Source organism: Streptomyces sp. NPDC002886 (genome assembly GCF_042888445.1).
Taxonomy (GTDB): domain Bacteria; phylum Actinomycetota; class Actinomycetes; order Streptomycetales; family Streptomycetaceae; genus Streptomyces.
The window spans coordinates 21,221-112,218 of record NZ_JBIAPV010000007.1; the positions used below are offsets into that span (position 1 = coordinate 21,221).

The window sequence follows — 90,998 nt, forward strand, 5'->3', positions numbered from 1 at the left end:
GCGGGACGGTCGCCGCCGGAGCGGAAGCCACCACCGGTCGGACGGTCGCCACCGGAGCGGAAGCCGCCACGGTCGCCACCACGGTCGTCACGGTTGAAGCCACCCGAGGGGCGGTCGTCACGACGGAAGCCACCACCGGTCGGACGGTCGCCGCCGGAGCGGAAGCCACCACCGGTCGGACGGTCGCCACCGGAGCGGAAGCCGCCACGGTCGCCACCACGGTCGTCACGGTTGAAGCCACCGGACGGACGGTCGTCACGACGGAAGCCACCACCGGTCGGACGGTCGCCACCGGAGCGGAAGCCACCACGGTCGCCACCACGGTCGTCACGGTTGAAGCCACCCGAGGGGCGGTCGTCACGACGGAAGCCACCACCGGCGGGACGGTCGCCGCCGGAGCGGAAGCCGCCGCCGGCCGGACGGTCGCCACCGGAGCGGAAGCCACCGGTCGGACGGTCGCCACCGGAGCGGAAGCCGCCACGGTCGCCACCACGGTCGTCACGGTTGAAGCCACCCGAGGGGCGGTCGTCACGACGGAAGCCACCACCGGTCGGACGGTCGCCACCGGAGCGGAAGCCACCACGGTCGCCACCGCGGTCGTCACGGCGGAAGCCGCCACGGTCGCCGCCACGGTCACCACGGTCGTCGCGACGGTTGTCACGGCGCTCGTAGTTGCCACGGTCGTCACGGCTCTGGAACGCGGGGCGCTCCTCGGCGACGGGCTCGGCCACGGCGGCCGCGACCTCGGCCTCGGCGGCCTCGACCACCTCGGCGACAGCGGCCTCCGGGTCCTCGCCGCGCTCACGCGCGGAGCGGGCGACCAGACGGTCGGCCTCCTCGCGCAGCTCGACGGCACGGCGCGACAGGCGCTCCAGCTGCTTGGTGAGGTCGGCGACCTCGCGCTCGGCCTGCTTCGCGGCGTTGTTCGCGGAGTCGGCCTGGACCTGGGTCAGCGAACGGGCACCGGTGATCTCGGCGACCTCGGGGTCGAAGGCGCCGACGCCCTGGACGATGTGGCGCGAGGCGTCGACGCCCGCGTCCTCCATCAGGCGGAAGATCTGGCGACGCTGGTGCGGAAGCGCCAGCGACACGACGACACCGGACTTGCCGGCGCGGGCGGTACGGCCCGAGCGGTGCAGGTAGTCCTTGTGGTCGCCGGCCGGGTCCACGTTCAGGACCAGGTCAATGCCGTCGACGTGGATGCCGCGGGCGGCGACGTCGGTGGCGACGAGCGCGTTGACGTATCCGTCCTTGAAGTCGGCGAGGACGCGGGTACGGGCACCCTGCGTCATGCCGCCGTGCAGCGCGTCGGCCTTCACGCCGGACTCGATGAGCTGCTCGGCGATGCGGTCGGCGCCCAGCTGGGTGCGGACGAAGATGATGGTGCGGCCCTTGCGGGCGGCGATGGCGGCCGTGACCGGCGCCTTGTCCTTCGGCTTCACGACGAGGACGTGGTGCGTCATGGTCGTGACGTTGCCCTGCGCGCTGTCGACCTCGTGCGTGACGGGGTTGGTCAGGTAGCGCTTGACCAGGGTGCCGATCTCGTTCTCCATGGTGGCGGAGAAGAGCATGCGCTGGCCGCCGCCGGGGATCTGGTCGAGCAGCTCGGTGACCTCGGGCAGGAAGCCCAGGTCCGCCATCTGGTCGGCCTCGTCGAGGACCGCGACCTGGACGTTCGCCAGGGAGCAGGCGCCGCGGTTGATGATGTCGCGCAGACGGCCCGGGGTGGCGACGAGGACGTCGACACCGCGCTCCAGAGCGAAGATCTGGTTGCTCATGGAGGTACCGCCGCAGACGACCTTCATCTTGAGGCCGAGCACGTCGCCGTAGGGCTGGAGAGCGTCGGCGACCTGCATCGCGAGCTCACGCGTCGGCGTCAGGATGATCGCGCGGGGCTTCTTCTTCTCGGTGTGCCCACCGGCCAGCGAGGCCAGGGTCGGCAGACCGAAGGAGAGGGTCTTGCCGGAGCCGGTGCGGCCACGGCCGAGGATGTCCTTGCCGGCCAGGGCGTCCGGGATGGTCGCGGCCTGGATCGGGAAGGGCGCGGTGACGCCGTTCTGCGCGAGCTTGCGCACGATGCCGTCCGGCAGACCGAGGTCGCCGAAGGTCAGGGTGGGCTCGGCGTCGGCGTCGTCGGCCGACTCATCGGCAGAGTCGTTGAAGTCTTCGGTGGAGTCCTCGAAGGAGTCGCTGGACTCGTCGGACTCGTGGTTCGTCACGTCGGCCTCGAGGGCCTCGATGATCTCGTCGGTGACGACGGCCTCAAGGGCCTCGGTGACCGCGAGGGTCTCGGCGTCGACGATCTCGTTGGAGTCGTTCTCGGGCATGACGGAACGGTCAGAACTGGAAATGGACATGCGAAATGCGAAACCTTCCGGAGTCTCGGCACGCGCCCAAACTCCGTGAATCGCAAATCGACCGCCTCAATGCGGTCAGCCACGGTTGGGGAGAGTACGCGCCACGCGGCGCTCTTCGGAGTCGGCGCCGGGCAATGGGATCAAACGATCTATAACCATACGCACCCTCCCCGGGGTCTGGCAAGTCGCTCCCCCAAAGAAGCCGCTGACCTGCGCAAACGCCATCCGCCCGGCAGACCCTGGCAGGCGGATGGCGACGCGGCCAAGCCGGTGCCGGGCCTACTGCTGCCCGCCCGTCCCCTCCGTCGGCTCCGGCTTCGGGGGCTCCGGACTCGGTGTGGGTTCCGTCACGGGCGGCGGGGGCGAGACCGGCGGGGCGGGGCTCGGCGGCTCCGGTGTCGGGGAGGCGGGCTGGCCGCCCCCGGAGGCGCCCGCTCCGCCGGATCCCGACCCGGAGCCGGGACCGGTGCCGCCCGTCGGGGGCTGCTGGGGCCCCTGGCCCCCCGCTCCGCCACCCGGACCGGCCGACGGCGAGGGAGCCCCGGGCGGACCGGCCGGCGCGCCCGGGCTGGGGGAGGCCCCGACCGCGCCGGAGGTGGTCCCGGGCCCCCCGGCCTTGCCGTCCTGGTTCCCCGTACCGCCCTTCGCGCCGTGGCCGCCGCCCTGGCCCCCGGCGCTCTTGCCGGACGAGGTGCCGCCGCCCGACGTGCCGCCCTGGAGGCCCGACGGCGCGGAGGGCCCGGGCTTGGCGGCGTCCTCCCCGACGCTCATGCAGCCCGCGGTCGCCGCCAGAGCGAAGGCGGCGACCGCGAGGCGGAGCGAGCGGGAAGGACGCGAGGAGCGGAGGGAAGCGGACAACTGGCGCACGGGGCACCTCCGGAACGCTGGCAAGGGTCCGCGGTGAGCGGGTCAGTGTGCCCAACTCCCCGCGCCCCGTATGGGACACGCCCCAGCACGCCCCAAGGGGGACCAGGGGCGCACCCTCAGGCGAACAGTTGTCCAGCGACCTGGTGACCGAGCGTGACCCCACCCAGCCCGACCAGCACCGAGGCCGTCACGTTGGCCGCGGCCAGGAACTTCCAGCCCCCCTCGGCCAGCCGCAGCGTCTCGTAGGAGAACGTCGAGTAGGTGCTCAGTGCCCCGCACAGGCCCGTGCCGAGCAGCAGGTTCAGCCGCGAGGAGGCGGCCCCGTCCAGCACGGCACCGGTCAGCGCGCCCAGCATCAGGGAGGCGGCCGCGTTCACGACGAAGGTCCCCCAGGGGAAGACCGAGTCGTGCCGCGCCCGCACCGCGCGGTCGGTCAGGTACCGCAGGGGCGCCCCGACGGCCGCGCCCACCATGACGATCAGCCAGTTCATCCCCGCCCCACCTCTCGCCCGGCCCGTCGCCGAGCCCCCCGTAGCCGAGCCCCCCGCCCCGGGCCGTCGCCGACCGCGCGCCGGGTGATCACGGCCGCCGCCCACACCGCGCCCAGCGCCCCGGCCACCGTGAGCCCGGCGTACGCCAGCGCGGTACCGGCCTCTCGCGCGTCGAGCAGCCGCGCGAAGTCCACGGCGTAGGTGGAGAAGGTGGTGAACCCGCCGAGGACCCCGACCCCGAGGAAGGGCCGTACGAGGGGATGCGCCGACCGGCCGCCCTCGCTGATCAGCACCATGAGGACGCCGATGAGCGCGCAGCCCGACACGTTGATCCAGAAGGTGCCCCACGGAAAGGCCCCGGGCGCGGCCGGCCACAACAGCCCGACCCCGTACCGCGCCGCGGCGCCCACCGCCCCGCCGGCCGCCACGGCGGCGAGCACCCGGCGCTCCGCTGCACTCGTCGCCACTGTTGCCACCGCGCCATTCTCGCCCGGCGGGTCCCGGCCCGCCGGGCACGAGCCGCCGCAATCGGGCCGCGGCACGGGAGAATGACCTCGTGCTGGAGATGACGCGTGACGCGTTCGAAGAGTTGGTGGCCGAGGCGCTGGACTCGATCCCCGAGGAGCTGACCCGGGTCATGGACAACGTGGCCGTCTTCGTGGAGGACGAACCCGCCTCCGACGACCCCGAACTGCTCGGCCTCTACGAGGGGACCCCGCTCACGGAGCGCGGCGAGTGGTACGCCGGGGTCCTGCCCGACCGGATCTCGATCTACATGGGGCCGACCCTGCGGATGTGCGGGAGCACGGACGAGGTGGTCCACGAGGTCGCCGTGACGGTGGTCCACGAGATCGCCCACCACTTCGGCATCGACGACGAGCGGCTCCACGAACTCGGCTGGGGCTGATCTCCCGGGGCGCTCCGGGCCACCCCGGACCGGAGTCGGACCCGTGCCGGACCCGCCACGGACCTGCACGGGACCCGCCCCGGACCCGCCCCGGACCCGCCCGCGGGAATCGTTTTGGCGATCGCCGCCGGGATCCCATATGCTTCTCACGTCCCCGACGCGCTGGAAAGTGCCCGGCGGGCCTTTAGCCCTCATCGTCTAGTGGCCCAGGACGCCGCCCTTTCAAGGCGGTAGCACGGGTTCGAATCCCGTTGGGGGTACGCAATACCGTGTGCGAGACTTGTTCTCGCACATTGCAAGGACCTGTGGAGCAGTTGGTTAGCTCGCCACCCTGTCAAGGTGGAGGTCGCGGGTTCAAGTCCCGTCAGGTTCGCTGAAGCCGGAAACGGTTTCGTGGCTGGGTAGCTCAGTTGGTACGAGCGATCGCCTGAAAAGCGATAGGTCGCCGGTTCGACCCCGGCCCCAGCCACCAGAGAACAAGAAGGCCCCGTCCATCGGACGGGGCCTTCTTCGTCATTCCCCGCCGGCCCGCGCCGCCCGCGTCCGCCGGCGCCACTGCGCCAGGCCCACGCCCGCCGCCGCCACGGCCACCAGCCCGAGCAGCGCCCAGTCCGGAACCGCGTCCGCCACGGCCTGCACCCGCTGCTCCACCGCGAAGGAATCGTCCACGTCCAGCAGCCCCGGCAGGGCGCTCGCCCCGTCGTAGGCCAGGAAGAGCGCGCCGAGCAGGATGAAGAAGAGACCCGAGGCGAGCGAGGTCGTGTGCAGTTCGAGCCGGCCGATCGAGAAGGCCCGGCCGCGCAGCCAGCGCCTGCGCCCCAGGTCGAAGCGCTCCCAGAGCAGCGCCAGTACGAACAGCGGCACCGCCATGCCCAGGGCGTACACCGCCAGCAGCAGGCCTCCGTAGACCGGGCTGCCGCTGACGGCCGCCACCGTCAGGATGCTGCCGAGGATGGGTCCGGCGCAGAAGCCGGCCAGGCCGTAGACCGCGCCCAGCGCGTACACCGACAGGGCGGTGGTCGGCCGGATCCTCCCCGACAGCTCCGAGAGCCGCCGCGAGGCGAAGCCGAGTCCGAGGATCTGGGCGAGGCCGAGCCCGATGATCAGCCAGCCGCCGAACAGGACGAGGGCCTCGCGGTTGCCGTGGAAGAACCGTCCGGCGTACGAACCGGCGGCCCCCAGCGGTACGAGGGTGCTCGCGAGGCCCGCGTAGAAGATCCCGGTGCGCGCCAGCAGCCGGTAGGTGGAGTCGATGGAGTACGCGAAGAAGGCGGGCAGGAGCAGTGCGCTGCACGGGCTGAGCAGCGCGAGGAGGCCGCCGAGCAGGGCGGCCAGGTATCCGGCGTCGGTCACTTCGCGGCCGCCTGCGCCTCGGCCTTGGCGATGGCGGCCTCGAAGGCCGCCATGGGCTGGGCTCCCGCGAGGGGCTGCCCGTTGATCAGGAAGGACGGGGTGGAGGTGACGCCGATGCGGTACCCCTCCCCCTGGTCCTTCGCCAGAGCGGCGGCGGCCTGCTCCCCGGCCATGTCCGTCTTGAAGCGCTCGAGGTCCGGGACCCCGGCCTCGCGCGCCAGCTCGGTCAGCCGCTCCGCGCCGAAGCCCTTCTCCTTGGCGCCCTCGGCGTACGCGGCCGCGTGGAACTGCGCGAAGCGGTCCTGCTGCCCCGCCGCCCAGGCGGCCTTGGCGGCGGCCTCGGAGTCGGCGCCGAAGATCGGGAAGTTGCGCCACTCGATGCGCAGGGTGCCGTCCTCCACGTACTTCTTCACGAGCGCGGGCTCGGTGTCGCGGGCGAACTTTCCGCAGTAGCCGCACTTGAAATCGGAGTACTCGATCAGGACCACGGGGGCGTCGGCCCGCCCGGCGGCGAGCTTGTCGCCGGCCTCTCGGCGGGCCAGGGCCTTGAGCTGCGCGGCGGGATCGGTGGCGGATCCACCCCCCGGAGCATCGGAGGAGGAAGCCGCGGACGGCCGTGCGGCGGTGTCGGTGCCGTTGTCGGGTTTGGTGGCCTGCCAGGAAACGAGGCCGAGGGTGACGGCCGCGAGGGCGACCCCGGCGGAGATCAGCAGGGGCTTGCGGGAGGAAGAGGGCGAGGGGGAAGCGGGCATGCGGGTGCTCCAGAGCTGTGCGGACGGGAGGGGGCGGACCGGGCGGCCGACGCGGCCGGTCCTCCTAGACCCGCATCACGGAGAGCTCCAGCAGGGACGGCGCCGGCTGCCCGGGCCCGCGTACGGGGACCCGTACGGGTACGGCCCGCGACGGGACCGCCGCCTCGGGCCCCTGCCGCGCGGGCGGCGCCTGGGGCTGCGCCTGGTCGGACCCGGCCCGCGCCGGCAGGGCGGGTGCGCCGTCCCGCCCCGGGGACCCCGGAGCACAGGCGGGCCCGGCCGGCCCGGCGAGGGCCGCGACGGGAGCGACGGCCGCGACGGGAGCGGTGGGAGCGACGGCCGCGAAGGGAGCGGAGGAACCCGGCTCCGCGGGGGCCGCCGCCCGCACCGCCCCTTGCCCGGTGGCCGCGGGAGCCGCGGCGGCCGGGACGGCCCGGACCGCCGTACACAGCAGGGCCCAGCCCAGCAGTACCGCGAACACGCACCGGAGGCGGCGGCTGCGGGACATCGTGGGCGGCCTCTCGCTGGGACGTCGCTCGGGGCACGTCGGGGGGACACATCGGGGTAACGCTCGGTTGACTCGTCCCGAAATGGTACGGGTCGGCCCCACAAATGCGTTCGCCACCCGGCACCTACGGGTGAGATCCTCGACCAGGTATGTCTACTTCCTTCGCCGCCCTGCAGACGCTTCTCGGTGAGATCTCCCTCCGTGACGCGCACCGCCTCGGCCGCCGCCTCGAAGGCGCCCGCCGCATCCGCAAGCCCGAGGCCAAGCAGGCCGTACTCGACGAGATCCGCGCGGAGGCCGAAAAGGCCGCCGTGCGACTGGCCGGGCGCGCCTCGCGGAAGCCCGAGGTCACGTATCCCGAGAACCTTCCCGTCAGCCAGAAGAAGGACGAGATCGCCGAGGCGATACGCGACCACCAGGTCGTGATCGTCGCGGGCGAGACGGGCTCCGGCAAGACCACGCAGATCCCCAAGATCTGCATGGATCTGGGGCGCGGGGTCCGGGGCATGATCGGGCACACCCAGCCCCGCCGGATCGCGGCCCGCACGGTCGCGGAGCGCATCGCGGAGGAGCTGAAGTCCGAGATCGGCCAGACCGTCGGCTGGAAGGTCCGGTTCACCGACCAGGTGGACCAGGACGCGACCTTCGTGAAGCTGATGACGGACGGCATCCTGCTCGCGGAGATCCAGACGGACCGCGAGCTGCGCGCGTACGACACGATCATCATCGACGAGGCCCACGAGCGGTCGCTGAACATCGACTTCCTGCTCGGCTACCTCGCCACGCTGCTGCCCAAGCGCCCCGACCTCAAGGTGATCATCACCTCGGCGACCATCGACCCGGAGCGGTTCTCCCGGCACTTCGGCGAGGCCCCGATCGTGGAGGTCAGCGGCCGGACGTACCCGGTCGAGGTCCGCTACCGGCCGCTCCTGGAAGACGATTCCGAGGACTCCGACCGCGACCAGATCACCGCGATCTGCGAGGCCGTGGACGAGCTCCAGGCGGAGGGGCCGGGCGACATCCTGGTCTTCCTCTCCGGCGAGCGCGAGATCCGCGACACCGCGGACGCGCTGGAGAAGCGCAAGCTCCGCCTGACCGAGGTGCTCCCCCTCTACGCGCGCCTCTCGCACGCCGAGCAGCACCGGGTCTTCCAGCAGCACACCGGGCGCCGCATCGTCCTGGCGACCAACGTCGCCGAGACCTCCCTCACCGTCCCCGGCATCAAGTACGTGATCGACCCGGGCACCGCCCGCATCTCCCGCTACAGCCACCGCACCAAGGTCCAGCGGCTGCCGATCGAGGCGATCTCGCAGGCCAGCGCCAACCAGCGCAAGGGCCGCTGCGGCCGTACCTCGGACGGCATCTGCATCCGGCTGTACTCGGAGGACGACTTCCTGACCCGTCCGGAGTTCACGGACGCCGAGATCCTGCGCACCAACCTCGCCTCCGTCATCCTCCAGATGACCGCGGCCGGCCTCGGCGAGATCGAGAAGTTCCCCTTCATCGACCCGCCGGACCACCGCAACATCCGTGACGGCGTGCAGCTGCTCCAGGAGCTCGGGGCGCTCGACCCGGACGAGAAGGACCACAACAAGCGGCTCACGCCCATGGGCCGCCAGCTCTCCCAGCTGCCCGTGGACCCGCGGCTCGCCCGCATGGTGGTGGAGGCGGACAAGAACAACTGCGTCCGCGAGGTCATGGTCATCGCGGCCGCCCTGTCCATCCAGGACCCGCGCGAGCGGCCTTCGGACAAGCAGACGCAGGCCGACCAGAACCACGCCCGGTTCAAGGACGAGACGAGCGACTTCCTCTCGTTCCTGAACATGTGGCGCTACGTCCGGGAGCAGCAGAAGGAGCGCGGCTCCTCCTCCTTCCGCCGGATGTGCAAGCAGGAGTACCTGAACTTCCTGCGGATCCGCGAATGGCAGGACATCTATTCGCAGCTGCGTACGGTCGCCAAGTCCATGGGCATCCACGTCAACGAGGCCGACGCCCCCGAGACGAGCGTGCACATCTCGCTGCTGGCCGGCCTGCTGTCGCACATCGGGCTGAAGGACACCGACAAGAACGAGTACCTGGGGGCGCGCTCCGCCAAGTTCGCGATCTTCCCCGGTTCCTCCCTCTTCAAGAAGCAGCCCAAGTTCCTGATGTCCGCCGAGTTGGTGGAGACCTCGCGGTTGTGGGCCCGGGTGAACGCCAAGGTCGAGCCGGAGTGGGTGGAGCCGCTCGCCCAGCACCTGATCAAGCGCACCTACAGCGAGCCGCACTGGGAGAAGGACCAGGCCGCGGTGATGGCCTTCGAGAAGGTCACGCTGTACGGCGTGCCGATCGTCGCCCAGCGGAAGATCAACTACGGCCGGATCGACGCCGAGGTCTCGCGCGACCTGTTCATTCGCAACGCCTTGGTCGAGGGCGACTGGCGGACCCACCACAAGTTCTACGCCGACAACCGCAAGCTCCTCACCGAGGTGGAGGAGCTGGAGAACCGGGCCCGGCGCCGCGACATCGTGGTCGACGACGAGACGCTCTTCGACTTCTACGACCAGCGGATCCCCGAGCACGTGGTCTCCGGGGCGCACTTCGACTCCTGGTGGAAGCACAAGAAGCGCGACGAGCCCGAACTGCTCGACTTCGAGCGCGAGATGCTCCTGACGGAGAAGGCTGCCGGGGTCACCAAGGCCGACTATCCGGACTCCTGGACGCAGGGCCGGCTGAAGTTCCGGGTGACCTACCAGTTCGAGCCCGGCGCGGACGCGGACGGCGTGACCGTCCACATCCCGCTCCAGGTGCTGAACCAGGTCACGGACGAGGGCTTCGACTGGCAGATCCCGGGTCTGCGCGAGGAAGTGGTCACCGAGCTGATCCGGTCCCTCCCGAAGCCGATCCGCCGGCACTACGTGCCCGCGCCGAACTACGCGACCCGCTTCCTGGCCACCTCGCACCCGCTGCGGGAGCCCCTGCACGTGACGCTGGCCCGGGAGCTCCAGCGGATGGTCGGGGTCCCGGTCACCGCCGAGGACTTCGACCTGACCCGCATCCCGGACCACCTGAAGATCACCTTCCGGATCGTCGACGAACGCCGCAAGAACCTCGCCGAGGCCAAGGACCTGGAAGCCCTGCGGCTCCAGCTCAAGCCGAAGGCCCGCCAGGCCCTCTCGCAGGCCGCCGCGGCCAGCGCCGAGCGCGAGGGCGGGGAGTCGGTGGAGAAGACCGGGCTGACGGACTGGACGATCGGGACGCTGACCAAGGTCTTCGAGACCCGCCGGGCCGGCCAGCCGGTGAAGGCGTACCCGGCGCTCGTGGACGCCGGTACGAGCGTCTCCGTACGCCTCTTCGACACCGAGGCCGAGCAGCAGCAGGCGATGCGGCTCGGCACCCGGCGCCTCATCCTGCTCAACATCACGGTGAACCCGGCGAAGTTCGCCTCGGACCACCTGAGCAACCAGCAGAAGCTGGCGCTGTCGCGCAATCCGCACGGCTCCATCCAGGCGCTGTTCGACGACTGCGCGACCGCGGCGGCCGACCACCTGATCGCGCGGCACGGCGGCCCGGCCTGGGACGAGGCGGGCTTCCGCAAGCTCTACGAGGCCGTGCGGACCGACCTGGTGGACACGACCGTACGGACGATCACGCAGGTGCAGCAGGTGCTGGCCGCCTGGCAGGCCTGCGAACGCCGCCTGAAGACCACGGCCAGCCTCGCCCTGGTGGCCAACGTCCAGGACGCCAAGACGCAGCTCGCGGCCCTCATGCCGGCCGGCTTCGTCACGCTGACCGGACTGCGCCGGCTGCCGGACCTGATGCGCTACCTGGTGGCCGTCGACCGGCGGCTCCAGCAGATGCCCACGGGCGTCCAGCGCGACACCACGCGCATGGAGAAGGTCCACGAGATGCGGGACGAGTACCTGTGGCTGCTGGAGCAGTTGCCGAAGGGCAGGCCGGTCCCGGCGGAGGTCACCGAGATCCGCTGGATGATCGAGGAACTGCGGGTCAGCTACTTCGCGCACGCCCTCGGAACGGCCTATCCGGTCTCCGACAAACGCATCGTGAAGGCGGTGGACGCGGCCGCCCCGGGACCCGCTCGGTGATCGAGTTCGACTACACCCCCTGAGCTGCGGTACAGTCTGATTCGCAGCCGCCCAACGGCCGCAAATCAAGGACCTGTGGAGCAGTTGGTTAGCTCGCCACCCTGTCAAGGTGGAGGTCGCGGGTTCAAGTCCCGTCAGGTTCGCAAGATCGTCAGGGCCCGCATCCCCAGGGATGCGGGCCCTGACGCGTTTCCCGCTTCTTTTACGGGCGCCCGCGTACGGGCACACGCGTACGGGCACACGCGTACGGGCATGTGCCCATCGGCCCACCAGCCCGCCCCACGGCCCCGATTGGCCCCCCGGAGCACCCGAAGCCCCACCCGGGCCCTCACGGCGCCCCGGAGCCCCCTGGAGGCGCGTAGGCGGGCCCTGCGGGCAAACTCCCGCCCCCGCGCCGCCCGAAGCCCCGCCGGGGGCCTCACACGGCCCGCTCGCGACCAGCTCCCGGCCCGCTCCCGACTCGGCCGCGATCCGGCCCCTCGGCCCACCCCGAGACCCGTTGGCCCGCCGCCCGGGAAACCGCCCGTTCGGATGATGCGGTCTGCGCGACACGCCCCTTTACGGGGTGCAATGCCTGATCCACAAGAGTGATCATCTGTGACGGGAGTCACCTCATGTGTTTTTGAGACGCACGCTTTTATGGTGCTCATACGCCCGCTCGATTTTATATGTGCCATTGCACCCACCCCGGCGGGCTCCGCATGTCTGCTCGATAACGCCCTGACCTGGGCATAAAAAAAGATCGCGCTGGACCCGGCGGAGTCCAGCGCGATCGAACGACTGATGAACCTGTTGGGGCAGGTCCGGCCGTTTCAAAGCTCTGTGGGGCTCATCGGATTGGGGGACCCGATAAACGCCCGGCAATAAGTAGTGCTGCGGAACCTCAGGCCTCGCTGCGCTGCTGCGGAATTCCCGCAAGCAGTGCGCGGACCTCAGCCTCGCGGTAGCGGCGGTGTCCACCCAGGGTGCGGATGGACGTGAGCTTGCCAGCCTTGGCCCAACGGGTGACCGTCTTCGGGTCCACGCGGAACATCGTGGCAACCTCAGCCGGGGTCAGCAGCGGCTCGGCATCAGGGGTGCGAGCGGTCATGAGCGGCCTCCTCGGGAGAACCGAACCATCTCGGTTCTTTCCTCTAAATTCTGCACCTTGGCCCACGTTGCCCGAAATGGACATACGCGGGCCGAGTCGGTTATAGGACGAACGGCTTGTCCTCGGCACTACAACTACACCATCCGTCCAGCCTCGACGGCCAAACCGATGGAATTGCCCTCCGAGGTGTTCATCAGCGGCGGAAGCCGATGGACCGTCCCATAACGGACAGTCACCCCACTGTGACGATCAGTCACAGAGCGATCAGGAGTCGTCAGACCCCCCGTAGAGTGCAATACCGAGCATTCCGCCCTTAGTTGGACGGAAGGAACCCTCCCCGGACTCCTTGTCCTATTTTGGCACGAGGGTAGGGGAAGGGCGCAAGGGTGTAGAAAGTGCGGTCCGTCACGCTTGGGCCAATGGCCCGTATCGGGACGAAGGTCCCGGAACAAAGACCCAAAAGAGGGCATCACGGCCTTGAGCTGGCCGTTCTCTTCCGTGCTCGGCCGATCGGCGGATGGACAACCGCTCCCGGAGTCGCTAGTCGGGTCACGTAGGTCACTCGGCTCAATTGGCGAAGAGTCTCTCCCGCACCGCCCGCCACCGCTCCGCCAGGGCCCCGTACGTCCGCACCGCCCCGTCCCGGTCCCCGGCCCGCAGGGCCGCGAGCCCCGCCGCCAGGTCCGCGGCCGAGTGATCGGCGTCGAGCCGGTCGGCCGGCAGGGCGTGCAGCAGCCCCCCGTAGTCCAGCTCCACCATCGAGCGGGGATGGAACTCCTCCAGCCAGCTCCCGACCTCCACCAGACCCTCGGCGAGCATCTCGTACCCCTCCGCCTCCCGCAGGGTCCGCAGCGCCCGCGCGAGCCGGCGCCGGGCCTGCACCATCGGCGTCCGGTAGCGCAGCCCCTCGCCCGGCACGTACTCCCGCTCCTCGTCGGACACCAGCACGAACCAGCGCAGGGGCACCTGCCACACCCCCGTACGGATCCACGGCCGCGCGTCGGGATTGCGCCCGCGCCAGGCCTCGTACTCCTCGGCCGCGCGGCGGCGCGCGGCCGCGGGCAGGGCGGCGTCCAGCACCGGGAGCGGGAACTCGGCCACCAGCTCCTCCAGCGCGAGCCAGCCGCGCAGCCTCGTCCGCCAGGGGCAGACCAGCAGGACCCCGCCGACCTCGGCGGTGAAGGCGTCCGCGCTCTCGTGCGCCGGGACACCGACCACGGGGACCCGCACCAAGTCCACCAGCGACCGTCGCAGTTCGTCCTGGGCGGTCGGAGTGGCCCCGCGCCGGGCGTAGTCGGCCCAGTGGGTGCGCTCGGGCTCCGGGAAGGCCGTCAGGGGCTCGTAGACGCGCAGGTAGGAGGCGTACGGGACGACGGGGGCCGAGCGGGCGGACGGCAGCCGGGGATCGGGGGATTCGCTCACGCTCTCGTACTCCCCCGCCCCGCCCGGAGCTACTCCGGCGGACGGCCCCCGGCCCGGCGCCGGCCCCCTCCCCGACCCTTCCCCGACCCGTCCCCGCCCCTCCTCCAACCCTTCTCTAACCCTTGAGTGTCCCGATCTACGGACCGGGAGGGGCGCGGGGCTCCGGAGGTCTTACGCTGCTCCCAGCACGCCCTCCCCCACCCGCAGGGCGGGCGTCTTACCCGCCGCATCTCTTCCATGGGAGTCACCACCGTGACCGAAATGACCGACGGCGTCCTGCACACCCTGTTCCGCAGCGAACAGGGCGGCCACGAGCAAGTCGTGCTGTGCCAGGACCGAGCCTCCGGCCTGAAGGCCGTCATCGCGATCCACTCCACCGCCCTGGGCCCCGCCCTCGGCGGTACGCGGTTCCACGCGTACGCCTCGGACGAGGAGGCCGTCCTCGACGCGCTGAACCTCTCGCGCGGCATGTCGTACAAGAACGCGCTCGCCGGGCTCGACCTCGGCGGCGGCAAGGCCGTCATCATCGGCGACCCGGACGTGCTGAAGTCCGAGGAACTGCTGCTGGCCTACGGCCGGTTCGTGGAGTCCCTCGGCGGCCGCTACGTGACCGCCTGCGACGTCGGCACCTACGTGGCCGACATGGACGTCGTGGCCCGCGAGACCCGCTGGGCGACCGGCCGCTCCCCCGAGAACGGCGGCGCCGGCGACTCCTCGGTCCTCACCGCCTTCGGCGTCTTCCAGGGCATGCGCGCCAGCGCCCAGCACCTGTGGGGCGACCCGACCCTGCGCGGCCGCAAGGTCGGCGTCGCGGGCGTCGGCAAGGTCGGCCACCACCTGGTCGAGCACCTGCTGGAGGACGGCGCCGAGGTCGTCATCACGGACGTCCGCGCCGAGTCCGTGCAGAGGATCCTCGACAAGCACCCGGGCAAGGTGACCGCCGTCGCCGACACCGAGGCGCTGATCCGCGTGGAGGGCCTGGACATCTACGCCCCCTGCGCGCTCGGCGGGGCCCTGAACGACACCTCCGTGCCGGTCCTGACCGCGAAGGTGGTGTGCGGCGCCGCGAACAACCAGCTCGCGCACCCGGGTGTGGAGAAGGACCTCGCGGACCGCGGGATCCTCTACGCGCCGGACTACGTGGTCAACGCGGGCGGGGTCATCCAGGTCGCCGACGAGCTGCGCGGCTTCGACTTCGACCGCTGCAAGGCCAAGGCCACCAAGATCTTCGACACCACGCTGGAGATCTTCGCACGTGCGAAGGCGGACGGGATTCCGCCGGCTGCGGCGGCCGACCGGATCGCCGAGCAGCGGATGTCGGACGCCCGCGCCGCGGCACGCGCCGTCTGACCCTCCCGACCCTCACGGGGCCCTCATGGGGCTTCTGGGCGGCCCGTCGGGGCGCAGCGAGACGGAACTCACTGCGCTTCGGCGGGTCGCGCGTCAGGAAACGGCTAAAATCGCAGCTGACCAGCGGGGACGGGGCGCCTTGCTGGTACTGCACCGGGGCGCGTCATGCGGGCGGCGTACCGTATGGCCGCGGAAGCAGGTACCGTTAAACCCCTACGGACGGTCTCTCCACGGAGAGCCCGCTCCGAACCATGAACGCGTGTCAGACTCTGGGGCCGTCGAGCCCCGTCACCGAGGGGGTCGAGCCATGGGGCGCGGCCGGGCAAAGGCCAAGCAGACGAAGGTCGCCCGCCAGCTGAAGTACAGCAGCGGCGGGACTGACTTGTCGCGTCTGGCCAATGAGCTGGGCGCATCGCACACGGAACCGCTGCCTGTCAGCGAGCCGGTCGTCGATGACGAGCTTGATGATGATGACGAGGACGACCCGTACGCCAAGTACGCGGAGCGCTACAACAGCGATGACGAGGACGAGGACGAAGAGTCCGGTCCGTCCGTCTACCGTCGCGGTGCTTGACGCGCCACTCGGCGTCGGACACGCGGTGCGCTGATCCTCATCCTCAGCAGCGGCACACAGCTTCACATGCACGGAAACCCGGTCCAGGGCATCGCCCCGGGCCGGGTTTCCGTGCTGTTCGCGCAGGTGGGAGCCGGTGACGGGAGCCGGTGGTGGCCGGCTCCCCGAGCCCGTCAGACCGCGTAGTCGCCGGTCATCGTCGCGCCCTCGGCGTGGTCGCCGCGGTCCAGGATCTCGCCCGCGACCCAGGCCTCGACACCCCGGTCGGCCAGGGCGGTCAGGGCCACGTCCACCGATTCCTGCGGGACCACGGCCATCATGCCGACGCCCATGTTCAGGGTCTTCTCCAGCTCCAGGCGCTCCACCTGACCGGCCTTGCCGACCAGGTCGAAGATCGCGCCCGGGGTCCAGGTCGAGCGGTCGACGGTGGCGTGCAGGTGGTCCGGGATCACTCGGGCGAGGTTGGCCGCGAGGCCGCCGCCCGTGATGTGGGAGTACGCGTGCACGTCGGCCGCACGGGTGAGGGCCATGCAGTCCAGCGAGTAGATCTTGGTGGGCTCCAGCAGCTCCTCGCCGAGGGTCCGGCCGAGCTCCTCGACGTGGCCCTCCAGGGACATTCCGGCCCGGTCGAAGAGGACGTGGCGGACCAGCGAGTACCCGTTCGAGTGAAGACCGGAGGACGCCATGGCGATGACGGCGTCGCCCGTACGGATGCGGTCCGCGCCCAGCAGCCGGTCGTACTCGACGACGCCGGTGCCCGCGCCCGCCACGTCGAAGTCGTCCGGGCCCAGCAGGCCGGGGTGTTCGGCGGTCTCGCCGCCGACCAGGGCGCAGCCGGCCAGGACACAGCCCTCGGCGATGCCCTTGACGATGGCCGCGACACGCTCGGGATGCACCTTGCCGACGCAGATGTAGTCGGTCATGAAGAGCGGTTCGGCGCCGCAGACGACGATGTCGTCCATGACCATCGCCACGAGGTCGTGGCCGATGGTGTCGTACACGCCCATGCGGCGGGCGATGTCCACCTTGGTGCCGACCCCGTCGGTGGCCGAGGCGAGCAGGGGGCGCTCGTAGCGCTTGAGGGCGGAGGCGTCGAAGAGGCCGGCGAAACCGCCGAGGCCGCCCAGGACCTCGGGGCGCTGCGTCTTCTTCACCCACTCCTTCATCAGCTCGACGGCGCGGTCTCCCGCGTCGATGTCCACGCCCGCGGCTGCGTAGCTGGCACCGGTGGTCTTCTCTGTCATGACAGGAGAGAGCTTTCGTGTCGTTGCTGCGTGTGGTGCGGGGCCCTGGAAAAGCCTGAAAGGAAGGCCCCGCGCAGGTTGAGCAGGAGGTGGGGGGAGTCAGGGGCCCGGTCCGCGGGCTCGGGCGAGCCCGCGGACCGTGATGCCGCCTCGTGTCCTACGGGCGCCGGAGGGCGTCTGCGGCGTCGGTGCCGCCGGCCAGCTCCGTCTCCAGGAGCTGCTTGCCCAGGAGCTGCGGGTCGGGCAGCTCCATGGGGTACACGCCGTCGAAGCAGGCACGGCAGAGGTTGGGCTTCTGGATGGTCGTCGCCTCGATCATCGAGTCGAGCGAGATGTACGAGAGCGAGTCCGCGCCCAGCGACGTGGCGATCTCGTCGACCGTCATGCCGTTGGCGATCAGCTCGGCCCGGGTGGCGAAGTCGATGCCGAAGAAGCACGGCCACTTCACCGGCGGCGAGGAGATCCGGATGTGGACCTCCGCCGCGCCGGCCTCGCGGAGCATCTTGACCAAGGCGCGCTGGGTGTTGCCGCGGACGATCGAGTCGTCCACGACCACCAGGCGCTTGCCCCGGATGACTTCCTTGAGGGGGTTGAGCTTGAGACGGATGCCGAGCTGGCGGATCGTCTGCGAGGGCTGGATGAAGGTCCGGCCCACGTAGGCGTTCTTGACCAGGCCGACCCCGTACGGGATCCCGCTGGCCTCGGCATAGCCGACGGCGGCGGGCGTGCCCGATTCCGGCGTCGATATCACCAGGTCGGCTTCGGCCGGGGCTTCCTTGGCCAGGCGCCGGCCCATCTCGACGCGCGAGAGGTAGACGTTCCGGCCGGCGATGTCGGTGTCCGGGCGCGCCAGGTAGACGTACTCGAAGACACAGCCCTTGGGCTTTGCTTCCGCGAAGCGAGAGGTCCGAAGGCCGTTCTCGTCGATCGCGATGAGCTCGCCCGGCTCGACCTCGCGGACGAAGCTGGCGCCGCAGATGTCCAGGGCGGCGGTCTCGCTCGCCACCACCCAGCCGCGCTCCAGGCGGCCGAGGACCAGCGGGCGGATGCCCTGCGGGTCACGGGCGGTGTAGAGCGTTCCCTCGTCCATGAAGACGAGCGAGAAGGCGCCCTTCACCTTCGGGAGGACCTTGGTGGCCGACTCCTCGATGGTCAGGGGCTTGCCGTCGTCGTCCGTCTGGCCGGCCAGCAGGGCGGTGACCAGGTCGGTGTCGTTGGTGGCCGCCACCTGGGTGGCACGGCCGTCCTGACGGGGGAGGTCGGCGACCATTTCGGCCAACTCGGCGGTGTTCACCAGGTTGCCGTTGTGACCCAGGGCAATGGAGCCGTGGGCGGTCGCACGGAAGGTCGGCTGAGCGTTCTCCCAGACGGAGGCGCCAGTGGTCGAGTAGCGGGCGTGACCGACCGCGATATGACCCTGGAGCGAGCCGAGAGAGGTTTCGTCGAAGACTTGGGAAACGAGGCCCATGTCCTTGAAGACGAGGATCTGGGAACCGTTGCTCACAGCGATGCCCGCGGACTCTTGTCCGCGGTGCTGCAATGCATACAGTCCGAAGTAGGTGAGCTTGGCGACCTCTTCACCCGGAGCCCAGACACCGAAGACGCCGCAAGCGTCCTGGGGGCCCTTTTCGCCGGGGAGCAGGTCGTGGTTGAGTCGTCCATCACCACGAGGCACGCCCCCGAGTGTAGGCGAGATCGACCACTGGTCCGAATTGGGGATGCCCGGGAAATGTCACAGCACGCAGGGTGACGAAACCTGTTCGGAGCCCGGCCGTCTCAATATCCGGATTGCCCTGGTTGACAGTCGCCTGTCGTTTCGTACAAGCTCCGGCCCATGCAGCCTCTCGGTGACCGCACCGTCACCCTCGTCGCGCGCCGACACGTGGACCTCGTCCGTGTCGCCAGCGCCATCTGTCGCTGTTCCGCGTAGTCACACGCGCTTTTCCTTTTCTTTTTCTCCTTTCCCCGCCCCTTTCCGTTCGTGCCCGCTCCGCCGTGCCCCGCGCCGTCCCGCGCCGCCCGGAGCCGGCCCGCGCCGGAAGGCCGGCGGGCCCTGCTCTGGAGTACCCGTGACCTCGAACGAACCCAACCTGTCCCGGCGCGCCTTCGGCGGCGCGGTCGGCGCGACCGCCGCCGCCGCGGCCGTGGGGCTGGGCGCCGCAGCCCCGGCCCAGGCGGCGCCCGCCGCCGAAGCGCAGCACGCGGGCCCGCAGGAACGGGAGTTCCACGCCGAGCGGGGGCGCCGCTCCCGCCGCCCGAACATCCTGTTCATCCTTGGGGACGACCTCGGCTGGGCCGACCTGTCCTCCTACGGCTCCCCGCACATCAAGACCCCGAACCTGGACCGGCTCGCCCGCCAGGGCGTCCGCTTCACCGACGCCTACTCGGGCTCCGCGACCTGCTCCCCGACGCGCTTCAGCCTGTACACCGGCCGCTACCCGGGCCGCGCCAAGGGCGGGCTCGCCGAGCCCATCGCCGACAAGACGGCCGGCCTGGAGCCGACCCACCCGACGCTGGCCTCGCTGCTGCGCGGCTCCGGGTACGCGACCGCGCTCATAGGCAAGTGGCACTGCGGCTTCCTGCCCGACTACAGCCCGACCAAGTCGGGCTGGGACGAGTTCTTCGGCAACTTCGGCGGGGCGCTGGAGTACTACTCCAAGCTGGGCGGCGACGGCTCGTACGACCTCTACGAGGGCGACGCCGAGTACAAGGACCTGCGCTACTACACGCGGATCCTGACCGAGCGGGCGAGCGAGTACGTCTCCCGCGACCACGGTGACAAGCCGTGGCTGCTGAACCTCAACTTCACCACCCCGCACTGGCCGTGGATCGCCGACGGGGACACCGAGGCGAGCGCCGAGGTCACGCGCCGGATCAAGGCCGGTGACAGGCGGGCCCTGTGGCACGAGGACGGCGGGTCCATCGAGAAGTACAAGGAGATGGTGGAGGACCTCGACCGCTCGATCGGCGAGGTGCTGAAGGCGCTGAAGCGCTCCGGGCAGGAGGAGGACACCCTGGTCTTCTTCTCCAGCGACAACGGCGGCGAGCGCTTCTCCCACAACTGGCCGCTCTCCGGCAACAAGGCCTCCCTCCAGGAGGGCGGCATCCGCGTCCCGAACATCGTGCGCTGGCCCGCCCGGCTCGACGGCGGCCAGGTCAGCCACGTGCCGGTCTTCACCCCGGACTGGACGGCCACCCTGCTGGAACTGGCCGGGGCCCGCGCGAATCCGGCGTACCCGCTGGACGGGGTCAGCCTGGCCGGGTACCTGCTGCGCGGCGAGAAGGTCGCCGAGCGCAACCTCTTCTGGCGGGTGCGCGGGGAGCGGGCGCTGCGCCGCGGCGACTGGAAGTACTACCGCGGCAAGGCGGGCCGCGACCAGCTCTTCAACCTGGCCGGGGACATCCGCGAGCAGGCCGACAAGGCGGCCCTGGAGCCGGCCCGGCTGGCCGAACTGCGGGCGGCCTGGGAGAAGACGGACGCGGGACTGCTGCCGTACCCGGGCTGATCGGTCCCCGGGCCGGTGACCTGATCCACAGCCTGTGGAAAGCTGCGGATCATGAGCGACGCGATACCCGAACCCAGTGAGTACGTACGTGGTTTGCCGATCGGCGAGCGGATCCCCTTCCCCGCCGACGGCATCCCGTTCTGGGAGATCTTCCCGTACGAGGGGGACCTGCGGATCAAGGTGCTGGAGGAGCCGGTCCTACCCGAACCGCCCCGCGGCGGTGAGGCCGGGCCGGACACCTGTCGCTCCTGCGCCCGACCGGACTCGAGCTTCCTCTGAACGGACGAGAACTGGCGGCTGCACGGCGAGCACGGCGCGCTGCCGGCGGCGGTGATGCTGGTGCCGCGCGGCCACCACGATCTGCTGGACCTGCCGTCCGAGCGGGCGGCCGAGCTCGGCGCGATGCTCCAGCGGGTGGAGCGGGCGATCCGGACGCTGGACGGGATCGCCCGCGTCCATGTGAACAAGTGGGGGGACGGGGGCGCCCACCTGCACCTCTTCCTGATGGCCCGGCCCGAGGGGATGCTCCAGCTGCGCGGGAGCTGCCTGCCGCTGTGGGACGACGTGCTGCCGAAGCTCCCCGACGAGGTGTGGGCCGAGTCCGCGCGCCTGATCGCCGCGGCGATGGCGAAGGACGGCGGGACCGCGCACGTCTGAGGCGCTCGTCCAAGGCCGGGGGTCACTCGACGGCGGAGGCCGCCTTCGCGGTGGCGGCCCTGCCGTCGCTCGCGGTGAGGGTCAGGCCATCCCCGCGGACCTTCCAGGTGAGCGGGGATGCGAACAGGTCGGTGAGGGCCCGCTCGACCTCTCCGGGGCCGCCCTCACAGGCCATCCGGGTGGTGGTGAGGGGGCCGACGATGAGCCGGTTCCCCTCGACGGCGGCCGAGGCGTTGAAGCGGTTGCAGCCGAGGTTGCCGCTCACGGAGCCGTCGGCGGCCACCGTGAAGCCGGCCCGGCCTTCGGTGCCTGCCGGGACCGGGGAAACGGTCTCCCCCTTGATCAGGGAATCGACGGTCCACCGTGTGGCGACGAGCGGGGCGTCGGGCGCCGGGGGCGTCGAGCTCAAGGCGATCACGTTCCCGTCCGGGGCCTTCAAGGTGATCGTCTCCCCGCTCCGTTCCACGGTCAGCGTGCCGCGGAACAGCGAGCGGTAGGCCGTCTCGAACGGCAGGTCGTCGCAGGCCATCTCGGTCGTCGCGCCCGGGGTCACGGTCATGGTGGACGCCGAGTCGAAGACCACCGCGGAGGTGAAGCCGTTGCAGCCGTAGCTGCCCGTGGCCTCGGCCGCGTTGCCCTTGCCGCGCTCCACGTTCAGCCGGGCGGCGGAGGCGGGGGCCGACAGCTTCTTTCCGTCGACGGTCAGGCTCTCGACCCTCCAGGGGCCGGTGAACCCGTGGAAGGGCTGCGTCCCCTGCGTGCCCCCGCCGTCACCGCAGGCGGTGGCGGTGGCGGACAGCGCGAGTACGGCGACCAGGGCGGCGGGGAGGAGCGGGAGCGTACGCATGCCGATGGGACGCGGCCGGCCCCGAACCGGTTCCCGGTCAGCTCATCAGGGGGAGCAGGCCCGAGAGGTCGGCGCGCTCGCCGCTGGCCCTGACCTGGGCCCCGTCCAGCGCCTCGGCCCAGCTCGTCCGGCCGGTGGCGAGCCGGATCCAGGTCAGCGGGTCGGTCTCCACCACGTTCGGCGGGGTACCACGGGTGTGCCGGGGCCCCTCGACGCACTGCACCACCGCGAACGGCGGGACGCGGAACTCCACCGCCCCGCCCGGAGCCTTGAGCGCCAAGGCGTCAGCTAGCAGCCGGGTGCAGGCCGCCAGGGCCTGGCGGTCCACGGGGACGTCCCGTCCGGTGGCCCGGCGCAGGTCGTCGGTGTGGACGACGAGCTCGACGGTGCGCGTGACCAGGAAGTCGGCCAGGGTCATGTCCCCGATCCACAGGTCCAGCACGCGGCTGCCGGGGTTCGCGTCGAGCGCCTCGGCGAGCCGGGCGCCGGCCCGGTCGAAGAGCTCGGCGAGCGGGGCCCCCTCCAGGGTCTCCTTGGCGGCTTCGGCGATCTTCCCGGCGAGCGAGGCCGTCGCGAACGGCCACTCGACGGCGGAGAGTTCGGCGACGGCGGCGGGCGGCCGGGCCAGGCCGCCCGCCAGCGAGTCGGCGATCCACGCGACGTGCGCGGCCAGCTCGGCGACGGACCAGTCCCCGACCCCGCTGGGCCGGGCGAGCTGATCGCCGCCCAACTCCCGTACTGCGTCCCGCACATGCCCGAACTGCGCGAGGACGGCCGTACGGGTCCTGGCGTGGTCGTAGGTGCGCGGCTTCTTCTTCGCGGGAGGCATGGGGCCGACCCTACGCGGCCCTGGCCGGCCCGCGCCGCACGCCGTCAGATCCTCGGGGCCTCCGGCAGGCTGGTCTCGCAGCCCGCCCTCGCCGCCGCCCGCAGGGCCGCCTCGCGGGTCAGCCCGGAGAGGAACCCCGGATTGCCGCGGGTGGCGCCCTCGGTCTCGATCCTGGCGGTCGCCCGGAAGGAGCGCACTCCGGCGGACCGTGCCGGGTCGGCGCACCGCGCGATGGCCGTGACGCTGCGGGCGTCCCACTCGAACCGGCTCGCACCGGGTTCCGCGTCCTGGGAGGCCGTCACTACGAGGGACAAGAACTCCAGCCAGTAGTCCTGGCCCTCGAAGGTCGCCTCACGCGACAGCGTGCACTGGTTCTCTCCCTGGGTAGCGGCTTTGATCCTGCGCCCGAACCCTCCGGCCTCCATCACCGCATCCGGGTCGACCAGTCCCTGACAGGCCCCGGCGATCTCCGCCCGGCTTCGCGCGGGGGCCCCGTACCAGTCGTAGACGTACCAGCCACCCAGCCCCACGGCCACCAGCAGCACCGGCAGCGCCACCCCGGGAAGCCATCGGCCCCGACTCCGCGCCATGTGCGTCCCCTTCCCCCGCGGACCCCGCCACCGCCGTCGGCGCAGGCTCCTTGCGGAAACGGACGAGCCCCCGCCCGGAATGGTTCCGGGCGGGGGCTCGTCGTTCGTGCAGGACGCCGGCTCAGGCGAGCAGCGCCGGGATGGTGGCCTCGTGGGCGGTGCGGAGCTCGGTCAGGGGGAGGGTGAACTCGCCCTGGACCTCGATCTCCTCGCCGTCCACCACACCGATCCGGGTCGCCGGCAGGCCCCGCGCACCGCACATGTCGGTGAAGCGGAGTTCCTCGCTGCGCGGGACGGCCACGATGGCCCGGCCCGCGGACTCGGAGAACAGGAAGGTGAAGGCGTCCAGCGCCTCGGGCACCACGATCCGCGCACCGTTTCCGCCCTTGAGGCAGGACTCGGTGAGCGCCTGGATCAGGCCGCCGTCGGACAGGTCGTGCGCGGCGTCGATCATGCCGTCGCGCGAGGCCGAGATCAGGATCTCCGCGAGGAGCTTCTCGCGGCCCAGGTCCACCTTGGGCGGCATGCCGCCGAGGTGCTGGTGGACGACCTCGGACCAGGCCGAGCCGCCGAACTCCTCGGCGGTGTCGCCGAGCAGGTACAGCAGCTGGCCGGCCTCCGCGAACGCCATCGGCGTACGGCGGTTGACGTCGTCGATCACGCCGAGCACCGCCACGACCGGGGTCGGGTGGATGGCGATGTCGCCCGTCTGGTTGTAGAGGGAGACGTTGCCGCCGGTCACCGGGGTGCCCAGCTCCAGGCAGCCGTCCGCGAGACCGCGGGTGGCCTCGGCGAACTGCCACATGACGTCCGGGTCCTCGGGGGAGCCGAAGTTCAGGCAGTCGGAGATCGCGAGGGGCTTGGCGCCGGTCGCGGCCACGTTGCGGTAGGACTCCGCCAGCGCGAGCTGCGCGCCCGTGTAGGGGTCGAGCTTGGCGTAGCGGCCGTTGCCGTCCGTGGACATGGCCACGCCGAGGTTGGTCTCCTCGTCGATGCGGACCATGCCGGCGTCCTCGGGCTGCGAGAGCACCGTGTTGCCCTGGACGAAGCGGTCGTACTGGTCGGTGATCCAGGACTTCGAGGCCTGGTTCGGCGACGAGACCAGGGCCAGGACCTGCGCGCGGAGCTCCTCGGAGGTCTGCGGGCGGGGCAGCTTGCCCGCGTCGTCGGCCTGCAGCGCGTCCTGCCAGGAGGGGCGGGCGTACGGCCGGTGGTAGGTGGGGCCCTCGTGCGCGACGGTGCCCGGGGGCACGTCCACGATGAGCTCGCCGTGCCAGAAGATCTCCAGGTGGTCGCCGTCGGTCACCTCACCGATGACGGTGGCGATGACGTCCCACTTCTCGCAGATCTCCATGAAGCGGTCCACGTACTGCGGTTCGACGATCGCGCACATGCGCTCCTGCGACTCGCTCATGAGGATTTCCTCGGGCGAGAGCGTCGCGTCGCGCAGCGGGACGGTGTCGAGGTCGACGCGCATGCCGCCGGTGCCCGCGGAGGCCAGCTCGCTCGTGGCGCAGGAGAGCCCGGCGCCGCCGAGGTCCTGGATGCCCGCGACCAGCTTCTCCTTGAAGATCTCCAGGGTGCACTCGATGAGGAGCTTCTCCTGGAAGGGGTCGCCGACCTGCACCGCGGGGCGCTTGGTGGGCTTGGTGTCGTCGAAGGTCTCGGACGCGAGGACCGAGACGCCGCCGATGCCGTCGCCGCCGGTGCGGGCGCCGTAGAGGATGACCTTGTTGCCCGGGCCGGAGGCCTTGGCGAGGTGGATGTCCTCGTGCTTCATGACGCCGATGCAGCCGGCGTTCACGAGGGGGTTGCCCTGGTAGCAGGCGTCGAAGACGACCTCGCCACCGATGTTCGGCAGGCCGAGACAGTTGCCGTAGCCGCCGATGCCCGCGACGACGCCCGGCAGGACGCGCTTGGTGTCGGGGTGGTCGGCCGCGCCGAAGCGGAGCGGGTCGACGACGGCGATCGGGCGGGCGCCCATGGCGAGGATGTCGCGGACGATGCCGCCGATGCCGGTGGCCGCGCCCTGGTAGGGCTCGATGTACGACGGGTGGTTGTGCGACTCGACCTTGAAGGTGACCGCGTAACCCTGGCCGACGTCGACGACTCCGGCGTTCTCGCCGATGCCGACGAGCATGGCGTCGTTCTGCGGGACCTTCTCGCCGAACTGCTTCAGGTGGACCTTGCTGCTCTTGTACGAGCAGTGCTCGGACCACATGACGGAGTACATGGCGAGCTCGGCGCCGGTGGGACGGCGGTCGAGGATCTCGCGGATCCGGGCGTACTCGTCCTCCTTGAGGCCGAGTTCCTTCCAGGGCTGGGAGGCGTCCGGCGTCTCGGTGGCGTTCTTGACGGTGTCGAGGCTCATGCGCTGACCAGCTTCTTCAGGACCGAGGTGAAGAACGGGAGGCCGTCGGTGCGGCCCGTCCCGATCAGCGGCTCGACCGCGTGCTCGGGGTGCGGCATGAGGCCGACGACGTTGCCCGCGGCGTTGGTGATGCCGGCGATGTCGCGCAGCGAGCCGTTGGGGTTGACGTCGAGGTACCGGAAGGCCACGCGGCCTTCGGCCTCCAGTTCGTCCAGCACCCGCTCGTCGGCCACGTAGCGGCCGTCCATGTTCTTGAGCGGTACGGAGATCTCCTCGCCGGCGGTGTAGTCACCGGTCCAGGCGGTCTCCGCGTTCTCCACCCGCAGCTTCTGGTCGCGGCAGATGAAGTGCAGGTGGTTGTTGCGGAGCATCGCCCCCGGCAGCAGGTGGGCCTCGGTGAGGATCTGGAAGCCGTTGCAGATGCCGAGGACGGGCATGCCGCCCTTGGCCTGCTCGATGATGCTCTCCATCACCGGCGAGAAGCGGGAGATGGCTCCGGCGCGCAGGTAGTCCCCGTAGGAGAAGCCGCCCGCGAGGACGACCGCGTCGACCTGGTGAAGGTCCTTGTCGCGGTGCCAGAGCGATACGGGCTCGGCTCCCGCGAGGCGCACGGCGCGCAGAGAGTCACGGTCGTCGAGCGTTCCGGGGAACGTGACGACTCCGATGCGAGTGGTCACCGTCAGGCCTCGACCTTCACGGTGAAGTCTTCGATGACGGTGTTGGCGAGGAAGGTTTCGGCCATCTTGTGGATGCGGTCGAGGGCGGCCTGGTCGACCGGTCCCTCCACCTCCAGTTCGAAGCGCTTCCCCTGGCGGACGTCGGCGATCCCTTCGAAGCCCAGGCGCGGTAGTGCACGCTGCACCGCCTGGCCCTGGGGGTCGAGGATCTCCGGCTTGAGCATGACGTCGACTACGACGCGTGCCACTGGCACTCCCGATGAGGTGGTTGGTGCGAAGGCGGTTCCCTCAGCGTACCTGGAGGAAATTTCTACGCGGGTAGATATCTCTCTTGTATGATCCTCCACGCCGTTTCAACTTCACCAACGCTTCGCAAAATCCGCCGGAAAACCACGCGTCCGGCATTGCGGCGGGACACGCGGAGACAATTAACTGGGCTTCGCAATGCAATGAGAATCGGGGTACAAAGGAATCCGCCGTCGCGCCGGTATTTTCCGGTGCACGGTGACGCCAGAAAGATGCATTCTTCCGATACATCCACACAGGCGACATCACCGCTCCGTCCGCGCACGTCAGCGGGAGCGGCGTCGCACGAAGGGACCGATATCCGTGGCGCAGCGCGTAGTAGTCACGATCTCCGACGACATCGATGGCGGAGATGCATCGGAAACGGTCGTCTTCGGGCTGGACGGTAAGTCGTACGAGATCGACCTCAATGTGGCCAACGCAAAGAAACTGCGGAAGAGCCTCGCCCCCTTCGTGGCCGCCGGCCGGCGACAGGCCCGCTCCGGCAAGACCTTCAAGCACACCTCCATCGCCCCCGACCCCGCGGTCGTCCGGGCCTGGGCCCGCTCCAACCACCTCGACGTGCCGCCGCGCGGGCGGATCCCCAAGAAGGTCTACGAGGAGTACAACGCCGCGCACTGAGAGCCGATTTGCCATCCACCCCCACCGATCCGCTAGTGTGTGGATCACGCCAAGGGGCGAGGCCGCAGGTCAGACCCCGAAGTCGTGCGGGTGTAGTTCAGTAGCAGAACATCCTCCTTCCAGGAGGAAGGCGCAGTGTGCGATCCCTGTCACCCGCTCTGCTCGCTTTACCGACCACGGTTGTGGATCAGGTAGAGTGATGCACGCATCGCACGGCAGTTTTGTCGTGGGAAGCATGCGGACGTAGCTCAGTTGGTAGAGCACCACCTTGCCAAGGTGGATGTCGCGCGTTCGAGTCGCGTCGTCCGCTCAGCGAATGAAGGCCCCGGTCATCGACCGGGGCCTTTGTCGTATCTCCGTCCGGTTGTCCGTCGTGGTTGTCCGTCGGCTCCGGGATCCATGACAGGTGTCATGGCCCGCGCGGCCCGCGGACCGCGAGACTGGGGCCATGAAACTCAGCGGCTGGTGGAAGAACCGCAGCAGTGCGGGGAAGGTCGAGCTGTACACGCGCTGGTCGTTCCACCTCTTCGTGGCCCTCGAGATCGTGTCGATCGGGCTGGCCGTGCTGGGGTCGACCCCCGGAAAGGTCCCCGCGGCGGTCACGGCCACGCTCTTCCTGACCGTGTGCGCGCACTCGCTCGTCGTCGGCTTCCTCTCCTCCCGGTCGCTCGACTGGATCCTGGGGCGGCGCGAGCGCCCCGTGCGGCTCGCGGCCACCGTGGCCGGCCTCACCGCCGCCGCCGTCTTGGGCGTCCTCGGCCTGCGCGCGGCCGGCCTCACCGGCGACCGGGAGCTGGCACCGACCCTCGTCGCCGGCATGACCTGCTTCACGAGCGGCACGATCGTCCTGTGCCTGCGCGAGGTCCGGCGGATGCGCTACGTGGCTCCGGTCGCGGCCGCCTTCGCCGGCCTGGCGTCCCTCGCCTTCGGCATCTCGGTGGGCGAGTCCGCCGGTCTGGCCGTCGGGGTGCTGCTGAGCAGCGCCTTCTTCTCCTTCGCCTGCGGGTTCTCCGGCTGGCTGCTCGACACCGTCTACGAGCTGGACCGGGCCCGCGAGGTCCAGGCGCGGCTCGCGGTGGCCGAGGAGCGGCTGCGGTTCGGCCGGGACCTGCACGACGTGATGGGCCGCAATCTGGCGGTCATCGCCCTCAAGAGCGAGCTGGCCGTGCAGCTCGCGCGGCGCGAACGCCCCGAGGCCGTCGACCAGATGATCGAGGTGCAGCGGATCGCCCGGGAGTCCCAGAAGGAGGTCCGCGACGTGGTCCGCGGGTACCGCGAGGCGAACCTCGCGGTGGAGCTGGAGGGCGCGCGCGGGGTCCTGCACGCCGCCGGGATGGACTGCCGGGTCGAGTACGAACAGGGCCACGAGCTGCCCGCCGAGGCCCAGTCGGCGCTCGGCTGGGTGGTGCGCGAGGCGACGACGAACGTACTGCGGCACGGCGACGCCCGCAGCTGCGTGATCCGGCTGACGGCGGGCCCCTCGGGCGCGCTCACGCTGGTGGTGGAGAACGACGGGGCCCCCAAGACCCCGGCCGGGCCGCCGGGCTCGGGGCTCGCGGGCCTGCGGGAACGGCTCGCGGTACTGGACGGCACGCTGGAGGCCGGCCCGGTGGACGGCGGCCGGTTCCGGCTGCGGGCGCGGATCCCCGGCCCGGCGGCCGGTCCGATCCGAGAACTGGAGGCGCGGGTATGACCCCCGTACGCGTACTGCTGGCCGACGACGAGCACCTGATCCGGGGCGCGCTCGCCGCGCTGCTGGGACTGGAGGACGACCTGCTGGTCGTCGCCGAGGCCGCCTCAGGGCCGGAGGCGCTCGCGATGGCGCGGGCCCACCGGCCGGACGTGGCGGTGCTGGACCTGCAGATGCCGGGGGCCGACGGTGTGAGCGTGGCCACATCCCTGCGGGCCGAACTCCCCGACTGCAAGACCATGATCGTGACCAGCCACGGCCGGCCCGGGCACCTGAAGCGGGCGCTGGCCGCGGGCGTACGGGCCTTCGCGCCGAAGACCGTCTCGGCGCAGCGGCTGGCCGAGCTGATCCGGACCGTGCACGCCGGAGGCCGCTACGTGGACCCGGAGTTGGCGGCCGACGCGATCAGCGCGGGCGACTCCCCGCTGACCGCCCGCGAGGCGGAGGTGCTGGAACTGGCCGGGGACGGGGCTCCGATCGCGGAGATCGCGGAGCGGGCCTCGCTGTCCCCCGGGACGGTACGGAACTACCTGTCCTCGGCGGCCACCAAGCTGGGGGCCGAGAACCGGCACACGGCGGTGCGTCTCGCACGGGCCCGGGGTTGGGTATAGTAGTTCTCGCGCTACGGCGCACCTGCGGACATAGCTCAGTTGGTAGAGCACCACCTTGCCAAGGTGGATGTCGCGCGTTCGAGTCGCGTTGTCCGCTCAGCAGTGAAGAAGCCCCGGTCCTCGGACCGGGGCTTCTTTCGTTCCCGGGGGAGCGCCGCCCCGGAGGAAGGGGCCCGTTTCCGGGGCCCCTTCGCCGTTCTCAGCCGTGTGGCTCAGGCCCAGGTCAGGCCGGTGAGGCGCTCGTAGGCCTCTACGTAGCGGGACCGGGTCTGCTCCACGACCTCCTGCGGGAGGGCGGGCGGCGGGAGTTCGCCCTTGGAGTCCCAGCCGGAGGCGGGGGAGGACAGCCAGTCGCGGACGTACTGCTTGTCGAAGGACGGCTGGCTGTGACCCGGCTCCCACAGGTCGGCCGGCCAGAAGCGGGAGGAGTCCGGGGTCAGCACCTCGTCGGCGGCGACCAGGTTGCCGTCCTGGTCGAAGCCGAACTCGAACTTGGTGTCCGCCAGGATGATCCCGCGGTCGCGGGCGATGTCCCGGGCCCGGCCGTAGACGGCGAGGGTGGTCTGGCGCAGCAGGGCGGCGGTCTCGGCGCCCTGGGTGCGGGCGACCTCCTCGTAGGAGACGTTCTCGTCGTGCTCGCCGACCTCGGCCTTGGCGGCCGGGGTGAAGATCGGGCCGGGCAGCTCGGAACCGTCGACCAGGCCCTCGGGCAGGCCGAGACCGCAGACCGTACGGGTCTTCTCGTACTCGGCGAGGCCCGAGCCGGTCAGGTAGCCGCGGGCCACGCACTCGACGGGGACCATGGCGAGGTTCCGGCAGACCAGGGCGCGGCCGGCCCAGTCGGCGGGGGCGCCGGCGGGCAGCTCGGTGCTGATGACGTGGTTCGGGACGAGGTCCGCGAGCTGGTCGAACCACCACAGGGAGAGCTGGGTCAGGATCCGGCCCTTGTCCGGGATCTCCGTGGGCAGCACCCAGTCGGCGGCGGAGATCCGGTCGCTGGCGACCATCACCAGGTTCCCGTCCTCGTCGCGGTAGAGGTCGCGGACCTTGCCGGTGTGGAGGTGGACGAGGCCGGGCACCTGGACCGGCTCGGGCTTTTCGACGAATCCGGGCACGGAGTCTCCCTGTGGTTCTGTACGAGCGCGCGGCCCATTCTCCCGTACCGGTGCGCGAACACGGACAACGGGTCCGGCGGTCCCGCTCTCAGTCCCTCTTGCAGATGCGGTCGAGGAGGTTGGCGGTGGCCCGCTGCACCCGCTCGTCCACGTGCCCGGGGCGGTCGAGGGCCGGGGACCAGGCGAAGGTTCCGGACGCGAAGACGAGCGCGCCGCTGGGAGCCCGGTAGAGCGAGGTCTCCTGGTGGCGGCGGTGGCCGTCGCCGTCCTCGTACGGGGAGTGCGCGAGCAGGATCCGGCTCCGGTGCTCGGGGAGCTGCGTGCGCGGGAAGTACCGGTCCGCCTCGCCCGCGACCAGGCCGGGGAGTTCGTCGTTCTCGGCGGCTCCGGTGGAGTCCCAGAGCCAGTGCGTGGCATTGCGCACGATGAGGGGCGCGGGCTCGGGGACCCGTCCCGCGTACTGGATGCCGAGCAGCTGCTGCTCCGGGCGGTCCACCTCGCGCCAGAGGCTGGGGCGGCCGGGGCCGCGGCGTTTTCGGCAGGTGAGGAGCCGGTCGTCGACCCCGGACGGCGAGGGGGAGAGCTCGACCTGCCAGTACATGGTGTTGGCGGAGAGGAAGACGAGCGAGGTCCCGTGGTCGCGGGCGCGCTCGACGGTGCGGCGCATGGGGCCGGACCAGTACTCGTCGTGGCCGGGGAAGACCAGGCCGCGGTAGCGGGTGGGGTCGACGCGGCCGGCGTGCAGATCGCGGGCGTCGGCGTAGGCGAGGTCGTAGCCGTAGCGCTCGGCCCAGCGGATGAAGTCGTAGGCGTGGCCCACGTGCAGGGGCAGGCCCGCGCCCGCGTAGGGGCGGTCGAAGGAGACGGTGATGGCGGCGTCGCGCTCCCCGAGCAGCCGGCCCTCCTCGTCCCAGGCGTGGTAGAGGCTCGCGCCCGTTCTGCCGTCCTCCGGGTAGAGGTTGTAGGCCTGCCAGGTGATGTCGGGCAGCAGGAGCAGCAGATCGGCCGGATGGTCGTCGCGCACCGTGAAGGGGATGTGCGAGCGGTATCCGTCGGCGGTCGTCAGGACCGCGACGTAGGCGCCGATGCTCCAGTACGAGGGGACCTGGAGCCGCCAGGACAGCCACCAGTGGTGGCAGGAGACGGTGCGGTCGGCGGTCAGGGGCGCGGGCTGGACGATGCCGGAGAGCCGCGGGCTGGTGGTGATCTTGGAGGCACCGTCGCCGCCGTAGTGCCCGATGCGGTACACGTCCACGGAGAACTGCTGGGGCGGATCCACGGTGATGTGGAAGTCGATGGCCTCACCGGGCGAGACGGCTCCGGTGGAGGCGAACCCCTTGATCTGCCGGTGCACGTCGTCGGCGGTGCGGGGGCCGCCCGCGCCACGGGCGCGGGGGATCTGCTGGCCCGGCCCGGCGGCCACGGCCGGATCCACGTACCAGGGCACGACCTGGCCGTTGTCGTCGTAGTAGAGCTCGCTCCCCCGGAACCACGGCAGGGGGCCCTGGCCGAAGGGATCGGTCACCGCGTGCGCGAGCGCACCCGACTCCCAACGCCTGATCTGCTCCGCACCCATACCCCTGCTCCCCTCCCTCGCTCCCCCGAACGCCCCGACCGGTCCCCAGCACATCACATAACGCACGCACTCCGTCACCGTTCGTCGCGAAAACTTCAACGGGGATCCCGGTGGGGCCCGGCCCCGGGACCAAGGGGGCCGGCGGGGCCGACGGGGCCGGAGGGCAAGGCCGTCTGCGGCCTAGACCAGGCGGACCGGCTTCTCGGGGCGTACGCCGACCTCCGCGAGCCAGTCCCGGAGCGGGCCGGGGTCCCGGTCCTCCACGAGCGAGAGCACCGGTCCGGCGAGATCGGCCCGCCGCACCCCGGCGACCAGCAGGACCGGCCCGTCCAGCCAGTCCAGCCCGGGCTCGCCTCCCGCGGAATCGACCGCGGCGCAGCACACCAGCGCCACGACGTGGTCCGCCAGCAGGTCCCGCCCGCTGCGCGGAGCCTCCAGCGGGAACAGCGGCAGCGCGTCGGCCCCGCTTCCGGCGGCGGCCGAAGCGGCGGGTACGGCCTCGCGCGCCAGGTCACCGCTCAGCCGGCCCGCCAGGGCGTCGGCGTCGGTGGCGGCGTCGGCAGCGAGATAGGTCAGCACCCGCTCCACCGTGGAGGCGGCGGGGCCCGGCGCGGCGGACAGCGCGTCCAGGGCGGCCAGCAGGCGGGCCGCCTCCGTGCGCCACTTCCGGTCGACGACCTCCTCCGGATAGGCCGCCCAGTCCACCGGCGACCAGTCCGGCCCGGCCTCGGCGGGACCGCCGTGGAACAGCCGCGCGGCCAGCAGCGAGGCGGCCTCGTCCACCGCACCCGGCTGGTCCAGCAGATCGCAGGCCGGGCGCTCGCCCAGCCGGGAGGTGAACCCGTCGGCCAGCCGGTCGCGCCGGGACAGCTCGGTCAGCGCGGAGACGACTCCCGCGTCCAGGTGCGCGGGCCAGCGGCCCATCCGCCAGGCGGGCAGGGCGACACGGGTCAGCAGCCGGTCCCAGCCGGCGTACGCCAGCCCGACCTGCTCCTGGGCGACGATCCGCAGCGCGTAGTCCACACCCTGTGCACGGTCCGAGGCGGCGGCGGCCACCCCGCGCTCCATCTCGGCGGCGTCCACCCTGCACAGCCGCAGCAGCAGCCGGGCGGGGGCGGCGATCCAGCCGAGGAAGCGCCGGCCGCCCACGTCCACGGCGGCGTCCAGGCCCCGTACGAATCCGCGCGCGTCGGCTATGTCCGGGTGCGCGGAGGGTCCCGTACCGGCGACGACGGGCGCGAGGACGGCGCGGAGCTCGGCGACCCGCATCCACCACAGGAACGGCGAGCCGATCACCAGCACCGGGGCGGCGCCGGGCTCGCACTCCGGACCGCCCGCTCCGGCGGCCCCGCCCGATATGAGCGCGCGGCCGCGGGCACGGCGGTGCGCCGGATGCGTGCGGTCCTCCAGCCAGCTGTCGCAGTCGGGGGTCAGGGCTATCGCGGAGGGCGCCGGAACGTCCATCCGGTCCGCCAGGTCCCGTACGAGCCGGTAGAGATCGGGGGCCGCGGACTCCGACAGCGGCACGGTCGGGGTCATGGCGGGGCCGGCCCGCAGCACGACGGCGGCGAAGATCCCGCCGACGAGCAGGACGAACGCGGCGACGGCGCACACGGTCAGGGTCACGGCCGGCCAGGGGTCACCGGCGAGCCGGCCCGTCGTACGGGCGCTCACCAGCACCACGGCCACGGCGGCGGGCAGCAGCCCGACGGCCAGTGCCCTGCTGCGCACACGCAGCACGGCCAAGGCACGGGAACGTGCGGACGGCGTACCCACTTCAGCGATCGAACCGGTTCCGGACACGGCCGGACCTCACCCCCTTTGCCATGCGGCGGCGTTGCTCACTCCCCCACTGTGACACCAGCCACCGACATCGCAATGCCGGTGGGCCATGTGCCGGAATGAGAGCCGGAATGCTTGCGCCGCACCATAGTTGGGGCGGAGGCGGACGTCAGGCAGACCGGGTGACGATCACCCGATGGAATGGCTTTGGGTAAAGCTGGGTGCGTTCGAACGCGGCCGGATGCACTCGCACGCGAGCATGCGCGCGGGCCCGGCCGCACCGAGTGCGTACCGGGCCCGCTTCTGTGAAATGCCTCTGAATGCCGCCGGTCAGCGGGATTCGGCCGCCTTCGCCGCGATGTCCGTGCGGTACTGCGAGCCGTCGAGCCCGATCCGCGCGACCGCCTTATACGCCCTGTCCCGGGCCTCCGCCAGATCGGAACCGGTCGCCGTCACCGACAGCACGCGGCCGCCGGCGCTGACGACCTGGTCGCCCTCGGTGCGGGTCCCCGCGTGCAGGACGTACGCGTGCGGGGCGTCCTGCACGGCCACGTCGGCCAGGCCCGTGATGGGGTCCCCGGTGCGCGGGGTCTCCGGGTAGTTGTGGGAGGCGATGACCACGGTGACGGCCGCGTCCTCGCGCCAGCTGAGCGGGGGCAGGGTGTCCAGGGTGCCGTTGGCGGAGTTCAGCAGCACGGCGGCGAGCGGGGTGCGCAGCCGGGCCAGGACCACCTGGGTCTCGGGGTCGCCGAAGCGGGCGTTGAACTCGATGACCCGGGTCCCGCGCGAGGTGATCGCGAGGCCGGCGTAGAGCAGCCCGGAGAAGGGGGTGCCGCGGTGGCGCAGCTCGTCCACGGTCGGCTGCAGGACGGAGGCCATGACCTCGTCGACGAGCTTCGGGTCCGCCCAGGGGAGCGGGGAGTACGCGCCCATGCCGCCGGTGTTGGGACCCGCGTCCCCGTCGAGCGCGCGCTTGAAGTCCTGCGCGGGCTGGAGCGGCAGCACGGTGACGCCGTCGGTGATGGCGAAGAGGGAGACCTCGGGGCCGTCGAGGAACTCCTCGATGACCACGCGGTCGCAGCCCAGCGCGTGGGCGCGGGCGGCGGCCCGGTCGTCGGTGACCACCACGCCCTTGCCGGCGGCGAGGCCGTCGTCCTTGACCACGTACGGGGCGCCGAAGGCGTCGAGGGCCTCGTCCACCTCTTCCGGGGTGGTGCACACGTAGCTGCGGGCCGTGGGGACGCCGGCGGCGGCCATCACGTCCTTGGCGAAGGCCTTGGAACCCTCCAGCTGCGCGGCTTCGCCGGACGGGCCGAAGACGGGGATGCCCACCGCGCGGACGGCGTCGGCGACGCCGGCGACGAGCGGGGCCTCCGGGCCGACGACGACCAGGTCGGCGCGGAGCTCGGTGGCGAGGCGGGCGACGGCTTCGCCGTCGAGGGGGTCGACGGGGCGGAGCTCGGCCACCTCGGCGATGCCGGCGTTGCCGGGAGCGCAGTACAGCGCGTTGACGTCGGAATCGAGGGACAGAGAGCGGCACAGGGCATGTTCGCGGGCGCCGCCGCCGATGACGAGGACCTTCACGCGATGAAGACTAGCCCGCGTTACCGGATGCCCTTCGTGCGGGCACCCAAGTCGGACCCCCTAGTCGTTCGTATATTCCTCTACAACGGTGGCTCCGAGCTCGCGCACGATCAGGTCGTGTCCGCTCAGCGCGGTGTCGACCAGGTCCGGGTCGTCGGCCTCCGCGACGTCGTCCTCGGGGGCGACCGGCGGGGGCGCCTGCTGGGTGGGCGGCTGGTGCTGCTGCTGGGACTGCTGCGGCTGCTGGGACGGCGGCTGCTGCTGCGGCTGCTGCTGGTACGACTGCTGGGGCTGCTGCTGCGGTGCCTGCTGGGCCGGCGGCTGGTTGTAGGCGGGCGCGGGCGGAGCCCCGTAGGAGGACGCGGACACGGGGGCCATGGGCTGGGCTCCCCCGCCGACCACGGCCTCGATCTTCCAGGTGACCTGGAACTGCTCGGCGAGCACCGTCTTGAGGACGTCCTCGCTGCCGCTGCTCGCGAAGTTGTCGCGGGCTCCGGCGTTGGGGAAGCCGAGCTGGAGGGTCGTGCCGTCGAAACCGGCGACCTGGGCGTTCTGGCTCAGCAGGATCCACGTGAAGCGGCGGCGGTTCTTGACGGCGTCCAGGACGGCCGGCCACATCGCCTGGATCTGCCCGGCCCCGGCGGCCATGCCGGGGCTCGGGGCGGCGGGCGCCGCCGGAGCGGAGGCCTGGGCGGCCGCGGGCGCCGCCGGGGGAGCCGCGGGAGCGGCCGGGGCGCCGGGAGTGACCGCGCCGGGCCAGGCACCCGCGGCGGGGGCGGCGGCCGGGGCCGGGGCGGGAGCCGGGGCCGCGGGGGCGCCGGGGGTAGCGGCGCCGGGCCAGGCACCGGGGGCGCCGCCGCCGGGCTGCGCGGCGCCGGGCCAGGCCCCGGGAGCGGCGGCGGCCGGGGCCACCGGCGCCGGCTCGGGCGGGGCCACGGGGGCCGCCGGGGCCGCGACCGGAGCGGGGGCCTGGTGCACGGGGGCGGGGGCCTGGTGCGCCGGAGCCGGCTGCGCGGGGGGCCGTACGGCCGCGGGGGCCATGGCGTGGGCCTCCGGCCCCGGTACGTAGCCCATGGCGGGGGCGGGGGCGAAGGCGGCGGCGGCCTGGGCCGCACCGCCGCGCTCCAGCCGGTCGAGCCGCGCCTGCACGGAACGCTCGTCGTCGAAGGCGGCGGGCAGCAGCACGCGGGCGCAGATCAGCTCCAGCTGCAGCCGCGGCGAGGTCGCCCCGCGCATCTCCGTGAGCCCGGTGTTGACCAGGTCGGCGGCACGGGACAGCTCGGCGGCCCCGAACACGGAGGCCTGGGCCTGCATCCGCTCGACCACGTCGTTCGGGGCGTCGATGAGCCCCTTCTCCCGGGCGTCGGGCACGGCGGCCAGGATCACCAGGTCGCGCAGCCGCTCCAGCAGGTCGGCGACGAAGCGGCGCGGGTCGTTGCCGCCCTCCACCACCCGGTCCACGATCTCGAAGGCCGCGGCCCCGTCCCCGGCGGCGAACGCGTCCACGACGGCGTCCAGGAGGGTCCCGTCGGTGTACCCGAGGAGCGAGGTGGCCATGGCGTACGTCACACCCTGCTCGGCGGCGCCGGCCAGGAGCTGGTCCATGACGGACATGGAGTCACGGACGGATCCGGCGCCGGCGCGCACGACGAGCGGCAGCACGCCCTCCTCGACGTGCGCGCCCTCGCGGCCGCAGACCTCGCCGAGGTAGTCCCGCAGGGTGCCCGGGGGCACGAGCCGGAAGGGGTAGTGGTGCGTCCGGGACCGGATGGTCCCGATGACCTTCTCGGGCTCGGTCGTGGCGAAGATGAACTTGAGGTGCTCCGGCGGCTCCTCGACCACCTTCAGCAGGGCGTTGAAGCCCGCCGGGGTGACCATGTGCGCCTCGTCGATGATGTAGATCTTGTACCGGCTGGAGGCGGGCCCGAAGAAGGCCTTCTCGCGCAGGTCACGGGCGTCGTCCACACCACCGTGCGAGGCGGCGTCGATCTCGATGACGTCGATGGACCCCGGCCCGTTGCGCGCGAGGTCCTTGCAGGACTGGCATTCGCCGCAGGGCGTGGGCGTGGGGCCCTGCTCACAGTTCAGGCAGCGGGCGAGGATGCGCGCGCTGGTGGTCTTGCCACAGCCTCGCGGACCGCTGAACAGGTACGCGTGATTGACCCGGTTGTTGCGCAGGGCCTGCATCAGCGGGTCAGTGACATGCTCCTGCCCGATGACCTCGGCGAACGACTCGGGGCGGTAGCGGCGGTACAGCGCAAGGGACGACACGTATACGAGGTTATCCGGGCGCACCGACAACGGTGGCCCGCAGACCCGCCAGGCCCGCGGCGGGACACCCGGTCCACCCGGTCCACACGTCCACACCGGGACGTCCGGTCTCCCGCGGTACTCAAGCAAAGCGGCCCGGCCGGCCCGACCCGTCCCGGAACGCAAAGCGCCCCCCACGCACCCGCCAGAGCCCACTTACCCTTGCTGCCTTCCGGCCCTGGGGGAGTTGGGTGAGATAGCGCCACGTGAGGGGCTGGCCCCACCCTAGCGGATGGAGGGCCCCGGAATCGAGCCGGACCCCGAGCGGACCCGGCTCGGACCCCGAGCCGGGTCCGCCCGACGATCACGTTCGCGAGCACCCCTCAACGTCTTGTATTGTTTGCCCCGGAGGATTCGCCTAGTGGCCTAGGGCGCACGCTTGGAAAGCGTGTTGGGGGCAACCCCTCACGAGTTCGAATCTCGTATCCTCCGCCATTGCTCTCACCGGGCAATAAGTCGAAGAGCCCCACCGCTTGCGGTGGGGCTCTTCGACGTTCCACGGATTGTGGGTTCTGTACGCAACCGGGTCACCCCGGGCCGCCCGCGGCCGACGAACCCGATGCCGCGCCCCTTCCCACAGGCGAGGAACAGCATGGTCGTCCACACCGCCGTCCCGCTCGGCGTCGAGGCCCCCCGCGTCCACCGGCGGGTCTGGTACGCCTCGTACGGCTCCAACATGCACATGGACCGGCTCACCGCCTACATCGCCGGCGGAACGCCGCCCGGCGCGGCGCGCTCGTATCCCGGCTGCCGGGACCGCCGGGCTCCGGAGCGCTCGATCGCCGTCCGGCTCGCCGGGTGCCTCTACTTCGCCACCGAGTCCCCGGTGTGGACGGGAGGCAGGGGCTTCTACGACCCGTCGGCGCCGGGCCGCCTGCTCGGGCGGGCCCACCTCCTGACCGTGAGCCAGCTTTCGGACATCGCCGCACAGGAGATGTACCGGGAACCGGGAGCGGACCTCGACCTCACCCGGGTGCTGCGCGACGGCCGCGACGAGGCGGGCGGCGGCCGGTACGAGACCTTGGTCTGCCCGGGGACGGTCGAGGGCGTCCCCGTGCTGACCTTCACCGCCCCGTGGTCCGTCGGGGACGTCGAGCCGCTCGCGCCGTCGGCCGCGTACCTGCGGTACCTGGCGTCCGGCCTGCTGGAGTCGGGACCGTGGGCGGAGCGGGAGATCGCCGACTACCTGTCCGCCTGCCCGGGCGCGGCCGGCCACTGGACGCCGCGACAGGTGCTCGGCCTGCTGACGGAACGCACGGAGCTCACGGAACGCACGGAGATCACGGAGTACACGGAGCGGCCTGCCGGGGGTTCGCCGGAGGCCCGCGCTTAGCGTGGGGCCATGGACACGGCACAGGAGTTCGAGGCCCACCGACCACGGCTGTTCTCGCTGGCGTACCGGATGCTCGGCTCGGCGGCCGAGGCCGAGGACGCCGTGCAGGACGCGTACCTGCGGTGGCACGGGGCCGACCGCGGCCAGGTGGTGGCGCCGGGGGCATGGCTGGCCAAGGTGGTCACCAACCTGTGCCTGAACCGGCTCGCCTCCGCCCGGGTACGGCGCGAGGAGTACTTCGGTCCCTGGATCCCGGAGCCGGTGGGGACCGGCGCCGGGGTGCTGGGACCCATGGAGACCGCCGAGCAGCGGGACTCGGTGTCGTTCGCCGTGCTGACGCTGATGGAGCGGCTGTCGCCGCCCGAGCGGGCCGCCGTGGTGCTGCGCGACGCCTTCGACTACAGCCACCGGGACATCGCGGGCGTACTCGACTGTTCGGAGGCGAACGCGCGCCAGCTCTACCGCCGGGCCAAACAGCACCTGGCCGACGGGCGCCCCCGGTTCACCTCCTCGAGGGAGCAGGACGACGAGCTGCTCGCGCGGTTCCTGGCCGCCGCGTCCGAGGGTGCGATGGACCAGCTGGAGCAATTGCTCTCCGAGCAGGTGGTCGTCTGGTCGGACGGCGGCGGCAAGGCGAGCGCTGCGAGCCGGCCGGTGGCCGGGCGGGACAACGCGGCCCGTTTCCTGGCCGGTCTCTTCGCGCGGTGGGTCAGCGGCGTGCAGATCTCCTTCGCCGAGGTGAACGGCGTTCCGGCGGTGCTCGGCTGGGCGGACGGCGAGTTGACCGCCTTCGGGGCGCTGGAGCTCGGCGAGGGCGGGATCACCGGCGTGCGGCTCGTCCTGAACCCGGACAAACTCGCCTTCCTCGCGATTCAGCTCCGAGAGCTGTCACAGAACGGCTGACCCGCCGGTCTTCATCCGTGACGGCAAGCGCGGATTCGGAAGGCTGGGACTGATGAAGAACGACACGATCATGGTGACCGGGGCGACGGGCATGCTCGGCCGCGAGGTGCTGGAGCGGGTCCGCCGCACCGGCCGCCCGGTGCGTGCGCTCACGCGCAGGACCGCGCTGCCGGATGACGCGGGGGTCGACTGGCGCACCGGCGACCTGACCACCGGCGCCGGGCTCGACGAGGCGCTCGCGGGCGTCGGCACGGTCATCCACTGCGCGAGCGACATCCGGCACTTCAAGAACGACCTCCCCGGCTTCCGGCACCTGCTGGACGCCGGGAAGCGGGCCGGGGTCGAGCACGTCGTCAACATCTCGATCGTCGGCGTCGACCGGACCCCCTACCCGTACTACCGGGTCAAGCTGGAGGGCGAGCGACTGCTCGCCGGCTCGGGGACCGGCTGGACCAACCTGCGGGCCACCCAGTTCCCCGCGCTCCTCGACCTCGCCTTCGGCGCCCTGTCCAAGCTTCCGGTGGTCCTCGTACCGTCCGGCACCGACTGCCAGCCGGTCGACCCGGGCGACGTGGCGGACCGGCTGGTCGAGCTGGCCCTCGGCGACCCGGCCGGCCGGGTACCCGACTTCGCCGGCCCGACCGTGTACCCGGCCGCCGGCCTCGCCAGGGACTGGCTGCGCGCCGCCGGCAAGCGCCGCCCGGTCCTCCCCGTCCGGGTCCCCGGCAAGATCGGGGCCGCCTGGCGCGCCGGCCACCTGACCGCCCCCGGCCACGCGCTCGGCCGGCGCACCTGGGAGCAGTACCTCGCCGAGCGGTTCGCCCGCTGACCCCGCCTCCGGGCGGCGGGCCCGGCCGGCGGATCGGGGCGGCGCCCTGAACATGCGGGCGGGCATACCGGCACATACCGTTTCCCGAGACGGCCGAGGAGGTGTGGATGGACTGGCTCCGGGACGAGATCTTCCGGCCCTACCCCGAGCTGCTGATCTTCCTGACCATCGCCGTCGGCTTCCTGCTCGGCCGCATCCGGTACAAGTCCATCGCGCTGGGCGCCGTCACCGGATGCCTCGTCGCCGGCCTGGTCATCGGCTCCCAGGCGAAGGTCGAGATCGACGGTCCGATCAAGTCCGTCTTCTTCCTCATGTTCCTCTTCGCCCTCGGCTACGACGTCGGCCCGCAGTTCTTCCGCGCGCTGCGCAAGGACGGCCTCCCCCAGGTCGTCCTCGCCCTCATCGTCTGCGTCACCGGACTCGCCTCCGCCTGGGCCTTCGCCACCCTCGCCGGTTACGGGACCGGCCTCTCCGCCGGTCTCCTCGGCGGCGGCCTCACCCAGTCCGCCGTCATCGGCGTCGGCTCCGACGCCATCGCCCACCTGCCCGGCGTCAGCGCGGCCGAGGCCCGGGACCAGTCGCATCTGATCGCCGTCGCCTACGCGGTCACGTACCCCCTCGGTACGGTCCTGCCCGCGCTGCTCCTCGCCGGGATCCTGCCGCGCCTGCTGCGCCGGGACCTCGCGGAGGAGAGCGCCGTGCTCGCCGCCGACCTGGAGGCCGCCGAGGACGACCCCGACGCCGGGGAGGGCTACTACAAGCACGTGCTGCGCGCGTACGCCGTCGACGTGGCCGCCTTCGCCGGGCGCACGATCGGGGACTTCGAGGCGGAGCAGAAGGCCGCCGGGCGGCGGCTCTACATCACCCGGCTGCGCCGCGCCGGGAAGATCCTGGAGCACACCGCGGACACCCGCGTCGAGATCGGGGACGTCCTGGCCGTCAGCGCGGTCCGCGGCGACCTCGTCGCGTACGACGCGCGCACGCACATCGGGATGGAGACGGACGACTTCGAGCTGCTCGCCTACCGCACCGAGTCCCTGCACGTGGTCATCACCGACCGGAACCTCAGCGGCCGCACCATCCGCACCCTGCGCCACGAGGCGTTCATGCCGGGCGTCTTCGTCGACGAGCACTGGCGGGCCGGCGCCGACCTGCGGGTCCGTCTCGACAGCACCGTGGAGCGGGGCGACACCCTGGTCCTGACCGGGCCGCGCAGCCGGGTGGAGGCGGCCGCGGCGGCGCTGGGCAAGCCGGTGCCGACCAGCTTCGCGACGGACATGGTGTGGATCGCGCTCGGGCTCTTCCTCGGCGGCTGCCTCGGCATCCCGGCGCTGCACGCGGCCGGCGCTCCGCTGTCGCTGTCCACCTCCACCGGGGCGCTGCTGATGGGGCTGGTCTTCGGCTGGATCCGGAGCAAGTACCCCACGTACGGGAACCTGCCGTCCGCGGCGCAATGGCTGATGGGCACGCTCGGGCTGTGCGTCTTCGTCACGGTCGTCGGCCTCAACGCCGGCCCGAGCTTCATGCCGGGCCTGCGCGAAGCCGGCTGGCCGCTGCTGCTGTGGGGCGCCGCCGTGACGACCGTGCCGCTGCTGGCCGGATTCGCCTACGGGCACTTCGTGCAGCGGCTCCCCCTGCCGATCCTGCTCGGCGCCCTGGCCGGAGCCCAGACCACGACGGCCGCGCTGGGCGCCCTGACGGAACGCGCCCGCAGTCAGATCCCGGCCCTGGGGACGACGGTCCCGTACGCCCTGGGCAACGTACTGCTGACGATGTGGGGGTCGGTGATCGTGCTGCTGCGGCGGTGAGGACTAGGGCGTCTCTTTCGGATCTTGTCGGCCGAGCGGCAAGATCCGAAAGAGACGGCCTAGCCGTGGGGGATCAGGGCCACCGGGCTGTGGGCGTGGTGGGCCACCGCGTGGTCCGTGGGGCCCATGCCGTGGAGGGGGCGGTGGTGGCGGCGGCCCACGACCAGGAGGTCGGCCTCGGCGGCCTCCTCGAGCAGGAGCTTCGCCGGGTCGCCGGAGCGGGTCACGCACTCGGCCCGGACCTGCGGGTAGCGCGCGCCGGCCGCGGCCACGGCCGCTTCGAGCGGCTCCGGTGCCGCCGGGCCCGACGCCGCCGCGTGCACCGCGCGCAGCGGGAGGGCGTGCCGCGCGGCCCAGGCGTACGCGAAGTCGAGCACCGCGCCGTGGTCGCCCGCCGGGTCCACCCCGACGACGACCCCGCGTCCGTGCGGTGCGCGCGCGACGGGGTCCCGTACCAGGACGACCGGGATCTCGGCGCGCCCCGCGACGTGCAGCGCGGTGGAGCCGACCCGCGGAAGCACGTGGTGGTCCTCGCCGCTCGCACCGAGCACGATCAGCCCGGCGTCCGCCTGGGCGGCCGCCCGCGGGATCTCGTTGCCGGGTCCGCCCTCGGCGGTGGCCGTCTCGACGGTCAGGCCGCGGTGGGTGGTGCGGAGTTCCTCGGCGAGGGCCGCCAGCGCGGTCCTCGCCACGTGCTCGCTCGCGCCGAGCACGGGCTGGAACTCCACGGAGATCGGCTGGACGGTCGGCCAGGCCTGGCCCACGTGGAGCAGCCGGAGCGGCGCCCCGGCCGCCAGGGCCTCACGGGCGGCCCAGCGGGCGGCGGCGACGCTCCGGGGCGAACCGTCGAACCCGACGAGGAGGGGGAGCGCGGGCGGGGCGGGAGGGGTGAGCGGTTCAGGCTGGGCGGACGGGACGGACATCGGCGGCACCCTTCTTTCACATTTCCGGTCGCTCCTACGACTGCCACTGCGACTGTGTCTACGACTACGACGCTACGCCAATTGGGCTCTTTGCCCCGTTAGGAGCATTTTGCTCCCTCTAGCAGCGCAGCGCCGCGTACAGGTCCAGCTTGTGGTCGAGGCGGGACAGGTCGCGGCCGGTCAGGGCCTCCACGCGCTCGATCCGGTAGTGGACCGTGTTCACGTGCAGGTGCAGCGCCTCCGCCGTACGCGTCCACGAGCAGTTGTTCGCGAGGAACACCTCCAGGGTCTCCCTGAGCATCCCGTCCCCGAGCGGGCCCAGCGTCCGCGACCCGAACACCCCCCGGACCTCCGGCGGGACCCCCGACAGCAGTTCGGCCAGGGTGTCCAGCTGCTCGACCCCGCGGACCGCGATCTCCGCGTCCGCCGCCGTCAGCGCGAAGTTCGCCTGGCACAGTGACGCGCGTAGCCCCTCGGCCGAAGCCGTCCGCGCGCCCACGCCGAGCCGCAGGTCGGTCCCCGGTTCGGCGCACGCCCGGAGCAGCGGCCACACCGCGCGCAGCCGGTCGGCGAGACGGGCGGTGGCCGCCCCGGCGGCATCGGCCGCGCCGTCCGGGGCATCCGGAGCGCCCCCGTCGGCCGGGCCCTCGTAGAGCACCGCCCCGCCCGGGCCCGCCGCCCACCGGGCGCCCTCCAGGTGCCCCAGCGCCTCCGCCAGCGCGTCCCCGTCGGTCGCCGTCAGCACGCGGTACGGGCCCCCCGCGGGCAGTCCCGCCGCCTGGAGCGCGGCGCCGAGGAGGTCCGGTTCGGCGTCGGCCGCCACCAGGGCGAGCAGGTCCCCCGCGGCGGCCCGTCGCGCGGCCTCCCGGCGGGCCAGGCCGTCGCGGTACTGCGCGAACACCTCGGCGATCTCGTGGAGCACCCGGGGCGGCGCCGCGTCCGCGTCCGGGACGTGCAGCAGCCAGGCGTCGTACGGGGAACTCTCGCTCTCCACCCCCAGCGAGACCCCGCCCTTCGCGGCGGAGGCGGCCCGCCGCGCCGGGATCGCGGGAGCCGACGGGGTACGGGCCACCGTGCGGCCGCTCGCGGTCAGCAGGTAGCAGGGCAGCCGGCCCAGGTGCGCGCACGCCCGGTCCAGCAGCTCCGCCGGCCCGGCCCCGCCCTCCAGGAGCCGGCTGAGCTCGCCGCGCACGTTCTCGGGCAGCGCGAAGTGCCGGGTGGGGCGCCTGCTGAGGTCGCCCCACTGGCGCAGGTACACCGCTTCGGTGACGGCCCGGAAGCTGGTCTGCGCGGGGACCGCCACCAGCGGCATCCGGTGGGCCCGGCAGGCGGCGACGAGCTCCTCCGGCACCCCTCCGTGGGTCTCCTCGCCGGCCAGCAGGGCCCGCGCTCCGGCGTCGGCGAGGGCCGCGACGAAGCGGTCGGTCCTGGCGGCGGCCGATGCCCCCGGACGCCACCACACGAGGCCGCTGAGCACGAGCTCTCCGGGGCCCAGGAACCGGCCCGGGTCCTCCAGGTCGGTGGCGGTCACCCCGCTGACCTCCTGGCCGAGAAGGGACTGCTCGCCCCACAGCAGGGTGAGGCCGAGGTTGTCGGACTGGAGCAGGTCGAGGACGTGCATGGCGGGGACTCCTTGCGGCGGGTGGCAGCCCACAATCGCGAGGCGAATATGAGGGTTGCCATGGTAAATGCAAGGGCAACCAGCCGGACAGCCTCTTGGATGATTCACCAGACAGGCCCCGTCGGCCCTGGTGTTTTTCCGTGCCGGGGACCAGTCGTCCCGGCGCCCGGCCCGTTGTTTCACTGAGGGAGCCGAACCGCCGAAACGACGGAAGACGGAAAGGATGGCGGGAAATGGACCTCAACACGGTGCTCGACGTACGCGACGCACGCCGCCGCGAACCCTGGCGTCCGGGTGACGCCTGGCTCGGCGGCGGGACGTACCTCTTCTCCGAGCCCCAGCCCCACGTCCGCCGTCTCGTCGACCTCTCCCGGATGGGCTGGCCCCCGCTGTCCCGGCAGCCCGACGGCTCCCTCGACATTGCCGCCACCTGCACCATCACCGAGCTGTCCCGCTTCGCCCGGACCCTGCCCGCCACGGCCGCGCCGCTCTTCGAACAGTGCTGCCGGGCCTTCCTCGCCAGCTTCAAGATCTGGAACATGGCGACCGTCGGCGGCAACCTCTGCAACGGCCTCCCCGCCGGCCCGATGATCTCCCTCACCGCCGCCCTCGACGGAACGGTCCTCCTGCAGGGCCAGGACGGCGCCACCCGGCGCCTGCCCGTCACCGACTTCATCCGCGGAGCCGGCGTCAAGGACCTGCGCGACGGCGAGCTGCTGCGCTCGGTGCGGCTGCCCGCCCGCGCCCTGGACTCCCGTACGGCCTTCCGGCAGTGCTCCCTCTACGGTCTCGGCCGCTCCGGCGCCCTCGTCATCGGCGCCCACGACCCCCGGGACGGCTCGCTCGCCGTCACGGTGTCGGCCGCGACCACCCGCCCGTTCCGCTTCTGGTTCGCGCTGCCGCCCACGGCGGCCGAGCTGCGCCGGGCGATCGACGACACCGTCCGGCCCGACGAGTGGTACGACGACATCCACGGACTGCCCGCCTGGCGGCGCCACATGGGCCTGCGCCTGGCGGAGGAGGTCCGCCGCGAACTGGCGGACGCGGACGCTCCGGAGGAACGGCGATGAGCGGCGGAAGCTACGGGATCGACATCAACGAGCAGCACTTCACCGAGGAGCCCCGCGCCGGCCAGTGCCTGCGCACCTACCTCCGCGAGCGCGGCTGGTTCGGCGTGAAGAAGGGCTGCGACCAGGGCGACTGCGGCGCCTGCACCGTCCACGTCGACGGGCAGCCGGTCCACAGCTGCCTCTACCCGGCCGTCCGAGCCGAGGGGCGCTCCGTCACCACCGTCGAGGGACTCTGCTCGCCCGGCGGCGAGCTCCATCCCGTCCAGCGGCAGTTCCTCGACGCCCAGGGCTTCCAGTGCGGCTTCTGCACCGCCGGGTTCCTGATGACCACCTCCGCCCTCCAGGCGGAGCGGGGCACCGCCCACGACGACGGCAAGCTCGACGACCTCCCCCGCGCCTTCAAGGGCAACATCTGCCGCTGTACGGGCTACCGCGCCATCGAGGACGCCGTACGCGGCGTGCAGCACGTCGAAACCCCCGAGGCGGGTCAGGCCGTCGGCAAATCCCTCGGCGCGCCGGCCGGCCCGCAGGTGGTCACGGGCACGGCCCGCTACACCTTCGACGTCGACGTCCCCGGCCTGCTCCACATGAAGCTGCTGCGCTCCCCGCACCCGCACGCCCGGATCGTCTCCATCGACACCACCGACGCCCTCCAGGTCCCCGGCGTGCACGCGGTCCTCACCCACCGCGACGCCCCGGACCGCCTGTACTCGAGCGCCCGCCACGAGCACCCCACCGAGGACCCGATGGACACCCGCGTCCTGGACGACGTGGTCCGCTTCGTCGGCCAGCGCGTCGCGGCCGTCGTCGCCGACTCGGAGCAGGCCGCCGAGGAGGGCTGCCGCCGCGTGGTGGTCACGTACGAGGAACTCCCGTACGTCATCGACCCGGAGGAGGCGATGCTGCCCGGCGCGCCCGTCCTCCACCCCAAGGGACCCGAGTCGGGCATCTTCCGCGCCGAGAACAACGTGTGCGGCGAGGTCCACCACACCCTCGGCGACATGGAGCAGGGCTACGCGGAGGCCGACGTCGTCCACGAGGAGACCTATCTGACGCAGCGCGTGCAGCACGCCAGCCTCGAAACCCACGGCAGCGTCGCGTACTTCGAGCCCAAGGAGGACGGCTCCCCGGGCGAGCGGATCACCGTCCGCTCCTCCACCCAGGCGCCGTTCCTGACCCGGCGGGCGCTGTGCGCCCTCTACGACCTCGGCGAGGACGAGGTCCGCGTCGTCGCGGGCCGTGTGGGCGGCGGATTCGGCGGCAAGCAGGAAATGCTCACCGAGGACATCGTGGTCCTCGCCGCCCTGAAGCTGCGGCGCCCCGTGAAGCTCGAATTCACCCGCGCCGAGCAGTTCTACGGTGCCACCACCCGCCACCCCTTCAAGATCACCATCAAGATCGGGGCGAAGGCGGACGGCGCCCTCACGGCGCTCCGGATCCGGGTCGTGTCCAACACCGGGGCCTACGGGAACCACGGCCCGGCCGTCATGTTCCACAGCGTCGGCGAGTCCTTCGCGGTGTACAAGGCGCCGAACAAGGAGGTCGAGGCGTACTCCGTCTACACCAACGGGGTACCGGCCGGCGCTTTCCGCGGCTACGGCCTGGGGCAGGTCCTCTTCGCCCTCGAATCGGTCATGGACGAGCTCGCCGTCCGGCTCGGCATGGACCCGCTCGAACTGCGCGAGAAGAACGTCATCGGCCCCGGCGACCACATGGTCACCCCGATCGGCCACGAGGAGGACCTCTTCATCGCCTCGTACGGGATGAAGCAGTGCATGGACGTCGTCCGCAAGGCCATCGCCGAGGACCGCAGCCACGAGGACGTCCCCGAGGGCTGGCTCACGGGCACGGGCACGGCCGTCGCGATGATCGCGACCGGTCCGCCCGGCGGCCACTACGCCGACGCCCGGATCAGCCTGCTGCGGGACGGGACGTACGACATCGCGGTGGGCACGGCGGAGTTCGGCAACGGCACCACCACCGTCCACAAGCAGATCACCGCCGGAGCCCTGAACACCACGGTCGACCGGATCAGCGTCCGCCAGTCCGACACCGACGTCGTCCGCCACGACACCGGTGCCTTCGGCTCGGCCGGCACGGTGGTGGCCGGCAAGGCCGTGCTGCTGGCCGCCGACTCCCTCGCGGAGCGACTCAAGACCTTCGCCGCCCGCCATACGGGCGTGGCCCGGCACCTGTGCACGCCGGGCGCCGAGGCCTTCGACTGCGCGGGCCGGGTCGTCACCCTCAAGGAGCTGTACGAGGCGGCGTACGACAAGGGCCAGCTCGACGAGATCGCCGCCGACGGCCACTGGGGCGGCTCCCCCCGCTCGGTGGCCTTCAACGCCCAGTGGTTCCGGATCGCGGTCGACCCCGGCACGGGCGAGATGAAGATCCTCCGCTCGGTCCACGCGGCCGACGCGGGCAAGGTCATGAACCCGATGCAGTGCCGCGGCCAGGTCGAGGGCGGCGTGGCCCAGGCCCTGGGCGCCACCCTCTTCGAGACGGTACGGGTCGACGAGCGCGGGGAGGTCACCACGGCCGCCTTCCGCCGCTACCGCCTCCCGCAGTACGCCGATGTCCCGCGCACCGAGGTCCACTTCATGGAGACCTCCGACGCGATCGGCCCCCTCGGCGCCAAGTCCATGTCCGAGAGCCCCTTCAACCCGGTGGGCCCCGCCTTCGCCAACGCGCTGCGGGACGCGACGGGGATCCGCTTCACGGAGCTGCCGGTGACGCGGGACGTGGTCTGGCAGAAGATCCACGAAGCGGGAGGCGGGGGCCGATCCTGAAGGTCACACGATCTGCGAGGCAGATGCGACCAACATGGACACAGTTGCGGCTCATATCATGCTACCAACCTTGCAGATGAGGTTCTGCACAGCGTCGTGCCGGGCATGAGTGAGCCATGGCCAAACTCATGCTGCACGGAGACCTGGACCACCCGGCGGCGCTCAGCGTCGCGGACCTTCGGGACTGGGCACAGCACCGTGCCGCGGTCACGTTCGACTGCGCGACGAACGGGCCGCAGCACCACGTGTTCGAGGGCCCGCTGCTCCGCGAGGTCATCTCGGACGCCGGCCCGGCCTTCGACGCCCGTCGCCGCAAGGACCGCTCGCGGTTCCTGCTCGCCGTGACCGGCGGAGACGGACACCATTCGATGCTGTCCTGGGCCGAGCTGGACGCCGACTTCGGCGCGAGCCCGGTGCTGCTGGCGACCCGCCTCGACGGTGAGGACCTCGACGAGACGGGTGCGCAGTTGGTGGTCCCTTCGGACCGGTGCGGGGCGCGCTACGTCAGCGCGGTCACGCACGTGTGGTTCGGCGCGCTGTCGCCGCCGAGCCTGGGCCTGTAGGGCGGGGTCCGACGCGCCGGCGAAAGATTCTCCGGGGGCCTGTCACATGCGCGCGGCGGCGCGTGTCAGTGCGGTGAGGAAGAAAAACACCGACCGCCGAGGAGTACCTCATGAACATCGCCGCCACCGTCGTCACCGTCCTCGCAGCCGCCATGTCGGGCTTCTCGGGGTACTCGCTCCTGCGCCGCGCCCCCTGGGTCGTGGAGGCCATGGAGCAGTACGAGGTCCCCGGTGCCTGGTGGACCCCGCTCGGCGCGGCCAAGGCCGCCGGAGCCCTGGGCCTGCTGGCCGGCCTCTTCGTCCCGGCCCTCGGCATCGCCGCGGGCATCGGCCTGGTCCTCTACTACACCGGCGCCGTGATCACCGTGGTCCGGGCCCGGGCCTACGCCCACGTCCCCTTCCCGGTGATCTACGCGGCCCCGGTCGTCGCCGCCCTCGCCCTCGGCTTCGCCGCGTAGGGCGTCCGAGGGTGCGGAGGGTGCGGGGAGCTTGCAGGCGGGGGGGCGCTTGCGGGGCGGGGGCCCCGCACCGGCCTCCCGTCCGTCAGGTGAACGTCGGCATCTCGCCGACCGTCTTCGCCACGTCGATCACGGCGAACGCCGCGCCCTGCGGGTCCGCCACCGCCGCGAAGCGCCCGAAGGGGCTGTCCATCGGGCCGAAGTGCAGCTTGCCGCCGTGGGCCTGGGTCTTCGCGACCGCCTCGTCGCAGTCCGGGACGGCGAAGTAGACCTGGACGTACGAGGGGATCTCCGGCGGGAAGTCGGTGCCCATGTTCATCCGGCCCAGCACCGGGTTCTCCGGGCCGCCCAGGCTGAAGACCTTGAAGTCCATGCCGGCCGCCTCGGGATCGTCGCCGAGGTCCATCTGCCGGGTCCCGTACGGGAAGACCTGGGGGAGGAACGCGTCCGGCTTGGCCACGTCGCGCGAGAAGAACTCGGCCCAGCAGTACGCGCCCGGTTCGCCGGTCTTCTCGAAGCCCTTGTGGTCGCCCGGCTGCCAGACGCCGAAGACGGCGCCGCTGGGCTCCTTCGCGATGGCCATCGTGCCGAAGGAGCCGACCTGCATCGGCTCCATCAGGACCTCGCCGCCGGCGGCCTTGATCTTCGCCGCCGTGGCGGTCGCGTCGGGCGAGGCGAGGTAGAGGCACCACTGCGATTGGCCCTCCGCGCCCGGCATCGGCGGCACCACGGCCGCGACGGCCTTGCCGTCGGAGTAGGCCTGCGTGTAGTTCCCGTACTCGCTGCTGGACTCCCCGAAGGTCCAGCCCAGTACGTCGCCGTAGAAGGTCTTGGCGCCCTCGAGATCGGAGAACATCGCGTCCACCCAGCAGGGCGCGCCTTCCGTGAACTCAGCCATGATCGATCGACTCCTGTGTGGTGTACGACGTGACCCCTCTCGGTACTCACGCTAGGCGGGGGTCCGGACGATCGCGCGGGGAGCGCCCGCGCGAGACCCTGGAGCCATGGACGACAAGGACAAGAGCGTCACCATCCGGCTCGCCCAGCAGCCGGAGGCCGACGAGCTGCTCGGCCGCAGCCCGGTCGCCGCGCTGGTCGGGATGCTGCTGGACCAGCAGGTGCCCATGGAATGGGCGTTCTCGGGGCCCTACACGATCGCCCGGCGGCTGGGCTCCGACGACCTGGACGCGCACGCGATCGCCGCCTACGACCCGGAGGCGTTCGCCGCGCTGCTCTCCGAGAAACCGGCCGTGCACCGCTACCCGGGCGCGATGGCGAAGCGGGTGCAGCAACTGTGCGCGTACCTGGTGGAGCACTACGGAGGGGACGCGGCGGCCGTGTGGACCGACGTGGGGACCGGCGCCGAGCTGTTGGCGCGGCTGCGGGCGCTGCCCGGCTTCGGGGAGCAGAAGGCGCAGATCTTCCTGGCGCTGCTCGGCAAGCGGTTCGGGGTGCGCCCGCGCGGCTGGCGCGAGGCGGCCGGCGGGTACGGGCCGGCGAACGTCTACCGGTCGGCGGCGGACATCACGGGCCCGGAATCGCTGGCCAAGGTGCGGGCGCACAAGCAGGAGGCGAAGGCCGCCGCGAAGGCGGCCACGACGACCGGGAAAGCGGCCGCCGGCGGAGCCGGCAAGCAGAATCAGCCGTTCGGGTGAGAGTCGGGCCCTTTTGTCAGATCCTGTCCCTAAGCTCGTGATCATGACTGAGAACCTGACCCGCGCCGCCACCGCCGAGATCATCTCCGACGCCCCCGGCAGCCTGATCACGCTCCTCACGGACACCGCCGAGCTCACCTGCAACACGGCCACCTTCGAGGTCGGCGCCGCGGGTGCCCCGGTGCACTTCCACACCAAGGCGACCGAGTTCTTCCACGTCACGGACGGCACGCTCGACGTCCTGCTCGGCGACGAGACACACACCCTGACCAAGGGCGACTTCCTCGCCGTGCCCCCCGGCGTGAAGCACGCCTTCGCCCCGGCCGCGGACAGTACGGCCGAGGTCTTCGTCGGCTTCACCCCCGGCATGGGCCGCTTCGACTACTACCGGCTGCTCGGCCGGGTCCGGGCCGGCGAGGCCACGGTGCAGGACCTCATCGACAGCCAGCCCGTCTACGACAACCACTACGCGGAGAGCGACGCCTGGGCCGGCCGCCTGAAGCGCAGCGCCGAAGCGTAGACCTCGTCGGCGTCGAGCCGTCGCAGTTCCTCCGCTATCAGCTCGGCGCTGCTGCGGATCTTCAGCGCGACCTTGCGGTCGGGGCTGCCCGGCAGGAGCAGGGTGGCCAGGACACCGTCCGGGCGGTCCACGCGGATCTCCCCGGCGGAGGTCGTCAGCCGGACCCGGGTGATGACCGGGCCCTCGGTCGCCACCCGCTCCACGGGCACGCCGAGCCGGTCCTCCAGCCAGCGGGCCAGCAGCTCGGAGCTCGCGTTGCCGGGCTCGCTCTCCACGGCCGCGCCCGTCACCGGAAGCGGCTTCTGGTCCAGGGCGGCGGCCAGGAGCGAACGCCACGGGGTGAGCCGGGTCCAGGCCAGATCGGTGTCCCCGGGCGCGTAGGCGCCGGCCCGGGCGTCGAGCGCGGCAACCGGGTCGGTGGCCGCCTCCGCGTCCGTGATCCGGCGCTGCGCGAGCGCGCCCAGCGGGTCCCGGGCGGGCGCGTCCGGGGCTTCGGCGGGCCACCAGGCCACCACGGGCGCGTCCGGCACCAGCAGCGGGAGCACCACGGAGCCCGCGTGCTCGGTGAGCGTCCCGTGCAGCCGGAGCAGCACGATCTCCCCGGACCCGGCGTCGGCGCCGACCCGCAGCTCGGCGTCGAGCCGGTTCTGACGCAGCCGGTGCGGTCCGCGTGCGGTGCGCTTGATCACCGCGATGATCCGGCAGGGGTGCTCGCGCGAGGCCTCGGAGGCCGCGCGGACGGCGTCGTAGGCGTTCTCCTCGTCCGTGGCGACGAGGAGGTTGAGCACGAGCCCCATCGTGGGACTCCCGATGGCCCGTCGCGCGTCGAGCAGGGCCCGGTTGACCTTGCTGGAGGTCGTATCGGTGAGTTCGGTCCGCATGCTCCGAGTCTCGCAGGCCGGACGGGGCCTCAGGTACGCATTCCCGGTCAGGACGGATTCCCCGTCAGGTTCGGATTCCCCGCGCGGTGTCAGCGGCGCCGCCTGGCCGTGCCGAAGATGGACCGGGAGATCTCGCGGCCCAGTTGCGTACCGATCGACCTGGCCAGGGAGCGGAAGAGCCCGCTGCCCACCACCTGCTCCGCCAGCGAGGGATCCGGCTTCGGAGCGGCCTTCGCGGCCGCCTTCGCCTGCTTCTCGGCCTCCGCCGCCGCGGCCGCCGCCTCGGCTTCCGCCTCCGCCGCCGCCTGTTCGGCGCTGATCTTCTCGTACGCCGATTCCCGGTCGATGGGCTCCGCGTAGCGCGAGTAGAGCAGGGAGGACTTCACCGCCTGGTCCAGCGCGGCCGCGTCGATCGGCCCCATCAGCGACTGGGGGGCCCGCAGCCGGGTCGCCGCCACCGGGGTCGGCGCGCCGTTCTCGCTGAGCACCGTGATCACCGCCTCGCCCGTCCCCAGCTGGGTCAGCAGCTCCTCCAGGTCGTAGGCGGAGTTCGGGAAGGTCTTCACCGTCGCCTTCAGCGCCTTCGCGTCGTCCGGGGTGAAGGCGCGCAGGGCGTGCTGCACCCGGTTGCCGAGCTGCGCCAGCACGTCGGCCGGCACGTCCTTGGGGGTCTGGGTGACGAAGAAGACGCCGATGCCCTTGGAACGGATCAGCCGGACCGTCTGCGTGATGGCCTCGAGGAAGGCCTTCGAGGCCCCGTTGAACAGCAGGTGCGCCTCGTCGAAGAAGAAGACCAGTTTGGGCTTCTCCAGATCGCCGACTTCCGGCAGGTCCGTGTACAGGTCCGCCAGCAGCCACATCAGGAAAGTGGAGAAGAGCTGCGGTTTGTCCTGGACCGCCGGGAGCTCCAGGACGGAGACCAGCCCGCGCCCGTCCGCCGCCGTCCGGAGGAATTCACTGGTGTCGAATTCGGGCTCGCCGAAGAATTCCGCGGCCCCCTGCTGTTCGAAGGCGGTGAGCGCCCGCAGGATCACTCCGGCGGTCACCGTGGAAAGTCCGCCGATGCCCTTGAGCTCGGGCTTCCCCTTGTCCGAGACGAGGAAGGCGACGACGGCCCGCAGGTCCTTGAGGTCGATCAGCTCCAGGCCCTTGGTATCGGCGTAGTGGAAGATCAGCCCCAGCGACTGCTCCTGCGTCTGGTTGAGCTGGAGCACCTTGGACATCAGGACCGGGCCGAAGCTCGTCACGGTGGACCGGAGGGGGATTCCGGGGCCGATCCCGCCCAGCGAGTAGAACTCGCTGGGAAATCCGGCGCCCTCCCATTCCTGGGCCACGTCCTTGGCGCGTTCCCCGATCTTCTCGTTGGCCGCGCCGGGGGCGGAGATGCCCGAGACATCGCCCTTGATGTCCGCGAGGAAGACCGGAACGCCGTTGGCCGACAGCTGTTCGGCGATGAGCTGCAGCGTCTTGGTCTTGCCGGTTCCGGTGGCGCCCGCGACCAGGCCGTGCCGGTTGAGCATCGACAGCGGGATGCGGATCTGGTGCTCCGGCAGGCAGGCCCCGTCCCAGAGCAGGGCCCCCAGATCGAGCGCGGGTCCGGTGAAGGCGTACCCGGCGGCGATCTGGCCGGCGGGGGACGCGGCAGGGGACTGGGCGGGGGATGTGGAAGGGGACTCGGCAGGGGACGCGGGGTCGGTGCTCTGACTCATATATCACTCCCGAAATAGCGCTATTCGCCACCTTTGCACCGTCATCGCAAGGCTGCGCCCGCAGGCCCCTGCCCGGTAGGCTTTCCGTGTGATCTTCAAGCGCATCGGAAATAGGCGGCCGTACCCCGACCACGGCAGGGAAACCACCCGTCAGTGGGCGGATGTCGCCCCGCGCCCGGTCCGGCTCGACCAGCTTGTGACCACCAAGGGCCAGCTCGACCTCGAAACGCTGCTCGCCGAGGATTCGACCTTCTACGGGGACCTCTTCGCCCATGTCGTGAAGTGGCAGGGCGACCTGTACCTGGAGGACGGTCTACACCGCGCCGTCCGGGCCGCGCTCCAGCAGCGCCAGGTCCTGCACGCGCGCGTCCTCGAACTGGGCTGACCCGCTCCGTCCGGTGTCGGATAGGTCCCGGTTGCGCCTTTCGGGTCAGCCTTGCCCTATCAACAGATGATTCGGTGGGCATCGGCAGCGGTCGGCATTACGCTGCGCACATGAGCATGCTCACTCCCCCTGGCATGGGCGGAAAGTACAAGGTCACGGGAGCGGCTTACCCCCGCATGACCCGCCCTCGACGCCGCCGCCGGATCGTCCTCGTGGTGCTCGGATCGATCATCGGGCTCGCCCTGATCGCTTACGGGGCCGTGCAGCTCATCGACGTGTTCGGCGGTGACGCGGACAAACGCAAAACCGCCGCCGCGGCCAAGGACTGCGCCACCCCCGCACCCAAGGCGGGCTCCGCCGCCACCCCCGCCGCCGCGCCGAAGGTCGTCCTCCCGGCGCCCGGCGGCATCACGGTCAACGTCTACAACGCGACCCCGCGCGCGGGCCTCGCCAAGGCCGTGGGCGATGAGCTCAAGAGCCGCGGCTTCACCATCGGCAAGGTCGGCAACGCCCCCGCCGACTTCGACAAGAAGGTCCCGGGCGCCGGGATACTGGTCGGCTCGCCGCAGACGGACAAGGCCGCCTTCTCCGTCCTCGGCACCAACCTCGCCGGCGCCACCCACCAGACCGACGCCCGCGAGACCGCGGACATCGACCTGATCCTGGGCGACGCCTTCCAGACGCTCACGCCGAAGGCCGACGCCGACAAGGCCCTCGCCGCCCTGGCCAACCCCCAGCCCGCGCCCGCCAAGAAGTGCTGACCGCATGAGGAAGCCCGGCCTCCCCTGGGGGAGGCCGGGCTTCTTCGCGCTTGCGCCGTTACTCCGCTACTCCGCCGAGCCGTACATGCGGTCGCCCGCGTCGCCCAGCCCCGGCACGATGTAGCCCTGCTCGTTGAGCCGCTCGTCCACCGCGGCCGTCACCACCGTCACCGGCGTGCCGGCCAGCTCGCGCTCCATGATCTCGACGCCCTCCGGCGCGGCCAGCAGCACCACCGCGGTCACGTCGTCCGCACCGCGCTTGATGAGCTCCTTGATCGCCGCGACGAGCGTGCCGCCGGTGGCGAGCATCGGGTCCACCACGTAGACCTGACGGCCCGAGAGGTCCTCCGGCATGCGCGTCGCGTACGTGGAGGCCTCCAGGGTCTCCTCGTTGCGGACCATGCCGAGGAAGCCGACCTCGGCGGTCGGCAGCAGCCGCACCATGCCGTCGAGCATGCCGAGACCGGCGCGCAGGATCGGTACGACCAGCGGCCGCGGGTAGGAGAGCTTCACACCGGTGGTCGGGCCGACCGGGGTGACGATGTCGGCCTGCTCGGTGCGCACGTCCCGGGTGGCCTCGTACGCGAGCAGGGTCACCAGCTCGTCGGCGAGCCGACGGAAGGTGGGGGAGTCGGTGCGCTTGTCGCGCAGAGTGGTGAGTTTGTGCGCCACCAAGGGGTGATCCACTACCTGCAAACGCACAACATCCTCCAAGACTTGGCTGCCGCAGCAAAAGCCACGGCCCGCGACGCCGCTACCTGCGAAAACGGCCGCAAACACGCGACCCACACCCAAAAGGCTACGCGCTGCGCCCGCCCCTTCGCGCCCGAAGGGGCGGCCACGCCCGGAAAGCGCTGGAGATGCGACCCGCCCGGACCCCCAGCACGCTGGACGGATGAGCCACGCAAGGGTGATCGCCGCCGTAGACGGATCCGAACACAGCCTCAAGGCCCTGGAGTGGGCAAGGGCTGCGGCAGTGCGCCACGGCACCGGGCTCGTCGTCGCCCACGTGCTGTCCGACAGCGTCCAGCTGTACGCGGCACGCCGTTCCTCGCTCCAGGACCGCAGCGAGCCCGAGGAGGTCGAGGACCCCGTCAGCGTGCGCCTACGGGCCCACCTGGCCACCGGGGGCGAGCTGCCCGCCGAAGTCCGCTACGAGTCCCTGGAGGGCTCCGTCCCGGAGGCCCTGCGGGACATCGGGGAGGGCGCCCGGATGCTGGTGATGGGCTCCCGGGGCCGCGGCGGCTTCGCCGCGCTGCTGCTCGGCTCGAACAGCCGGGCCGTGGCCACCAGCGCGGGCTGCCCGGTGGTCGTGGTCGCGCACGAGGCGCGCGGAGTGGACGTGGCCTCCCAGCCCTCGGCCGGCCGGGTCGTGCTGGGACTGCACGCCGCGGAGACGCCCGACAACGTACTGGAATTCGCGTTCACGGAGGCCGCCGCGCGGGGCACCACGCTCCAGGTGGTCTCCGCGTACAGCATCCCGCCGTCGCCGACGATGGTGATCGACAGCCCGTTCGCGGTGATCCCGCCGGAGGCGCTGGTGGGGGAGGACGACAACGCGGTGCCGGCCGAGCGGGAGATGCTCCGCTCCCAGACGGAACGGCTCGCGCCGTTCCGGGCGAGGTACCCGACCGTGCCCGTCGAGCAGGCCGCGGTGCCCGGGGACGCGGCCGGGCGCCTCGTCGCCACCTCGAACTCGGCGGCGCTGGTCGTCGTGGGCCGCCACCACCCGCGCCGGCACATCCGGTCCCTGATGATGGGCTCGGTCGCGAACGCCGTGCTGCAGCACGCGCACGGGCCGGTGGCGGTCGTCCCGACGCTGTCAGAGTCGCAGGAGTCGCAGGAGTCGCCGGGGTCGCCGGACTCGTAGGACTCGCAGGAGGCCCCCGGAGCCCCCACGGCCCCGAGAACCCCGCGAGCCCCGGCGCCTCCCGGGTCGACCGAGGAGTCCGCGTAGCCGGGTAGCCGGGTTTGTCGGAATCCGACTGAATTCCTGCGGAGTCGTGACAGAAGGTGGCATCAAACGGCTGGTCCGGGGGAAGGTGGGGGTTCGGGGGGACGGACCGGACCGGACCAGCCAGGGGCGGTGACCCATGCCCGAAGACGATCACGAGCCACTGGAGACGACGGCGCAGCGCAGAGCCCGGCGCGCGCAGTTCCTCCGTGACCTGCACGAGGCACGGGAACTGCGCGACCGGGTCCAGCCCAGACGCGCCCGCGCCGCCCGCATGCGCCAGCAGATGCGCATGCGCACCTTTCGCTGGTGAGCCCTGCCTTCGGCCCCGGCGCGGCCCCTCCCGGCTGCCGCACGGCCCCCGTCGGACCCCCGCCCGAAACGCCGCCCGTGAAGCCGTCCGTGACGCCGTCCGGCCGCCGCCGCGCCCCCGGCGCGAGACCCCGTACAACACGCGCGGCCAGCGCCACGGCGCCGAAGACCTCTCGCAATGGCTCCGTTTCTGCCACGATGCCGACTGGGCGGGGTACGAAACGGTGAGCACGGCGACCGTTCCACCCCCACCCACCTCCGGCCGGGGGGAACTCCAACCGGCACGCCTATGACCAGTGGGAGAGTCACGGTGTATTTCGCCGCACTGCTCGCGCGCACCGAAGACGGGTGGGAAGCGAGCGACATGGAACTCGACGATGTCGAGTCTCTGAGTGATCTGATCGATCTCGCCCGCTCCGCCTCTGTCGACGACGACACGGTGGTAGCCCTCATCGAACAGGAGGACACCTGGTTCGGGGTCGTCCGGGTGGACGGCGAGGAGGACCCGCGCTACTACGTGTCCAACGCCTCCGCCGCCTCCCGCAGCTCCTACGGCTCGATGCTGACCGACGAGCTGCTGGGCAAGGACGACGAGGACGACGAACTCGACGAGCTGGACCTCGACGGCACCGAGGACGGCGAGGACGAGGTCATCGCCTCTTATTCGGACGGCGGATCCGCCGACAGAGACGAGGAGGACGACGCTGACGCGGACGACGGCCACGACGTACGGGCCGGCGCCGAACCGGCACCCGCCGGCCCGCTCGGCGACCCCCGGCTGCTCGACGACCTCGGGGTGAGCCACAAACAACTGATGACCCTGGACGGGGACGCCCTCTCGGAGATCGCCGATTCGCTCGGCGCCACCGAGGTCCTGGAGGCCGTCCGCTAGTGATCCCCGAGCACCACCACACCCCGCACACCACCCCGTACACGCCCGATCCCGTACGGGACCCCTGGCAGGACTCCATGCGCCTGGCGCTCCGGGAGGCCGCCCGGGCGGTGCCGGCCGGCGACGTGCCGGTCGGCGCCGTGGTGCTCGGCCCGGACGGCACGCTCCTGGCCACCGGGCACAACGAGCGGGAGGCGACCGGCGACCCGACGGCACACGCCGAGGTACTGGCGCTGCGCCGGGCGGCCACCGCCCTCGGGGAATGGCGGCTCCCGGGGTGCACCCTCGTGGTGACCCTGGAGCCGTGCGTGATGTGCGCGGGCGCCCTCGTGCAGTCGCGGGTGGCCCGGGTCGTCTACGGGGCGGCCGACGAGAAGGCGGGCGCCGCGGGGTCGCTGTGGGACCTCGTACGGGACCGCCGGCTCAACCACCGTCCCGAGGTGATCGCGGGCGTGCTCGCGGGGGAGTGCGCGCGGCAGCTCACGGACTTCTTCCGCGACCTCTGAGCACTGTCGCGCGAATGGATTTCAGAGCACGGGTCTCCTTGGGCTAAGCTCTCTCTCGGTAGCGTGTCCGAGCGGCCGAAGGAGCACGCCTCGAAAGCGTGTGATGGTGCAAGCTATCCGTGGGTTCAAATCCCACCGCTACCGCTCTGACCGAGAGCCCCGCCCCGCAAGGGTCGGGGCTCTCGGCGTTTCCGGGGGTTCCGGCGTTTCCGGGAGCTCCGGGGGTTCCGGCGTCCGAGGGACATCCGCGTGACCGCCCGCGCCCTGGGCCGTTGTCACGGCATGACCAAGACCAAGCGCATCCTCGCCGCCCTCGCCCTCGCGGGGGCCGCCGCCGGCCTCGCGGCTCCCGCCGCCTCCGCCGCCCCGGTCTCCCCGCTCACCCTTCCGGACCTGCCGGCCCCTCAGGGCATGCCCGAGGGGGCGAGCCCGTCCTCGGTGCAGGAGATCGGCGGACAGGTCAGCGGCGGCCTGAACCAGCTCAACCAGCTGATGGAGCTCCCGAACCAGCTCGCGCCCGTGATCGCCCCCGTCCAGCCGATCACGGACCTGGCCGGCGGGCTGGAGTAGCCGGTCCCCCGGCCCGGACGGCGCAGAACGCGAAGAAGGCCCCGACCTGAGTCGGGACCTTCAACGGTTGGGACGGGGGAAGTGGCATCGGGGGGACAAGCCACTTCCCCCGATGAGGACGGAACCTGCCAGTCCAAGCCGCAGTCAGGGGGGAAGCTTGCGGCTCGGACCCCGCAGTGAGGTCCTGTCCCTCGCTCACCGATTTCCTGCCAGAACCGGTGGGCTTGTGTTCAATCCTGCGCCTTCCGGGGCCGTCGGCACACCGGCAAAGGGCCTGTGCCGCCAGGTCATTGGTCCCTAAAGGTCAGGTGAGTGTTCGAACGCGACGGGCTAGACTCTGCCGACCTTGCAGGACCGGTTGGGGAGGCCGACAGCGCACGTGGAAACCAAGAAGCTGATCTCGGGCGCCCTTGTCGTCTTCGTCCTCTTCGTCATCATCACTCAGCCCAAAAAAGCCGCCGATATGGTGCAAATAGGCTTCCAAGGAATCTCGGATGCCGCAACGGCGATCGGCGAGTTCATGACCGAACTGGTGCGCTGAACCCGTACGCTGAAGCGGTTTCCGGACTTCCCGGCCCCCCACTCCGACGGGTGGGGGGCTTTTTGCGTTCCCGTACGCGGGGCAAAATGCCCTGTTACTCCCAACTTGCCCTCAACACGGCGTTATACGGTGCTTGCACACAGTGCACATGTCTTGTGATGCTATGACCGCTTTTGACGGATGAGTTGATGACGTGAAGTGAAGGGGTGGCGTGACCGTGCCGGCCAGTACTGCGCCCGAGGTGCCGCCCCAGCAGGATCCACAGCAGGAGCAGCCCCACACACCGCACGAACCCCGCGAACCCCGCGGGGACTCCGCCCAGGCCCCGCACCGGGCCTCTCCGCAGGTTTCCCCGCAGGCTTCCCCGCAGCTGTCCCCTCAGGGCCAGTCGCAGGGCCAGCCGCAGGTGTCCCCTCAGGGCCAGTCCCAGGTGTCCCCACAGGGCCAGCCGCAGGTGTCCCCGCAGGGACAGTCCCAGGTCTCCCCGCAGCCCCAGCCGCAGGAGTCCCACGTACCGCCCCAGCAGGAGGCTCCGGAGGAGCCTGCGGTCGCCCCCAGGCCACAGAGCCGGGGTGCCGACACCCGGGCCCTCACCCAGGTCCTGTTCGGGCAGCTGAAGGACCTGCAGCCGGGCACCAGCGAGCACGCGCGGGTCCGCGGGGCCCTCATCGAGGCCAACATCCCGCTCGTCCGGTACGCGGCCGCCCGCTTCCGCAGCCGCAACGAGCCGATGGAGGACGTGATCCAGGTCGGCACGATCGGGCTGATCAACGCGATCGACCGGTTCGACCCCGAGCGCGGGGTGCAGTTCCCGACCTTCGCGATGCCGACCGTCGTGGGCGAGATCAAGCGCTACTTCCGCGACAACGTCCGCACCGTCCACGTGCCGCGCCGCCTCCACGAGCTGTGGGTCCAGGTCAACGCCGCCACCGAGGACCTCACCACCCTGCACGGCCGCACTCCGACCACCCCCGAGATCGCCGAGCGGCTGCGCATCGGCGAGGACGAGGTGCTCTCCTGCATCGAGGCCGGCCGCAGCTACCACGCGACCTCCCTGGAGGCCGCCCAGGAGGGCGACGGGCTCCCCGGCCTGCTCGACCGCCTCGGCTACGAGGACCCCGAGCTGGCCGGCGTGGAACACCGCGACCTGGTCCGCCACCTGCTCGTACAGCTGCCCGAGCGCGAGCAGCGGATCCTGCTCCTGCGGTACTACAACAATCTGACCCAGTCGCAGATCAGCGCCGAGCTCGGCGTCTCCCAGATGCACGTCTCCCGCCTCCTCGCCCGGAGCTTCGCCCGGCTGAGATCCGCAAACAGGATCGATGCCTAACCGGATCGAGTGGAGATCATTCTCCGCGTTTCCTGACAGAGCGGCAGATTCCCGCCCTAGAGCAGGCCTATCGGGTTCTGTCGCTGGAGATACTTGTCGACATGGCGCTACAGCGTGTTGCCGACATGTGACATTCTGCTGGAACCGCGTTTGCCGCAGCCCCGCCTCCGGTATTCAGGTGGAGGCTGCGTTCCTCCGACGGGCGCGCAGATGAAGCGCGACCGTCCGCGACCTCAAGGGGGTGGCATGTCCGTAGACCAGGGCAGCTCACAGGTGCTCACGCTCGTCAAGCAGCGTGAAGTGCCGGCAGTGTCCCACCGCTCGGAAGCCATCGACACCCGGATCGACACCCGCACCCTCTCCCGCTCCCTCTTCAAGCGGCTCGCAGGCCTCGACGCGGACAGTCCCGAGCGGACCTACGTGCGCGACACCCTGATCGAGCTGAACCTCCCCCTCGTGCGCTACGCCGCGGCCCGCTTCCGGAGCCGCAACGAGCCCATGGAGGACATCGTCCAGGTCGGCACGATCGGGCTGATCAAGGCCATCGACCGGTTCGACTGCGAGCGCGGGGTGGAGTTCCCGACCTTCGCCATGCCGACCGTCGTGGGCGAGATCAAACGGTTCTTCCGGGACACCTCCTGGTCCGTGCGCGTCCCGCGCCGGCTCCAGGAGCTGCGGCTCGCCCTCACCAAGGCCAGCGACGAGCTCGCCCAGAAGCTCGACCGCTCGCCGACCGTGCCGGAGCTCGCGGCCGTGCTCGGGGTCTCGGAGGAGGACGTCGTCGACGGCCTCGCCGTGGGCAACGCGTACACCGCCTCCTCGCTCGACTCGCCCTCCCCCGAGGACGAGGGCGGCGAGGGCTCGCTCGCGGACCGGCTCGGGTACGAGGACACCGCGCTGGAGGGCGTCGAGTACCGCGAGTCGCTCAAGCCGCTGCTGGCCAAGCTCCCGCCCCGGGAACGGCAGATCATCATGCTGCGGTTCTTCGCGAACATGACGCAGTCGCAGATCGGCGAGGAGGTCGGCATCTCCCAGATGCACGTCTCCCGGCTGCTCACGCGCACGCTCGCGCAGCTCCGCGTCGGCCTGATCGGCGAGTAGCCTCCGCGGCCACCGGGATACGGCCGCACGGACGGGCACGAGCGCGCTCGGCCAATCCTCCGCAGCCGCTTCACAATTGACGGCACGTCAGTAAAACTGCCGGGATGCGAAAGGTATCCCGGCAGGCCGCCGTCCTCGCCCTGTGCGCCACGGCTTCCGCCGTCGCCCTGACCGGCTGCGGCGGCCCGGCGCGCGAGGGCTACGTGGCCGTGGGCGCGGCCGCCCCCGGTCCGGAGCGGGGCGCCGGGGAGAACGTCGCACCCAGGGCCCGGGTCGAGTTCCAGTCGCTCCCGCAGGCGTCGCCCGGCTCCTCCGCGGCCGGCGACGGCACGTCGGGGAGCACCTCGGCGGACATCCCGGGCGGCGCGCCCGGCGGCACTCCGGGCGCAAGCTCGGGCGGAGTCACGGGCGGGGTCTCCGGTGGGACATCCGGCGGCCCCGGCGGTACGCCGCCCGGCGCCCCGGGATCGCAGCCCCCGGCCGGCTCCGCCTCGGGCGGAGGCACGGCCACGCCCCCCGGCGGCTCCGGCGGCCCGCCCGCCACCGCACCCGGCACCACGCTTCCGACCGCCCCGGGCGGCAAGCCCGGGAGCCCGTCCAGCCCGCCGCCGAAGCCCGGGCCGTCCACCCCGGCGCCGCCTCCGGCCGCGCCGGCGAAGCTGAGCATCGGCGCGCCGACCCGTACCGCGGCGGCGGAACGCTGGTGCGAGCAGGTCACGGTGCCCTTCACCAACACCGGAGGCACGGCCGCCCGTTCGGGCACGGTCACCTTCGCGACGCACATCATCGGCGCCCTGGGCGTCGACTGGAACACCATCGTCTCGACCCAGCCGCTGCCCGCCCCGATCGCGGGCGGCACGACGAAGACGCGGACCTACCGGATCTGCGTCGAGGCCTGGCGCGTGCCCCTGGGCATGCACGTGGAGACCCAGAGGGTCACGGCCACCTGGAACTGACGGCCGTCGCCGCGCGGGCCGGGCGTCAGAGCGCCAGCCAGGCCACCACGGCGATCAGGACCACCGCGGCGAGGCCGACGCCGATCCACAGGCCCGCGCCCGGGCCCGACTTGCGCGCGGCACGGTTCTGCATGCGCGAACCGGGGACGGCGGGGGCCGGTACCGGCTCGTCGACGAACGCCCGGAACATCTGGGTGCTGCCCGCGGGGTCGTAGTCACCCTCGGGAGCCTGTGAGTTGTGGTTCGAGTCGTGATTCGCAGCCATGCGCAGGACCCTAGCGGGTTTTCCGATTCCTTTACCGCCCGGGCCTCCGATTCATTTGCCTGTAACAACCATCTGCTTCTATGGTTGCCCGAAGCAACGACATTCGGAGGGGGGTCCCGGTGACCACAGCGCCCGAAGCGCCCGCAGTGACCACACCCGCAACGCGTTACGCCGAACTGGCCCGACAGCTCACCGGCATCGGCGCCGTCAAGCGCGATCTCGCCCGCCTCCTGCCCTCCGACTGCCCGCCCGGTTCGGCGGCCGTGCTCACCGTGCTCGACCGGCACGGCGAGATGCGGCTCGGCCGCCTGTCCGAGTACCTGGCCATCGACATCTCCGTGACCAGCCGGCACGTCGCGCACACCACCGACCGCGGCTGGATCACCCGCGACACCGACCCCGTCGACGCCCGCTGCCGGATCCTGCGCCTGACCCCGGCCGGCCGCGCGCTCCTCACCGAGCTCGGCACCCGCCACACCACCGCGCTGGCGAAGGCCCTGGCCGACTGGTCCGACGCGGACGTCGACCACCTCAACATCCTGCTGGCCCGGCTCCGGTCGGGCTTCACGCTTCCAGACAGCTAGACCGAAGGAAACACATGGCTACGACCACACCCACCGGTGTGCGGGGAGGCGGCCGGCCGGAGACCACGTCCGACAGCGCGCCCATGACCCACCCGCAGATCATGAAGGCCCTCTCCGGGCTGATGCTCGGCATGTTCGTGGCGATCCTGTCCTCCACGATCGTCTCCAACGCCCTGCCCCAGATCATCGGCGACCTCGGCGGCACCCAGTCCTCCTACACCTGGGTGGTCACGGCCGCCCTGCTCTCGATGACGGCGGCCACCCCGCTGTGGGGCAAGCTGTCCGACCTCTTCAGCAAGAAGCTGCTGGTCCAGATATCCCTGGTGATCTACGTCCTCGGCTCGATGGTCGCGGGCATGTCCCAGAACACCGGCATGCTCATCGCCTGCCGCGTGGTCCAGGGCATCGGCGTCGGCGGGCTCTCCGCCCTCGCCCAGATCGTGATGGCCGCGATGATCTCCCCGCGCGAGCGCGGCCGGTACAGCGGCTACCTCGGCGCGGTCTTCGCCGTCGCCACCGTCGGCGGCCCGCTGCTCGGCGGGGTCATCACCGACACGAGCTGGCTCGGCTGGCGCTGGTGCTTCTACGTCGGCATCCCCTTCGCCGTCATCGCCCTGATCGTGCTCCAGCGCACCCTGCACCTGCCCGTCGTGCGCCGCGAGGTCAAGGTCGACTGGCTGGGCGCCTTCCTGATCAGCGGCGCCGTCTCGGCCCTGCTGATCTGGGTGACGCAGGCCGGCACCTCGTACGACTGGATGTCCTGGCAGAGCACGGCGATGACCGGCGGCGCCCTCGTCCTCGGTCTGCTCTTCCTGCTGGTCGAATCCAGGGCGAGCGACCCGATCATTCCGCTGCGCCTCTTCCGCAACAAGACCATCAGCCTCGCCTCGGCCGCCTCACTCTTCGTCGGCATCGCGATGTTCTCGGGCACCGTGTTTTTCAGCCAGTTCTTCCAGTTGGCCCGCGGCGAGACCCCCACGATGTCCGGAATCCTCACGATTCCGATGATCGGCGGGCTCTTCGTCTCCTCCACCGTTTCCGGTCAGGTGATCACCAAGACCGGTAAGTGGAAGGCCTGGCTCGTTTCCGGCGGCGTGCTCCTGACGGCCGGACTCGGCCTGCTGGGCACCCTGCGGTACGACACCCCGTACTGGCACATCGCGATCTTCATGGCGCTGACCGGCCTCGGCCTCGGCATGATGATGCAGAACCTGGTCCTCGCCTCCCAGAACCAGGTGGCCCCCGAGGACCTCGGCGCCGCCAGCTCGGTCGTCACCTTCTTCCGCTCGCTCGGTGGCGCGATGGGCGTCTCCGCCCTCGGCGCGGTCATGGCCAACCGGGTCACCCACTACGTCAAGGACGGCCTCGCCGAGCTCGGCCCGAAGGCCGCGGCCATGGGCCACGGCGGTACCGGCGGAGGTGCGATCCCCGACCTCGCCCAGCTGCCCGAGCCCTTCCGCACGGTCGTCGAGTCCGCGTACGGGCACGGGGTCGGCGACGTCTTCCTCTACGCCGCCCCCACCGCGCTGCTGGCGCTGGTGCTGGTGGTGTTCATCAAGGAGGTCGCCCTGAGGTCGAAGCCGGCGGCCCACGAACCGGCGGCCGCCGCGTCGGAGTAGCCGGGCGGTCTACGGGGCTGCGGGCGCGGCGGGGGTGTGGGTGCGGGCTGCCGCGGGTTCGGTGGTGGCGGGGGGCGTGGGCGCGGTGGGCGCCCCGGCCGCCGTTCGCCCGGTGTGCGCCTGGATCCCGGCGATCAGGACGTCGAGCGCGAGGCAGAACTCCCCGTCGGGCGGCCGCCGGACCGTGCCCCCACAGCCGTGCAGGAACTGGGAGACGGCCAGCCGGGCCCCGGCACGGGTGGCGTCCGGCAGGCCCGTGGCGTCCAGCAGCCGGTGCAGGGCGGCGTCGAAGGCCCGTGCGTGCGGGCCGATGTTCGGATACGCGGCGGTGAGCGGAGCCACCCACGGGTGGTCCGCGAGCAGCCTCCGGTAGCCCCGGGCCAGCGAACGGAGCCGGCCGGGCCAGCCCTCCACGGGCGGCCCGGCCGGCTCCTGCCGTTCACCGAGCTCGCCCAGGGCGCTGTCCAGGGCGAGTTCGAGCAGATCGTGCTTGGTGTCGACGTACCAGTACAGGGACATCGCGGTGACCCCGAGCCCGGCGGCGAGCCGCCTCATGGAGAACCGGGCCAGCCCCTCGGCGTCCAGCAGCCGTACGGCCGCGGCCGTGATCCGTTCCCGGTCCAGTCCGGCGGGGGCCTCGCTGCGCCGCCGGGCGCGTGCGGTCGGCGGCACCGCCAGCCAGACGCTGGTCCGGGCCGTGCCGGGATCCGCCGGGGTGACCATGGAGGCATCCTCCTCACGCGCACGGGACCGGCCCGCGATGCCCGGTCCGCCCCCTTGATGCTAGTGGGACCGGGTCCGGCAGGTTTCAGGATGCCGGTGACGTCGGCGCGGTGAGGTCGTAGAAGGTGGCTCCGCCGATCGTGGAGGCCTTGAAGTTGGCCTTGACCCAGGTCTCGATGGAGCTGCTCACGCCCCCGCCGGGGCCGCCCCCGCCGCGTGCCGCGGTGCCGGTCTCCGCGCCGCCGCCGGTTTCGCCGCCGGCCGCGGCGCCGTCGGCTCCCGTGCCGCTCTGGCCGATGAAGTAGTGGATCTTCCCGGCGCTGACGTACGCCTTGAACTGCTCCAGGGTCGGAGAGGGGTCGCTGCCGTTGAAGCCGCCGAGGGCCATCACCGGCCGCTGCGAAGCGAGCTGGTAACTCGCCGCGTTCTGCGAGCCGATGGCGGCCGCCGCCCACGTGTACCGGTCCGCGTCGGCGCGCAGCGCGGCCGTGGCCTCGGCGCTGGTCCGCGTCCCGCCGAGCAGGCCGCCCATGCCGCCTCCGCCCGCGCCGCCTCCGCCCATGGCCCCGCCCATGCCCCCGCCCGGTCCGCCGCCGGTCCGGGTGCCCCGGCCGCCGTCGGTGGGGCCGGTGCCGCCGGGGGCCCGGCCGCCCTGGGCGGTTCCGCCCGGGGGCATGCCCTGCGGTGCGGCTCCGCCGCCGCCCCCGGGCATCGCTCCGCCGCCCGGCATCTCGAAGCCGCGCATCCCGCCGCCGGGGCCGCCCCGGCCGCCCGCGACGGCGGGGCCCGCCGTGACGATCGAGCCCGTGTGCGGGGTGGTCACCGTGGTCAGGCAGTACGCGAGGGGTCCGGCCAGGGCCACGCCCAAGCCGACTGCCGCCACACCGAGTGCGGTGCGGCGGCCCAGCCGCGCGGTGAACGGCAGCAGCAGGGCCGTGCCGAGTCCGACAGCGAGGACCAACCAGCGCAACCACGGCACGTACTCCGCGGAGCGACCGAGCAAGGCGAAGGCCCAGTACGACGTGAGGGCGAGGGTCCCGGAGAGCGTGAGGGAGGCGGCCCGGCTGCCCCGCTCCTCCCAGAGGACGGCGATGCCCATGCCGACCAGGGCGGCGATGTACGGGGCCAGGGCCACCGTGTAGTACTCGTGGAAGATGCCCTGCATGAAGCTGAAGACCACCGCGGTGATCAGCAGCGCCCCGCCCCAGGCCAGGAAGGCCGCGCGGGCCATGCCCTCCAGGCTGTCGGTGGCCCGGCGGGCCCGCCAGGTGACCACGAGGCCCGCGACGAGCAGGATCAGCGCGGCGGGCAGCAGCCAGCCGATCTGACCGCCGATGTTCGAGGAGAACAGCCGGTCGATGCCGGTCTCTCCCCAGGCCATTCCGCCACCGCCACCGGCTCCGGGGCCGCCGGTCATGCCCTCGGCGGCCGCCGTGCGGGCTCCGCCGCCGACGCTGCCGGTCTCCTCGCCGTTGATCCGGCCGAGGCCGTTGTAGCCGAGGGTCAGTTCCAGGAAGGAGTTGGTCTGCGAGCCCCCGATGTACGGGCGGGAGGAGGCGGGCCACAGTTCGACGATCGCCACCCACCAGCCGCCGGCCGCCACCATGGCGAGGGTGGAGAGCAGCAGCTGGCCGAGGCGCCTGCGCAGCCGGGTCGGCGCGCAGACCGCGTACAGCAGGGCGAGGGGCGGCAGGATGACGAAGGCCTGCAGGGTCTTGGTGAGGAAGGCGAAGCCGACCGCGACCCCGGCCCAGACGAGCCATGTGGTGTGCGCGCCATCGAGGGCCCGGAGCACGCAGTACACGGTGACGGTCATCAGGAGCGTCAGCAGCGCATCGGGGTTGTTGAAGCGGAACATCAGCGCGGCCACGGGCGTGAGCGCGAACACGGCTCCGCTGATGAGGGCCGCCGCCGGGCCGAACTGGCGGCGTACGGCCGCGTAGAGCACGGCGGTCGTACCGACGCCCATCAGGGCCTGCGGCACGAGGATCTGCCAGGCACCGAGCCCGAAGAGCCGGACGGACAGCATCATGGGCCACAGCGCGGCCGGGGGCTTGTCGACGGTGATGGAGTTCCCGGCGTCGGAGGAGCCGAAGAAGAAGGCCTTCCAACTCTCGCCGCCCGCTTGGACCGCGGCGGAGTAGAAGGAGTTGGCGTAGCCGGAGGCACCCAGGTCCCAGAGCAGCAGCACGGCGGTGGCGAGGAGCAGCCCGAGGAACGCGGGGCGTTCCCAGCCGGGCCGCGCGGCGTGCGCCCGGGCCGTCCTGGAGGACGGGGCGGCCGGGGAGGGCGGGTGGAGCGGTAGGGCTGCCGTGGTCATCAGGAGTGGTCCTTCGCGGGAGTGGCGCGCCGTTCGGGGAAGACCCAGGCGCGGAAGAGCAGGAACCGCAGCACCGTGGCGGCGAGGTTGGCGGTGACCAGGACGGCCAGCTCGGTGCTGTGCCCCGGTGTGGAGTTGGCGGCCCCGAGGGCGGCGAGCGATCCACTGGTCAGGGCCAGTCCGATGGCGAACACCACGAGCCCCTGGGCCTGGTGGCGCACGGCGCGGGCCCGGCCGCGGACGCCGAAGGTGAGCCGGCGGTTGGCGGCGGTGTTGGCGACGGCGGAGAGCAGCAGCGCGGCGGCGTTGGCGAGCTGGGGGCCGGCGGCGTTCCGTGCGGCGGAGTAGAGGAGCAGGTAGAGGAGGGTGGACAGGGCGCCGACCGCGCAAAAGCCCAGGAGCTGGCGGGCCAGCCCGCGCGGGACGCCGGGCAGGGCGGTGCGGTCGCGCGGGTCGTCCCCGAAGGAGCGGGCGAGCCGGTCCAGCGGGAGCGCGCCGACGGCCAGGGCCCGGCCCACCCGCCAGACGCCCTTGAGGTCCTCGGCGGCGGTGCGGGCGATGTGCACGGTGGAGTCGGGGTCGTCGACCCAGTCCACCGGGACCTCGTGGATCCGCAGCCCGGCCCGCTCGGCGAGGACCAGCAGCTCGGTGTCGAAGAACCAGCCGGAGTCCTCCACGAGCGGCAGCAGCCGGGTCGCGACCTCGCGGCGGATCGCCTTGAAGCCGCACTGGGCGTCGCTGAACCGGGCGGAGAGCGAGGAGCGCAGGAGCAGGTTGTAGGCACGGGAGATGAACTCCCGCTTCGCTCCCCTGACCACCCGCGAGGAACGGGCCAGGCGAGTGCCGATGGCGAGGTCGGAGTGGCCGGAGATCAGCGGGGCGACCAGCGGGAGCAGGGCGTTGAGGTCGGTGGAGAGGTCCACGTCCATGTACGCCAGGACGGGCGCTTCCGACTCCCCCCACACCGTGCGCAGGGCCCGGCCGCGGCCCTTCTGCTCCAGCCGGGTGCTGCGTACGCCGGCCACGGAGGCGGCGAGGGCGGCCGCGACCTCGGGGGTGCGGTCGGTGCTCGCGTTGTCGGCGATGGTGATGCGGAAGGGGTACGGGAAGGTCCGGGTCAGGTGCTCGTGCAGCCTGCGCACGCAGGGGCCGAGGTCCGCCTCCTCGTTGTAGACCGGGATCACCACGTCGAGGACTGGCTCACCCGGTACGGGCGCGAGGGGCGACCGGACCGGGAGCGCTCCGGAAGAGGTGTCGGTAGGCATGACCCGACCCTCCCGGGGCGGGCTGTCACCGCTGTGTGCTGACCCTGTGGCCCGTCTGTGAGTGCGGCTGCGCGGGCGCAACGGGAGCGGCGTGGCCGGCCAGGGGGAGCAGGACCTCGAAGGAGGTGCGGCCGGGGGCGCTGCGGACGTCGACGTGGCCGCCGTGGGCCGAGACCACGGCGGCCACGATGGCCAGGCCGAGGCCGGTGGAGCCCGCCGAACGGGAGCGGGAGGCGTCGCCGCGGGCGAAGCGCTCGAAGACGTGGGGCAGCAGCTCGGGCGGGATGCCGGGGCCGTCGTCCTCGATCCGGAGCCGGACGACGGATGTTTCACGTGAAACATGCGCCGTGACGGTGGTGCCGGGCGGGGTGTGCGTCCGGGCGTTGGCCAGCAGGTTCACCAGCACCTGCTGGATCCGCGCCGGGTCTGCGTGGACGGGCGCCGGATCCTCGGGCAGTTCCAGGCGCCAGTGGTGGTCGTGGCCGGCGGCCCGGGCATCGCTGACGGCGTCCACGACCAGCGGGGCCAGGTCCGTGTCGCAGGTGGACAGCGGGCGGCCCGCGTCGAGCCGGGCCAGCAGCAGCAGGTCCTCCACCAGACCGGTCATCCGGGTGGCTTCGGACTCGATCCGCCCGAGGGCGTGCCGGGTGTCGGGGCCGGGCTCCTCACGGCCCCGGCGGGTCAGTTCGGCGTACCCGCGGATGGAGGCCAGCGGGGTGCGCAGCTCGTGGCTGGCGTCGGCGACGAACTGGCGGACCCGGGTCTCGCTCTGCTGGCGTGCGGTCAGGGCCGAGGAGACGTGGCCCAGCATCCGGTTGAGGGCGGCGCCGACCTGCCCGACCTCGGTACGGGGGTCGGCCTCCGCTTCGGGTACCCGCTCGTGGAGGGCGGGCTCGCCGCTGTCCAGGGTGAGTTCGGAGACCCGGGTGGCGGTGGCGGCGACGCGGCGCAGCGGGCGCAGGGCGACACCGACCAGGGCCTGTCCGGCGAGGGAGGCCGCGATCAGCCCGGCGAGGGTGACGAAGACCTCCACCGCGATCAGGGTGTGCACGGTGGAGTCGACCTCGGTGAGCGGGAAGCCGATCACGATGCTCGCGTCGGGCGACGTCAGCACCCGGTATCCGCCGAGGCCGGGCAGCTGCAGTTCGACCGGGTCGCCGGGATCGCTCGGACTGCCGCCGGCGGCCTTCTGCGCGGCCGCGGCGAGGACGGAGGCCTGCTCCGTGGTGAGGGGCAGGCGGCCGTTGGACCCGGACCCGTCCCCGGAACCGCCGATGGCCGCGCTGCGCTGGCTGCGGACGCTGTCGACGGTCTTGCCCGCGGCGTCGAGGCGGACCCCGACGGCGGCCAGCGGGGATCCGGGTCCCATGACCACGCCGAGGGCGTTCTCCCGGGGGAACTTGCCCGCGCCGGGGTGGCTCGCCATCTGGACGGAGGCGCGCAACTGCTCGTCGACCTTGTCGACCAGGTACGAGCGCAGCGCGACGGTGGTGACGGTGCTGATGGCAGCGCCGACGACGGCGATGAGGGCCACCGCCGAGACGACGAGCCGGGTCCGCAGCGACCAGGGCCGCCGGCCCCACCGGGGGCGGCGGGGGCCGGGGGGACGCGCCGGGCGGCCCGGCCGGCGCGGGCGGCGGGAGCCCCGGGGCTCGCCGGCCGCCACTAGTCGGCCGGCTTGATCAGGTAGCCGGCGCCGCGGCGGGTGTGGATCATCGGCGGAAGGCCGGTACCGGCCTCCAGCTTGCGCCGCAGGTAGGAGATGTAGAGCTCGACGACGTTGGCCTGGCCGCCGAAGTCGTACGACCACACGCGGTCCAGGATCTGCGCCTTGCTCAGCACCCGGCGCGGGTTGCGCATCAGGTAGCGCAGCAGCTCGAACTCGGTCGCGGTCAGATGGACGTCCTGACCGCCCCGGTTCACCTCGTGGCTGTCCTCGTCGAGCCGCAGGTCGCCGACCTCCAGCACCGACCCTCCGCGCGCGGCCTGCGCCGCCCCGGAGCGCCGGACCAGGCCGCGCAGCCGGGCCACGACCTCTTCCAGGCTGAACGGCTTGGTGACGTAGTCGTCGCCGCCCGCCGTCAGACCCGCGATGCGGTCCTCGACCGAGTCCTTCGCGGTCAGGAACAGCACCGGGACGTGCGGGAGCTCCCGCCGCAGGCGGCCCAGGACGGCCAGCCCGTCCATGTCGGGGAGCATGATGTCGAGCAGGACGACATCGGGCCGGAACTCCCGTGCCGCACGCACCGCCCCCGCGCCGTCGCCCGCGCTGCGGACCTCGCAGCCCTCGTAGCGCAGGGCCATGGAGAGCAGCTCGGAGAGGGCGGCCTCGTCGTCCACGACGAGGACCCGGCACGGGCTGCCGTCGGGCCGGACGAGGGCCGCGTGGTTGCCGGTGGACGTGGACGCGTGGGATGTGGTCGTCGCAGTCATGCGTACACGCTGGCCGCCGCCCGTGAGAGCCCTCTTGCCTGAAGCTGTGAATTCCCTGAGAAACCCCTCCCGCCCCTCAGGCCAGGCGGAAGAGCCGGGCTGCGTTGTCGTGGCAGACGGCGCGCAGCCAGGCGTCGCCGAGGCCGAGGCGTTCCAGGGCGTCGAGCTGGTGCTCGTAGGGGTAGGGGATGTTCGGGAAGTCGGTGCCCAGCAGGATCCGGTCGCCGAGGTCGGCGAGACGGCCGCGGTCCTGCGGCGGGAAGCCGCTGAACTGCTCCGAGAAGTCGGTGAAGGCCATGGTGGTGTCGAGGCGGACCTCGGAGTACCGGTCGGCGAGGTCGAGGAAGTCCGCGTACTCCGGCATCCCCATGTGCGCGACGATCAGCGGCAGCCGGGGGTGACGGGCCAGCAGCCGGGCGATCGGCTCGGGTCCGGTGTGCTTCCCCGGGACGGGCCCCGAACCGCAGTGCACGACCGTCGGGATCCCGGCCTCGGCGAGGAGCCCCCAGACCGGGTCGAGCCGGTCGTCGGTGGGGTCGTACCCGCCCACCTGGAGGTGGGCCTTGAAGACCCGGGCCCCCGCGGCGACGGCCTGGCCGACGTACTCCCGCACCCCGTCCTCCGGGAAGAAGGTCGCGGTGTGCAGGCAGTCGGGGGTGCGCGCGGCGAAATCGGCGGACCAGGAGTTGAGCCAGGCGGCCATGGCGGGCTTGTGCGGATAGAGCATGGCGGTGAAGGCCCGGACCCCGAACTCCCGCAACAGCGCGACCCGCTGCTCCTCCTCGTGCCTGTAGGTGATGGGCCACTCGACGCCGGTCAGCGGGCCGACCGCGTCGAAGTAGTCCCACACCTTGTCCAGCACGCGCTCCGGCATGAAGTGCGTGTGTACGTCGACCAGCCCGGGCACCTCGAGCCGTTCCCGGAACGCCCGGACGGCCTCAGCCGTCTTCGCGGACAAAGCCGTGGCTCCGCTCGACCGTCGCGACGTGCAGCGTGTAGCTCTCGTACCAGTCGGTGCGGCCCTGCTTCATCGCCGCCTGGTGCTCCATGTCCTTGCGCCAGAGGGCCATGGACTCGTGGTCGCGGAAGTAGGCGACGGTGATGCCGAGCCCGCCGGGGGTGCGCGCGGACTCGTAGCCGAGGAAACCCGGATTGCCGCTGACGAGCTCGGCCATCCGCTCGAGCGTCTCGGGGTATCCGCCGTCCTCGGCGGTCCGGACGCTGGTGAACACGCTCATGACATAAGGCGGTTCGAAGGCCTGTACGGGCTGGATGCTCATGCCCACCACCCTCTGCGGCCGGTACGTGGCATGTCCACCGGAAAACGGCCCGGAGCGCCAAAGGGATCCAAGTTTTGACCTTGCCCCCTCCTGCGCCGGCCGGGTCAGAACAGCCCGTCCTGCGCGGCCGCGGCGTCCCGCCCGGGGGCCGGGATCCCCGCCACGGGCACGTCGGTGGCACCGCCCTCCCCGCCCTCCAGGGGCGCCACCAGCTCCCACCCCGCGAGCAGCCGGGTGTCCACGACCAGCCCGTCGGCGAAGTGCAGATCGGGCCCGGCCGCGGCGACGAGCCGGCCGGCGACGCTTCCGCCGGGCACCATCTCCGTGATCACCCGGGCCGGGGCGGGCAGCGCGTCGAGCCCGAACACCCCCGCGTGGTCGGTCACCTCGCACTCGAGCCTCTCCAGCGACTCCGGCCACCCCTCCAGCACGGCCGCCCGCGCGTGCAGGGCCATGACCTCCGCCGCCCGCTCGGGCGCCGGCGGCACGTCCCCCCGCACGGCCCGCTTACGGGCATAGGCGATCCGGTCGGGCACTCCGAGCGCGGCCCGCAGCAGCTCCTCGGTCCGACGGGCCGCCATCAGCGGCCCGCGCCCTAGCCAGGCCCAGGCCACCGCGCCCTGCTCCAGCAGCCGGACCGACCCGCGCTCCTCGGCGGTGATGCCCACCTTGACCAGTCCGGCCCCGAACCAGGCGAGGTACACCCGGTAGGTACGCGGATCACCGGCGTTGGTGTCGGCCGCCACCGAGAAGGACCGGTCCAGGCCTGCGCACTCGGGGCACTGGGCGTTCCCGGCCCGGCCGGGCACGGTCCGCCCCGTCGGGCACGGCGTCCGCCGTCCGGCCCGCCGGATGCCGAGGCAGTGGCGCTCTCCCCGTGCGGCGAAGGCGAGCGGCTGCCCGTACCCGAGGAGGCTGGCGCGCTCGCCCCGTCCCGGTCCCGGCTCGTACCAGCCCATGGCGGGCCGGCCGTCGTTCCACCGAAGCCCGGTGCACCACCAGGTCACAGGGGGAGCGGTCGCTCGAAGAAGGTTTCCAGGACGACGGTGGCCTGCGTCCCGCTGACACCGTCGATGGCGTAGAGGCGGCGCAGCACGTCCTGCAGCTGCTCGGTGGTGGCCGTGCGGACCTTGACCATCACCGAGGCGCTGCCGGCGATGATGTGCGCCTCCTGAATCTCCGCGATGCCCTCGAAGGCGGCCCGCGAGTCGCCCATCCAGGCCGTGGAGTCGACCATCACGTAGGCCAGCACCCCGCTGCCGACGGCCGCCGGATCCACCTCGACCGTGGTCCGCCGGATGACCCCCCGCTCGCGCAGCTTGCGCACGCGCTCGTGGGTGGCGCCCGCGGAGAGCCCCACGGAGGCCGCCAGCGCCGCGTACGACTGGCTCGCGTCCTCTTGGAGGCGCTGGATCAGCGCCCGGTCGATGTCGTCCACCGAACTCCTCCTACGTCCCTGCACACCCTGGCGGAGACGCTACCTGATCCTGGATTCACCCCCTGTGGCCGAACAGCATTCGGCCGGCCCTTCCCCCTTCCCTCCCCCGCCCGGCTAGCGGGCGACGAACTGCGTCAGGATCGCCTGCACCTCATAGATGTCGACGCCCTTGGTGAAGGTCTTCGCTATCGGCGCCGAGCTCCCGGAGAGCCATATCTTCAGCTCCGCGTCCAGGTCGAAGTGTCCGGCGGTCTCCACGGAGAAGTGCGTGATGCTCCGGTACGGGATCGAGTGGTACTCGACCTTCTTGCCCGTGAGCCCCTGCTTGTCGATGAGCACGAGCCGCCGGTCGGTGAACAGGATCGTGTCGCGGATCAGCACGTACGCGGCGTGCACCTGCTCCCCCTGCCCCAGCAGCCGCGCGTACTCGCGGTGAGCCGACGCCGGATCCACTGCGTGCGCGTTCCCGAACAGTCCCATGTGCGTTCCCCCTGCTTTCCCGGTGAGCCGGTCCCTGGCGAGCCGGTCCCTGCCGAGTCGATCTCCAAGAAACCGTAGCCTCGCCCGGTCTTGCCCCGCGTCCCCCGGCAGAGCCATCTCACCCCGTAACCCCCCGGAGCCAGGTCTCATCACTGAGGAGGAGGGGAGAGGGAGAGGAGGAGGCGGCGGAGGAGGAAGGGGAAGGAACGAAGAGGAGAAGAGGAAGGACAACGCAAGAGGCCCCCCGGTGAACCGGGGGGCCTCTTGGGCTGTGCACTCGGCAGGATTCGAACCTGCAACCTTCTGATCCGTAGTCAGATGCTCTATCCGTTAAGCTACGAGTGCTTGGCTGGCCGGGGTTTTGCGCCCCGTTGGCCTTGCGAGAACAACAATACATGGACCTCGCCGGGACGCGAAATCCATTAGGCCCACCCGCTCTGACCTGCGGAAACGGCTTGAAAGAAGATCATCCGGTTGGGTGCCGCGGCGCCCTCGGGGCAGCTCTGCGCGGGCAGATCCCGCCATCCCCCGAACCCGCCGTCCCCGAACGGCCCGCACCCCGACGGCCCGCACCCCGAACGCACCGGACCCCGAACGCACCGAAGCCCCGGTCCGCAAGGACCGGGGCTTCGTGAAGTGCGGAGGCGGAGGGATTTGAACCCTCGATGGGGCGTAAACCCCAAACCGCATTAGCAGTGCGGCGCCATAGACCGGACTAGGCGACGCCTCCAGCACACCCCCGCGTACGAAGGTGCGTGCAGATGATGACACAGGCCAGGGGCTGGTCACCAATCCGCTCCCACGGTACAAGGAGGGCGGCCCGCAGAGCAAAGCCTTAAGCACCCCCATGTGCGAAACGTCAGCGCCTGCTCGTCGTTGGTCTGTCGTACGACGTACGGACGACCTGGAGTTCCCCATGCTGCGTCTCGCCGCTTTCGCCGTCACCTCCGCTCTGGCCGCAGCGGCGGCTGGCCCGATGGGCCCCCTGCCCCCGCTGCCACCCCTGAGCCGGCTCCTGACCGCCCCCGCCCCGGCCCCCGACCGGCTCACCATCGTGGTGGCCGACACGGGCAACCCGCTGGCGGACGGCGAGTACCGGCTGGAGTGCGCACCGCCCGGCGGGAACCACCCGCAGGCCCAGGACGCCTGTGCCCGCCTCGAAGCCCTCGCGCGCGAGGGCAAGGACCCCTTCGCTCCCGAGCCCGAAAACCAGCTGTGCACCATGCAGGACGGCGGCCGCGCCACCGCCAGGATCACCGGAACCTGGCACGGCAACAGGGTGGATTCCCGGTTCCGCCGGACGAACGGCTGCGAGATCCGCCGGTGGAACGACTTGGAACCTGTGCTTCCACGTGGGCGTTCCTGACCTGGGAGGATGCACCGCTCGGGCGGTATGCGCCGGACATCCGCCCCCTCACCGGGAGCCCGTGCGCATAGACTCCTCCCGTGACATGCCGGTAGTTGTGGTCAGGGAGGAAGCTCGTCGTGAGCAGCAGGCCATCCCGAGGCGCTGCTCGCCTCGCAGCAATACTCGACGCTCTTCCGGACGCGCTGTTGCTCGTCAACGCCAACGGCACGGTCGTCAACGCCAATTCGATCGCCCTAGAGGTCATGGAGAGCCCCGGAACCGGGCTCGTCGGCCGGGGCGTGCTCGACCTCCTGCCCGAGTTCGACTCCAAGCTGATCCCCGGCTCCATGCGCCGGCCCGGCGAGGACGAGGGCGGCCGGGCCCGCCCGAAGCGGATGGTCGCCCGCCGCACCGACGGCAGCGAGTTCCCGGTCGAGGTCACCGCGGCCCATCTCGACGGCCGTGACGCCTACCGCGAGCCGCAGCCCTCGTACACCGGTGACGAGCTGCTGATGCTCGTCGTACGGGACCTCTCGCAGACGGTGGACACCGAGGCCGAGCTGGCCCGCTCGCAGCGCCAGACCGAGATGATCCTGCGCGCCGCCGCCGAGGGCGTCGTCGGCACGGACACCGACGGCAGGGTCGTGCTGGTCAATCCGGCCGCCGCCCAGATCCTCGGCTACCGCGCCACCGACCTCGGCAACCGCGAACTGCACGGGCTGGTCCAGCACTCGCGCGCCGACGGTTCGCCGTTCCCCTTCGAGGAGTCCCCGCTCGCCGACACCCTGCGCAGCGGACGCAAGCACCGGGTCCGCGGCCAGGTGCTGTGGAACAAGGCCGGGCAGCCCGTCGCCGTGGACCTGACCACCTCTCCCGTACGGGACGGGGAGCAGCTCGTCGGCGCCGTCATGACCTTCACCGACCGGCGTTCCTACGACGCGCTGGCCGCGCGCCACGCCCAGCTGCTGTCGGTCCTCGGCGACTCCCTGCGCGGACCGCTGGAGGAGCTGCGCGGCGAACTGGCCACGCTGGCCGCCGACGACGCGGGACAGCTGTGGCCCGAGGCCAACCAGCTCCTGCACCACCTGGCCGCCGGCTACTCCCGGATGACCACGCTGGTCGACAACGTGCTCTCCTTCCAGCGCCTCGACGCGGGCGGCGAGAAGCTCGACAAGAAGAAGGTGCTGATCGACGGGGTCGTCGCGGCCGGTGTCGACGGCGCGGTCGAGCTGATCGGCCCCGGGCGGGCGCAGTTCGCCGTGCACGCCCCGACCATCGAGGCCGAGGTGGACGCGGAGCGGATCGCGACCGCCCTCGCGCACCTGGTCGCGGACGTCGCCGGAGTGGACGCCACCGGCAAGACCCGTCAGGGCAGCGGGTACAGCGACTCGACGATCGTCGTGGCCGCCGCGCAGCGCGGCGAAGTCGTACGGATCGAGGTACGCGGCCCGTACGAGGGCGGCAACCCGGTGCACGAGCCGATCGTGCGGGGCATCGTGGAGGCGCACGGCGGTGTGCTGCAGACGGTGGAGGTACCCGGCGCGCCCGGCGGGGCGTACGTACTGGAGCTGCCGCTGGGCGCGGGAGCCGGGACGGTCACCCTGCCCGAGCCGAAGGAGGCTCCCCCGGCCGAGCCCGGAACCGAGCCCGGAACCGAGCCCGGCACCGAGGGCGGCCCGGGGCAGGTCTCCGGCGGCCGGCGGGCCCGGCGCGGCGTGGACGCGTTCCTCGCCGACGACGCCGATGAGGCGGCCGGCGGTAAGGGAGCCGACCGCGGCACCGGCACCGGTCTGGCGAAGGCGGGGCAGGCGGCCGACGGCGGGAGCGCGCTCGCGCTGCCGTCCGGGCGGCGCAGGGGCGGCGAGGCCGCGGCCGTGGCCCGGCCCGGCGACGGCGCTCCCGCGGAGCTCGCCCAGTCCCCCGTGAACCCGGCGGGTCTGGGTGGCAGCGGCACCGGACGGCGGCGCGGCCAGAACGGCGACGGCAGCGACGGCAACGGCAACGGCAACGGCACCAACGACTCCGGTGGCGGCAACGACCGTCCGGGCGGCCCCGGGCGGCGGCCCGTGCCCCCGCAGGGGACCGCCGTGCCCGCCCTCCCGCCCATGCCGGTGGCTCCCGTGCCGGTGCCCCCGTTCCCCGGGCTTCCCGTGCCGCTGACGGAGCACCCCGCCGGGCGGCGGCGTGCCCTGGGTGCGGCGGGACCGGCGCAGCCCGGCGGCCCGGTGCCGGCGACCGGGCTCGGGCCGACGCCCGCGCCGATGCCGGCTCCGGTGCCCGCCGTTCCGTCCTCCCCCGCTCCCGCACGGCCCATCGCCCCCGAGGGCGGCTTCGCACTGCCCGCCGGGCCGACGCCGGCTCCGCAGCCGCCGCAGGCCCCCGCCATGGCCGGCTCCGCCGCTGCCGAGGCCGAGGCCGACGCCTCGGGCGGGCGGCGCGGGCGCCGGGTACTGGGGGCGCCGCCCGTCGCGGACTCCGAGGGCGCCGAAGCCGCCGCCGGGCAGCCCGACGCGGGCGCGCAGGGCCCCGTAGGCCCCGAGACGCATCCCACCGGTCGGCGGCGTGCGCTGCCCGCCACCCCGGCCTGGCCGGTTCCGGCGGCCCGTACCGCGCCCGAGGACTCCGACGGCAGCGGGCAGATCGCCGTACCCGGAGCCCGGCAGCCGCAGGACAACCCGGCGGAGGCCGCCGGGGCGCCGATCAGCGTCCGCGCGCTGGGCAGCCTCGGCCAGGGCGGCGGGGCCGGCGACACCAACGGCTCCGGCCGGCGGCGCCGGCTCGCGGAGCCCGCGCCCGAGGGCCGTGCCTTCGCCATAGGAGCCCCCGAGGAGGGCTCCGCCGAGGGCCCGGAGCCGCTGGACGGGCCCGGTGGCGCCGTCGAGGTGGTCAACCGGACCGTGCCGCGTCCCGTGGACGACGAGCTGCCGCCCGAGCCGCTGGACAACCCGCGCCGGCTCCTGGTCTGGCCGGCTCCGGACGCGCAGACGCAGGCCGCGCTCAGCGACCGCGGCTACCGCCCGGTGATCGTGCACTCCCGCGAGGAGGTCGACGCGCAGATCGCCGCGTTCCCCGCCGCGCTGTTCGTGGACCCGCTGACCGGGCCGATCACCCGGACCGCCCTGCAGTCGCTGCGTCAGGCCGCGGTGGCCGCCGAGGTGCCCGTACTGGTCACGGCCGGGCTGGGGCACGCCACGCGCGAAGCCGCGTACGGCGCCGATCCGGCCGTCCTCCTCAAGGCGCTCGCGCCGCGCGACAGCGAGCAGCACCCTTCCCGGGTGCTGCTGATCGAGGAGCACGACGAGATCGCGACCGCGCTGACCGCCGCCCTGGAGCGGCGCGGCATGCAGGTCGCGCGGGCCGACGCCGATACGGACGCCGTGGAACTGGCGACCCGGATGCGGCCGAACCTGGTGGTGATGGACCTGATGCAGGTGCGCCGCCGCCGGGCCGGGATCGTGGACTGGCTGCGCGCCAACGGGCAGTTGAACCACACCCCGCTGGTCGTCTACACGGCCACCGGGATCGAGCCGGCCGAACTGCCGCGGCTGGCCTCGGGCGAGAGCGTGCTGTTCCTCGCCGAACGGTCCACCACGGCGGACGTACAGGGCCGCATCGTGGACCTGCTGGCCAAGATCGGCACCAACTAGTCATTCTGGCCGCATGGCCATCATCGACACGAGCGAGCAGACCGTCCCCGCAGACAACGGGGAGGTCAGCCTGCTCATCGCACGCCAGGTTGATCCGGGCCACGAGGAGAACTTCGAGGCCTGGGCCCACGGGATCCTGGAGACGGCCGCGGCCTTCCCCGACCACCTGGGGTACGGCCTGTTCCGCCCGGCCGTCGAGGGCGGGCCCTGGTTCCTGGTGCACCGGTTCCGCAACCAGGCGGCCTTCCAGCGCTGGCAGGACTCCGCCGAGCGCGCCGCCTGGTTCTCCAACTGCCTCGGGCACCACCACACCGAGATAGCCCGGCGCGAACTGCACGGCATGGAGACCTGGTTCGCGAAGCCGGGTACGGCCCGGCCCGCGCCGCCGCGGTGGAAGATGGCGATCAGCTCAGGGCTGGCCATCTTCCCGATCTCGCTCGCGGGCAACGCGCTGCTCGGGCCGTACCTGGTGAATCTGCACTTCGTGCTGCGGACGGCCGCGTTCGCCGTCGTCTTCAGCACCCTGATGACCTACGTGGCCATGCCCGCGATCAGCAAGGTGCTGCGGCCCTGGCTCACGCGCGGCCAGTAGCCCCGGTGGGGCCGGCGGGGCCGGTGGATCAGTCGAGCTTGGTGACGTCGAGGACGCCGTCCGCGTACTGCTTGCGGATCACCTTCTTGTCGAACTTGCCGACGCTCGTCTTCGGCACCGCCTCGACGATCGCCCAGCGCTCCGGCAGCTGCCACTTGGCGATCGAAAGGGCGAGGAAAGCGCGCAGTCCCGCGTAGTCCACGGTGGCGCCCTCCTTCAGGACGACGGTGGCCAGCGGGCGCTCGTCCCACTTGTCGTCGGGTACGGCGACCACCGCCGCCTCGGCGACCTCGGGGTGGGCCATCAGCGCGTTCTCCAGCTCCACGCTGGAGATCCACTCCCCGCCGGACTTGATGACGTCCTTGGCGCGGTCGGTGAGGGTGAGGAAGCCGTCGGTGCTGATCACACCGACGTCGCCGGTCTTGAGCCAGCCGTCCTCGCTGAACTTGTCCTCGGGGCGGAAGGGTTCGCCGGCCGCGCCGCCGTAGTAGGCACCCGCGATCCAGCTGCCGCGGACCTCCAGCTCGCCCGCCGACTCGCCGTCCCAGGGCAGGAGGTCACCGCCGGGGCCGACCAGGCGCGCCTCGACGCCCGCCGGGAAACGGCCCTGGGTGATGCGGTACGGCCACTCCTCCTCCGGAGTCAGGCCGGCCGGCGGGTGGGCCATGGTGCCCAGCGGGGAGGTCTCCGTCATCCCCCAGGCGTGGTTGAGGCGCACGCCCAGCTTGTCGTAGGCATCCATGAGGGCCGGCGGACAGGCGGCGCCGCCGATGGTGACCTGCTTCATCGAGGTCAGGTCGCGCGGGTTGGCGGTGACCTCGGCGAGCAGTCCCTGCCAGAGCGTGGGGACGGCCGCGGCGTGCGTGGGCTTCTCGCGCTCGATCATGTCGGCGAGCGGGGCGGGCTGCAGGAAGCGGTCCGGCATCAGCATGCTGATGCCGGTCATGAAGGTGGCGTGGGGCAGGCCCCAGGCGTTGACGTGGAACTGCGGGACGACGACGAGGGAGGTGTCCTTGTCGGTCAGACCCATCGACTCGGTCATGTTGACCTGCATCGAGTGCAGGTAGATCGACCGGTGGGAGTAGATGACGCCCTTGGGTTCCCCGGTGGTGCCGGAGGTGTAGCACATGGCCGCGGCCTGGCGCTCGTCCAGCTCGGGCCAGTCGTAGGTGTCCGGGCGGCCCTCCAAGAGCTCCTCGTACTCGTGCACGCGCACGCCGAGGCCCTCCAGGGCGGAGCGGTCGCCGATGCCCGCGACCACGACGTGCTCGATCGTCGGCAGGTGCGGCAGGAGCGGGACGAGCAGCGGCAGCAGGGTGCCGTTGACCAGGACGACCTTGTCGGCCGCGTGGTTCACGATGAAGACCAGTTGCTCGGGAGGGAGCCGCAGGTTCAGCGTGTGCAGGACGGCGCCCATGGACGGGATCGCGAAGTACGCCTCGACGTGCTCGGCGTTGTTCCACATCAGGGTCGCGACACGGTCGTCCTGCCGGACGCCCAACTCGTCGCGCAGGGCGTTGGCCAGGCGCGTGGCACGGGTCCCGATCTCGGCGAAGCTGCGGCGGTGCGGCTCGGCCTCCCCGGTCCAGGTCGTGACCTGGGACTTCCCGTGGATCGTCATCCCGTGCTGCAGTATGCGGGTGACGAGGAGTGGTACGTCCTGCATGGTGCTCAGCAAAGCGTCCTCCCGGTGAGCGCTGCGGCGCTGCGGCGGCTACGGATGCTGCGATTCTGCGCACGTACCGCTCGGTCTGTCACTACCCAAGAGTAGAAACGCGGGCGTTGTTTCACGTGAAACATCGCCCGGGAGGGGCCGGACCGGAGTCGGACCGAGGTCGGACCGGAGCCGGGCTCAGCGGACGGGAGCCAGTTCCGGGTCCTCGCGGAGCTTGACCAGCGCCCGGGAGACGGCGCTCTTGACCGTGCCCACGGAGACGCCGAGCAGCTCGGCGGTCTGGGCCTCGCTCAGGTCCTCGTAGTAGCGCAGGACGACCATCGCCCGCTGCCGGTCCGGCAGCCGGGTCACCGCGCGCCACATCGCGTCGCGCAGCGCCTGCGCCTCGGCGGGATCGGCGGCCGGCGGTTCGGCGGCCTCGGGAAGCTCGTCGCAGACGAACTCGTCGACCTTGCGCTTGCGCCACTGGCTGGTGCGGGTGTTGACCAGGGCCCGGCGGACGTACCCGTCCAGGGCGCGGTGGTCCTCGATGCGGTCCCAGGCGACGTAGGTCTTGGCCAGCGCCGTCTGGAGGAGGTCCTCGGCGTCGCAGGGGTTGGCGGTGAGCGAGCGCGCGGTGCGCATCAGGACCGTGCCGCGGGTCCGGACGTACGCCGAGAACGACGGGTACGGCGTCGGATTCGAGGCGAGCGTGCACACAGGCGTGGTCATGCCTCCACGCTAGGAGCGGAGCGGCCCCACCGGATCGGCCGCAAGTGCCGAAGCGGGATCCCCCTCAGGTTGTAGGGGCGGGGCCCGCCCCACCTCCTGAAGGTGGAGGAGGCGGGGCTTCCGCGAGGCTTCCCCGGTACTTCCCGAAAGGACGGATCAGCCGTCCGCGCCCAGGATCAGGCCGGAGGTCGGGACGCCGGTACCGGCTGTGACCAGGGCGTGGGCGGCGCCGGAGACCTGGTTGACGGAGGTGCCGCGCAGCTGGCGGACCGCCTCGGCGATGCCGTTCATGCCGTGCAGGTACGCCTCCCCGAGCTGGCCCCCGTGGGTGTTGAGCGGCAGCACGTCGGCGGCCACGAAATCGGCCGCCTCCCCCGGCGCGCAGAAGCCGAACTCCTCCAGCTGCATCAGGACGAACGGCGTGAAGTGGTCGTAGAGGATCCCGACGTCGATGTCCGAGGGCCGCAGTCCACTGGTCCGCCACAGCTGGCGGGCGACCACGTCCATCTCCGGGAGCCCGGTGAGACCGTCCCGGTAGAAGGAGGACATGGCCTCCTGCCGGCGGCCCGCGCCCTGTGCCGCCGCCGTGATCACGGCGGGTTTCTGCCGCAGGTCACGGGCCCGTTCGGCGGTGGTGACGACGATGGCCTGGCCGCCGTCCGTCTCCTGGCAGCAGTCGAGCAGCCGCAGCGGCTCGACGATCCAGCGCGAGGCCGCGTGGTCGGCGAGGGTGATGGGCTTGCCGTAGAAGTAGGCGGCCGGATTGTTCGCGGCGTGCCGGCGGTCGGTGACCGCGACGTGGCCGAAGGCCTCCGGGGTCAGGTTGTAGGCGTGCAGGTAGCGCTGGGCCGTCATGGCCACCCAGGAGGCCGGGGTGAGCAGCCCCCAGGGCAGCGACCAGCCGAGCGCCGCACCCTCCGCCGAGGGTTCGCGCTGCTGGACGCCGGAGCCGAAGCGGCGGCCGGAGCGCTCGTTGAAGGCGCGGTAGCAGACCACGACCTCCGCGACCCCGGTGGCCACGGCGAGCGCGGCCTGCTGGACGGTCGCGCAGGCGGCGCCGCCGCCGTAGTGGATGCGGGAGAAGAAGGAGAGGTCACCGATCCCGGCCGCCTGGGCGACGGTGATCTCGGGGCTGGTGTCCATGGTGAAGGTGACCATGCCGTCCACGTCGGCGGGGGTGAGCCCGGCGTCGTCGAGGGCCGCGTGCACGGCTTCGACGGCCAGCTTGAGCTCGCTGCGGCCGGAGTCCTTGGAGAACTCGGTCGCGCCGATGCCGGCGATGGCCGCGCGGCCGCCGAGCTGGTCACGGGTGCGGACGCTCATGCGGTGCCCTCCGGGGCGGCGAGGGTGACGGTGACGGTGCCCGTGACGTGGTGTCCCACGCCGTTGGCGCCGACCACGCGGATCTCGGCCGTGTCCCCGTCGAGCGCGGTGACGGTGCCGGTCAGCGTCATGGTGTCGCCGGGGTGGTTCGGGGCACCGAGGCGGATCGCGACCTTGCGCAGGACCGCGCGCGGGCCGAGATGGTCGGTGACGTACCGGCCGACCAGGCCGTTGGTCGTCAGGATGTTCATGAAGATGTCCGGGGAGCCCTTCTCCCGCGCGAGCTCCGCGTCGTGGTGCACGTCCTGGTAGTCCCGGGAGGCGATCGCGCCCGCGACGATCAAGGTGCGGCTGACCGGTATCTCCAGCGGCGGCAGCGTGTCGCCGATGTTCATGCCTCGTCCCCCTCGGGCGTGTCTTCGGACAGGACCGCGCCCAGCTCGGCCAGCAGTTCGCTGCCGCAGCCCAGGTACGCGTCGAGCTGGCGCCCCCACAGGAAGTGCCGGTGGACGGGATGGTCGAGATCGGCGCCCATCCCGCCGTGCAGGTGCTGGCCCGCGTGGACGACCCGTTTGCCCGCTTCCGAGGCCCACCAGGCCGCCGTCAGGGCGTGCTCCCCCGCCGGCAACCCCTGGTCCACGCGCCAGGCCGCCTCGTACGCGGTGACCCGTATCGCCTCGGTGTCCATGTAGGCGTCGGCCGCGCGGAGCATGACCCCCTGGTTGGTGGAGAGCGGCCGGCCGAACTGCTCGCGGGTGGAGGTGTACTCCACCGCGCGGGCCAGCGAGCCCGCGCAGACGCCCGCCTGGAGGCCGGCGAAGGCGGTTCGGGCGACGGCCAGCACGTCCGCGCAGGCGCCCTCCGCCCCGACCGGTTCCGCCTCGGCGCCGGTCAGCGTCAGGCCTCCGGCCGACCAGGGAGCGGTGGTCTCCACCGGCTCCGTACGCACCCCGGGCGCGTCCGTCCGTACGAGCCACAGGGCTCCCGTCCGGTCCGGGACCAGGACGTGCGTGGCCTCGCGCAGCCAGGGCACGGCGGGGGCGGTGCCACTCAGCCGGCCGTCCGCCGAGGCCGTGATCCGGCCGCGGTTCGGGAAGGCTCCGGTGGCGACCGCGTCGCCGGAACCGAGCGCCGGGAGCAACCGGGCCCGCTGCTCCTCGGTGCCGTGCCGGGCCAGGGCGAGGATCCCGTACACGCACGTGGCGGCGTACGGGACCTGCGCGGTCGTGCGGCCCTGTTCCTCCAGCAGGAGCACCAGGCCGAGCAGGCCGACGTCCTCGACGGCGGCGGTCAGTCCGGCGGTGGTGAGGGCCTTCCACAGCTCGGCGTCGCTGCCGGTGCCGGCGGCGCCGAGGCGGTCGTGGGTGGCGAGGTCGCCGAAGATCTGGGCGGCGAGTCCGGCCGCGGCGGCCTGTTCCTCGGTGGGGTGGAAGTCCATCAGGCTTCGCTCCCCCGGAAGACGGGCAGTTCCAGTTCCTCGTCCACGCGCAGGAACTCCAGTCGCACGGGCAGCCCGATGCGGACCTTGTCGTACGGGACGCCGGTGATGTTGCTGACCATGCGGACCCCTTCGGCGAGTTCGACGAGGGCCACGGCGTAGGGCGGGTCGAAGGCGGGGAAGGGCGGGTGGTGCATGACCACGTAACTGAACACCGTGCCGGCGCCGGACGCCTCGACCGTGTCCCAGTCCGGGCTCCCGCAGGTATTGCAGCCGGGGAGCCAGGGGAAGCGGAGCGTCGCACAGGCGGTGCAGCGCTGGATCAGCAGCTTGTGCTCGCGGACGCCGTCCCAGAAGCCCTGGTTGTCGCGGTTGATCACGGGGCGGGGACGCCGGGCGGGCTGGGCGGGCTTCGCCGCCTTGGCGGGCTTCGTCGCCTCGGTGGCCCTCTTCGCCGCCGGGGCGTACTTGAGGATGCGGAAGCGGTGGGTGCCGGCGAGTTCGCCGTTCGCGCGGACGTCCATGCGCGTGGTGACGAAGTGGCCGGTGCCCAGTTTGGTCGTCTTGCGCGGCGACACCGACTCGATCACGGCATCGAAGGTGATCGCGTCGCCGGGGCGCAGCGGTCGCAGGTACTCCTGCTCGCAGTCGGTGGCGACGACGGAGGTGCAGCCCGCGCCGTCGAGCAGGGCGAGGAGGTCGTCGTACGCCGAGGAGCGGCCGGTGTGTCCGGAGAGCCCGCCCATCGTCCATGCCTGGAGCATCGTGGGCGGGGCGATGGCGTCCGGCCCGGTGTAGGCCGGGTTGGCATCGCCCATGGCCTCGCACCAGTGGCGGATCATCGGCTCGTTGACGGGGTCCTTGCCCTGGCCCGCGGTGGCGGCGGGCTGCCCTTCGAAGGACGCGAGGAGGGTGTGGAAGCGCGCCGCCTCCGTCTCTTCTGCTGGTGCCGCCGCTTCCGCGGAGGCGTCGGTGGCGGGCCTGGCGGTCATCGCTTCCTTCCCTTCATACCGAGCCGCATCATGGCGACGATCTCCCGTTGGACCTCGCTGACGCCGCCCCCGAAGGTGTTGATCTGGGCGGCCCTGTTCATCCGCTCCAGCTCGCCGCCCGCGAAGACCTCGGGGCCCGATCCCCGGATGAGCGCCTCCTCCCCCACCACCTCCTGGCAGATCCGGTACACCTCGACGGTGGACTCGGTGCCCAGGAACTTCACGCCGCTCGCGTCGCCCGGCGCCAGGGTGCCGGCGCCCACGTCCTGGACGAGGCGCCAGTTGAGGAGGCGTACGGCGGCGAGGCGCGCGTGGGCCTCCGCGAGCCGCGACTGCACCCAGGGGCGGTCGGCGGGACGCTCGCCGGTGACCGGGTCGGGGGTGCGGGCGTGGTCGAGCGCGCCCCGGTAGAAGTCCTCGGCCTGCATGCCGATGGCGGCGAGGGCGACGCGCTCGTGGTTGAGCTGGTTGGTGATCAGGCCCCAGCCGCCGTGCTCGGGGCCGACGAGGTTGCCGGCCGGCACGCGGATGGAGTCGTAGTACGTGGCGGTCGTGGTCAGGCCGCCGACCGTGTCGATCGGGGTCCAGGCGAAGCCGGGGTCGTCGGTGGGCACCAGGATAATGGAGATGCCCTTGTGCTTGGGGGCTTCCGGGTCGGTGCGGCAGGCGAGCCAGATCCAGTCGGCGTTCTGGGCGTTGGACGTGAAGATCTTCTGGCCGTCGATCAGCCAGCCCTCTTCGTCACGGACGGCCCTCGTGCGCAGGGAGGCGAGGTCGGTGCCCGCCTCGGGCTCGGAGTAGCCGATGGCGAAGACGAGTTCGCCCTTGAGGATCCGGGGCAGGAAGAAATCCTTCTGCTCCTGCGTCCCGTACTTCATCAGGGTCGGGCCCACGGTGTTGAGGGTGACCATGGAGACGGGGGCGCCGGCCCGGTAGGCCTCGTCGAAGAACACGAACTGCTCGTCCGGGCCGCGGCCCTGGCCTCCGTACTCGACGGGCCAGCCGAGCCCGAGCAGTCCGTCGGCGCCTATCCGGCGCAGGAGTGCGCGCTGCTCGGCGGGGTCCTCGGGCACCCCGTCCGGCAGCAGGTTTCCGAAGTACTCCCGCAGCTCGGAGCGGAGCCGCAACTGGCCTTCGGTCGGGGCGAGGTGCACGGCGCTGGCCTCCCGGCATCACATCATCAAGTGAACCTGACTGTCCGTCAGATTCCAGGTGGATGTCAAGGCCGAGGCGCTGTGACGGAGCACGTACACGCACGGGGGCGCCCGCACTACCGGACCCCAGCCGGTCCGGTCGCGCGGGCGCCCTCAGCAGTCGGTGCGACTCAGGCCGCGGCTACCACCAGGGGTAGAAGTTCACGGCGACGTTGGAGTTGTGCTGTTCGATCGCGGTGAAGGCCGAGCCGTTGACCTGCGCGGTGTTGTTCTGGTTGGACGCGCCGGATCCGGTGGCCACCTGCTGTGAGGTGGAGGAGTTTCCGTGGTTGCTGCCACCCACGCCGCTGCCGATGATGCTGGCGACGCTCGCATTCGATCCGTCGTTCGCGAAGGAACCGTTGTCGGCCGATGCCACCCCGCCGAAGAGGGCGACGGCGAGGGGGAGAGCGGCGACGGCGGCGATGACGCGGGCGGTACGGATGCTTGCCATGTCTGTATCCTCCAGAAAACCGAAGTGGGGTTCACTCCAAGGCAGTTGGCCGACCGCCTCGGTCGTTCCGTGTGGTGACGACGTCGCGACACCAGAGTTGCCCACCGAATCCCCGGCGAACCACCCCGGAGTCCCCGATTCCCCCGCAAGCATGACCAACATCGGATAAACCCCATTCGCGCCCCCGACGCCCCAGGTCAGCGCCTTGAGACCCGCTGAAACCCCCGCCGGGCAAGGGGCGAACCGTTCCGCCAAACCGGCCGGCCCCGGACATGCCGAAAAGGGCCGCGCCGTCCGGGAACCCCACCGTCTCCCGGGCCTGCGGCCCTGCGCTGCCAAGCTTCACGCCCCCCGCACGCCCCCGGCGCTCGCCGGGGCCTTCCCACTGTGCCCCGCTCCGGGGCACCTTCACGGCGCGATCCGCGGTCGCGGCCTGCTCACACCGACCGACCGGGCTCCAGCGCCTGTGCGCTGTGCTGCTCTCGCGTTCTGCTGCGTCTGTCCTGTGGTGCTCCCGCGCTCTCCTGTGGTGCTCCTGCGTACTCACGCTTGCCGCGGCGTACCGGCGGACCTGGGTGCCGACCCGGGTACGCGCACCGGGTGCTGTCGTGTCGTGCCTACGGGGCGCCGCGCACTGGGCCCTACTGCTTGCACCTGCGCGCACTGCGTCCTGCGGGCAAACGGTCCTGCGTCCTGCGTCCTGCGTCCTGCGTCCTGCGTCCTGCGTCCTGCGTCCTGCGTCCTGCGTCCTGCGTCCTGCGTCCTGCGTCCTGCGT

At 72.1% G+C, this 90,998-nt stretch carries 84 protein-coding genes, 11 tRNA genes and 1 other RNA gene; 46 read left to right on the forward strand and 50 right to left on the reverse strand.

What is annotated here, in order from left to right; genetic code table 11:
- The 4 genes from ACFYYB_RS28165 to ACFYYB_RS28180 all read right to left on the reverse strand — a co-directional run.
- The coding region (locus tag ACFYYB_RS28165; RefSeq protein ID WP_389438493.1) for a DEAD/DEAH box helicase at positions 1 to 2,357 on the reverse strand (2,357 nt) is incomplete at its 3' end.
- 279 nt (positions 2,358 to 2,636) lie between these two features.
- Positions 2,637 to 3,224 carry a hypothetical protein gene (locus ACFYYB_RS28170; RefSeq protein ID WP_389438494.1) on the reverse strand — a complete coding sequence of 196 codons (588 nt, stop codon included), beginning with the start codon at positions 3,222 to 3,224 and terminating at the stop codon, positions 2,637 to 2,639.
- Positions 3,225 to 3,340: 116 nt separating this feature from the next.
- A complete protein-coding gene (locus ACFYYB_RS28175) occupies positions 3,341 to 3,715 on the reverse strand; it encodes a fluoride efflux transporter FluC (protein WP_389438495.1) in 375 nt (124 codons plus the stop codon).
- Complete coding sequence (locus ACFYYB_RS28180) at positions 3,712 to 4,191, reverse strand: CrcB family protein (protein ID WP_389438496.1); 480 nt, start codon at positions 4,189 to 4,191, stop codon at positions 3,712 to 3,714. Before ACFYYB_RS28180 ends, ACFYYB_RS28175 begins: the two co-directional genes overlap by 4 nt.
- 80 nt (positions 4,192 to 4,271) lie before the next feature.
- Between ACFYYB_RS28180 and ACFYYB_RS28185 the strand changes: the two genes are divergently transcribed.
- The 4 genes from ACFYYB_RS28185 (at position 4,272) to ACFYYB_RS28200 (ending at position 5,094) form a co-directional block, all read left to right on the forward strand.
- A complete protein-coding gene (locus tag ACFYYB_RS28185; protein ID WP_382981344.1) occupies positions 4,272 to 4,622 on the forward strand; it encodes a metallopeptidase family protein in 351 nt (116 codons plus the stop codon).
- Positions 4,623 to 4,809: 187 nt separating this feature from the next.
- Positions 4,810 to 4,882 (forward strand) — tRNA-Glu (locus ACFYYB_RS28190).
- A gap of 39 nt (positions 4,883 to 4,921) precedes the next feature.
- Positions 4,922 to 4,995: transfer RNA gene (locus ACFYYB_RS28195), tRNA-Asp, on the forward strand.
- A gap of 22 nt (positions 4,996 to 5,017) precedes the next feature.
- Positions 5,018 to 5,094, forward strand: a tRNA-Phe gene (locus ACFYYB_RS28200).
- Between the two features lie 41 nt (positions 5,095 to 5,135).
- Here the strand turns inward: ACFYYB_RS28200 and ACFYYB_RS28205 are convergent.
- From ACFYYB_RS28205 to ACFYYB_RS28215, 3 genes are all read right to left on the reverse strand, one after another.
- Positions 5,136 to 5,975 carry a cytochrome c biogenesis CcdA family protein gene (locus ACFYYB_RS28205; RefSeq protein ID WP_389438497.1) on the reverse strand — a complete coding sequence of 280 codons (840 nt, stop codon included), beginning with the start codon at positions 5,973 to 5,975 and terminating at the stop codon, positions 5,136 to 5,138.
- Complete coding sequence (locus tag ACFYYB_RS28210; protein WP_389438498.1) at positions 5,972 to 6,727, reverse strand: DsbA family protein; 756 nt, start codon at positions 6,725 to 6,727, stop codon at positions 5,972 to 5,974. The genes ACFYYB_RS28205 and ACFYYB_RS28210 overlap by 4 nt, the downstream gene beginning before the upstream one ends.
- 64 nt (positions 6,728 to 6,791) lie before the next feature.
- Positions 6,792 to 7,208 carry a hypothetical protein gene (locus tag ACFYYB_RS28215; RefSeq protein WP_389438499.1) on the reverse strand — a complete coding sequence of 139 codons (417 nt, stop codon included), beginning with the start codon at positions 7,206 to 7,208 and terminating at the stop codon, positions 6,792 to 6,794.
- A gap of 176 nt (positions 7,209 to 7,384) precedes the next feature.
- Between ACFYYB_RS28215 and hrpA the strand changes: the two genes are divergently transcribed.
- Both hrpA and ACFYYB_RS28225 read left to right on the forward strand, forming a co-directional pair.
- Complete coding sequence (hrpA, locus tag ACFYYB_RS28220) at positions 7,385 to 11,320, forward strand: ATP-dependent RNA helicase HrpA (protein WP_389438500.1); 3,936 nt, start codon at positions 7,385 to 7,387, stop codon at positions 11,318 to 11,320.
- 69 nt (positions 11,321 to 11,389) lie between these two features.
- A tRNA-Asp gene (locus ACFYYB_RS28225) sits at positions 11,390 to 11,463 on the forward strand.
- 740 nt (positions 11,464 to 12,203) lie between these two features.
- Here ACFYYB_RS28225 and bldC read toward each other — a convergent pair.
- On the reverse strand, positions 12,204 to 12,410 hold the full coding sequence (bldC, locus tag ACFYYB_RS28230; RefSeq protein ID WP_003949541.1) for a developmental transcriptional regulator BldC: 207 nt from the start codon (positions 12,408 to 12,410) through the stop codon (positions 12,204 to 12,206).
- Between the two features lie 567 nt (positions 12,411 to 12,977).
- The gene (locus ACFYYB_RS28235; RefSeq protein ID WP_389438501.1) at positions 12,978 to 13,832 is read right to left on the reverse strand and encodes a hypothetical protein; all 855 of its coding nucleotides are present in this window, start codon (positions 13,830 to 13,832) and stop codon (positions 12,978 to 12,980) included.
- A 252-nt stretch (positions 13,833 to 14,084) separates the two neighbouring features.
- Between ACFYYB_RS28235 and ACFYYB_RS28240 the strand changes: the two genes are divergently transcribed.
- A complete protein-coding gene (locus ACFYYB_RS28240) occupies positions 14,085 to 15,182 on the forward strand; it encodes a Leu/Phe/Val dehydrogenase (protein ID WP_389438502.1) in 1,098 nt (365 codons plus the stop codon).
- Positions 15,183 to 15,489: 307 nt separating this feature from the next.
- Positions 15,490 to 15,756 (forward strand): DUF3073 domain-containing protein, encoded by a 267-nt coding sequence (locus ACFYYB_RS28245; protein ID WP_243341155.1) that lies wholly within the window; start codon positions 15,490 to 15,492, stop codon positions 15,754 to 15,756.
- 173 nt (positions 15,757 to 15,929) lie between these two features.
- Here ACFYYB_RS28245 and purM read toward each other — a convergent pair whose 3' ends face one another.
- On the reverse strand, positions 15,930 to 17,000 hold the full coding sequence (gene purM, locus ACFYYB_RS28250) for a phosphoribosylformylglycinamidine cyclo-ligase (protein WP_389438503.1): 1,071 nt from the start codon (positions 16,998 to 17,000) through the stop codon (positions 15,930 to 15,932).
- 157 nt (positions 17,001 to 17,157) lie between these two features.
- On the reverse strand, positions 17,158 to 18,675 hold the full coding sequence (gene purF, locus ACFYYB_RS28255) for an amidophosphoribosyltransferase (protein ID WP_254381919.1): 1,518 nt from the start codon (positions 18,673 to 18,675) through the stop codon (positions 17,158 to 17,160).
- Positions 18,676 to 18,834: 159 nt separating this feature from the next.
- On the opposite strand from purF, the gene ACFYYB_RS28260 reads away from it, so the two are divergent.
- From ACFYYB_RS28260 to ACFYYB_RS28275, 4 genes are all read left to right on the forward strand, one after another.
- Positions 18,835 to 18,930, forward strand: coding sequence for a putative leader peptide (locus ACFYYB_RS28260; protein WP_323187867.1), 96 nt, complete (start codon positions 18,835 to 18,837; stop codon positions 18,928 to 18,930).
- 139 nt (positions 18,931 to 19,069) lie between these two features.
- On the forward strand, positions 19,070 to 20,506 hold the full coding sequence (locus ACFYYB_RS28265; RefSeq protein WP_389438504.1) for a sulfatase-like hydrolase/transferase: 1,437 nt from the start codon (positions 19,070 to 19,072) through the stop codon (positions 20,504 to 20,506).
- 51 nt (positions 20,507 to 20,557) lie between these two features.
- Entirely contained in the window at positions 20,558 to 20,785 is a 228-nt protein-coding gene (locus ACFYYB_RS28270; protein WP_389438505.1) for a hypothetical protein, read from the forward strand.
- Between the two features lie 54 nt (positions 20,786 to 20,839).
- Positions 20,840 to 21,163 (forward strand): hypothetical protein, encoded by a 324-nt coding sequence (locus ACFYYB_RS28275; protein WP_389438507.1) that lies wholly within the window; start codon positions 20,840 to 20,842, stop codon positions 21,161 to 21,163.
- 22 nt (positions 21,164 to 21,185) lie between these two features.
- On the opposite strand, the gene ACFYYB_RS28280 is transcribed toward ACFYYB_RS28275, so the two are convergent.
- The 6 genes from ACFYYB_RS28280 to purS all read right to left on the reverse strand — a co-directional run bounded on the left by ACFYYB_RS28280 (position 21,186) and on the right by purS (position 26,731).
- Positions 21,186 to 22,010: an META domain-containing protein gene (locus ACFYYB_RS28280; protein ID WP_389438508.1), complete on the reverse strand. Its 825-nt coding sequence runs from the start codon at positions 22,008 to 22,010 to the stop codon at positions 21,186 to 21,188.
- Between the two features lie 37 nt (positions 22,011 to 22,047).
- Positions 22,048 to 22,839 (reverse strand): sterol carrier family protein, encoded by a 792-nt coding sequence (locus ACFYYB_RS28285; protein WP_389438510.1) that lies wholly within the window; start codon positions 22,837 to 22,839, stop codon positions 22,048 to 22,050.
- Between the two features lie 44 nt (positions 22,840 to 22,883).
- Positions 22,884 to 23,429, reverse strand: coding sequence for a hypothetical protein (locus ACFYYB_RS28290; protein ID WP_389438512.1), 546 nt, complete (start codon positions 23,427 to 23,429; stop codon positions 22,884 to 22,886).
- Positions 23,430 to 23,550: 121 nt separating this feature from the next.
- On the reverse strand, positions 23,551 to 25,800 hold the full coding sequence (gene purL, locus ACFYYB_RS28295) for a phosphoribosylformylglycinamidine synthase subunit PurL (protein ID WP_389438513.1): 2,250 nt from the start codon (positions 25,798 to 25,800) through the stop codon (positions 23,551 to 23,553).
- Positions 25,797 to 26,477 carry a phosphoribosylformylglycinamidine synthase subunit PurQ gene (gene purQ, locus ACFYYB_RS28300; RefSeq protein ID WP_266907118.1) on the reverse strand — a complete coding sequence of 227 codons (681 nt, stop codon included), beginning with the start codon at positions 26,475 to 26,477 and terminating at the stop codon, positions 25,797 to 25,799. Before purQ ends, purL begins: the two co-directional genes overlap by 4 nt.
- A 2-nt stretch (positions 26,478 to 26,479) precedes the next feature.
- Complete coding sequence (gene purS, locus ACFYYB_RS28305; protein WP_008740952.1) at positions 26,480 to 26,731, reverse strand: phosphoribosylformylglycinamidine synthase subunit PurS; 252 nt, start codon at positions 26,729 to 26,731, stop codon at positions 26,480 to 26,482.
- A 355-nt stretch (positions 26,732 to 27,086) separates the two neighbouring features.
- Here purS and ACFYYB_RS28310 point away from each other — a divergent pair, with 355 nt between their 5' ends.
- From ACFYYB_RS28310 to ACFYYB_RS28335, 6 genes are all read left to right on the forward strand, one after another.
- A complete protein-coding gene (locus tag ACFYYB_RS28310) occupies positions 27,087 to 27,404 on the forward strand; it encodes an Lsr2 family protein (protein ID WP_327305876.1) in 318 nt (105 codons plus the stop codon).
- A gap of 86 nt (positions 27,405 to 27,490) precedes the next feature.
- Positions 27,491 to 27,562: transfer RNA gene (locus ACFYYB_RS28315), tRNA-Gly, on the forward strand.
- A 79-nt stretch (positions 27,563 to 27,641) separates the two neighbouring features.
- A tRNA-Gly gene (locus ACFYYB_RS28320) sits at positions 27,642 to 27,714 on the forward strand.
- 138 nt (positions 27,715 to 27,852) lie between these two features.
- The gene (locus tag ACFYYB_RS28325) at positions 27,853 to 29,097 is read left to right on the forward strand and encodes a sensor histidine kinase (RefSeq protein WP_389438514.1); all 1,245 of its coding nucleotides are present in this window, start codon (positions 27,853 to 27,855) and stop codon (positions 29,095 to 29,097) included.
- Positions 29,094 to 29,705, forward strand: a complete 612-nt coding sequence (locus tag ACFYYB_RS28330; RefSeq protein ID WP_250751962.1) for a response regulator transcription factor — start codon at positions 29,094 to 29,096, stop codon at positions 29,703 to 29,705. Before ACFYYB_RS28325 ends, ACFYYB_RS28330 begins: the two co-directional genes overlap by 4 nt.
- 24 nt (positions 29,706 to 29,729) lie before the next feature.
- A tRNA-Gly gene (locus tag ACFYYB_RS28335) sits at positions 29,730 to 29,802 on the forward strand.
- 115 nt (positions 29,803 to 29,917) lie between these two features.
- Here the strand turns inward: ACFYYB_RS28335 and ACFYYB_RS28340 are convergent.
- From ACFYYB_RS28340 to ffs, 6 genes are all read right to left on the reverse strand, one after another.
- Positions 29,918 to 30,820: a phosphoribosylaminoimidazolesuccinocarboxamide synthase gene (locus tag ACFYYB_RS28340; protein WP_389438516.1), complete on the reverse strand. Its 903-nt coding sequence runs from the start codon at positions 30,818 to 30,820 to the stop codon at positions 29,918 to 29,920.
- Positions 30,821 to 30,908: 88 nt separating this feature from the next.
- Positions 30,909 to 32,396 (reverse strand): N,N-dimethylformamidase beta subunit family domain-containing protein, encoded by a 1,488-nt coding sequence (locus ACFYYB_RS28345; protein ID WP_389438518.1) that lies wholly within the window; start codon positions 32,394 to 32,396, stop codon positions 30,909 to 30,911.
- A 180-nt stretch (positions 32,397 to 32,576) separates the two neighbouring features.
- A complete protein-coding gene (locus ACFYYB_RS28350; protein WP_389438520.1) occupies positions 32,577 to 34,199 on the reverse strand; it encodes a hypothetical protein in 1,623 nt (540 codons plus the stop codon).
- A 309-nt stretch (positions 34,200 to 34,508) separates the two neighbouring features.
- Entirely contained in the window at positions 34,509 to 35,762 is a 1,254-nt protein-coding gene (purD, locus tag ACFYYB_RS28355; RefSeq protein WP_389438522.1) for a phosphoribosylamine--glycine ligase, read from the reverse strand.
- A 60-nt stretch (positions 35,763 to 35,822) separates the two neighbouring features.
- A complete protein-coding gene (locus ACFYYB_RS28360) occupies positions 35,823 to 38,033 on the reverse strand; it encodes a DNA polymerase III subunit gamma and tau (protein WP_389438524.1) in 2,211 nt (736 codons plus the stop codon).
- A 159-nt stretch (positions 38,034 to 38,192) separates the two neighbouring features.
- Positions 38,193 to 38,291: signal recognition particle sRNA small type (gene ffs, locus ACFYYB_RS28365), an RNA gene on the reverse strand.
- A gap of 128 nt (positions 38,292 to 38,419) precedes the next feature.
- On the opposite strand from ffs, the gene ACFYYB_RS28370 reads away from it, so the two are divergent.
- The 5 genes from ACFYYB_RS28370 (at position 38,420) to ACFYYB_RS28390 (ending at position 42,945) form a co-directional block, all read left to right on the forward strand.
- Positions 38,420 to 38,507: transfer RNA gene (locus ACFYYB_RS28370), tRNA-Ser, on the forward strand.
- Positions 38,508 to 38,664: 157 nt separating this feature from the next.
- Positions 38,665 to 39,405: a histone deacetylase gene (locus ACFYYB_RS28375; RefSeq protein ID WP_389438526.1), complete on the forward strand. Its 741-nt coding sequence runs from the start codon at positions 38,665 to 38,667 to the stop codon at positions 39,403 to 39,405.
- Between the two features lie 9 nt (positions 39,406 to 39,414).
- Positions 39,415 to 40,308: an RNA polymerase sigma-70 factor gene (locus ACFYYB_RS28380; protein ID WP_389438528.1), complete on the forward strand. Its 894-nt coding sequence runs from the start codon at positions 39,415 to 39,417 to the stop codon at positions 40,306 to 40,308.
- Between the two features lie 52 nt (positions 40,309 to 40,360).
- Positions 40,361 to 41,137: an SDR family oxidoreductase gene (locus tag ACFYYB_RS28385; RefSeq protein WP_389438530.1), complete on the forward strand. Its 777-nt coding sequence runs from the start codon at positions 40,361 to 40,363 to the stop codon at positions 41,135 to 41,137.
- Between the two features lie 107 nt (positions 41,138 to 41,244).
- Entirely contained in the window at positions 41,245 to 42,945 is a 1,701-nt protein-coding gene (locus ACFYYB_RS28390) for an aspartate:alanine exchanger family transporter (RefSeq protein ID WP_389438532.1), read from the forward strand.
- A 59-nt stretch (positions 42,946 to 43,004) separates the two neighbouring features.
- On the opposite strand, the gene ACFYYB_RS28395 is transcribed toward ACFYYB_RS28390, so the two are convergent.
- Both ACFYYB_RS28395 and ACFYYB_RS28400 read right to left on the reverse strand, forming a co-directional pair.
- The gene (locus tag ACFYYB_RS28395) at positions 43,005 to 43,868 is read right to left on the reverse strand and encodes a universal stress protein (RefSeq protein ID WP_389438534.1); all 864 of its coding nucleotides are present in this window, start codon (positions 43,866 to 43,868) and stop codon (positions 43,005 to 43,007) included.
- A 118-nt stretch (positions 43,869 to 43,986) separates the two neighbouring features.
- Positions 43,987 to 45,489: a helix-turn-helix domain-containing protein gene (locus ACFYYB_RS28400; RefSeq protein ID WP_389438536.1), complete on the reverse strand. Its 1,503-nt coding sequence runs from the start codon at positions 45,487 to 45,489 to the stop codon at positions 43,987 to 43,989.
- A gap of 233 nt (positions 45,490 to 45,722) precedes the next feature.
- On the opposite strand from ACFYYB_RS28400, the gene ACFYYB_RS28405 reads away from it, so the two are divergent.
- The 4 genes from ACFYYB_RS28405 (at position 45,723) to ACFYYB_RS28420 (ending at position 50,369) form a co-directional block, all read left to right on the forward strand.
- The gene (locus ACFYYB_RS28405) at positions 45,723 to 46,559 is read left to right on the forward strand and encodes an FAD binding domain-containing protein (RefSeq protein WP_389438538.1); all 837 of its coding nucleotides are present in this window, start codon (positions 45,723 to 45,725) and stop codon (positions 46,557 to 46,559) included.
- On the forward strand, positions 46,556 to 49,348 hold the full coding sequence (locus ACFYYB_RS28410; RefSeq protein ID WP_389438540.1) for a molybdopterin-dependent oxidoreductase: 2,793 nt from the start codon (positions 46,556 to 46,558) through the stop codon (positions 49,346 to 49,348). The genes ACFYYB_RS28405 and ACFYYB_RS28410 overlap by 4 nt, the downstream gene beginning before the upstream one ends.
- 116 nt (positions 49,349 to 49,464) lie before the next feature.
- A complete protein-coding gene (locus tag ACFYYB_RS28415; RefSeq protein WP_389438542.1) occupies positions 49,465 to 49,911 on the forward strand; it encodes a molybdopterin-dependent oxidoreductase in 447 nt (148 codons plus the stop codon).
- A gap of 110 nt (positions 49,912 to 50,021) precedes the next feature.
- Complete coding sequence (locus tag ACFYYB_RS28420) at positions 50,022 to 50,369, forward strand: DoxX family protein (RefSeq protein ID WP_389438544.1); 348 nt, start codon at positions 50,022 to 50,024, stop codon at positions 50,367 to 50,369.
- An 85-nt stretch (positions 50,370 to 50,454) separates the two neighbouring features.
- Here the strand turns inward: ACFYYB_RS28420 and ACFYYB_RS28425 are convergent, their stop codons facing one another.
- Positions 50,455 to 51,267 carry a VOC family protein gene (locus tag ACFYYB_RS28425; RefSeq protein ID WP_389438546.1) on the reverse strand — a complete coding sequence of 271 codons (813 nt, stop codon included), beginning with the start codon at positions 51,265 to 51,267 and terminating at the stop codon, positions 50,455 to 50,457.
- A 106-nt stretch (positions 51,268 to 51,373) separates the two neighbouring features.
- On the opposite strand from ACFYYB_RS28425, the gene ACFYYB_RS28430 reads away from it, so the two are divergent.
- Positions 51,374 to 52,024 carry an HhH-GPD-type base excision DNA repair protein gene (locus tag ACFYYB_RS28430; RefSeq protein WP_389438548.1) on the forward strand — a complete coding sequence of 217 codons (651 nt, stop codon included), beginning with the start codon at positions 51,374 to 51,376 and terminating at the stop codon, positions 52,022 to 52,024.
- A 43-nt stretch (positions 52,025 to 52,067) separates the two neighbouring features.
- Entirely contained in the window at positions 52,068 to 52,544 is a 477-nt protein-coding gene (locus ACFYYB_RS28435) for a cupin domain-containing protein (protein WP_389438550.1), read from the forward strand.
- Here the strand turns inward: ACFYYB_RS28435 and opcA are convergent.
- The gene (gene opcA / locus ACFYYB_RS28440) at positions 52,490 to 53,425 is read right to left on the reverse strand and encodes a glucose-6-phosphate dehydrogenase assembly protein OpcA (protein ID WP_389438552.1); all 936 of its coding nucleotides are present in this window, start codon (positions 53,423 to 53,425) and stop codon (positions 52,490 to 52,492) included. The genes ACFYYB_RS28435 and opcA overlap by 55 nt on opposite strands.
- Before the next feature lie 89 nt (positions 53,426 to 53,514).
- A complete protein-coding gene (locus tag ACFYYB_RS28445) occupies positions 53,515 to 55,134 on the reverse strand; it encodes a helicase HerA-like domain-containing protein (RefSeq protein WP_389438554.1) in 1,620 nt (539 codons plus the stop codon).
- A gap of 88 nt (positions 55,135 to 55,222) precedes the next feature.
- Between ACFYYB_RS28445 and ACFYYB_RS28450 the strand changes: the two genes are divergently transcribed.
- Together ACFYYB_RS28450 and ACFYYB_RS28455 are read left to right on the forward strand one after the other, a co-directional pair.
- Entirely contained in the window at positions 55,223 to 55,519 is a 297-nt protein-coding gene (locus ACFYYB_RS28450; protein WP_112446725.1) for a type II toxin-antitoxin system VapB family antitoxin, read from the forward strand.
- 110 nt (positions 55,520 to 55,629) lie between these two features.
- On the forward strand, positions 55,630 to 56,280 hold the full coding sequence (locus ACFYYB_RS28455) for a LytR C-terminal domain-containing protein (protein WP_389438556.1): 651 nt from the start codon (positions 55,630 to 55,632) through the stop codon (positions 56,278 to 56,280).
- 66 nt (positions 56,281 to 56,346) lie between these two features.
- Here the strand turns inward: ACFYYB_RS28455 and upp are convergent, their stop codons facing one another.
- Positions 56,347 to 56,982 (reverse strand): uracil phosphoribosyltransferase, encoded by a 636-nt coding sequence (gene upp / locus ACFYYB_RS28460; protein WP_254381950.1) that lies wholly within the window; start codon positions 56,980 to 56,982, stop codon positions 56,347 to 56,349.
- Between the two features lie 193 nt (positions 56,983 to 57,175).
- On the opposite strand from upp, the gene ACFYYB_RS28465 reads away from it, so the two are divergent.
- The 10 genes from ACFYYB_RS28465 (at position 57,176) to ACFYYB_RS28510 (ending at position 64,442) form a co-directional block, all read left to right on the forward strand.
- Entirely contained in the window at positions 57,176 to 58,150 is a 975-nt protein-coding gene (locus ACFYYB_RS28465; RefSeq protein WP_389438558.1) for a universal stress protein, read from the forward strand.
- A 223-nt stretch (positions 58,151 to 58,373) separates the two neighbouring features.
- Positions 58,374 to 58,547 carry a hypothetical protein gene (locus ACFYYB_RS28470; protein ID WP_254381952.1) on the forward strand — a complete coding sequence of 58 codons (174 nt, stop codon included), beginning with the start codon at positions 58,374 to 58,376 and terminating at the stop codon, positions 58,545 to 58,547.
- Positions 58,548 to 58,856: 309 nt separating this feature from the next.
- On the forward strand, positions 58,857 to 59,438 hold the full coding sequence (locus ACFYYB_RS28475) for a hypothetical protein (RefSeq protein WP_327309361.1): 582 nt from the start codon (positions 58,857 to 58,859) through the stop codon (positions 59,436 to 59,438).
- Positions 59,439 to 59,515: 77 nt separating this feature from the next.
- The gene (gene tadA / locus ACFYYB_RS28480) at positions 59,516 to 59,944 is read left to right on the forward strand and encodes a tRNA adenosine(34) deaminase TadA (protein ID WP_327309360.1); all 429 of its coding nucleotides are present in this window, start codon (positions 59,516 to 59,518) and stop codon (positions 59,942 to 59,944) included.
- 57 nt (positions 59,945 to 60,001) lie between these two features.
- Positions 60,002 to 60,088 (forward strand) — tRNA-Ser (locus ACFYYB_RS28485).
- Between the two features lie 105 nt (positions 60,089 to 60,193).
- A complete protein-coding gene (locus ACFYYB_RS28490) occupies positions 60,194 to 60,514 on the forward strand; it encodes a hypothetical protein (protein WP_389438561.1) in 321 nt (106 codons plus the stop codon).
- Positions 60,515 to 60,893: 379 nt separating this feature from the next.
- Positions 60,894 to 61,055: a hypothetical protein gene (locus tag ACFYYB_RS28495; RefSeq protein WP_214954785.1), complete on the forward strand. Its 162-nt coding sequence runs from the start codon at positions 60,894 to 60,896 to the stop codon at positions 61,053 to 61,055.
- 454 nt (positions 61,056 to 61,509) lie between these two features.
- Positions 61,510 to 62,385, forward strand: coding sequence for a SigB/SigF/SigG family RNA polymerase sigma factor (locus tag ACFYYB_RS28500; RefSeq protein WP_389439017.1), 876 nt, complete (start codon positions 61,510 to 61,512; stop codon positions 62,383 to 62,385).
- A 246-nt stretch (positions 62,386 to 62,631) separates the two neighbouring features.
- On the forward strand, positions 62,632 to 63,486 hold the full coding sequence (locus ACFYYB_RS28505) for an RNA polymerase sigma factor SigF (RefSeq protein WP_243341827.1): 855 nt from the start codon (positions 62,632 to 62,634) through the stop codon (positions 63,484 to 63,486).
- 104 nt (positions 63,487 to 63,590) lie between these two features.
- The gene (locus tag ACFYYB_RS28510; RefSeq protein WP_389438563.1) at positions 63,591 to 64,442 is read left to right on the forward strand and encodes a hypothetical protein; all 852 of its coding nucleotides are present in this window, start codon (positions 63,591 to 63,593) and stop codon (positions 64,440 to 64,442) included.
- Positions 64,443 to 64,467: 25 nt separating this feature from the next.
- Here the strand turns inward: ACFYYB_RS28510 and ACFYYB_RS28515 are convergent, their stop codons facing one another.
- The gene (locus tag ACFYYB_RS28515; protein ID WP_327305847.1) at positions 64,468 to 64,707 is read right to left on the reverse strand and encodes a hypothetical protein; all 240 of its coding nucleotides are present in this window, start codon (positions 64,705 to 64,707) and stop codon (positions 64,468 to 64,470) included.
- A gap of 146 nt (positions 64,708 to 64,853) precedes the next feature.
- Between ACFYYB_RS28515 and ACFYYB_RS28520 the strand changes: the two genes are divergently transcribed.
- Together ACFYYB_RS28520 and ACFYYB_RS28525 are read left to right on the forward strand one after the other, a co-directional pair.
- The gene (locus ACFYYB_RS28520; RefSeq protein ID WP_327305846.1) at positions 64,854 to 65,291 is read left to right on the forward strand and encodes a MarR family winged helix-turn-helix transcriptional regulator; all 438 of its coding nucleotides are present in this window, start codon (positions 64,854 to 64,856) and stop codon (positions 65,289 to 65,291) included.
- 14 nt (positions 65,292 to 65,305) lie between these two features.
- The gene (locus tag ACFYYB_RS28525; RefSeq protein WP_389438565.1) at positions 65,306 to 66,910 is read left to right on the forward strand and encodes an MDR family MFS transporter; all 1,605 of its coding nucleotides are present in this window, start codon (positions 65,306 to 65,308) and stop codon (positions 66,908 to 66,910) included.
- 9 nt (positions 66,911 to 66,919) lie between these two features.
- Here ACFYYB_RS28525 and ACFYYB_RS28530 read toward each other — a convergent pair whose 3' ends face one another.
- The 12 genes from ACFYYB_RS28530 to ACFYYB_RS28585 all read right to left on the reverse strand — a co-directional run bounded on the left by ACFYYB_RS28530 (position 66,920) and on the right by ACFYYB_RS28585 (position 77,579).
- Entirely contained in the window at positions 66,920 to 67,633 is a 714-nt protein-coding gene (locus ACFYYB_RS28530) for a TetR/AcrR family transcriptional regulator (protein WP_389438567.1), read from the reverse strand.
- Between the two features lie 85 nt (positions 67,634 to 67,718).
- On the reverse strand, positions 67,719 to 69,953 hold the full coding sequence (locus tag ACFYYB_RS28535; RefSeq protein WP_389438569.1) for an ArnT family glycosyltransferase: 2,235 nt from the start codon (positions 69,951 to 69,953) through the stop codon (positions 67,719 to 67,721).
- Positions 69,953 to 71,218, reverse strand: a complete 1,266-nt coding sequence (locus tag ACFYYB_RS28540) for a glycosyltransferase (protein ID WP_389438571.1) — start codon at positions 71,216 to 71,218, stop codon at positions 69,953 to 69,955. Before ACFYYB_RS28540 ends, ACFYYB_RS28535 begins: the two co-directional genes overlap by 1 nt.
- Positions 71,219 to 71,243: 25 nt before the next feature.
- Entirely contained in the window at positions 71,244 to 72,884 is a 1,641-nt protein-coding gene (locus ACFYYB_RS28545; RefSeq protein ID WP_389438573.1) for a sensor histidine kinase, read from the reverse strand.
- The gene (locus ACFYYB_RS28550; RefSeq protein ID WP_389438574.1) at positions 72,884 to 73,651 is read right to left on the reverse strand and encodes a response regulator transcription factor; all 768 of its coding nucleotides are present in this window, start codon (positions 73,649 to 73,651) and stop codon (positions 72,884 to 72,886) included. Before ACFYYB_RS28550 ends, ACFYYB_RS28545 begins: the two co-directional genes overlap by 1 nt.
- Before the next feature lie 76 nt (positions 73,652 to 73,727).
- Complete coding sequence (locus ACFYYB_RS28555; protein WP_389438576.1) at positions 73,728 to 74,609, reverse strand: amidohydrolase family protein; 882 nt, start codon at positions 74,607 to 74,609, stop codon at positions 73,728 to 73,730.
- Positions 74,590 to 74,931 (reverse strand): antibiotic biosynthesis monooxygenase, encoded by a 342-nt coding sequence (locus tag ACFYYB_RS28560; RefSeq protein WP_327305839.1) that lies wholly within the window; start codon positions 74,929 to 74,931, stop codon positions 74,590 to 74,592. The genes ACFYYB_RS28555 and ACFYYB_RS28560 overlap by 20 nt, the downstream gene beginning before the upstream one ends.
- 104 nt (positions 74,932 to 75,035) lie before the next feature.
- Positions 75,036 to 75,938 (reverse strand): DUF2797 domain-containing protein, encoded by a 903-nt coding sequence (locus ACFYYB_RS28565; RefSeq protein ID WP_389438578.1) that lies wholly within the window; start codon positions 75,936 to 75,938, stop codon positions 75,036 to 75,038.
- Positions 75,935 to 76,369: an Lrp/AsnC family transcriptional regulator gene (locus ACFYYB_RS28570; protein WP_389438580.1), complete on the reverse strand. Its 435-nt coding sequence runs from the start codon at positions 76,367 to 76,369 to the stop codon at positions 75,935 to 75,937. Before ACFYYB_RS28570 ends, ACFYYB_RS28565 begins: the two co-directional genes overlap by 4 nt.
- Positions 76,370 to 76,483: 114 nt before the next feature.
- The gene (locus ACFYYB_RS28575; RefSeq protein ID WP_389438582.1) at positions 76,484 to 76,849 is read right to left on the reverse strand and encodes a PH domain-containing protein; all 366 of its coding nucleotides are present in this window, start codon (positions 76,847 to 76,849) and stop codon (positions 76,484 to 76,486) included.
- 272 nt (positions 76,850 to 77,121) lie between these two features.
- Positions 77,122 to 77,194: transfer RNA gene (locus tag ACFYYB_RS28580), tRNA-Arg, on the reverse strand.
- A 294-nt stretch (positions 77,195 to 77,488) separates the two neighbouring features.
- Positions 77,489 to 77,579 (reverse strand) — tRNA-Ser (locus ACFYYB_RS28585).
- 186 nt (positions 77,580 to 77,765) lie between these two features.
- Here ACFYYB_RS28585 and ACFYYB_RS28590 point away from each other — a divergent pair.
- The 3 genes from ACFYYB_RS28590 to ACFYYB_RS28600 all read left to right on the forward strand — a co-directional run bounded on the left by ACFYYB_RS28590 (position 77,766) and on the right by ACFYYB_RS28600 (position 82,436).
- Positions 77,766 to 78,215 (forward strand): SSI family serine proteinase inhibitor, encoded by a 450-nt coding sequence (locus ACFYYB_RS28590; protein WP_389438584.1) that lies wholly within the window; start codon positions 77,766 to 77,768, stop codon positions 78,213 to 78,215.
- 119 nt (positions 78,216 to 78,334) lie between these two features.
- Complete coding sequence (locus ACFYYB_RS28595) at positions 78,335 to 81,844, forward strand: PAS domain-containing protein (RefSeq protein ID WP_389438586.1); 3,510 nt, start codon at positions 78,335 to 78,337, stop codon at positions 81,842 to 81,844.
- 13 nt (positions 81,845 to 81,857) lie between these two features.
- Entirely contained in the window at positions 81,858 to 82,436 is a 579-nt protein-coding gene (locus ACFYYB_RS28600; RefSeq protein WP_327305833.1) for an antibiotic biosynthesis monooxygenase, read from the forward strand.
- A gap of 28 nt (positions 82,437 to 82,464) precedes the next feature.
- Here the strand turns inward: ACFYYB_RS28600 and ACFYYB_RS28605 are convergent, their stop codons facing one another.
- The 8 genes from ACFYYB_RS28605 to ACFYYB_RS28640 all read right to left on the reverse strand — a co-directional run bounded on the left by ACFYYB_RS28605 (position 82,465) and on the right by ACFYYB_RS28640 (position 90,222).
- The gene (locus tag ACFYYB_RS28605; protein ID WP_389438588.1) at positions 82,465 to 84,114 is read right to left on the reverse strand and encodes a long-chain fatty acid--CoA ligase; all 1,650 of its coding nucleotides are present in this window, start codon (positions 84,112 to 84,114) and stop codon (positions 82,465 to 82,467) included.
- 174 nt (positions 84,115 to 84,288) lie between these two features.
- Positions 84,289 to 84,822: a SigE family RNA polymerase sigma factor gene (locus ACFYYB_RS28610; protein WP_389438589.1), complete on the reverse strand. Its 534-nt coding sequence runs from the start codon at positions 84,820 to 84,822 to the stop codon at positions 84,289 to 84,291.
- A 156-nt stretch (positions 84,823 to 84,978) separates the two neighbouring features.
- Complete coding sequence (locus ACFYYB_RS28615; protein ID WP_389438590.1) at positions 84,979 to 86,145, reverse strand: lipid-transfer protein; 1,167 nt, start codon at positions 86,143 to 86,145, stop codon at positions 84,979 to 84,981.
- Complete coding sequence (locus ACFYYB_RS28620) at positions 86,142 to 86,540, reverse strand: MaoC family dehydratase (RefSeq protein ID WP_389438592.1); 399 nt, start codon at positions 86,538 to 86,540, stop codon at positions 86,142 to 86,144. The genes ACFYYB_RS28615 and ACFYYB_RS28620 overlap by 4 nt, the downstream gene beginning before the upstream one ends.
- A complete protein-coding gene (locus ACFYYB_RS28625) occupies positions 86,537 to 87,583 on the reverse strand; it encodes an acyl-CoA dehydrogenase family protein (protein ID WP_389438593.1) in 1,047 nt (348 codons plus the stop codon). Before ACFYYB_RS28625 ends, ACFYYB_RS28620 begins: the two co-directional genes overlap by 4 nt.
- Positions 87,583 to 88,575, reverse strand: coding sequence for a bifunctional MaoC family dehydratase N-terminal/OB-fold nucleic acid binding domain-containing protein (locus ACFYYB_RS28630; protein ID WP_389438594.1), 993 nt, complete (start codon positions 88,573 to 88,575; stop codon positions 87,583 to 87,585). Before ACFYYB_RS28630 ends, ACFYYB_RS28625 begins: the two co-directional genes overlap by 1 nt.
- Entirely contained in the window at positions 88,572 to 89,729 is a 1,158-nt protein-coding gene (locus ACFYYB_RS28635) for an acyl-CoA dehydrogenase family protein (protein ID WP_389438596.1), read from the reverse strand. The genes ACFYYB_RS28630 and ACFYYB_RS28635 overlap by 4 nt, the downstream gene beginning before the upstream one ends.
- Before the next feature lie 181 nt (positions 89,730 to 89,910).
- Complete coding sequence (locus ACFYYB_RS28640) at positions 89,911 to 90,222, reverse strand: hypothetical protein (protein WP_112446768.1); 312 nt, start codon at positions 90,220 to 90,222, stop codon at positions 89,911 to 89,913.
- Between the last annotated feature and the right edge of the window lie 776 nt (positions 90,223 to 90,998).

What these genes read in the sequence shown, in the direction of transcription:
- ACFYYB_RS28325 (WP_389438514.1), top strand. Translation starts at nt 27,853, where the DNA reads ATGAAACTCAGCGGCTGGTGGAAGAACCGCAGCAGTGCGGGGAAGGTC.
- ACFYYB_RS28590 (WP_389438584.1), top strand. Translation starts at nt 77,766, where the DNA reads ATGCTGCGTCTCGCCGCTTTCGCCGTCACCTCCGCTCTGGCCGCAGCG.
- ACFYYB_RS28210 (WP_389438498.1), bottom strand. Translation starts at nt 6,727, where the DNA reads ATGCCCGCTTCCCCCTCGCCCTCTTCCTCCCGCAAGCCCCTGCTGATC.
- ACFYYB_RS28385 (WP_389438530.1), top strand. Translation starts at nt 40,361, where the DNA reads ATGAAGAACGACACGATCATGGTGACCGGGGCGACGGGCATGCTCGGC.
- bldC (WP_003949541.1), bottom strand. Translation starts at nt 12,410, where the DNA reads ATGACCGCTCGCACCCCTGATGCCGAGCCGCTGCTGACCCCGGCTGAG.
- ACFYYB_RS28430 (WP_389438548.1), top strand. Translation starts at nt 51,374, where the DNA reads ATGGACGACAAGGACAAGAGCGTCACCATCCGGCTCGCCCAGCAGCCG.
- ACFYYB_RS28270 (WP_389438505.1), top strand. Translation starts at nt 20,558, where the DNA reads ATGAGCGACGCGATACCCGAACCCAGTGAGTACGTACGTGGTTTGCCG.
- ACFYYB_RS28445 (WP_389438554.1), bottom strand. Translation starts at nt 55,134, where the DNA reads ATGAGTCAGAGCACCGACCCCGCGTCCCCTGCCGAGTCCCCTTCCACA.
- ACFYYB_RS28405 (WP_389438538.1), top strand. Translation starts at nt 45,723, where the DNA reads ATGGACCTCAACACGGTGCTCGACGTACGCGACGCACGCCGCCGCGAA.
- ACFYYB_RS28175 (WP_389438495.1), bottom strand. Translation starts at nt 3,715, where the DNA reads ATGAACTGGCTGATCGTCATGGTGGGCGCGGCCGTCGGGGCGCCCCTG.
- purM (WP_389438503.1), bottom strand. Translation starts at nt 17,000, where the DNA reads ATGACAGAGAAGACCACCGGTGCCAGCTACGCAGCCGCGGGCGTGGAC.
- ACFYYB_RS28640 (WP_112446768.1), bottom strand. Translation starts at nt 90,222, where the DNA reads ATGGCAAGCATCCGTACCGCCCGCGTCATCGCCGCCGTCGCCGCTCTC.
- ACFYYB_RS28415 (WP_389438542.1), top strand. Translation starts at nt 49,465, where the DNA reads ATGGCCAAACTCATGCTGCACGGAGACCTGGACCACCCGGCGGCGCTC.
- ACFYYB_RS28420 (WP_389438544.1), top strand. Translation starts at nt 50,022, where the DNA reads ATGAACATCGCCGCCACCGTCGTCACCGTCCTCGCAGCCGCCATGTCG.
- ACFYYB_RS28455 (WP_389438556.1), top strand. Translation starts at nt 55,630, where the DNA reads ATGAGCATGCTCACTCCCCCTGGCATGGGCGGAAAGTACAAGGTCACG.
- opcA (WP_389438552.1), bottom strand. Translation starts at nt 53,425, where the DNA reads ATGCGGACCGAACTCACCGATACGACCTCCAGCAAGGTCAACCGGGCC.
- tadA (WP_327309360.1), top strand. Translation starts at nt 59,516, where the DNA reads ATGCGCCTGGCGCTCCGGGAGGCCGCCCGGGCGGTGCCGGCCGGCGAC.
- ACFYYB_RS28535 (WP_389438569.1), bottom strand. Translation starts at nt 69,953, where the DNA reads ATGACCACGGCAGCCCTACCGCTCCACCCGCCCTCCCCGGCCGCCCCG.
- ACFYYB_RS28530 (WP_389438567.1), bottom strand. Translation starts at nt 67,633, where the DNA reads ATGGTCACCCCGGCGGATCCCGGCACGGCCCGGACCAGCGTCTGGCTG.
- ACFYYB_RS28410 (WP_389438540.1), top strand. Translation starts at nt 46,556, where the DNA reads ATGAGCGGCGGAAGCTACGGGATCGACATCAACGAGCAGCACTTCACC.
- ACFYYB_RS28380 (WP_389438528.1), top strand. Translation starts at nt 39,415, where the DNA reads ATGGACACGGCACAGGAGTTCGAGGCCCACCGACCACGGCTGTTCTCG.
- ACFYYB_RS28610 (WP_389438589.1), bottom strand. Translation starts at nt 84,822, where the DNA reads ATGACCACGCCTGTGTGCACGCTCGCCTCGAATCCGACGCCGTACCCG.
- ACFYYB_RS28395 (WP_389438534.1), bottom strand. Translation starts at nt 43,868, where the DNA reads ATGTCCGTCCCGTCCGCCCAGCCTGAACCGCTCACCCCTCCCGCCCCG.
- ACFYYB_RS28465 (WP_389438558.1), top strand. Translation starts at nt 57,176, where the DNA reads ATGAGCCACGCAAGGGTGATCGCCGCCGTAGACGGATCCGAACACAGC.
- ACFYYB_RS28505 (WP_243341827.1), top strand. Translation starts at nt 62,632, where the DNA reads ATGTCCGTAGACCAGGGCAGCTCACAGGTGCTCACGCTCGTCAAGCAG.
- purL (WP_389438513.1), bottom strand. Translation starts at nt 25,800, where the DNA reads ATGAGCCTCGACACCGTCAAGAACGCCACCGAGACGCCGGACGCCTCC.
- ACFYYB_RS28285 (WP_389438510.1), bottom strand. Translation starts at nt 22,839, where the DNA reads ATGCCTCCCGCGAAGAAGAAGCCGCGCACCTACGACCACGCCAGGACC.
- ACFYYB_RS28600 (WP_327305833.1), top strand. Translation starts at nt 81,858, where the DNA reads ATGGCCATCATCGACACGAGCGAGCAGACCGTCCCCGCAGACAACGGG.
- ACFYYB_RS28575 (WP_389438582.1), bottom strand. Translation starts at nt 76,849, where the DNA reads ATGGGACTGTTCGGGAACGCGCACGCAGTGGATCCGGCGTCGGCTCAC.
- hrpA (WP_389438500.1), top strand. Translation starts at nt 7,385, where the DNA reads ATGTCTACTTCCTTCGCCGCCCTGCAGACGCTTCTCGGTGAGATCTCC.
- ACFYYB_RS28525 (WP_389438565.1), top strand. Translation starts at nt 65,306, where the DNA reads ATGGCTACGACCACACCCACCGGTGTGCGGGGAGGCGGCCGGCCGGAG.
- ACFYYB_RS28550 (WP_389438574.1), bottom strand. Translation starts at nt 73,651, where the DNA reads ATGACTGCGACGACCACATCCCACGCGTCCACGTCCACCGGCAACCAC.
- ACFYYB_RS28510 (WP_389438563.1), top strand. Translation starts at nt 63,591, where the DNA reads ATGCGAAAGGTATCCCGGCAGGCCGCCGTCCTCGCCCTGTGCGCCACG.
- ACFYYB_RS28390 (WP_389438532.1), top strand. Translation starts at nt 41,245, where the DNA reads ATGGACTGGCTCCGGGACGAGATCTTCCGGCCCTACCCCGAGCTGCTG.
- ACFYYB_RS28425 (WP_389438546.1), bottom strand. Translation starts at nt 51,267, where the DNA reads ATGGCTGAGTTCACGGAAGGCGCGCCCTGCTGGGTGGACGCGATGTTC.
- ACFYYB_RS28400 (WP_389438536.1), bottom strand. Translation starts at nt 45,489, where the DNA reads ATGCACGTCCTCGACCTGCTCCAGTCCGACAACCTCGGCCTCACCCTG.
- ACFYYB_RS28515 (WP_327305847.1), bottom strand. Translation starts at nt 64,707, where the DNA reads ATGGCTGCGAATCACGACTCGAACCACAACTCACAGGCTCCCGAGGGT.
- ACFYYB_RS28345 (WP_389438518.1), bottom strand. Translation starts at nt 32,396, where the DNA reads ATGGGTGCGGAGCAGATCAGGCGTTGGGAGTCGGGTGCGCTCGCGCAC.
- ACFYYB_RS28470 (WP_254381952.1), top strand. Translation starts at nt 58,374, where the DNA reads ATGCCCGAAGACGATCACGAGCCACTGGAGACGACGGCGCAGCGCAGA.
- ACFYYB_RS28435 (WP_389438550.1), top strand. Translation starts at nt 52,068, where the DNA reads ATGACTGAGAACCTGACCCGCGCCGCCACCGCCGAGATCATCTCCGAC.
- ACFYYB_RS28330 (WP_250751962.1), top strand. Translation starts at nt 29,094, where the DNA reads ATGACCCCCGTACGCGTACTGCTGGCCGACGACGAGCACCTGATCCGG.
- ACFYYB_RS28275 (WP_389438507.1), top strand. Translation starts at nt 20,840, where the DNA reads ATGCTGGTGCCGCGCGGCCACCACGATCTGCTGGACCTGCCGTCCGAG.
- ACFYYB_RS28290 (WP_389438512.1), bottom strand. Translation starts at nt 23,429, where the DNA reads ATGGCGCGGAGTCGGGGCCGATGGCTTCCCGGGGTGGCGCTGCCGGTG.
- ACFYYB_RS28260 (WP_323187867.1), top strand. Translation starts at nt 18,835, where the DNA reads ATGCAGCCTCTCGGTGACCGCACCGTCACCCTCGTCGCGCGCCGACAC.
- ACFYYB_RS28540 (WP_389438571.1), bottom strand. Translation starts at nt 71,218, where the DNA reads ATGCCTACCGACACCTCTTCCGGAGCGCTCCCGGTCCGGTCGCCCCTC.
- ACFYYB_RS28625 (WP_389438593.1), bottom strand. Translation starts at nt 87,583, where the DNA reads ATGGACTTCCACCCCACCGAGGAACAGGCCGCCGCGGCCGGACTCGCC.
- ACFYYB_RS28560 (WP_327305839.1), bottom strand. Translation starts at nt 74,931, where the DNA reads ATGAGCATCCAGCCCGTACAGGCCTTCGAACCGCCTTATGTCATGAGC.
- ACFYYB_RS28620 (WP_389438592.1), bottom strand. Translation starts at nt 86,540, where the DNA reads ATGAACATCGGCGACACGCTGCCGCCGCTGGAGATACCGGTCAGCCGC.
- ACFYYB_RS28615 (WP_389438590.1), bottom strand. Translation starts at nt 86,145, where the DNA reads ATGAGCGTCCGCACCCGTGACCAGCTCGGCGGCCGCGCGGCCATCGCC.
- ACFYYB_RS28280 (WP_389438508.1), bottom strand. Translation starts at nt 22,010, where the DNA reads ATGCGTACGCTCCCGCTCCTCCCCGCCGCCCTGGTCGCCGTACTCGCG.
- ACFYYB_RS28375 (WP_389438526.1), top strand. Translation starts at nt 38,665, where the DNA reads ATGGTCGTCCACACCGCCGTCCCGCTCGGCGTCGAGGCCCCCCGCGTC.
- ACFYYB_RS28245 (WP_243341155.1), top strand. Translation starts at nt 15,490, where the DNA reads ATGGGGCGCGGCCGGGCAAAGGCCAAGCAGACGAAGGTCGCCCGCCAG.
- ACFYYB_RS28630 (WP_389438594.1), bottom strand. Translation starts at nt 88,575, where the DNA reads ATGACCGCCAGGCCCGCCACCGACGCCTCCGCGGAAGCGGCGGCACCA.